Genomic DNA, 113,767 nt, shown 5'->3' on the forward strand with positions numbered 1-113,767 from the left:
CGCCGCCCTCGCGCGCCTCGATGAGGTGCTCGAGCTGGTTGAAGACCTGGTTCCGGGCGGCGTCGGTGAACTCGGCGCGGGCGGTCAGGTGGTGCGGCGGGTCCCAGACGGTGAGGACGCCGCCGAAGGGCGCCGCGCCGCCCTGGCGGGGCTCGAACTCCTGGGGCCACAGCCAGCCGCCCGAGCCGGTGGTGACGGCCTCCCAGACCTCCTCCGGTGCCGCCTCGACCTCGAACTCGCGGACGATCTCGAATTCCTTGCCCATGGTGCTGCTCTCTCCTCGTGCGCGCTGGTGCGGGGACGACGCGGTGGATGCGGTGGACACGGCCTGCGTTGCGGCGGGTCCGCTCACGGTGACTGCTCGATGGCGGGCGCGGACGGCGCGGACTCCGGCGCCGACTGCGGCCCGGGTGCGGGCTCCTTGACGGTGGGATGGAGCGCGACGACGATGCGGTGCTCGCGGCCGCCTTCGGCGTCCGCGTCGTGGTACTTGGCGATCAGCGCGCCGACGCCGCGGGTCAGCTCCTCCACGAAGGCGGCCCGGTCGGCGGCGGAGGCGAAGCGCACCTCGCCGTCCAGGGCGTAGGTGGCGAGCCGCTTGCGGGCCCTGGCCGCGCCGGTGATCAGGGTGCCGACGTCGCGCACCAGACGGGCGGCGACGGCCAGCAGCCAGCGGGCGGACAGCTGGTCCCGGAAGCGGCCCGGGTCCGGCTGCACGGCGGCCAGCGCGAGCGGCGAGATGACGTACGAGGCGGCGGTCGCCTGCATCAGCCGCTCGGTGACATTGCCCTTGCGGCGTTCCCCGGCCAGCTCCACCAGGCCGTGCGACTCCAGCGCCCTGAGGTGGTAGTTCACCTTCTGCCGGGGCAGCCCGACCCGCGCGGCGAGCATCGTCGCCGACGCGGGGCCGCCGGCGAGCTCGGCCAGGAGCCGGGCCCGTACGGGGTCCAGGGAGGCGGCGGCCGCCGCGGAGTCCTCGATCACGGTCACGTCCAACATGGCCCCAGGCTCTCACCGAAGAATATTTTTGTCCAGACTCGTGGTCTTGTCGGTGAGGTGCCAGCGCCGCCGCGACACCGGCCGGTAACCCCCGGGGCGGTGACGAAACGCCGATTTCACCGGGCGAGCGAGCACCCCTGACATCGCCCTGATGGGCATCCGCGCAGGTGACGCGACGGAACGCGGGGGCCCCGATCGCGTTACAGCGTGGTACTGCACCCCGCGCCTCCCGGCTCCTAAGGTCAGCCGACAAGCGGCCCGGAGTCGAGCTCCGGGGCCCGCTCCTCGCCGCGATTTCGGAGGGAAGACCGATGAGTCGAGTTGTGCGCGCAGCGCTCGTGCAGACCAGGTGGACCGGCGACAAGGAATCGATGATCGACCTGCACGAGCGGTACGCCCGTGAGGCCGCCGCCCAGGGGGCGCAGGTGATCGGCTTCCAGGAGGTCTTCAACGCCCCGTACTTCTGCCAGGTCCAGGAGCCGGAGCACTACCGCTGGGCCGAGCCCGTGCCGGACGGCCCGACGGTGCGGCGCATGCAAGCGCTGGCGAAGGAACTGAACCTGGTGATGGTCGTACCGGTGTACGAGGTCGAGCAGGCGGGCTTCTACTACAACACCGCGGCCGTGATCGACGCCGACGGCTCCTATCTCGGCAAGTACCGCAAGCACCACATCCCGCAGGTCAAGGGCTTCTGGGAGAAGTACTACTTCAAGCCCGGCAACCTGGGCTGGCCGGTCTTCGACACCGCGGTCGGCAAGGTCGGCGTCTACATCTGCTACGACCGGCACTTCCCCGAGGGCTGGCGCGCCCTCGGCCTCGCCGGAGCCGAGCTGGTCTACAACCCCTCCGCGACGTCCCGTGGACTGTCCGCCTACCTCTGGCAGTTGGAGCAGCCGGCCGCCGCCGTCGCCAACGAGTACTTCGTGGCCGCGATCAACCGGGTCGGCCAGGAGGAGTACGGCGACAACGACTTCTACGGCACCTCGTACTTCGTCGACCCGCGCGGGCAGTTCGTCGGCGACGTGGCCTCGGACAAGGAGGAGGAACTGGTCGTGCGCGACCTGGACTTCGGGCAGATCGAGGAGGTCCGCCAGCAGTGGGCCTTCTACCGGGACCGCCGCCCTGACGCCTACGGCCCGCTGACCGAGGCCTGAGGGGAGGGACGGAGGACATGAGCCGGATTCTGATCCGCGGCGGACTGGTCGTCACCGCCGCCGAGGAGACCCACGCCGACGTGCTCGTCGAGGACGAGCGGATCGTCGCCCTGGCCGCCACCGGCAGCACCGTGGCCGAGGGCTGGACGGCGGACACCGTGATCGACGCGACCGGGAAGTACGTCATCCCCGGCGGCGTCGACGCGCACACCCACATGGAGCTGCCCTTCGGCGGCACCCACGCCTCGGACACCTTCGAGACCGGTACCCGGGCCGCCGCCTGGGGCGGGACCACGACCATCGTGGACTTCGCCGTGCAGTCCGTCGGCGAGTCGCTGCGCGCCGGACTGGACGCCTGGCACGCGAAGGCCGAGGGCAACTGCGCCGTCGACTACGCGTTCCACACGATCATGTCCGATGTCACCGAGGACAGCCTCAAGGAGATGGACCTCCTCGTGGACGAGGGCGTGACCTCCTTCAAGCTGTTCATGGCGTATCCGGGCGTGTTCTACAGCGACGACGGCCGCATCCTGCGGGCGATGCAGCGCGGCGCCGACAACGGCGGCCTGGTGATGATGCACGCGGAGAACGGCATCGCCATCGACGTGCTGGTCGAGCAGGCGCTGGCCGCGGGGAGGACCGATCCCCGCTACCACGGCGAGGTGCGGCGGGAGTTGCTGGAGGCCGAGGCCACCCACCGTGCCATCAAGCTGGCGGAGGTGGCCGGTTCGCCGCTGTACGTGGTGCACGTGTCGGCCGAGTCGGCGCTCGCCGAACTGGCGGCGGCCCGTGACCGCGGCCTGAACGTCTTCGGGGAGACCTGTCCGCAGTATCTGTTCCTGTCGACGGACAACCTGGCGGAGCCGGACTTCGAGGGCGCGAAGTACGTGTGCTCGACGCCGCTGCGGCCGAAGGAGCACCAGGCGGCGCTGTGGAAGGGGTTGCGGACCAACGATCTCCAGGTGGTGTCGACCGACCACTGCCCGTTCTGCTTCGTGGGGCAGAAGGAGCTCGGTCGTGGGGACTTCTCGAAGATCCCGAACGGGCTGCCGGGGGTGGAGAACCGGATGGATCTGCTGCATCAGGCGGTGGTGGACGGGCACATCGGCCGGCGGCGGTGGATCGAGATCGCGTGTGCCGCTCCGGCGCGGATGTTCGGGCTGTATCCGCGGAAGGGGACGATCGCGCCGGGTGCGGACGCCGACATCGTGATCTACGACCCGGCGGCCGAGCAGGTCATGTCCGCCGAGACCCATCACATGAACGTCGACTACTCGGCCTACGAGGGCAAGCGCGTGCGCGGCAGGGCGAGCACCGTCCTGTCCCGCGGCACCGTGATCATCGACCAGGACCGCTACCTGGGCCGGGCCGGCCACGGCCGCTACCAGACCCGTGCGACCTGCCAGTACCTCGTCTGACCACGACCAGCCACCCAGGGGAGCAGAGCAATGGAATTCGGTCTCGTCCTGCAGACGGACCCGCCCGCCTCGGGCGTCGTGGAGCTGATGAAGCGTGCCGAGCGCAACGGCTTCGGCTACGGCTGGACCTTCGACTCGGCGGTGCTGTGGCAGGAGCCGTTCGTCATCTACAGCCAGATCCTGGCGCAGACCGAGCGGCTGGTCGTGGGGCCGATGGTCACCAATCCGGGGACGCGGACGTGGGAGGTGACGGCCTCGACGTTCGCCACGCTCGCGGACATGTTCGGCAACCGTGTGATCTGCGGCATCGGCCGCGGTGACTCGGCGATGCGGGTGGCCGGGCGCAAGCCCAACACCCTGGCCCGCATCGAGGAGGCCATGCACGTCATCCGCGAACTCGCCGAGGGCCGCGAGGCCGACCTGGGCGGGGCGCACGTACGTATCCCGTGGGTGAAGGAGGGTGCGAGCCTGCCCGTGTGGATGGCCGCCTACGGGCCCAAGGCCCTCGCCATGACCGGCGAGAAGGCCGACGGCTTCATCCTCCAGCTCGCCGACGTCTACCTCACCGAGTGGATGGTCAAGACCGTCAAGGACGCCGCGGAGCGGGCAGGCCGCAATCCGGACGAGGTGCGGATCTGCGTCGCCGCGCCGGCGTACGTCACCGAGGACGACTCCCCGCGGGCACTGGCGCACGCGCGCGAGCAGTGCCGCTGGTTCGGCGGGATGGTCGGCAACCACGTCGCCGACCTCGTCTCCAAGTACGGCCACGACTCCAGCGCGGTCCCGCAGGAGCTGACGGACTACATCACGGCCCGTCAGGGGTACGACTACGCCCACCACGGCCGCACCGGCAACCCCGACACCGCCTTCGTCCCGGACGAGATAGTCGACCGCTTCTGCGTGATCGGCACGCCGGAGCAGCACATCGAGAAGCTGACCGCCCTCAAGGCCCTGGGCGTCGACCAGTTCGCGCTCTACAACATGCAGGACACCAAGGAGTCGGTCATCGACGTCTACGGCTCGACGGTGATCCCCGCCGTCAGCGGCTGACCCGGACACGCCGCGACCCGACCCCCGCATCCCCCCACCGCCACCCGCACGGCAAGCGTTCGATCCCCGTCCGCGTCTCGAACGAAGGGGCTGCTGCCATGACAGCCACCGCTCCACCGCCCGCCGGAAGAACCGGGGCCGAAGGCCGCGTCGAGCTCGCGCCCGACGCGATCCCGACCGGCCCGTACGCCAACGAGGACCTGCTCCCGGTCCCGCTGGCCCAACGCAAGTGGACCACGTACAACTTCACCGCGCTGTGGGTCGGCATGGCCCACAACGTCGCCTCCTGGACGCTCGCCTCCGGTCTGGTGGCGCTCGGCATGGACTGGAAGCAGGCGGTGTTCACCATCGCCCTGGCCAACCTCGTCGTCCTCGTGCCGATGCTGCTCACCGGCCACGCGGGGCCCAAGTACGGCATCCCGTTCCCGGTCTTCGCGCGGGCGTCCTTCGGCGTCCGGGGCGCGAACCTGCCGGCCCTGGTGCGGGCGGCGGTGGCCTGCGTCTGGTTCGGCATCCAGACGTGGATCGGCGGCTCCGGCATCTTCCTGCTCGCCGGGAAGCTGTTCGGCGACGACTGGGCGACCGCGGGCCACATCGGCGGCTACCCGTGGACGCAGTGGCTGTCGTTCGTGATCTTCTGGATCCTGCAGGTCGCGATCATCGTGCGCGGCATGGAGACGGTCCGGCGGTTCGAGAACTGGGCGGCGCCCTTCGTCATCGCCGGCGCCATCGCGCTGCTGATCTGGATGAGCGTCAAGGCCGGCGGATTCGGCCCGCTGCTCGACCAGCCCTCCTCGCTCGGCTGGGGACCCGGATTCTGGAAGGTCTTCTTCCCCGCGCTCATGGGCATGATCGGCTTCTGGTCGACGCTGTCCCTGAACATCCCCGACTTCACCCGCTACGCCGCGGGCCAGCGCGCCCAGCTGTGGGGCCAGTCCCTGGGCCTGCCCACCACGATGACGCTGTTCGCGCTGCTCTCGGTGCTGGTCACCTCGGGCTCGCAGGCCGTGTACGGGGAGCCGATCTGGGACCCGGTGGCGCTGGCCGCCAAGCTGGACAACTGGGCCGGGGTGCTCTTCGCGCTCATCACGGTCCTGGTGGCCACCTTGTCGGTGAACATCGCGGCCAACGTGGTCTCGCCGGCCTTCGACCTGTCCAACATCGCGCCGCGCAGGATCAGCTTCCGCGCCGGCGCGCTGATCACCGCGGTCGTGGGTGTCGTCATCTTCCCCTGGAAGCTGCTGGCCAGCCCGCAGGCGTACATCTTCACCTGGCTCGGCACGGTCGGCGGTCTGCTCGGCACCGTGGCCGGCATCCTCATCGCCGACTACTGGATCATCCGCCGCACCCGGCTCGAACTCGCCGACCTGTACCGGGCGGAGGGCCGCTACTGGTACGACGGCGGCTGGAACTGGCGGGCGCTGGTGGCGTTCGCGGTCGGCGGCGTCCTCGCCATCGGCGGCTCGCACTCCGGACTCGACGCGAAGGGCGTCAAGCAGGGACCGTTCCCCGTCGACGGGATGATCCCCTTCCTCAAGCCGCTCGCCGACTACGGCTGGGCCGTGGGGCTGGCCGCCTCCCTGGTCGTCTACCTCCTGCTGACCCGGCTCGCCCCGGAGCGGAGGACCTGACCCGGCGCCCGCACACGGGGCCCGGGCCCCGGCCGCCTCAGCGGTCGGCCCCGGGCCCCGCGGCGCGCTGCGCCTCGTGCGCGAGGAGCGCGACGTACAGCGACGTCAGCTGCTCCCAGTCGTCCAGGTCGATGCCGAGCAGTGACTCGATGCTCTGCAGCCGCCGGTAGAACGCCGGGCGGCTGACGTGGTGCACCTGCGCCGCCGCCGACTTGTTGCGGCCGGTGTCCAGATAGGTGCGCAGCACGTCCAGCAGTGCCGGGTTCCGCAGCAGCGGCCCCAATTCCCGCCCGATGAAGGCCTGCAGCTCCGGCTCGTCCCGCATCAGCCGGACCAGGCCGCGCAGCCGCACGTCCCGCAGCCGCGCCACCGGTGCCGCCGGGGGGCCGGCCACCGCCGCGTCCGCGACGTGCACCGCCTCGACGAAGGAGCGCCGGACCGCGTCCAGTTCGCGGCAGCCTAAGCCCGCCCCGGCGACCGCCGTCCGGCCCCGGGCCGCCAGTTCCTCGTGCACGTGGACGGCGACCCGCCGCACGGCGGCGTCGGTGTCCTGCCCGTACGGGACACTGAGCAGGACCGCCGTCCCGGCCGGGCCGATCCGGGCCACCAGGCCCGCGACGTCGGGATGCTCCGCCAGCGCGCGTTCGATCAGCTCCGGCACGTCGTCCCGGCCGTCGGGTGCCGGGCCGAGGGGGCGTACGACCACGGGGACGAAGACGCGCCGGTTGACCGGCAGACCGGCCGCGCGGACCCGGGTCAGCAACTGCTCGGGGCGGGCGGTGCCCGACGCCAGGTCGAGCAGCAGCGACTCGGCGGCCTGGTCCTCCCAGCCCCGGTCGCGGTCGCCCAGCAGACGGTGCATGGCCAGCGCCTCGGCGGCGCGGGCCCCCAGCACGTGCCCCGACTCCTCGGTGCCCTGGTGGCCGACGAGCACCAGCCGGCCCCACTGCTGCCCCCTGGCCTCCAGCGGTGCCACGATCCAGCCGTCCGGGCCGACCGTCACAGCCCCGCTCCCCGCGAGCTCCGCCACCTGGCGGGAAACCCGTTCCCAGTCCCGCAGCAGCCCGTTCAGCGACCCCTGGTCGCCGGCCGAGGCCAGGACGCGCTGCGCGAGATTGACCACGAGCGCCGGGCAGCCGCTCAGAGTGGCGATCTCGTCCAGCACCCGTTGCAGCGTCGCCCCGGAGAGATTGAGCACGGTCAGCGAGGACCGTATCCGCTCCGACAGGTCGAGGGCGGCGAAGCGGCCGTGCACCAGGCGCGCGTGCACCTCCTCGGTCAGCCGGGCGAACGGCGCCGGCCGGTGCAGCACGATCAGCGGCACCCCGCAGCGCTCGGCGGCCCGCCGCATCGGCTCCGGCGTGGTGCGGAAGGCGCGGCCGAGGCCCAGGACCACGGCGGCGACGTCGGCGCGCTGCATCGACTCGATGTACTCGCGCTGCGCCCGTTCGTCGCCCGCCAGGAGCAGGCCGGTGGTGAGCACCATCTCGCCGCCGCTGAGCATGACCCCGACGTCCAGCGCCTCGGCCACGTGCAGCCAGCGCACCGCGCGGTGCAGGTGCGCGGAGCCCGCGACGACCTCCGGGCCCCAGGGCGTGACGAGGTCCAGGTCCAGGACGTCGCGCACGGTCAGCCGACCCGCCGTGTGCGGCGGGGGTGCGTCCGGTCTGTCGTCGCCCACGCGATCACGCCCGTCCCTCGTCCTGCCAGGGGTGGGAGTCTAGTCACCGTTCCCGGGGACCGAGCGGGGTCGGCGGAGAGCGGGGATCACCGGGCCGGGTCGCGCCGGGCTCCTGCGGGTGCTCCCGGTCGACGGCCGGGTGGACGCCCGCTCCCGTGCGGCGCGTCCCCGACGAGCACGTCGCCCGTCCCGCCGCCGACCGGCCCGGGCGGCCCGGGGGCACGTCGCGGACCTGCTGTCCGCTTCGTGACTCCGCCGGACCGGACCGCTCGCGGGGTCAGAGGCCGTAGACGCGGCGGGCGGTTCCGGAGAACACCGCATCGTGTTCGGCCGGGGTGAGGCCGGCGGTGAGGGTACGGGCGGCGTCGACGACCTCGGCGTAGGAGGCGGCGAGCCGCGCGACCGGCCAGTCGGAGCCGAACATCAGGCGGTCCGGGCCGAACGCGTCGAGCACGGTGCCGGCGTAGGGGGCGAGGTCGGCGGGGGTCCAGGTGTCCCAGTCGGCCTCGGTGACCATGCCGGACAGCTTGCAGACGGCGTTGGGCAGCGCGGCCAGCGCCCGTACGTCGTCCGCCCACGGCCGCAACGTGCCTGCGGCGATGGGGGGTTTGCCCAGGTGGTCCAGGACGAACACCAGGTCGGGCAGGAGCGCCGCGGCCTTGGCGGCCGCAGGCAACTGCTCGGCCAGGACCACCAGGTCGTACACCAGACCGGCGTCGGCCACGGCGCGCAGCCCGCGCCGCACGTCGGGGCGGAGCAGCCACTCCGGGTCGGCCTCGCCCTGCACCTGGTGGCGGATGCCCACCAGACGCTCGCCGCCGGGCAGTTCGCGCAAGGCGGCCAGCCGGTCGGCGACCGCCGGGTCCGTCAGGTCGGTCCAGCCCACGACGCCCGCGACGAGCCCGCCCCGCGCGGCGAGGGCCAGGAACTCCGGCGTCTCCTCCGCGACGGTGACGGTCTGGACGAGGACGGTGGCGGTCACGCCCGCCGCCCGCGCCTCCGGTTCGAGGTCGGCGACGGAGAACGAACGGCGCAGCGGGGCCAGCCGCTCCCCGGTGATCCAGTCCTGGTCGCGGACGGACAGGTCCCAGATGTGGTGGTGGGCGTCCACGACGCCGTGCGGCACGCTCACAGCTCCCACACCACCGGCAGGGTCGCCCCGGCGCCGTCCGCCGAGTAGTCGTGCGCGACCTCGAGCAGCTCCGTCATCCGGGCCTGCCAGGCGATGTTGACGGGCAGTCGCTCCAGTGCGGCGATCATCGCCGGGTAGTCGTCCACGTCCAGGAGGTGGAACAGGTCGCTGCCGCTGCGCCAGATCGTCCACTCGCGCACGCCGGCGGCGCGGATCGCGGCGGTGAGCTCCCCGGGCACCTCGCGGTGCGCCGCCTCGTACTCCTCGGTCCGGTCCGCGCGGACCCTGGTGTGCAGTGCGACCCTCATCACGCCTCCCCGGCGGGGACGGGCACGCCCGCGTCGAGCAGTCCCTCGGCGCGCAGGTCGTCCCAGAGGGCGGCCGGCAGCGGGTGCTTGTGCATCGCCTCGGCGTCCCGCACCTCCGCGGGCGAGCGCAGGCCCAGCAGCACGCTGGACACGGCCGGATGCGCCGCGGGGAAGCGCTGGGCCGCCGCGCGCAGCGGGACGCCGTGGCGGCCGGTGACGGTCTGGATCCGGCGGGCCCGGGCCAGGACGGGGCCGGGCGCCGGCGCGTAGTCGTACCGGGCGTCCGGGTGCGGGTCGATCAGCAGGCCGGAGTTGAAGACGCCGCCCACGACCACGCTCTTGCCGCGTGCCGCCGCCTCCGGCAGCACTTCGGCCAGGCCCTCCTGCTCCAGCAGCGTGTAGCGGCCGGCCATCAGCACCACGTCCACATCGGTGTCGCGCAGGAAGCGCGCGAGCATGCCCGTCTGGTTCATGCCGGCCCCGATGGCGTCCACGACGCCCTCGGAGCGCAGCTTCTCCAGGGCGGGGTAGCCCTGGCCGAAGGCCTCTTCGGCGTGCCCGTCGGGATCGTGCAGAAAGGCGACGTCGATGCGGTCGAGGCCGAGGCGTTCCAGGCTGTCCTCGATGCTGCGGCGCACACCGTCGGCGCTGAAGTCCCAGACCCGGTGGTGGGTGGCGGGGACGGCGAAGCCGTTCGCCAGGTCGTCGCCGGTCGCGCCGCCGTCCCCGGAGGGCACCAGGAGCCGGCCCACCTTGGTGGAGACGGTGTACTGCTCCCGCGGCCGGTCCCGCAGGGCGGCGCCGATCCGCCGTTCGGACAGCCCCAGGCCGTAGTGCGGGGCGGTGTCGAAGTAGCGGATGCCCGCGTCCCAGGCGGCGTCCACGGCCTGCGCCGCCGCCTCGTCGGTGACGGGCGAGAAGAGGTTGCCGATCGCGGCGGCGCCGAAGCCCACCGCGGTCACGGGGACGCCGCTGCGGCCCAGCGCGTTGCGTCGCATCCCGGCCGTTCCTCTCACTGCCCGGCCGGGCGCAGGCGCAGCCCGGCCATGCCGCCGTCGACCGCGAGCGCGGTGCCGGTGACCGAGGCGGCGGCGGGGCTCGCCAGGTAGACGATGGCCGCGGCCACCTCGTCCGCGGTCACCAGGCGGCCCATGGGCTGCCGGGCCCGCAGCGCCGCGCGCTCGGCCTCGGGGTCGTCGGCCGCGTCCAGCAGTCGCGCCACCCACGGGGTGTCGGCGGTACCGGGGTTGACGCAGTTGACGCGGACGCCCTCGCGGATGTGGTCGGCCGCCATCGCCAGGGTCAGCGAGAGCACCGCGCCCTTGCTCGCGCTGTACAGCGCGCGCTGGGGCAGACCCGCGGTCGCGGCGATCGAGCAGGTGTTGACGACCGCGGCGTGGGCGGAGTGCCGCAGGTGGGGGAGGGCCGCGCGGGTGGTGCGGACCATGCCGAGGACGTTGACGTCGAGCACGCGGTGCCACTGCTCGTCGGGGTTGTCCTCGACGGTGCCCGCGGCGCCGATCCCGGCGTTGTTGACCAGGATGTCGAGACCGCCGAGCTCCTGCGCCGCCGCGTCGACCGCGGCCCGGACGGAGGCGTCGTCCGACACGTCCGCCTTGTACGCCAGCAGCGGTTCCGGCAGCGCGCCGGGCGCGAGATCGAGCACGGCGACCCGGGCGCCGCGCTCCGCGAGCAGTTGCGCGGTGGCCAGTCCGATGCCCGAGGCGCCGCCCGTCACCAGAGCTGTCAGCCCGTCGAGTCCGTCCAGTCCGCTCATGCCTGCTGTCCCTCCTGCCGTGCCCGGTCGGCCACCCAGAACGTACCGTCCGGGTAGCGGAATTCGTCGATCGATTCCGGTCTCATCTGCGCGGAGAAACCGGGTGCCGCGGGTGCGGTGTAGTGGCCCTGCCGGATCACGACCGGGGTCACGAAGTGCTCGTGGAGATGGTCCACGTACTCGATGGCGCGGTCCTCGACGGTGCCGGACAGCGCCACGTAGTCGAACATCGACAGGTGCTGCACCAGCTCGCACAGCCCCACCCCGCCCGCGTGCGGGCAGACCGGCACACCGAAGGCGGCGGCCAGCAGCAGGATGGCCAGATTCTCGTTGACGCCGCCGACGCGCGCCGCGTCGATCTGCAGGACGTCGATCGCCCCGGCCTGCAGCAACTGCTTGAAGACGATGCGGTTCTGCACGTGCTCGCCGGTGGCGACCTTCACGGGGGCCACGGCCTCGCGGACGGCGGCGTGGCCGAGGATGTCGTCCGGCGAGGTCGGCTCCTCGATCCAGTACGGCTCGAACTCGCCGAGCGCGTTCACCCAGGCCACGGCCTCGCCGACGTTCCAGCGCTGGTTGGCGTCGATCGCGATGCGCACGTCGGCGCCGACGGCGGCGCGGGCGGCGCGCAGCCGCCGGACGTCGTCGTCCAGATCGGCGCCGACCTTCAGCTTGATCTGGGCGAAGCCGTCGGCGACCGCCTGCTTGGCGAGCCGCGTCAGCTTCTCGTCGGAGTAGCCGAGCCAGCCGGGCGAGGTGGTGTAGCCGGGGTAGCCCCGCTTCTCGAGCGTCGCGGCGCGGCCGGCCGCGCCCTCCTTGCCGCGGCGCAGCAGTTCCAGGGCGCGTTCGGGGGTGAGGGCGTCGGCGATGTAGCGGAAGTCGATCTGGGAGACCAGCCATTCGGGCTCCGCGTCGGCCAGCAGGCGCCACAGCGGCTTGTCGGCGCGCTTGGCGGCCAGGTCCCACACGGCGTTGACGACGGCGCCGATCGCCATGTGCATCACGCCCTTCTCAGGGCCCAGCCAGCGCAGCTGGCTGTCGCCGGTCAGGTCGCGGGCGACCGAGCCGGGGTCGGCGCACACCTCGTCCACCGGGCGGCCGATCAGATGGGGGCGCAGTGCCTCGATCGCCGCGACCTGGACGTCGTTGCCGCGTCCGATGGTGAAGACGAAGCCGTGCCCCTCCAGGCCGTCGCCGGCGTCGGTGCGCAGCACCACGTACGCGGCGGAGTAGTCGGGGTCCGGGTTCATCGCGTCGGACCCGTCCAGTTCCCGTGAGGTGGGGAACCGGATGTCATGGGTGTCGATCGCGGTGATACAGGCGGAGGTCGCGGACAAGTGGCTGCCTTTCACGCTCGGCCATGGGCAAGACATCGGAGGTCTCGCGCCACGGTGACTGTAAGCGCCATCGGCCGCGGCTGGCAATCCATTCCTCGGATGTCTGTGACAGGAGAGCGTCGCGGGCACTGTGGTCGACGGATTCGTCCGATCGTGTCCGTACAGGGGGTTGTCATGGCAGCACGGCGGACTTACTTTCCTTCTCGTCCGCGATACCTCGGATGAATCGCCCCCGCATTGGGCAAGGAGAGAACACGGCCATGAAGCTCGCCCGTACGCGCTCCACCGCCGCGGTCGCCGCGGCCGCACTCGCGATGGCCGCCCTCGCCACCGCCTGCAACCGCGGCAGCGACAGCACCGCCGGAGCAGGTGGGGACAAGAAGCCGGCCATCGGCATCGACCTGCCGCGCTCCGACTCCGACTTCTGGAACTCCTACGCGCAGTACATCGAGCAGGGCATCAAGGACGACGGCCTGAACGCCCTGCCGCGCAGCAACTCCCAGAACGACGTCACCAAGCTCGTCGCCAACGTGCAGGTCTTCGAGAACACCGGCGCGAAGTCCGTCGTGATGGCCCCGCAGGACACCGGCGCCATCGCCTCCACGCTCGACACCCTGGCCGGCAAGAAGATCCCGGTCGTCAGCGTGGACACCCGCCCCGACAAGGGCGACGTCTACATGGTCGTCCGCGCCGACAACAAGGCGTACGGCACCAAGGCGTGCGAGTTCCTCGGTGAGCAGATGGGCGGCAAGGGCAAGGTCGCCGAGTTCCAGGGCGCGCTCGACTCCATCAACGGGCGTGACCGCTCCGAGGCGTTCGCGGCCTGCATGAAGGACAAGTTCCCCGGGATCCAGGTCTTCGAGCTGCCGACCGACTGGAAGGGCGACGTGGCCTCCGCGAAGCTGCAGAGCCTGCTCGCCCAGCACCCCGACCTCGGCGGTGTCTACATGCAGGCGGGCGGTGTCTTCCTGCAGCCCACCCTCGCCCTGCTGAAGCAGAAGGGCCTGCTCAAGCCGGCCGGCCAGAAGGGCCACATCTTCATCGTCTCCAACGACGGCATCCCGCAGGAGCTCGACGCGATCCGCAAGGGCGAGATCGACGCGACCGTCTCCCAGCCCGCCGACCTGTACGCCAAGTACGCGCTCTTCTACGCCAAGGCCGCGGCCGACGGCAAGACCTTCCAGGCCGGGCCCACCGACCACGACTCCACCATCATCAGCATCCCCAACGGCCTGGAGGATCAGCTCCCGGCGCCGCTGGTGACCAAGGACAACGTCGACGACAAGGCCCTGTGGGGCAACAACATCGGCTGATCGCGACCCCGGGGCCGGCCGGCGGCCGGCCCCACCGGATCGCACGGCACCGCATTGCACCGCACCGCACAGCTGCACCCGCCCGCACCGCATCCGCAGAACGGAATCCACCATGGCGGACCCCGCCACCGCTCCGCCCCCCGTGGCCGAGGCGACCGGGATCGGCAAACGCTTCGGCGCCACCGTGGCGCTGCGCGACGCCCGCATCTCGGTCGCCGCCGGCGAGTCGCACGCACTCGTCGGCCGCAACGGCGCGGGCAAGTCCACCCTCGTCAGCATCCTCACCGGCCTGCACCAGCCCGACGCGGGGAGCCTGCGCTTCTCCGGCGCGCCGGCTCCCTCGTTCGGGGACACCGACGCCTGGCGCGCCCGTGTCGCGTGCGTCTACCAGCGCTCCACGGTCATCGGCGAGCTGTCGGTGGCCGAGAACCTCTTCCTCAACCGGCAGAGCGCCACCGCGCTGCGCCCCATCAGCTGGAAGACCCTGCGGCAGCGGGCGACGGACCTGCTCGCCGAGTACGGGGTCGACATCGACCCCGCCGCACGGGCCCGTGACCTCACGGTCGAGCAGCGGCAGTTCGTCGAGATCGCGCGGGCCCTGTCCTTCGGCGCGCGCTTCATCATCCTCGACGAGCCCACCGCGCGCCTGGACGCCCGCGGCATCTCGCGTCTGTTCGACAAGCTCCGCGACCTGCAACGCCAGGGCGTGGCCTTCCTGTTCATCTCGCACCACCTGCAGGAGGTCTACGACCTCTGCACCACCGTCACCGTCTACCGCGACGCCCGCCACATCGTCACCGCGCCCGTGGCCGAGATCGACCACGACGCCCTGGTGGAGGCGATGACGGGCGAGTCCGCCGGGGCGGTGCGGCCCGAGGGCACCACGGCCGCGGCCCCGGTGCCCGGCGAGGGCGAAGGGCCGGAACTGCTCTCCGTCGCAGGACTGACGCTCGACGGGGCGTACCAGGACGTCAGCCTCTCGGTGCGCGCCGGTGAGGTGGTGGGCCTCGCGGGGGCCACCGCGAGCGGCAATGTCCGGCTCGGCGAGACGATCGCGGGTCTGCACCGCGCCGACACCGGGCGGATCGCCGTCGCCGGGCGCCCGGTGCGGGCCGGCGGGGTGCCCGACGCGATCGCGGCGGGCGTGGGCCTGGTCCCCGAGGACCGGCACCACCAGGGACTGGTCGGCAACCGCAGCGTGGCCGAGAACGCCACCCTGACCGTCACCGACCAGCTCGGGCCGTTCGGTACCGTGCTCCCCTCACGCACCCGGGACTTCGCCGAGCGAATGATCGCGGACCTGGACATCAGGACCCCGGGTTTCGCCACGCCCGTCTCCGCGCTGTCCGGTGGCAACCAGCAGAAGGTCGTGGTCGCCCGCGCGCTCGCCACCGACCCGCACGTCCTGGTGGCGGTCCGGCCGACCAACGGCGTCGACGTGCGGTCCAAGGAATTCCTGCTCGGCAGGATCCGCCAGGTCGCCGGCGCGGGCCGGGCGGCACTGATCATCTCCGACGAACTGGACGACCTGAGGGCCTGCGACCGGATCGTGGCGATGTTCCACGGCCGGGTCGTCGCGGAGTTCGGCCGGGGCTGGCGGGACGAGGAACTCGTCGCCGCCATGGAGGGCGTGTCCCGCGCCCCGTCCGCCGGAGCGAACGACACCGCCGGTGTCCCCGGCCCCCGAGAGCAGGAAAGGTAGTCATGTCCGCCACCACCGACGTCACCGAACCCCCGGTGCCCACCGCGAAGGACTCCGCGGCGGACGTGCCGCGCCGCGGGCCCGGCGGCTTCGCGCGCTTCCGCGAACTCTCCCTCGTCCCGGCCATCTTCGTGCTCGGGGTCATCGGCTTCATCGTCTCGCCCGCCTTCCTGACCTCCGACAACCTCATCGGCGTGGCGCAGCAGTCCACCGAGCTGAGCCTGCTGGTGCTCGCCGAGGCGCTGATCCTCATCGCCGGGCGCATGGACCTGTCGCTGGAGTCCACCATCGGCGTCGCCCCGGTGATCGCCGTGTGGCTCGTGCTGCCCTCCTCCGGTGGGCGTTTCACCGGCCTGGAACTCCTTCCCGTGTGGACGGCGATCCCGCTGTGCCTGCTGGTGGGCGCGGTGATCGGCGCGATCAACGGCTTCCTGATCCTGAAGCTGCGCCTGAACGGGTTCATCGTGACCCTGGGCGCCCTCACCATGCTGCGCGGTCTGCAGATCGCCATCTCCGAGGGGCGTTCCATCGTCGAGCTGCCCGGCTCGTTCACCTATCTGGGGCACGCCTCCTGGTTCGGGGTGCCCGCCGCGATCTGGGTCTGCGCCCTCCTGTTCGCCGTCGGCGGCTGCGCGCTCGCCTGGCTGCGCCACGGCAGGGCCCTGTACGCGATCGGCGGCAACGCCGAGGCCGCCCGCACCGCGGGCATCCGCGTGGACCGGATCACCTGGGTGGTCCTGATCGTCGGCGGGGTGCTCGCGGCCTTCGCGGGCGTCCTGTACAGCGGGCACTACGGGTCGATCTCGGCCGACCAGGGCAGCGGCTGGATCTTCCAGGTCTTTGCCGCGACCGTCATCGGCGGCGTCAGCCTCAACGGCGGGCGCGGCACGCTGTTCGGGGCGCTGACCGGTGTGCTCACCCTGCAACTCGTGGTCAACGTCATGACGCTGGCGGGCGTGCCGCCGCTGTGGAACCAGTTCCTCAACGGCGCCATCATCATCGTCGCCCTGATCATCTCCCGCTTCGCCTCCGGGGAGAAGCAGGAGTGACGCCGGCCGGCGCCCGGTCAGTAGTAGCCCTCGACCGGGACGCGGGCCTCGTCGTAGAGGGCCGGGCCCTCCTGCGGAACACGCGGGAACCCGGCCTTCGCGGCAGGCGACTTCAGGCCGGTGAGCTGTTCACCGGACAGCGCGTACACCACCTTGCCGAGGCCGGAGCGCTCCAGGGCGCCCGCGCACATGCCGCAGGGCTGGCAGCTGGTGTACATCGTCGTGGCGGCGGCGGTCGCCGGGTCCAGCTCGCGGGCCGCCCAGCGGGCCAGTTTCAGTTCGGGATGGGCGGTGATGTCGCCGTCGGTGATGCTGCTGTTCCGCTCCTCCGCCAGGACCGTGCCGTCGGGGCCGGCCAGCAGCGACCCGAAGGGCGGGTTGCCCGAGGCGCGGGCCTCGGCGGCCAGTGCGACGGCCCTGCGCAGCAGGCGTGTCGTCTCGTCGTCCATCGTCATTCCGTCTCCGTCTCCGTCTCCGCGCGCCGGGCGGCCACCGCCGCGAGCGCGTGCCACGCCCCCTGCGGGCGCAGCGTCTCGTGGGGGTCGCCGCCGAAAGGGTCGAGGACGACCGACTCGGCGCCCATCAGGCGCAGTTGCCGCAGGTCGTCCATGATCTGGTCGAGCGTGCCCTCACCGGCACGCCGGTCGGGCGTGGCGACGGGGGTGTCGGTCAGGCGCAGCAGGATCCGGGGAGCGAACGCCGGGACGGGCCGGTCCGCCTCCCGCGCGGCCGACGCGAGCCGGCCGAGTGCCTCGCGCATCCACGGCATCGTGGCGCGCAGCGGATGCCAGGCGTCGCCCAGCCGGACCGCCCGCCGGATGCCCGCGTCGCTGTTGCCGCCGACCCACAGCGGGATCGGCCCGCCGGCGTAGTCGGCCTCGTTCCGCCACGCCGCCCGCATGGCCCCCAGGTGTTCGTCCGTCAGCCGCCCGCGCCGCTCGAAGGGAACACCGAGCGCCTCGAACTCCTGGCGCGCCCAGCCGATGCCCACCCCCAGCACCAGCCGCCCGCCGCTGAGCGCGTTGAGGTTGGCGGCCATCCGGGCCACGGCCAGCGGGTGCCGGTACGGCACGATCAGCACCGTGGTCCCGAGCCTCACCCGTTCGGTGACCCCGGCCAGCCACGACAGCGTGGTGAACGGCTCGTAGAACGGGGCGGGGTACTGCTCGGCCACGTCGGGCGTCACCACCAGGTGGTCGGAGACCATCAGCAGGTCGAAGCCGAGCCCCTCCACCGTCCGCGCCCAGTCGCGCAGCACACCGGGGTCGGTACCCGGTCCGAAATTCGGGACGTTCACACCACAGCGCATGACGGTCAGGCTATCCACCGCGGGTAGCCGTGCGTAAGTGATTCCTCACGGTCTACGGGCCGAACTGCCGTGGATCCACCGGTATTCTCGGCACATGGCCGAGACTCTTGACGCGACCGACTGGGCGATCCTGGACGAGTTGCAGCGTGACGGGCGCGTCCCGTTCACCGAACTCGCCCGCCGGGTCGGTCTGAGCGCGTCGGCGACGACCGAGCGGGTCCGCCGGCTGGAGGCGCTGGGCGTCGTCACGGGCTACCGGGCCGAGGTCGACCTGGGCAGGGCCGGGTTCCCGGTGCTCGCGGTCGTCCGGCTGAAGTACCCCGGCAGCCGGCACGAGCCGCTGCGCCGCCTGCTCGGCGAACGGCGGGAGATCCTGGAGTGCCTGCGGACCACGGGCGACGACTGCTACGTGCTGAAGGTCGCCGCGACGTCCATGGCCCATCTGGAGGAGGTCATGGACGAACTGGCCGGCTTCGGGAGCACGACCACCAGCGTCGTCTATCGGCAGACCCTCCCGTACCGGGGGCCCGGCGGCCCCGCGTCCGCGACAGTGTGACGACCGCCGGCCGCGGCCCGGCGGGATGCCGGGTCGCGGCCGGGAGCGGGCGGTCAGCGGGCGGCGATGGCCGGGTCGCTGGTGCTCGTGTAGCCGCTCTCCACATGGGCGGCCAGACGGCGCACGAAGGACGTGTCGTGGTCCGCGGTCACGGTGAGGTCGTACCAGCCCTTGCTGCGCTCGGTCTCCGCGGAGTGCACGACGCGGGCGCCGGGACGCAGCTTGTAGGTGGCCGTCCTCTCCTTGCCGTACCCGTCCGCCACCGTGAACTCCACCGTGGTGGCGCCGTCGTTGGTCAGGACGAGCCGCGCGATGCCGAGGTCCCCGTCGTGGCGGGCGCTGACCTCCGGGCCCGCGCCGGTGACCCGCCCGCCGAAACGGCGCAGGAAGCCGTTGGGGCCGTGGACGGTGAAGTCGTAGCCGCCCTGGGCGTCCTCGGCGACGCTCCAGGTGTCGGACAGCGAGCGCCCCGACTCGACGGTGTACGTCCAGGGGCCGGCGGCGTGCGACGCCGATGTCACCAGGAAACCGGCGCCCGCGGTGCCGTGCGAGGCGAAGTCGATCCGCAGCGACCCGGTGGCGGTGCTGACCCGGCCGTCGGCCGACAGGTCGTACGGCAGGGCCCGCGCGGCGCGCATGCCGTGCTCCTGCCGGGGCAGCGCGCCCTTGGCCGGCGGGGTCGGCACGTAGTCGGGGTGGCGGTCGTTGTCCGGCGGGAGGTAGCCGCTCGTGTCCGGCAGCTCCGCCGCGTCGGTGTCCGTGTGCCGGAAGTCGAACGCGGAGGTCAGGTCACCGCACACCGCGCGGCGCCAGGGCGAGATGTTGGGCTCGGTGACCCCGAAGCGGCGCTCGATCAGCTGGAGGATCGAGGTGTGGTCGAAGGTCTGCGAGCAGACGTAACCGCCCTTGCTCCACGGCGACACCACGAACATCGGCACGCGCTGGCCGAGCCCGTACGGGCCCGCCGGGCGGGATCCCGAACCTGCGTACAGGTCGCCGGTGACGTCGACGGTGGACTTGCCCTGCGCGGCGGACGCGGCCGGGAACGGCGGCACGACGTGGTCGAAGAAGCCGTCGTTCTCGTCGTAGGTGATCAGCAGCGCGGTCCTGCTCCACACCTCGGGGTTGGAGGTGAGCGCGTCCAGCACCTGCGCGATGTACCAGGCGCCGTAGTTGACCGGCCAGTTGGGGTGCTCGGTGAACGCCTCGGGCGCCACGATCCAGGAGACCTGGGGGAGTTTCCCGGCGGTGACGTCGGCGCGCAGGATGTCGAAGAAGCCCTCGCCGTTCTTGGCGTCGGTGCCGGTGCGGGCCTTGTCGTACAGCGGGTCGCCGGGCTTGGCGTTGCGGTACTGGTCGAAGTAGAGCAGCGAGTTGTCGCCGTAGTTGCCGCGATAGGCGTCCTCGATCCAGCCCCAGCCGCCGGCCGCGTCGAGGCCGTCGCCGACGTCCTGGTAGATCTTCCACGACACGCCCGCCTGCTGCAGGCGCTCCGGGTACGTGGTCCAGGCGTAGCCCGCCTCCTCGTTGCCGAGGACCGGGCCGCCGCCCTTGCCGTCGTTGCCCGTGTACCCCGTCCACATGTAGTAGCGGTTCGGGTCGGTCGAGCCGATGAACGAGCAGTGGTACGCGTCGCAGATCGTGAAGGCCTCGGCGAGCGCGAAGTGGAAGGGGATGTCGTCGCGGGTCAGGTGCGCCATGGTGGTGGCGGACTTGGCGGGCACCCACTTGTCGTACTTGCCCTGGTTGACGGCGGCGTGGCCGTCGTTCCAGCTGTGCGGCAGGTCCTGCAGGAACGCCAGCCCGAGGTCGTCGTGGTCCGGGCGGAAGGGCAGCACGTCCTTCGTGCCGTCCGACTGGTACCACACCGGCTTGCCGTTCGGCTGCGTCACCGGGTGGGGGTCACCGAAACCGCGGACACCACGCAGCGTGCCGAAGTAGTGGTCGAAGGAGCGGTTCTCCTGCATCAGGACGACGATGTGCTCGACATCCTGGAGCGAACGCGTCCTGCGGTTCGCCGGGATCTCCGCCGCTCGGGCGATGCTGGTGGAAAGCACGGACAAGGCGGCGGTACCGCCCGCCAGTTGCATGAAGCGTCTGCGGTCGATGGCGTTCATGTAAGGCCTGTCTCCCGGGATGTCCGCGGCCGTAACAGGGGTGGCCAGTGTCACCAGGCCCGCGCGAACTCCCGTTGGCGCGAAGGAGAAGCACCCGCGAAGCCTGCGCCAACCCGCCGTCCGCCCGACAGCGCTCACGCCAGCCGACATCTTGCCCCGGAAGCGTAGTTGAGCGAGACACCCTCCTCGGTGTCGTCGCAGGTCAGCGGCGGACATCCCGCGACGGCCGGGACGCCCGGCGCTCCGGGCGGGCACGGGATACTGCCCCCATGAACCGTCTCGACCGCTGGGAGCAGCAGACCAGGGCGCCGCTGCTCGCCCTGGCGATGGTGTTCGGCGCGGCCTACGCATTGCCGATCCTGCTGCCGGACGCCGATCCGGCGCTCATCACCACCGCGCGCTGGACCGAGCGCAGCATCTGGGCGCTCTTCGCGGGCGACTACGTGGTCCGCCTGGGGCTCAGCGAGCACCGGTGGGATTTCGTCAAGCGCCAGCCGCTGAGCCTGGCCGTGGTCGTGCTGCCGCTGCTCCAGCCGCTGCGGCTGCTGCGTCTGGTGTCCGCGCTCTTCCTGGTGGGCCAGCGGGTCCGGCTGGCGGCGCAGGTACGGCTGACCACCTATGTGGTGGGCGCGGTGCTGGGGCTGCTCGCGTTCGGTTCGGTCGCCGTCCTGGAGGCCGAGCGGCACTCGCCGCACGGGAACATCCGCACGATCGGCGACGCGCTGTGGTGGTCGTTCACGACGATGACGACCGTGGGCTACGGCGACCACGCCCCCACCACCGGCGTCGGCCGGCTCATCGCCGTCGGCCTGATGCTGTCCGGGATCGCCCTGCTCGGTGTGGTCACCGCCAACATCGCGGCCTGGTTCCTGGCCCGTTTCCAGGAGGACGAGGAGGAGGGCCGCCGCCTTCAGGAGATCACCGAGGAACTGCTGCGGGAGGTCAGGGAGCTGCGGCGCGAGGTCGCCGAGCTCGGCGCCGCCGGCACGGGCGGCGCGCGGGACGGCACGGCCGCCGCCCCGCCGGACAGGACCCCCGGGCAGACCCCCGGATAGGGCATCGGAGTGGAACCGATCAAGACGGCCCGGAATGGGCTAGGTCACAGGCGTTGCCCCTGCTGCTCACCTGCTAACGCCCACTAACCTTTGAGCATGACGGTCCTGCCTGACGACGGGCTTTCTCTGGCCGCCGAATTCCCGGATGCGAGCCGTGCGCAATGGCAGTCCCTCGTGGAGGGCGTGCTGCGCAAGGCGGGCAAGGACGTCTCGGGAGAGGCGGTGGAGGACGCGCTGTCCACCACCCTCGAAGACGGGCTCACCACGCGCCCGCTGTACACCGCGCCCGACGCGCCCGGAGCCTTCGGCGACGCGGTCGGACTCCCCGGCTTCGCGCCCTTCACCCGGGGCGCCGCGCCCGCGGGCCCCGTGGCCGGCGGCTGGGACGTACGGCAGCGCCATACGCGGCCCGACGCGGTCCGCACCAACGAGGCGGTGCTCGCCGACCTGGAGAACGGCGTCACCTCCCTCTGGCTCGCCGTCGGCGGCTCCGGCGTCCCCGCCGCCGCGCTCGGCACCGCGCTCCAGGGGGTCTACCTCGACCTGGCGCCCGTGGTCCTCGACGCCGGCCCCGACACCGAAGCGGCGGCCGGCGCGCTGTTCGCGCTGTACGAGGAGCGCGGCGTCGCCCGCGAGGCCGCCCGCGGCAACCTCGGCGCCGACCCGCTGGGCCACCTGGCCCGCACCGGGGACCCCGCGGCGCTCGACGCGCACACCACCGCGGCGGCGCGGCTCGCCCGGCGCGCCCACGAGCAGTACCCGGGGATGCGCGCGCTGACCGTGGACGCCCTGCCGTACCACGAGGCCGGCGGCTCGGCGGCCCAGGAACTCGGCGCCTCCCTCGCCACCGGCGTGGCCTACCTGCGCGCGCTCACCGCGGCCGGGCTGCCGGCCGACGCAGCGTGCGGGCAGCTGGAGTTCCGCTACGCCGCCACCGCCGACCAGTTCCTGACCATCGCCAAGCTGCGCGCGGCCCGCCGGCTGTGGTCCCGTGTCGCCGAGGTGTGCGGTGCGAGCGCGGCCGCAGGGGCGCAGCGCCAGCACGTCGTCACCTCGTCGGTGATGATGAGCCGCCGCGACCCGTGGGTGAACATGCTCCGCACCACCGTCGCGACGCTCGCCGCCGGTGTGGGCGGCGCGGACTCGGTCACGGTGCTGCCGTTCGACCACGCGCTCGGCCTGCCCGACGCCTTCGCCCGGCGCATCGCCCGCAACACCTCGACCATCCTGATGGAGGAGTCCCACCTGGCCCGGGTCGTCGACCCGGCCGGCGGCTCCTGGTACGTGGAGCGGCTCACCGCGGAACTCGCCGACGCCGCCTGGTCCTGGTTCCAGGAACTGGAGCGCGCCGGCGGCCAGGCCGCGGCGATGGCCTCCGGCCTGGTGGGCGAGCGCCTGGCCGCCACCTGGCGGGTGCGGGCCAAGGCGCTGGCCAAGCGCCGCGAACCCATCACGGGCGTCAGCGAGTTCCCGCTGCTCTCCGAGGCGCCGGTCGAGCGCGACCCGGCCCCGGCCGCCCCCTCCGGCGGACTGCCGAGGGTCCGCCGCGACGAGGCGTACGAGGCGCTGCGCGCCCGCTCGGACGCGCATCTGGCGGCCACCGGCGTCCGCCCCAGGGTGTTCCTGGCCGCCCTCGGCGCCGCCGCCGTGCACACCGGCCGGGTCACCTTCGCCGCCAACCTGTTCCAGGCCGGCGGCATCGAGCCCGTGCACGACCCGGTGTCCGTGGACGCCGGCTCCGTGGCCGGGGCCTTCGCCCGCAGCGGCGCCCAGGTGGCGTGCCTGTGCTCCAGCGACGCGCTGTACGAGGAGCAGGCCGCCGAGGTGGCCGCCGCCCTCAAGGCCGCGGGCGCGGACGCGGTGTTCCTGGCCGGGCGCCCGGGCGCGCGGGAGCAGGCGTACACGGAGGCGGGCGTGGACGCGTTCGTCTTCGCGGGCGGCGACGCGGTCGCCGTCCTGACCTCGGTTCTCGACCGGATGGGAGTGGCGTGATGCGGATCCCGGACTTCTCCGAGATCGAGCTCGGACCGGGCGCCGGCAGCGGTGCCACCGAGGACCAGTGGCGTGCGGCGGTCAAGGAGACCACCGGCCGTGCCGTCGAGGACCTGCTGTGGGAGACGCCCGAGGGCATCGGCGTCAAGCCGCTGTACACCGGCCGCGACCTGGAGGGCCTGGACTTCCTGGGCACCTACCCGGGTATCGCGCCCTACCTGCGCGGCCCGTACCCCACGATGTACGTCAACCAGCCCTGGACGATCCGCCAGTACGCGGGCTTCTCCACCGCCGAGGAGTCCAACGCGTTCTACCGGCGCAACCTCGCCGCGGGCCAGAAGGGCCTGTCGGTCGCCTTCGACCTGCCGACCCACCGCGGCTACGACAGCGACCACCCGCGCGTCACCGGCGACGTCGGCATGGCGGGCGTCGCCATCGACTCGATCTACGACATGCGGCAGCTCTTCGACGGCATCCCGCTCGACCGGATGACCGTCTCGATGACCATGAACGGCGCCGTGCTGCCGGTGCTCGCGCTCTACATCGTCGCCGCGGAGGAGCAGGGCGTACCGCCGGAGAAGCTGGCCGGGACCATCCAGAACGACATCCTCAAGGAGTTCATGGTCCGCAACACCTACATCTACCCGCCGAAGCCCTCGATGCGGATCATCTCCGACATCTTCGCGTACACCTCGCAGAGGATGCCGCGCTACAACTCGATCTCCATCTCCGGCTACCACATCCAGGAGGCCGGGGCCACGGCCGACCTGGAGCTGGCCTACACCCTCGCCGACGGTGTGGAGTACCTGCGGGCCGGTCTGGGTGCGGGTCTGGACGTGGACGCCTTCGCGCCGCGGCTGTCGTTCTTCTGGGCGATCGGCATGAACTTCTTCATGGAGGTCGCCAAGCTGCGCGCGGCGCGCCTGCTGTGGGCGAAGCTGGTCAAGCAGTTCGAGCCCGAGAGCGTCAAGTCGCTGTCCCTGCGCACCCATTCGCAGACCTCCGGCTGGTCGCTCACCGCGCAGGACGTCTTCAACAACGTCACGCGCACCTGCGTGGAGGCGATGGCCGCCACCCAGGGCCACACCCAGTCGCTGCACACCAACGCCCTCGACGAGGCGCTGGCGCTGCCCACCGACTTCTCCGCGCGCATCGCCCGCAACACCCAGCTGCTGCTGCAGCAGGAGGCGGGCACCAACCGGGCCATCGACCCGTGGGGCGGATCCGCGTACGTGGAGAAGCTGACGTACGACCTCGCGCGCCGCGCCTGGCAGCACATCCAGGAGGTCGAGGCCGCGGGCGGCATGGCCCAGGCCATCGACGCGGGCATCCCCAAGATGCGCGTCGAGGAGGCGGCGGCCCGCACCCAGGCGCGCATCGACTCCGGCCGCCAGCCGGTGATCGGCGTCAACAAGTACCGCGTGGACAGCGACGAGAAGATCGAGGTCCTCAAGGTCGACAACTCCTCCGTGCGCACGCAGCAGATCGCCAAGCTGCGCCGGCTGCGCGAGGAGCGCGACGAGACCGCCTGCCAGGACGCGCTGACCGCGCTGACCGCGGCCGCGGGCGGCAGCGGCAACCTGCTGGAGCTCGCGGTGAACGCCGCCCGCGCCAAGGCGACCGTCGGCGAGATCTCCGACGCCCTGGAGAAGGTGTACGGCCGGCACGCCGGGCAGATCCGTACGATCTCCGGTGTGTACCGCAACGAGGCAGGGGAGTCGCCGTCCGTGGACCGCACCCGGGCCCTGGTCGGCCGTTTCGAGGAGGCCGAGGGCCGCCGCCCGCGCATCCTGGTCGCCAAGATGGGCCAGGACGGCCACGACCGCGGCCAGAAGGTGATCGCCACCGCGTTCGCCGACCTCGGCTTCACCGTGGACGTCGGCCCGCTCTTCCAGACCCCGGCCGAGGTGGCCCGCCAGGCGGTGGAGGCCGACGTGCACATCGTCGGCGTCTCCTCGCTCGCGGCCGGACACCTCACCCTGGTGCCCGCGCTGCGCGAGGAACTGGCGGCCGAGGGACGCGAGGACATCATGATCGTGGTCGGCGGAGTGATCCCGCCGCAGGACGTGCCCGAACTGCTGGAGGCCGGCGCGGCCGCCGTCTTCCCGCCCGGCACGGTCATCCCCGACTCCGCACACGACCTGGTCACGCGGCTCGCCGCCGCGCTCGGCCACGAACTGTGAGCCCATGCCGCCCACCATCGATCTCGATGCCTACGTCAAGGGCGTACTGGACGGCTCCCGGGCCTGGATCGCGCGCGCCATCACCTTGGTGGAGTCGACGCGGCCGGACCACCGGGAGCTCGCCCAGCGGCTCCTGACCGAGCTGCTGCCGCACGCGGGCAAGGCCCGCAGGATCGGCATCAGCGGAGTGCCCGGGGTGGGCAAGTCCACCTTCATCGACGCCTTCGGCACGATGCTCACCGGGCTCGGCCACCGGGTCGCGGTGCTCGCCGTCGACCCGTCCTCCACCCTGACCGGCGGTTCCATCCTCGGCGACAAGACGCGGATGGAACGGTTGTCGGTGGACCGCGCGGCCTTCGTACGGCCGTCCCCGTCGGCCGGGACGCTCGGCGGCGTCGCCAAGGCGACCCGCGAGTCCATGGTCGTGGTGGAGGCGGCCGGCTACGACGTCGTGCTCGTCGAGACCGTCGGCGTCGGCCAGTCCGAGACCGCGGTCTCCGGCATGGTCGACTCCTTCCTGCTGCTCACGCTGGCCCGCACGGGCGACCAGCTCCAGGGCATCAAGAAGGGCGTGCTGGAGCTCGCCGACGTCATCGCCGTCAACAAGGCCGACGGCCCGCACGAGCGCGACGCCCGCGCCGCCGCTCGCGAACTGTCCGGCGCCCTGCGGCTGATGCAGTCAGCCGACGCCGCCTGGACCCCGCCGGTGCTCACCTGCAGCGCCCGTGAGGACACCGGCCTCGACGTGGTCTGGGAACGGCTGGAACAGCACCGCGCGCTCCTGGACTCCGACGGGCGGCTGGAGGCCAAGCGCCGCGACCAGCAGCTGGAGTGGGCCTGGAGCATGGTCCGCGACGAACTGCTGGGCCGGCTGCGCGACCACCCAGAGGTCCGCCGCCTGGCGCCCGAGGTCGAACGCCGGGTCCGCGAGGGGACGCTGACGGCCACGTCGGCGGCCGAGCGCATCCTCGACGCCTTCTCCGGCTGACGCGCGCCCCCGGGGTCAGGCCGCCTTGGGCCGGCTCCGGGGCACCGCGCAGCGCCCCGGAGCCCACAGCGCGCCCGGCATGTTGCAGTCCGGGCCGACGCGATGCCGGTCGATGTACGCGAACAGCCGCCGGGCCTCCGCCATGTGCGGGCCGCACGCGAACGACCCGTGCCCGGGCAGCCATTGCACGTGCCACTCGGCCGGGCCTCCACAGGGCCGCGTGGCACCTGTCTCCAGGCGCCCGCACGGAGTCGTTCCGTCGATGGGGATCGGGGTCAGTCGGGGGGTGATCGCTGGCTCTGCCATGGGGATCGGCTCCCTTGTCGCAGGATGCGACGACACATGCGTACGTCTGCGGGAACGGGCGTATTCGTGCCCTACAGATGGGTGTGCCCGCTCAAGGGTGTCCCCGACGCGTGTTCGGAGGTCAGGAGTTGGTAACCGCCCGCCGCGCGACGGGGGCGTCCCGGGGAACCGCCTGCCGCGCGGCCGCCCGGCGTGGGGATGCGCTCCAGCTAGGGCCTGGTGTCGACGTCGTACGGGTTCACCGTGTCCGCGCCGCCCCGGCGGATCTCCACCGGCACCCGCACGGTCGCCAGGCTCTGCGGGGTGACGAAACCGCCCGCCTCGGCGCCCGCCACCGCGCGTCGCGTGCGGGCGCTCATCCGGATACCACTCGCGCAACGCCTCCAGCACGCCGGGGAATTCGGGGATCTCCGGCAGGGGCACCGCTCGCGACAGCACGGCCCGCAGGATCCGCTCGTCGACACGGGCACCGGCGAGCGCCACCGCCGTGCAGGCGCCGAGCGAGGAGTCCGCCGGGGATGTCCCCGGGCGAGTGTGTCGAGGGCGAAGGAGACGTCCCGGGGCCGTTCCCAGACATGGAGGAAGCCCTCGGGCTCGTGGCCGTCGACGAATTGTTGCCGTGATGGTCGACGGCCATCACCCGGAAATCCGCCGCGCGCAGCGGATGGACCAGCCACGCATGGCGCTGCCCCTCCGGTGCCGTGCGAGACGACGAGGCGCGGACGACCCGGATCCCGCAGGTCGGGACGGGATTCGTCGTACAGGACGCCGATCGGCGGCTCGTCCCGCCCCAGGGTCGGCATGACGGCATCGTGGGCAAGCCGCGCTACGGCCGGACGGGGAGGTCGGCCCCGGGGCGGGTGCGGCGCCGTTCGCGGGAGGCGCGCAGGTTCACGGTGTTGCCGCAGGTGCGGGCGTCGTGCCAGACGGCGCTGCTGTTGCGCGAGTGGTCGTAGAAGGCGACGGCGCAGGGGTCGTAGCGGCAGATCTTCAGGCGCCGCCAGGTCCCGAGCGTCTGGGTGATGAGGCATTCCGCCAGGACCGCCGAGGTGACGCGGCGGGCGCCGTCGCCCAGGGGCTCCACGGTGACGGTGGAATCCGCGGCGAGCCGCAGCGTCACCGGTTCCGTGGCCAGCAGGGCGTCCCCGGCCTCGCCGCCCCGGGCGGACAGCGCGAGCCGCAGCCGGGTGCGCAGCCGCTTGAGCTCGTCCAGGTCGCGGTCGATGAGCGCCACGCGGTCAGGGGTGCGGCCCGAGGCCGCCGCCCACGCGTCCATGACCCGGTCGAGCCAGTCCTGGGCGGAGTCGACGGTGTCCAGCAGGTCCGGCTGCCGGGGACGGCCGGCGGGCGAGGTGTTCAGCAGTTCCTGCACCAGGACGAGTCCGCCCGGTGCCGGCTCCACCTCGAATCGCTCACTCGCCGACCGTGACATGTCACCACCGTACCGTTCTTCCCCCCTGTGACAGAAGTGAGTGCCGTACGCCCCTGGCAGCCGGGACGGGCTCAGGCCAGGTGCTCGCGGAACCAGGCCCGGGCGGCACCGCTCGCCTCTGCGAACCGGGCGACGTACGGATCGAAGTGCCCGCCGGAGATCGTGACGAGCCTCTTCGGCTCCAGGGCCCGCTCGTAGGCGGCGAGGGCCAGGTCGGTCAAGGTGACGGTGTCGTTCAGCGCGACCACCATCAGCAGCGGGGTCGGCGAGACGCGGGTGACCCAGGTCCCGGGCTCGTACATCCGCGACGCGCGTCCCGAGCGGACGGTGGCCTCGTTGGTCCAGATCCCCTCGGGCAGCGGCTGGAGGTAGAAGTCGATGGCTTCCTTCGTGCGGTACGACGCGGGAACGGCGGGGTCGTCGCTGACGATCGCGGTCCGCCGCGGCGGCTCCCCGCGGAACTGGGCACGCTCGTCCTCGGCGAAGCCCTCCTCGAGTCCGGCGACCGCCTCCGGGGCCACGCGGCGCAGTCCCTGCTCATAGCCGCTGATGGTCGGCACCTGGGAGACGACGCAGCGCAGCCGGCGGTCGGTCGCCCCGAGGACGATCGCGTGCCCGCCGGCGTAGCTGGTGCCCCACAGGCCGATGCGCTGCGGATCGACCTCGGGCAGGCTCTCGAGGAACGAGACGGCGCGCCGCCAGTCGGCGATCTGGCGCCAGGGGTCGACGTCGTGGCGCGGCTCGCCGTCGCTCGCGCCGAAGCCGCGGTGGTCGTGCAGCAGGACGACGAAGCCGTCGTCCGCGAAGGCCTGGGCGAACGGTTCGAGGCCGTGGTCCTTCGTGCCCGCGTAACCGTGGGCCATCGTGATCGCCGGATGGGGGCCGGGTCCGTCGGGCACGAACAGCCACCCGCGCAGGAGCACGCCGCCCTCGGCCTCGAACTCGACGTCCTTGCGTTCCACCATGTCGAAGAACCTCTCTCAGTGCGTTCCGGCCGCGTTCCGGCGGTTGTCGTGATGTCCCCGGTTCAGGACGTGACGGATCCGGAAGGGGACCATTCCTTGCTGTCGATCGGGGACCAGCCGTCCGGCTTGGCGTCGAGACGGCTGACCCGGCGTCCGTGGCGAGCGTCGAGGACGCCGCCGTCGAGCGGCGTGCTGAAGGCGTTCTCGACCACGGTGTACTCGGCCGCGAGACGCCCGACCGCGGGCAGCGCACCGGTGTCGATGCGGCCCCGCTCGAGGTAGATGTCGTCGCGGATGTGGAAGCGCACGACCTCCCCGAAGACGACGTGGTCGTTGAGGTCGCCGATCGTGATGATGCGCTCCACCGTGCACTCCATCGCTATCGGCGCCCCCTTCACCCGTGGCGGCCGGACGATCTCGGACGGCGCCTTGTCCAGGCCCACCGCGTCGAACTCGTCGACCCCGGGATCGAATTCGAAGGCGGTGCGGTGCATCTCGTCGGCCTGCGGGAGCGTGGCGAGATTGGTCACGAACTCCCCGGTGTCGCGGATGTTGACGAAGGTGTCCTTGAGCGTGACGCCGTCGGACCGCGGCTGCAGCGAGAGCGAGATCATCGGCGGCTTGCGGCCGACGGCGGTGAAGAACGAGATGGGGGCGAGATGGGGAACGCCCCCCACGGAGATCGTGCTCACCCAGCCGATCGCCCGCGGAATGATGCTCCCGATCAGCAATTTGTAGGCCGATGTCGGGTCAAGCGTGGAGGAGTCGATGATCACAGCGGCCTCCTAAGGCGCCTTGGTGTTCGCTCTCCCGCAGTCGGATAAACCTGCCGTTGACATGAGCGTAGGTATATTGCCTCTGTCGGGCAAGGCGATATCATCCTATTTGGGTGCGTTCCATGTCACTCTCGGCGGGAATGTCAGCCGGCGTACGCGGTCGGGGGGACCCCGACGGTCGCCGTGAAGTCCCTGACGAGATGGGCCTGGTCGCTGTAGCCGAGCTCGGCCGCCAGGCCCGCCCAGTCCACGGCCGTCGCGGACTCGGCGCGCTCCAGGGCCTCGTGGATGCGGTAGCGCAGGATGACCCACTTGGGGCTGACGCCGACGTGGGCGGCGAACAGGCGTTGCACCGAGCGCACCGACAGTCCCTCGGCGCGGGCGAAGGCGTCGACGCGCAGGATGCCGCGGTCGTGCCGGATCCGCTCGGCGAGGGCCATCGCCAGGTCGGCCTGGGGATCGGGCGCCGGGGCCAGGGACAGCAGGAACGTGTCCAGCGCCGCGACCCGCTCGTCCTCCTCGTCCGGCCCGAGCACGGCGCCGGGCGCGGCGGCGTGGCCGGGCAGCGCCTCGTCCAGACCGACCCGGCGGCCGGTCCAGTGGGACACCGGCACCGCGGGGGCGAACGGCCGGAAGCCGCCCGGGCGGAACTGGACCCCGCACACACGCCCGGCACCCTCCAGCTTCTGCGTGAACAGCTCCAGTCCGATGCCGGCGACCTCCCCGAAGTCCGGCGTGCCGGCGAAGCGCTGGAAGACGACGTTGACCGAGGGGTGCGGCACGACGTGCGAGGCGTACGGCTCGCCCAGGTCCCAGTCGATCAGCCAGTAGTGCTCCAGGTACGGCCGTAGTTCCGGCGCGGGGGCCCGCCGCCGGAACCGCACGCGTGCGAAGAGTTCCGGGGCGCCGACGATGCCCCGGGTGTCGCGCCGCGGCGTGTCCTGACCGGCCATGAGGGCGATGGTACGGCGGCCGGGTGTCGCATTTCTTCAAGCCGTGCGCCCGCGTCCCGCCGTAGCGTCGCGGCATGACGGACACGATCAGTGAACTGCTCGGAGCCGCCCGCGACCGGGCCCTGCCCGTGGTGACAGGAGTGCCGGACGACCGGCTGACGGCGCCGACACCGTGCGCGGAGTACGACGTGCGGGACCTGCTGAACCACCTCTTCCACGTGGTGATCGGCTTCCGGGCGATCGCGGGGAGGGAGGAGGCGGACTTCTCCTCCACACCTGACCGTATGGCCGTCCTCGGCGACGGCTGGCGCGACCGCTTCGCGGAGGAGACGGCGCTGCTGGTGACGGCGTGGGCCGTACCGGGCGCCGACGAGGGAGTCGCCGGGTCGATGAACCTGCCCGCGCGCACCCTCGGCGCCATGGTGCTGCTCGACCTCACCGTCCACGCCTGGGACCTCGCCCGCGCCACGGACCGCGCCTTCGCACCCGACGAGAACGCGGCTCAGGTGCTGGCGGCCCTGGTCGACGAGATGGGTCCGACCGCCCGCGCCATGAAGGTCTTCGGCGAGCCGGTACCCGTTCCGGCGGGCACCTCCGACCTCGGAAGGCTGCTCGCCGCGACGGGCCGCGACCCGCGCTGGAGCCCCCGCGTCACCGGGCCGCGCTGAGGGGCAGCACCAACGCCGAGTCCGCGTGCAGCGTGAGGCGCACCGGCACGGGACCCGTGGCCGCGACCGAGGACTCGCCGGTGCCGGGGTGGCGGGCGAAGCGCGGATGGGCGCCTCCGCTGATCTGCCAGCGGAGGCGATGGCCGGCCGCGAAGAGGTGCGCTGTGCGGCTCATCGGCACGGTGACCTCCGACGGCGTCCCGCCCTCGGTCGTGAACCGGGTCAGCCCGTCGCAGACGTTGGTGGAACGCCCCCGCGGGTCCACGTCGCACAGCCGGCTGAAGACGTCGCCGTGCCCGGTGTCCGTGGAGATCCTCAGCCGCGCGTGCACCGGGCCGAGCACCTCCATGGGTTCGTCCAGCGGCGGGCCGGTGAAGGTCAGGACGTCGTCCCGGGCCTCCAGTACGCCGTTGTCGCGGGGTCCGGCGGTGCCGGACAGCAAGGGGCCGCCGACGGACGGGGTGGGGTCGGCCGGGTCGTAGCGGAAGGACACCGGCGGCACGGCGTCCGCCGGTGCCGCCCGTCCGAGGGTCCCGTCGGGTCGGGGGAACAGCGACGCGGCGTCGGCGGGCGGTGGCCAGTCCTCGAGGTCCCGCCAGGCGTCCGCGCCGCCGACGTGCACGCGCACCCCGGTGGCCCGCGGGTCGGAAGCGTCGTCGCTCAGGTGCGCGCGCAGCCAGGCGAGGCTCGCCGCGAACACCTCCGGCCACCCCTGCTGGAGCGCGGAGGTGTGGGTCCAGGGGCCGACGAGCAGGGCGGTCTCGCAGCCGGCCGCGCGCAGCCGGGCGTACTGCTCGAAGGTCTGGTCGGCGAGCACGTCGTGCCACCCGCCGATGAGGCAGGTGGGCACGGCCGCCCGCTCCGCCGCCCCTGCGGCGGACGCGCCGTGCCAGAACGGGTCGTCCGCGTCGGAACGCGTCATCACGTCGTCCAGCCACGGCACTTCGCCCCCGAGGGCGGACAGGTAGGCCTCGCGCAGCGGCCACGCGCCGGTGACGTCCTCCAGGCGTCGCCGGAGGCGCAGCGTCGCCTTCGCGAACGGCAGCACCCCGCGGTGCTGGTACGTCATGCCGACGCCGACGGCGAGGGCGTTCTCCAGCCGGGGCGCGCCGCCGGTGTGGAACAGGGCGAAGGGGTCGTGGAGGCCGACCTGCACCACCATGGCGCGGAGCTCCGGCGGCGGGTCCAGCGCGAGCGCCCACTGCACATAGCCCAGATAGCTGGGGCCCACCGTGCCCAGGGTTCCGGTGAACCAGGGCTGCTCGCGCAGCCAGGCCACGGTCGCCAGGCCGTCGGCTGCCTCGTTGCGCCACAGGTGGAACGCGCCCCCGGAGCCGCCGGTACCGCGGCAGCTCTGCACGACCACATGGAAGCCCTGCTCGGCGAAGAGCATGCCGTACATGGGCGACCAGGGCAGGCCCCTGCCGTACGGCGAGCGCACGAGGAGGGTGGGGAAGTCGCCCTTCGCGCGCGGGAAGTAGTGGTCGGTGATCAACGGGCTGCCGTCGGCGGCCGGGACCACTCGCCCCGGTTCCCAGCCCGCGCGGTGCCGCCGGGCCGGAAGGCCGCGCCAGGTGGCCCTCAGCATCCGGGACGAAAGCGGCGGCTTCCCCGAAGGCGCGGGCGGAGCCGACCGCGGCGCGACGCCGCGCGTCACAGATGGCATCGACATCTCCCCCTCTATTCTCGTACGTCGTACGAGAATAGAGATGCTTGAATGACTCCCGCAAGACCCGGGCACGGCGGACAGGGGGGTGGGCACGGTGAACCGACCCGACGGGCCCGGCGGCGCGGGGGTCGATCCCGCGGAGCTGTGGCTGGGCCACGACCGGCCCCGCAGGGGGCGCAAGCCCGCGTTCAGCCGTGAGGCGATCACGGCGGCGGCCGTCGAACTGGCCGATGCCGAAGGCATCGACGCGGTCACCATGCGCCGGGTGGCCGCGAAGGTCGGGGCCGGAGTCATGTCGCTCTACAGCTACGCCCCCGACAAGGAGACGCTGCTGGAACTGATGGTGGACCATGTCAGTGGCGAACTCCCCGCGGACGGTCCGCCGACCGGCGACTGGCGGGCGGACCTGGCGGCCCTGGCCGGACTGCAGCGATCCCTGATGCTCCGTCACCCCTGGTTGCCGTCCGCCCTGTCCTCCCGCCGGACGCCCGGCCCCCGCGCTCTGGCCTTCGTGGAACGCGCGCTCGCCGCCCTGCGGCCCACCGGGCTGGACGGTGGGGCGAGGCTCGAAGTCTTCGCGCAGGTCACGGCGTTCGTCGCCGGGCATGTCGCCTTCGAGGTCACGCAGAGCACGGCCGCGCGGCCGCCCGCGCGGGCCGCGGCCGAGGCCCGCTACCTCGCCGCCGTCGCCGCCGACGGGCGGCACCCCGAGCTCGCCGAGGCGCTTGCCGCGCCGGTGCGCCCCCTCACCGCCGAAGCGACGTTCGCGCGATTCCTGAACCGCTTGATCGACGGCCTCGGCACCGGCTGATCCGGGACCCGGCCCCTGTGCGCGCTGCCCGCGCCGTGCGCGGGAACACGCGGCGCCCGATCTTATGCAACTAGTTGCAGAATCTTCGTCGGGTGGTCTACAAAGGACTGACCGCATGCCGCCACGTCGCGGCGCCGCCGCCCGAGGAGACCCCCGATGAGTCGCTACCCGCATCTGCTGCGCCCGCTCGACCTCGGATTCCTCACCCTCCCCAACCGCGTCCTCATGGGCTCGATGCACGTCGGCCTGGAGGAGGCCGAAGGCGGCTTCGCGCGCATGGCGGCCTTCTATTCGGAACGCGCCAGGGGCGGCGTCGGCCTGATCGTCACGGGTGGCATCGCGCCCAACGACCGCGGCCGCCCCTACCCGGGCGGTGCCCGGATGACCACCGAGGACGAGGCCGACCAGCACGCCGTGGTCACCGAGGCCGTGCACCGCGAGGGCGGCCGCATCGCGATGCAGATCCTGCACTTCGGCCGGTACGCCTACCACCCCGAACTGGTCGCCCCGAGCGCGCTGCAGGCGCCGATCAGCCCCTACGTCCCGCACGCCCTCACCGACGACGAGGTCGAGGAGACGATCGAGGACTTCGTACGGGCGGCGCAGCTCGCCCGCCGGGCCGGCTACGACGGGGTCGAGATCATGGGCTCCGAGGGCTATCTGATCAACGAGTTCATCGCGCCCGGCACCAACCGCCGCGAGGACCGCTGGGGCGGGTCGTTCGAGAACCGCACGCGCTTCCCGCTGGAGATCGTCCGCCGCACCCGCGAACGGCTCGGCCCCGACTTCGTGCTCGTCTACCGGCTCTCGATGCTCGACCTGGTCCCCGGAGGCTCGTCCCTGGAGGAAGTCGTCGCCCTCGCCAAGGCGGTCGAGGCGGCCGGGGCCACGATCATCAACACCGGCATCGGCTGGCACGAGGCGCGGATCCCCACCATCGCCACCTCCGTGCCGCGCGGCGCGTACACCTGGGTGACGAAGAGGCTCATGGGCGCGGTCTCGGTGCCGCTGGTGACGAGCAACCGCATCAACACCCCGGAGGTCGCCGAGCAGTTGCTCGCCGACGGGTACGCCGACATGGTCTCCCTGGCCCGCCCGATGCTCGCCGACCCCGAGTTCGTCGCCAAGGCGCGACAGGGCCGCGCGGAGGCCATCAACACCTGTATCGGCTGCAATCAGGCCTGCCTCGACCACACCTTCAGCGGCCGGCTGACCACCTGCCTGGTCAACCCGCGGGCCTGCCACGAGACCGAACTCGTCCTCCTGCCCACCCGGTTGCGCAAGCGCGTCGCCGTCGTCGGCGCCGGGCCCGCCGGACTCGCCTGCGCGGTCACCGCCGCCGAACGAGGCCACGCCGTCACGCTCTTCGACTCCGCCGACCGGATCGGCGGGCAGCTCAACATCGCCCGCAAGGTCCCCGGCAAGGAGGAGTTCGACGAGACGCTGCGCTACTTCCGCACCCGGCTGGCCGAGGAAGGCGTGGAACTGCGCCTGAACACCCTCGTCACGCCGGACACGCTGGCCGCGCACGACCCCGGCTTCGACGAGGTGGTCCTCGCCACCGGTGTGGCCCCGCGCGTGCCGGAGATCGACGGTGTGGACCACCCCAGCGTGCTGAGCTACCTCGACGTGCTGCGCGACGACGCCCCGGTGGGCGAGCGGGTGGCGATCGTCGGCGCGGGCGGGATCGGCTTCGACGTGGCCGAGTTCCTCACCGACGGCGGCGAGGACGCGAGCCGCGACCCCGAGACGTACTTCCGGCACTGGGGCGTCGACACCGGCTACGCCAACCGGGGCGGCCTCCGGGCGCCCGAGCGGCCCGCGCCGCCGCGCACGGTGCACCTGCTGCAGCGCAAGGCGACCAAGGTCGGCGCGGGCCTGGGCAGGACCACCGGGTGGATCCACCGCACCGAGCTCAAGCACCGGGGCGTCACCATGGTCGCGGGCGCCGCCTACGACCGGATCGACGACGCCGGTCTGCACATCACCGTCGACGGCGAGCGCCGCACGCTCCCCGTCGACACCGTGGTCCTGTGCGCCGGGCAGGAACCGCGCCGCGACCTGTACGAGGCGCTGCGCGCCGCCGGTCACGGCGTCCACCTGATCGGGGGCGCCGACGTGGCCGCCGAACTCGACGCCAAGCGGGCCGTCCGCCAGGGCACCGAAGTGGCCGCGGCGCTGTGACCGCGCCCCGTCCGTAGGATGCGGACATGTCGCTCCCGCACGCCATCCTCACCGCCCTCCTGGAGAAGCCGTCCTCGGGGCTGGAGCTGGCGCGCCGCTTCGACCGCTCCATCCGCTTCTTCTGGTCCGCGACGCACCAGCAGATCTACCGCGAACTCGGGCGGCTGGAGGAGGCGGGCCAGATCCGCGCGCTGCCCGCGGCGCACCCCGCGCGGGGGCAGAAGAAGGAGTACGAGGTGCTGCCCGCCGGCCGCGACGAACTGGCCGGCTGGGTCGGCGCCGTCGAGGACCCGCGGCCCATCCGTGACCCGCTGCTGCTGCGCATGCGCGCGGCGGCGGTGGTCGGGGGCCGCGGCCTCGCCGGGGAGCTGCGCAGGCACCTGGCGCTGCACGAGGCCCAGCTGGCGGAGTACACGGACATCGAGCGGCGCGACTTCCCGCCCGGCCGTGTGACGGACGAGGACCGGCTGCGGCATCTCGTGCTGCGCGCGGGGATCGAGCTGGAGACGTTCTGGACGCAGTGGCTGCGCGAGGCGCTCGCCGAGGTCGGGACCATGGACCCGGCCTGACCGGAGCGAGGCGGTCCGGGAGCGTGTCCGGCCCGGTCAGTGCGTGCGGCGCAGGGCCAGCAGTGCCGCGTCGTCGCCGAGTCCGCCGCCGGTCCAGGCGTGCAGGTCGGTCAGGACGCGGTCCAGCAGTGCGTCGGGGTCCTGCTCGGTCAGTTCCGCCACCCGCTCGGCCAGCGGATAGAAGCGGTCGTGCCGGTCGCGCGCCTCGCAGACGCCGTCGGTGTAGAAGAGCAGCAGGTCGCCGGGCCCATAGGGGACCGACTGCGGTCGGTAGTGGCCGCCGGTGAGCGACAGCAGCCCGAGCGGTGCCGCGTACGCCTGGGGCGTCACCTCCGTCACGGTCCCCTCGTGGCACAGCAGCGGGGGTGGGTGGCCGCAGTTGACCAGGACGGCCGTGCCGCCGGAGCGGGGCGCGGTCAGCAGCACCGCGGTGACGAACTCCTCGCCCCCGCCGCGGCGCACCAGCGCGCCGTCCAGCCGGGCGGCCACGGCGTCGAGGCCGGGTTCGGAGCGGGCGGCGTCGCGGAAGACGCCAAGTACGTCGGCGGCGGTCTGGACGGCCTCCAGCCCCTTGCCGCGGACGTCGCCCAGCAGCACGCGTACGCCGAAGTCGGTCTCCACGACCTCGTACAGGTCCCCGCCGATCCGTGCCTCCGCCTCCGCGGCCACATAGCGCACGGCCACCCGCAGGCCGCCCACCTGAGGCGGCGGCGGGCGCAGCAGCGCGCCCTGCGCGGCCTCGGCGACCCCGCGGACCCGGGCCAGTTCCCGTTCCCTGGCGGTGACGAGGACGACGGAGCCGGTGATGGTGAAGGTCACGGCCAGGATGGAGACGGCGGCGGTGACGTGCACCAGGGCGGGGACCCCGTTGTTGGCCGCGGCCAGGAAGAAGACCAGGCCGATCGCCACGAGGCCCGCCAGCAGCGGCACGCGGGCCCGGCGGGCCCTCACCCCGGCGAGCACGGGCAGCGCCGCCAGGACCGGGGTCAGGGTCGTCTCCGGGCCGCTGACGACGTCGACGGCGATGCACGCCGCGATCAGGGCGTACGAGGCGGTGAGGAACCACCAGGCCCACCGGGGCAGCGGGAGGGGCCGGGGGCGCTGGTGCACGGGGCCGCGGGCCATGGGTGTCAGCCCTCCTGTCCACGCCGCCGGCGGGTGCCCGCGGCGCCTCCTTCCATTTTCGCCGCACCGGTCCGGGTGCGCGGGAATGAGCGGGGGGTGCCCCGCGTTGAGGGGTACATCCGATGGAAATGAAAACCATTGCGATGGCAGAAAGGACCCGCTCATGGCCCGCAGCGAGCAGCGCCCGGTGATCAGGCTCCGGTCGACCGCCGGTACCGGCACGACGTACGTGACCCGGAAGAACCGGCGCAACGACCCGGACCGCATGGTCCTCAGCAAGTACGACCCGGCCGTCGGCCGCCACGTGCCGTTCCGCGAGGAGCGCTGACCCCGGCGCCCGACCGCCCGTAGCCGTCCGTCCCACCGCACCGACTGGAGGAGCGTCATGCAGCACGCGATCCACCCCGCCTACCGCCCGGTCGTCTTCCGCGACCGCAGCGCGGACCACGCCTTCCTCACCCGGTCCACGCTGACCAGCGACAAGACCGTCGTCTGGGAGGACGGCAACACCTACCCCGTCTTCGACGTGGAGATCTCCTCGGCGAGCCACCCGTTCTACACCGGCAACGCCCGCGTCATGGACACCGCCGGCCGCGTCGAGCGCTTCGAGCGCCGGTACGGAAAGGCCGCCGCGCGCGGCTGACGCAGGGAGACCCGAGTACGGGGGCAGTACGGCAGGGACGGCCGTCGCGGATCACCGCGGCGGCCGTCGCCGTCTCCGGGGCACCCCGAGCGGACCGCGGGATCAGCCCTTGCGGAAGGTGTACGCCTCCTGGGCGGCCGCCACCACGGCGTCCAGATCCGCACCCGTCGAGGCCGTGACCACCGCGGCCACCGCGCCCTCCACGAAGGGCGCGTCCACCAGGCGGGTGCGCGGCGGCAGCTCGTCCTCGTCCGCCAGCAGGGTCTTGACCGTCAGGACGGCGCTCCCCAGGTCGGCGATGACGGCCACGCCGTCGCCGCGGTCGACGGAGTGTGCCGCCGCGGTGATCTTCTCCGCGTCGGTGCCGAGCCCGCCGTCGGGGGTGCCGCCCGCGGCGGCCACCGGCACCTTCGCGCCGCCGCCGTTCAGCCCGGCGGCCATGTGCGCGACCGATTCGGCGACCGTCGCGCTGTGCGACACCAGCACCACGCCCACGGTCATCCCGCGTCCCCCCGCGACGTCATGGCCAGGACGCCGAGGAGCAGCGCCGAGGAGGTCGCCCCCGGGTCCTGGTGACCCACGCTGCGCTCGCCGAGGTAACTCGCCCGCCCCTTGTGCGCCACCAGAGGTGTGGTGGCGATCGCGCCCTCCTCGGCGGCCATGGCGGCGGCAGACAGGGCCTCCGCCAGCCCGGCGCCCTTGTCGAGCGCGAAGGACAGCGCCTCGACGGCCGGGGCCAGCGCGTCCACCATCGTCTTGTCGCCCGGCGCGGCCCCGCCCAGTGTCGCGACCGCGTCGACCCCGGCCCCCAGCGCCGCGGCGAACTGCTCGGGCGTGACGTGCTCGGCGTCCCCGAGCGCCTTGCCGGCCTTGCGCAGCAGGGTCCCGTACAGCGGTCCCGAAGCGCCGCCGACCGTGCTGATCAACTGCCGGCCGACCAGTACGAGGACGCCGCCGGGGGTGTCCGGCGGCTCCTTCTCGACGGCCGTGCGGGCCGCGATGAAGCCGCGCCGCATGTTGGCGCCGTGGTCGGCGTCACCGATGGGGGAGTCGAGCTCGGTCAGCCGGTCGGCCTCCCGCTCGATCACCGATGCCGCCGCGGCGAGCCAGCGGCGTACGAAGCCCGCGTCTATCGCCGCCGGTCCGGTGGACGGTCCCTCGCTCATCTGTCGCGCTCCTCCTGCTTCTCAGGCGCCCCAGCGCAGAGCCGGTGTGCTCACCGGCGCGTCCCACAGGCGCAGCAGTTCGTCGTCCACCTGGCACAGCGTCACCGAGGCGCCCGCCGCGTCCAGCGACGTGACGTAGTTGCCGACCAGCGTGCGGGCCACCGCGACACCGCGGGCCGCCAGCACCCGGTGCACCTCGGCGTTGAATCCGTACAGTTCCAGCAGCGGTGTCGCGCCCATACCGTTGACCAGCAGCAGCACCGGCCCGCTCGGGCGCAGGTCGTCCAGGATCGCGTCGACCGCGAAATCCGCGATCTCCCCGGAGGTCATCATCGCCCGCCGCTCCCGGCCGGGTTCCCCGTGGATGCCGATGCCGAGTTCCAGTTCCCCGGCGGGCAGGTCGAACGTCGGACTGCCCTTGGCGGGCGTGCTGACCGCGGTCAGCGCCACCCCGAAGCTCCGCGTCACCTCGTTCACCTGCCGTGCGAGGGCCTCGACGCGCTCCAGGGGCGCGCCCTCCTCGGCCAGCGCCCCGGCGATCTTCTCCACGAACAGCGTGCCGCCGGTACCGCGACGGCCGGCCGTGTAGAGGCTGTCGGTCACCGCCACGTCGTCGTTGACCAGAACCTTGGCGACCTGGATGCCCTCGTCCTCGGCCAGTTCCGCGGCCATGTCGAAGTTCAGCACGTCGCCCGTGTAGTTCTTCACGATGAACAGTACGCCCGCGCCGCTGTCGACGGCCGCCGCCGCCCGTACCATCTGGTCGGGCACCGGCGAGGTGAAGACCTCCCCGGGACAGGCCCCGTCCAGCATCCCGTGCCCCACGAAGCCCACGTGCAACGGTTCGTGCCCCGCACCCCCGCCGGACACCAGGCCCACCTTCCCGGCGACCGGCGCGTCCTTGCGGATCACCACCCGGTTGTCGATGTCGACCGTCAACTCCGGATGCGCGGCGGCCACTCCCCGCAGCGCATCGGCCACCACGGTCTCGGGGACATTGATCAGCATCTTCATGGGGACCCTCCGTCTGAGGTTGCTCTGACAAGCGTACGAACTTGCCGCACCATGAGCAGGCGTATCGGCGCGCCGGTTGTGGCCCCTTCGGGCTTGCGCGACGCGGGTCGCCCTCCGCTGTCGATCGGGCACCCTCCGTGCCGTTCGTCACCGGCCTTCCTGCGAGGCCGGGGGCCAGCACGCGGGGCGCAGCAGTCCCAGCGCGTACGCCTTGGCCACCAGCGCCGTCCTGTTCGGCACCCGGAGCACGCGGCACAGCCGGGTGAGGTGGTAGTTGACGCCGTCCGCGGTCAGGCCGACCGACCGGGCGATCAGCGCGGAGGTGGCCCCGGACGCGACCAGCGCCAGGATCCGGGCCTCTTGCGGGGTCGGAGTGAGCGCGGGCATCGGCTCCTCGCCCCGCGGCACCGGATCGACGTGCAGGAACGCGAGCAGCAGCGCCGGGGAGACGACTTCGTCGCCGACGGCCTCCACGGTGAGGCGTCCCGTCCCGCGCGTTCCCCGGAAGTCCCACGCGACGTGCACCGGGTAGCGGGACCGGCGCCCGTGCCGGAGCCCCTCCGTCGCCCTGAGCAACGCGTCCTCGTCCGTGGGGACCAGGAGGTCGAGCAGATTGCGTTGCCGTATCTGTCCGGGGCCCAGCCCCCACAGAGTGGCGAAGGCCGGGTTGGCGATCATCAGCGCACCGTCGGTCCGGCTGATCGCGGTGGGCGTGGGCGAGCGGTCGAGCAGACGCAGGAACCGGTTGCGCCATGCCGCCATCTCCCGCCGCAGTTCCGCGGTTTCACGCGATTCGCCGATCATGTCGCCCTCGATCCACGATGACACGACGGACGCGGGCCGTACGACCGCGCGTGCGTCACGGACGGGGTGTCAGTCGCTGTTCGGCCCAGACGAGTTTGCCGTCGGGAGTGCAGCGGGTTCCCCACCGGTGGGACAACTGCGAGACGAGGAGCAGGCCCCGGCCGTTCTCCTCGGTGGTGCGGGGGTGGCGCGGGCGCGGACGGCAGCTGCCGGCGTCGGACACCTCGCAGGTCAGCATCCCGTGCCGGATGAGGCGCAGGCCGATCGTTCCGGTGCCGTGGCGGATGGCGTTTGTGACGAGTTCGCTGACGATGAGTTCCGTGGACTCGGCCAGGTGCCCCAGTCCCCACTGCTCCAGCCGGCCGGTCGCCAGCGCGCGGGCGTGGTTGACGACGGCGGGATCGGCCGGCAGCCGCCACGAGGCGGCCCGGTCCGGGCCCAGCGACCGGGTGCGGGCGAGGAGCAGGGTCACATCGTCACTCGGCGCTCTGACCGGCAACGCGTCCACCGCGGCCGAGCACAGGTCTTCCAACGGGCGGCCGGGATGTGCCAGGGCGATGCCCAAGCGGTCCATTCCGGTGTCGATGTCCTGATCGCGGGTCTCGACCAGGCCGTCGGTGTAGAGGGCGAGCACGGATCCCTCGGGCAACTCCGTCTCCACCGAGGCGAAAGGGACCAGCCCGAGGCCGAGCGGGGCGCCGGCGGGCAGTTCGGGGAAGGTGACGGTGCCGCGCGGGTCGACGATCGCGGGCGGCGGGTGGCCGGCGCGGGCCATCGCGCAGCGCCGGGTGACCGGGTCGTAGACCGCGTACAGGCACGTGGCGGCCATGGTCGCGCCGGCCGGGTCCAGCGGGTCGGCGTCCTCGTCGGCGAGGTGGCGGATGACCAGGTCGTCCAGATGGGCCAGCAATTCGTCCGGGGACAGGTCCATGTCGGCCAGCGTGCGTACGGCGGTACGGAGCCGGCCCATGCCGGCGGCCGCGTTGATGCCGTGCCCGACCACGTCGCCGACCACCAGGGCGACCCTGGCGCCGGGCAGGGGGATCACGTCGAACCAGTCGCCCCCGACGCCGTGGTGGTCGTCGGACGGCAGGTAGCGCCAGGCCACGTCGGCGGCGGACCCGCCCGTGGCATGGTGCGGCAGCAGATGACGCTGCAGGGCCAGGGCGGCGGCCCGTTCCCGCGCGTACTGGCGGGCGTTGTCCAGGCACAGGGCGGCCCAGCTGACGAGCTCCTCGGCCAGGAGCAGGTCGTCCTGCTCGAACGGCGGGGAATCAGCGGTCCGCACGAACTGCGCCACGCCCAGCACCCCTCCCCGGGCGTGGATCGGGACGACCAGCACGGCGTTCATCCGGTGGTCGTGGACCTTCCGCACCCGCGCCCGGTCGCCCGGCGAGGCTTCCGGTGCCGGCTCCCGGTGCGACGTCCCGGAACGCAGGACCCGTTCGACGGGTGAGCCCGGCGCGACGAGGACCGGCTCCCCCCGCGCGAACAGGGATTGCGGGACGTCCTGGTGGATCGAGGCCAGGCCCGCGCGACGGAAGGCGGGGAGGGCGCCGCCCTCCGAGCCGAGGCGGGCCAGGGGCTCCTCACCGAGCGGGACCGACTCCGCCAGGTCGACGGCGACGAAGTCCGCGAGGAGCGGTACCGCCAGATCGGCCAGTTCCTGCCCGGTCCGCGCGGCGTCCAGGGTGGTGCCGATCCGCGTACTGGCCTCGCCCAGGATCGCCAGGCGTTCCCGCGACCGACGGCTGTCGGTCACGTCCACGCTGACGACGCACACCCCCAGCGCACGGCCGTGCGCGTCGTCCAGGCGGAAGTAGGAGGCCGCCAAGGTGCGTTCCGCGGGTGAGCGCGCGGGCACGAAGGGCCGGTACTCCACCGCGAGTGCCGGGGCCCCGCCTTCCAGGACCTCCCGCATCAGCCCCTCGAGCGTCTCGGCCTCCGTGCTGGGCGCCGCCTCGCTCAGCGTGCGCCCCAGCCGGCGCTCGACCGGAATGCCGTCCTTGAACCCCTGCGTGTCGTTGACCCAGGTGCAGCGCAACCGGGTGTCGCGGATGACGACACCGAGCGGCAGGTTGTTCGGCAGGTGCGGGGACGCCGGGAGCGGTGCCGCCGAGGAACCGTCCGCGACGCGTGAGGGATGTGCGGCGTGATCGGTGGCCGTCACGACCCACCGGGCCCGCCGGTCCGGTCCGACCAGCGACTGCACTCCGATGCGCACGTCGATCCCGTGCCCGTCACGGTGCCTGACCTGGGTGACGCCGGACCAGCGGCGGGGGGACGGGCCGGACTCCGGCAGCGCCGAGGCGTCGGCCCGGTCCTCGGCGGCCGCCAGCAGCCGCGCGGCGGAGTGGCCCACCACCTCCGCGGCCGGGTAGCCGACCAGCTGCTGGGCGGACCGCGTCCACCCGATCACCGTCCCCTCCGCGTCGATGAGGGCCATCGCCTCGTCGATCGCCCGGGGAGCCGGCCGGGGGGCGGTGAGTGTCGAACCGGTCATGGGAGTTCCCTTCGGTGCCGCAGCGCGGTGACGAACGGCCTCGGCCGTCCCGGGCTGCGGCGGGAGCGGCTGTCGACTCCGTTCGTCGACACTTCGAGCTTTTCACCATGGAATCGGCCAATCTACGGCGAAAAGTCGGAATTGTGGAGATCTGGTTCGTGGGATCGACGAACGCCGCTCCGCGGGGGCGTTCGCACGTGGCCCGGGACCGGCCTAGCCTCGTGTTCCATGGCCGATACAGCGAACCTTGCCCCCACAGCCGCGGGCGCCACCGTATGGCTGCCGATTCCGCCCGCGGAGATTCCCGGTCTGCCCGCGGGCCCGGCCTACGTCCACTGGGACGGCGAGGACACGTTCCCCGCCGATCCGGCCGGGGTCGACTTCTACGTGCCGCCGTACTGGAAGGGCGCCGAGATCGCCACCCGCCCGCTGCGGCACGGCGCACGGCCGCGCGTCGTGCAGACCCTGACCGCCGGCACCGACCACGTGCGCGGCCACGTGCCGTCCGGCACCGTGCTCTGCAACGCCCACGGGGTGCACGACGCGAGCGTGGCGGAGCTCGCGCTGACCCTCACCCTCGCCTCGCTGCGCGGCATTCCGCACTTCGTCCACGGCCAGGCCGCCGAGGAGTGGCGCGGCGGCATCCATGCGGCACTCGCCGACCGCACCGCGCTGATCGTCGGCTACGGGGCGATCGGAGGCGCGATCGAGGACCGGCTCGCCCCGTTCGAGTGCGACGTGCTGAGGGTCGCGCGCACCGCCCGCAGTGCGCCCCGCGGCCCCGTGCACGACCTTGCGGACCTGCACGACCTGCTTCCCCGCGCCGACGTGGTCATCCTGGCCACGCCGCTCACCGAGGCCACCGTCCACCTCGTCGACGCCGCCTTCCTGGCACGCATGCGCGACGGGGCCCTGCTGGTGAACATCGCCCGCGGCCGTGTGGTCGACACCAAGGCGCTGCTCGCGGAACTGGAGTCGGGACGCTTGCGTGCGGCGCTCGACGTCACCGACCCGGAGCCGCTGCCCGCGGGCCACCCCCTGTGGCACGCGCCGGGAGTGCTCATCAGCCCCCACGTGGGCAACGCGACCTCCGCCTTCCTGCCGCGCGTCAAGCGCCTGCTGTGCTCCCAGATCGGCCGCTTCGTCGCCGGGGAACCACTGGTGAACGTCGTCACGGACGCCTGAACCGCGCATCGACCGAACTGCCCGCCACCGTGGTGGCGGGCAGTTCGGTCGATGCGCGGTGCAAACCGGACCGGGGCGTCCCTGCGTCAGACCGCCGGAACCGCCTCGATGACGGCGAAGGCGCCCGCCGTGCTCACCTTGACGCGGCGCAGCCCGGCTGCCGTGAACAGCGCGTCGAACTCGCTCATCTCCCGCTCCCGCCCACCGGTCATGCCCAGCATGTTCATGTCCATCAGGGGGGCGAGCCCGGGCTCCCCGGTCCCGCCGACGAGGTGGTCCACCACGACGACGCGGCCGCCGTCCACCAGCGAGGCCCGGCAGTTCTTCAGGATGCGCACACAACTGTCGTCGTCCCAGTCGTGGAGGATGTACTTCAGCACGTAGAGGTCCGCCGCCGGCACCTCCTCGAAGAAGTCGCCGCCGACGACGGTGAAACGCTCAGCGAGTCCTTCGGCGCGGGCGGCCTCGGCGGCCGCGGGAACCACGTGCGGCAGGTCGAGGACGCCCCCGCGCAGTTCCGGGTCGGCCTTCATCATCGCCCGGACGACATGCCCGCTCGCGCCCCCGAGGTCCAGGGCGAGCCCGACACCCCTGGTGTCGAGAACGGCCGCGACATCGGCGGCCGCCGCGACCGACAGGTTGGTCATCGACTCGGTGAAGAAGGACGCCTCCTCATGGTGGCCCGCGAAGTAGTCGAAGACGGTCGCGTCGCCGTGCGCGGCCCGCACCTGGTGGTCACCGGTGCGGACGGCCTCGGGGAACCGGCCCCACGGCAGCCAGTGGCCCGGCGCCGACTGCGAGACCGCGAAGTGGTGCAGCGAGTTGGGGGCATCCTTGTGCAGGGTGCGGAGCAACGACGTGCCGGTGTAGTGCACGCCGTCGTCCGAGGTCATGAGACCGAGCGAGGCGCAGGTCCGCAGGAGACGACGCGTGGCGTCGGGGTCGGTGGACTCCGCCTCGGCGATCTCCTCGGGGGTGTTCGTCCCCGCCTCCAAATGACCCGCGAGGTGGAACATCGCTGCGGCGCGGACGATCTGGGTCACCCAGTACCCGGTGACCATGCCCATCATGCGCTCGTAGTCCCGCGCCTCGGCAGGAACCTCGGGTCGTGTCACGGTAGTTCTCCTTCGTGTGCGGGGGGAGGGGGCCGCCGGGTCGGCCGGCGTCGGTGACACCGGCCGACGCGGCGGCGTGCGGCCGGGTGCCTCAGGCTCGGTCGCGGTACGGCGCCAGGAATGAGGTGAGTGCCGCCAGCATGTCCTCGGGCGCCTCTTCGGCGACCCAGTGGCCGCAGTCGGGGATGACCAGGGTCTGCACGTCGTGGGCGGCGGCCTTCATGGTGACCCCGGCCCCGTCGGCGATGCTCAGCGCTCCGCCGACCGCCAGGACGGGCATGGTCAGCAGGCCGGCCTTCTGGCGTTCCACGTTCTGCGCCAGCGTCGTGTCGAACGCGCGGTAGAAGCCGAAGCTGCCGCGCAGTGCGTCGCGGCCGGAGGCAAGGGTGCGGACGTAGTGCCCGACGGCGTAATCGGGCAGTTTCTTCGCGGCGTTGATGTCGAACTCGAAGCCGAAGAAGATGTCCTCCCGTCCCCTGACGAGCAGTTCGTTGATCTCGGCGAGCCGGTTGAACCCGATGTGCCACACCCTGTTGTTGAGCCACTCGGGGCCGAACAGCGGCGGCGAGGTGCTGATGCCCGGCAGGGGGGCCTCGGCGACGACCAGGCGCTCGACGCGGCCCGGGTGGTCCGCGGCCAGGGCGTAGGCGATCGGCATTCCGGTGTCGTGGCCGGCCACGGCGAACCGCTGGTGGCCGAGCGCGTCCATCAGGGCGGCCAGGTCGCCCGCGATGGTGCCGGTGTCGTAGCCGTCCCGGGGCTTGTCGGTCAGGCCGATGCCGCGCTGGTCGACGGCGATCACCGTGAAGTTCTCGGCCAGCGCCGGCATCAGCAGGCGCCAGGCGTACCAGGTCTCGGGCCAGCCGTGGATCAGCAGCAGGGCCGGCCCGTCGCCTCCGATCACCACGTGCTGGCGCAGTCCGTTCGCGTGGACGAACCGGCTGCTGAAGGTCTTGGCGAACCCCGGCGGGAGATGCGGTGCCCGCGAGACGCTGCCGGGGCCGGTGGCGCCGGCGCCCACCGGCTTTCCGCGGCCGGGTCCCGTCTCGGCGGCCGCGGCCGACCGGGCGGGGAACAGACCGAGGGATCCGGCGGTCGCGGCAGTCACCACGGCGGCCGAGGTGGAGAGAAAACGCCGCCGGGAGTGCGGCGGGAGTATGTCGGACATGGTGAAGCCTCCTGGGAGTGGGCTGATCGAGGGAAGAGGCGAGGCGCCTTCGATGCGCCGCGGGGAGCCCCGCGTCAGGGGTACGACGGACTCGGCCTCCGACCGCGGAGAGTGACGGGCTGTCAGAGAGTGAGGGGGGCGGTGAGGAGGGCGTTGGCGGCGGTGGGGTCGCCGGTGATCCACTGGGGGTGGGTGGGCCGGCGTTTCCAGAGGGTGAGCAGCAGGTCGGCGGCGGGTGCCTCGACCGTTGCCGCCGCTGTTGCGGCGGGTGCGGTGTCCAGTGGCCGGGCCCGGGGGATGTCGGCGGGCTGGATGAGCCAGCCGTGGGCGGTGTCGGTGGTGCGCAGTGCCACGGGTGCGGGCAGTGGCTGGTGCGCGCTGCCGTTCCAGACCCTGGGGACCATCAGGGAGAACACCTCGTCCACGCCGTCGGCGGCGATCAGCGGGTCGACGTGCACCTCGGCCCCGGTGGCGAGTCGGGCGTCGACCAGGTGCACCGTCGAGTCCAGGGCCGCGCGGCGGAACCAGAGCCCCGCCGTGGCGTCCTGGATGCCGAACGCCCACGTCGGTGCGGCGGGATCGGCCTCGTTCAGGGCGGCCAGCAGGATGGCCGCGCCCTCGGCGTACCAGTCGGCGACCGGTTCCCCGGCCGCCGGGGCGAACTGCTCGCGGGGCAGGTCCCCGGTCCGCACCACCGCGGCCGCGAAACGGGACGCCTGACCCAAGTGGACGCCCAGGTCGCTCAGCGTCCAGTCACCGCAGGTGGGCACCGGTGTGCCCGGGTCGGCGCCGCGCAGCACGGGCTCGAACACCGCCGCCTGCTCACGCAGCGCGGACAGATGAGCCCCGGGAGCGAGCGGCAGCGGAACGGGGGGCAGATTCACAACACTCTCCAGTGCGACAAGTGACGGGTGGAAGCGCCTGCTTCGGCGCCCTGACGACGTGACACCCAATTAGGATGACGTAAATCATCCTGAGGTCGAGGAGAGCATGGCAGGGCTGACTTGGGTTTGGCAAGTCAGGCATCAGGAACGCGACAAGAGGGCGCGAACCGCACTGCCGGGCGGGTGTCGTCGAGGTCAGCTCGCCGGGTCGGGGCCGCCGACGACGGCGCGCGACCCCGTCGCGGCCCGCAGCACGTCCGGGACGTCGGAGGCGGGCAGCACGGCCTCCAGCAGCACCGGGCCCGCCGGATCGGCGAGGCGGCCCAGTGCCGCCCGCAGTTCGGCCGCGGTGCTCGCGCGCAGCGTGGTCGCCGACCCTCCCATGGCCGCCGGGAGCGACGACCAGTTCCACCGGGCAATGTCGTTGTACGACCGTTCCCCGCCGTGCAGCGCGTTCTCGATGGCGTAGCGGCCGTTGTTGACCAGGAGCACGATCGGCGCGCAGCCCTCGCGCAGCAGGGTGCCGATCTCCTGGGCGGTCACCAGCGCGGAGCCGTCCCCGATGAGCAGGATCGCGCGCCGCCCGGGCGCTGCGAGCTGCGCGCCGAGGGTCGCCGGGAGGGTGTACCCGATGGAGGCCCACAGCGGCTGACCGACGAACGTCGTCCCGGTCGGCAGCCGCATGGCCTGCGCGCCGAACAGCGCGGTGCCCAGCTCGGCGAGCACGATGTCGTCGGGGCGCAGGAACTCCTCGACCATGGGCCACAGTTGGGCGTGGCGCAGGCCGCCCGTGGAGCCGCGGGCCGGGTCGCCGGTCCGGTCGGTGTCCGGGGCCGGCGGAAGGTCCGGGCGTGCCCACGACCGTCCGGACCCGGCGACCAGCGCGGTCAGCGCACGGACCGCGTCGCGCATCGGCAGGGGCGCGAACAGCCGGTCGCCGATGCGGGTGGCGAAGGGCTGCACGTCGATGGTCCGGCCCGGGTCGGTGCCGTGCCCCGGCCCGGTGGTGGAGTCGGCGAACCGTACGCCCACCGACAGCAGCAGATCGGCCTGTTCGACGGCGGCGAGCACCCGCTTCGTACTGGCGGGGCCGCAGTAGGTGCCGGCGAAGTCCGGGTCGCTCTCGTCGAGTACGCCCTTGCCCATGGACAGCGTCGCGTGCGGGATCTGCCCGGCGGCGACCAGTTCGGCCACCTCGGCCTGGGCCCCGAAGCGGTCGACCAGGAAGTCGGCGAGCAACCCCACTGTGCCGGCCCCCGCCAGTTCGGTGCGCGCGGCGTCGGTGAACCGCTCCAGCACCCGTGCCGAGGCCTCCGGCTCCGGCACGGACAGCGGCCGGTCCGGCGGCTCGGCCGGGGTCGCCGCCACGTCGGCGGGCAGCAGCAGGTAGCCGGGGCGGCGTTCGCGCCGACTGGTGACCAGCACCCGGTCGATCTCGGCGAGTGCGTTGCCCGCGGTCAGGTACGCCTGGGCCACGGTGACCTCGGCGTGCGCCCGCAGGAAATGCCGGTCGTCGCCGTCACCGAGGGTGTGGTGCAGCAGGACGCCGGACTGTCGCGCCGCCGTGGACGGTCCGCCGACGATGTGGATCACCGGCACGTACTCGGCGTAGGCACCGGCGATGCCGTTGATCGCGCTGAGTTCGCCCACCCCGTAGGTGGTCACCAGGGCGCCCGCCCCGCGGACGCGGGCGTATCCGTCCGCCGCGTAGGCGGCGTTGAGCTCGTTGGCGTTGCCGACCCAGCGGATCCGGTCGTGGGCGACGACGTGGTCGAGGAACGCCATGGTGTAGTCGCCCGGTACCCCGAACAGGTGCCGGATGCCGAGCTCGGCGAGCCTGGTGAGCAGGTAGTCGCCAACGGTGAAGTCGCCTGACACGTCCAACCTCGATTCCGGCAGGCGCCGCTGCCTTCGCGTGCATCCGATGTTTCGAGCTTTTCACCACGGAATGCGCCGAGCTACGGCGAAAAGACAAAAATGCTAGGCTCGGATTCGTGGAATCGACGAATCCTGATCTACCGGTGCCGCTCTCGGACGCGGCCCGGCAGGCAGTCGCCCGGATCTGCGCCCGCATCGCCGGGGACCTGCCGGTGACCAGCCAGGAGATCGTCCGGCGGATCCGCGCCGAGATCCCCGACTACGCCCTGGTGCCCGAGGAGGACCACCGCCGGTTCGTGCTGGACCAGGGCCGCATGCTGCTGACCGGCATCGCCGAGCAGAGCGCCCCGCGGGACGAGGAGATCGCGCACGCCCGGGAACTCGGCCGCCGACGCGCCCAGCAGGGCCTGTCCATCGAACTGCTGCTGGGGGCCTACCACATCAACTACCGCGAGGTCTGGAACATGATCCTGCGGCAGGCCACGGCCGACGAACCCGAACACGTCGGCGAGTTGACGTATCTGGTCGCCCTCATCTGGTCCTGGTTCCGGATCCTCATGGGCAGCGCGTCCGACGCCTACGGCGAGGAACTCCGGCGGGCCCAGGTCACCCGGGCCACGCTGGCCCACCGGATGTTCGCCGCGCTCACCGCCGATCCCGTCGAGGCGGACGCCGCGGCGCCGCTGGCGCAGGCCCTCGGCTACGAACCGGAGGGCGCGTTCCAGGCGTTGTGCCTGCCGGCCGAGGACTGGCCGGAGGACCGTACGGAGCAACTGCGGCACCGGCTGGCCGCCCTGCCCGGCGAACTCCACTGCGCGACCGTCGGCACCCGGCTCCTGGTCCTGGGGCAGCGGCACGACCAGGACACGGTCACCGCGGCCGTCACGGCGGCCGCGCCGCCGGAGTCCGGCGGCGCGGTCGGTGTCGGACTCCCGCGGACCGGCCTGGCAGGGGCGGCGGACAGCATCACGGACGCCGCCCAGGCGCTGTCCCAGGCGGGCGGGCGGTGCGAGGTCGTACGCTTCGCCGACACCTGGCTCGCCGCCAGCCTCGACGAACAGGCCGACCGCCTCGCCCCGTTGTTCACCAAGGCCGTCGCCACCGCACGCACGGACGGGCACCTGGCCGAGGCCGTCGTGGCCTTCGCCGACCACGGTCTGTCGGTGGCCGCCGCGGCCCGCGCGCTGCACCTGCACCCGAACTCGCTGGCATACCGGCTCAGCCGGTGGCACGAACTCACCGAATTCGACCCGCGCAGTGGCGACGGGCTGATGGCCTCCCTGGTCGTGCTCCGCCTCTATCGCCCGGCCCGGCCGATCCCGGTCACACGGCGGCGGTCCTGAACGTCGGGTCCCCGGATTCCGCCCCGGCCGGGAGGACAGGTGCCGGGGCGGGGCGGCCGCGCCGCTCGGCGACGGCGGCCCGGGCCACGAGCAGGAGGCCCGCGAGCAGCCAGAGCACCAGGGAGAGCAGCCGGGCCCCCAGGCCCGCCGAGCCGAAGTAGAGCAGGCTGCGGGCGCCCTCGACGAAGCCGGCTCCGTTCCAGAAGGCGTGCAGCGAGCCCAGGAAGCCGTTCTGCAACTCGGGTTCGAGGACGCCGCCGGAGGAGGTGAAGTTGAGCATGATGAACAGCACCATGAGGACCGGCATGGTGAGGCGCTTGAGGAAGGCGTGCAGGCCGATGCCGAGGGTGGTGATGCCCGCCGCGTACAGCCAGGCCATGGCCCACACGCCCCGCAGGTCGTGGTCGACGACATGGAAGGCCGGACCGGCGAGCACCGCCCCGATGACGCTCACCGCCAGTGCGCCGGCGATGCCGATCGCGAGCCGGGTCCACATCCTGAGCGCGGCGCCGGCCGTGCCGATGGCCACGGCGCAGGCGTTGGATCCGATGGTCAGCGCGATCAGCACGAAGAACAGGCCCTGATTGCCGGGGTCGCCGCCGGCGGGCCGGGACAGGTCGGTGATCCTCAGCGGGGCGTCCTGCTGGGCGGCCACGGTGGTGAAGATCTCCTCGGCCGCGGTGGCGGAGGTACTGGAGTTGGCCGCGGCGACCAGCAGTTCGGGATGCTGGGAGCGGGGTACGTACGCGGCGACCAGGTCCCGGTCCATGATGTGCTGCCGCGCCGCGGCACGGTCGGGGAGCGTGGTGACGTCCACCGCGTCCCCGGCCCTGTCCTTGATCGCCTGGGCCAGCAGCCGGTTGTGCTCCGAGGTGCCGACCACGGCGACCCTGAGGTCGTGGGCGTGGGCCTGCGGCGCGTGGAAGGCACCGAGGTAGGCCAGGCCCATGCCGAGGCACATCAGCAGCGGGACGACCAGGTGGCCCAGCACCGGGCGGACGGCATGGCGCTCGACGAGCAGGTGGCCCACCAGCAGGCGGGCGGTGCGCTTGTGGCGCATGACGGCAACTTCCCTCGCAGTCAGGGGTGGTGGTTCGCCCACCGGCCGGACCGGTGGGTGCGATCACCGAGGGGCGGCCGCCCTCTGCGGGGCGGTGTCCATCAACCCTCGCGCCGCCGGAATGTCCCTGATCGCCTCGCCTCTGCGAAATCTTGTAGCGGCATGGGGGCACAGGGCATTGCCGGGCCCGCGTGGCCGGTGTACGCGGAGCCGGGTTGCGGTGTGGCGGAATCGACGCGAGGCCGGACGTGCCCATCCTCTGGAAACGCCGGCCCGCCCACCCACAGTGGATCACCGGCGACCATGCTCGACACCCCGTCAGGCAGAGGTGACGAGTTCACGCCAGCTGACGACGGACCAGTTCATGGAGCCGGCCCTCGGGGTTCGCCAGGAGGTCGGCGGGGCGGCCCTGCTCGACGACACGGCCGTCGGACATGACGACGACCCGGTCGGCGTCCATGACCGTGGTCAGGCGGTGCGCGATGACGACGCGGCTGGCGCGCAGGGCGCGCGTGCTCTCGATGACGACGCGCTGGGTCTCGTTGTCGAGCGCGCTGGTGGCCTCGTCGAAGAAGAGGATGCGCGGACGGCGGACGAGTGCCTGGGCGATCATGAGGCGCTGCCGCTGCCCGCCGGAGACCGTGGCGCCGCCGGAGATCATGGTGTGCAGTCCCATCGGCATCCGCTTGATGTCCTCCGCGAGGCCGGCCATCGCGGCCGCCTCCCACGCCTCCTCCTGCGTGAAGCTCTCGGTGCCGCAGATGCAGTCCAGGATGGAGCCGGTCAGCGGCTGGGCGTTCTGCAGGACGACGCCGCACTGCCGGCGGACCGCGGCCTGGTCGAGGGCCGCGAGGTCCTGGCCGTCGTACAGCACGCTGCCCGCGGCGGGCCGGTCGAAGCCGATCAGCAGGCGCAGCAGCGTGGACTTGCCGCAGCCGCTGGGGCCGACGATGGCGACGAACTCGCCGGGCCCGACCTCCAGGGACACGTCGTCCAGGACCAGCGGGCCGTCCTCGGAGTAGCGGAAGGAGAGCTTGCGGGCCTCGATCGCCCCGGACAGCTCCCCGGGCTGGGTGCTGGCGCCGCGCACCTCGGGGGCCTGGTCGAGCACCGGCTTGATGTGCTCGTACATCGGCAGCGCGGCGGCCGCCGAGACCAGCGCGCCGGTGAGCTGGGTGACCGCGGTGAGCAGCATCGTCACGGCGGTGCTGAAGGTGAGGAAACCGCTCGCGGACAGCGAGCCGCGGGCCGGTCCCGCCAGCAGCACGAACAGCAGCAGCGAGCACAGCGGGAGGTAGACCGCGTTGAGCACGCCCGTGAGGTTCTTGATCCGCCCGGTGCGCTGCTGGAGGTCGCGGCTGCGGGCGAACTCGCGGGCCCAGGCGGCGTAGGCGAAGCTCTCGGCGGCCGCGACGCGCAGCTTGGGCAGCCCGCGCAGGGTCTGGAACGCCTGGTTGTTGAGCTTGTTGCCGAGCTCCACGAGCTGCCGCTGCCAGCGCAGCTGCCACAGCCCGAGGCCGAGGAAGACGGCGGCAATCACGATCAGCATGCCGATCGCCACCAGGGCCAGCGGAACGCTGTAGACCAGCAGCAGGACGAGGTTCATCGCGCCGACCGTGCCGGACTGCACGGCGACCGGGCCGACGCCGGCGAGCACACGGCGGATGGCGCTGACACCCATCGCGGCGCTCGCCAGTTCGCCGGTGGAGCGCTCGGCGAAGAAGGACGTCGGCAGCCGCAGCAGCCGGTCCCAGACGGCGGGCTGCAAGGTGGCCTCGATACGGCCCTCGACGCGCAGCAGCGTGAGGTTCTGCAGCAGCATGAAGGCCGCCGAGACCACGCTGCTGACGATGATCGCGCACGAGACCTGCACGATCAGCCCGGTCTCCGCGCCGGGCACGTAACGGCCGAGCACCTGCCCGGTGGCGATCGGCACCAGCGCGCCGAGCAGCACGGTGATCAGCCCGCTGATGACGAGCGCGCGGAGGTCGGAGCCGGTGCCGCGCATGCTGAAGCGGAGCAACCTCCAGGGCCGCAGCGGCTGTTCGGGCAGCGGCCGGTAGAACATCACCGCCCGCGGGGCGAACTCCTCGGCGTTGTCGGGCGTGACGCGGATGCGGCTGCCGCTCGCGGGATTGACCGCGTCGTAGCCGCCCCGCCGCCAGAGCAGTGCGACCGGCATCCCCGAGGCGGCCCGGTGGCCGACCAGGGGGCCGGAGTTCTCCCGCCACCAGCGGCCGTCGAGACGCACGGGGCGGGTGCGGACCCGGGACCCGACCGCGACCCGTTCCACCGGGTCGACGCGGTCGCTGACCGCGCCGCTCGCGGACGGGGAGGCGAGTGCGATCCCGGCGGCGCGGGCGACCACCCGGCAGACCGCGTACGTCGTGTCGTCCGAGGCCGCGGGCGCGCGCGACGGCGCCTTGCGGGAGCTGGCGATGGACGCCAGGAGCGCCTGGTCGGCCTGACGGCGGACGGCCTCGCCGGCCCGGATGCCGGCGGCGGTGCGGTCCTCGTGGGCCTGCTCGAGCCGCTCGATCCAGCGGTCCAGGGTGGACAGCAGCCGGTACTGCTGGTTGACCATGCCCTGCCACATCGCGCTGTCGAGCAGAAGATCGCCGGCCGCCTCGGCGCTGTAGGCGGCGCCGTACTGCACACTGCCGGGCGCGACCGGCAGCCACAGGATGTCGTCGTCCGCCACGGCCTCGTCGGCGGTGGTGCGGCCGTCCAGCGGGGCCTCGTACAGCACGCGCTGACTGCGGCCCACACCGAGCGCGAACGCGTGCTCCAGCAGGCTGAGGCTCTGCTCCTGGGTGTCGTACGTCCAGTCCCCGGCGTACCCCGGGCGGTGCAGTTCGCGCAGCGGGATGCGGTGCAGGACACAGGACTGCAGCGGCCGCCCGACGAGCGTGTGCTGCGGGCCCTCGACCGGGCCCAGCAGCAGGGTGCCGGCCTCCAGCCGGCCGAGGAAGTGCCAGTGGCCCTGCTGGGCGGCGTCGACGGCGAACAGGTCGAAGGAGCCGGCCACGACCAGCCACAGGACGTGCGGTCCCTCCAGGGACAGGCTGCGCAGTCCCGTGCAGTCCACGGGCGTGCCGAGGCCGCCGAGGGCCGCGATCACCGGGTCGCCGGTGGCCTCCGCGGGCTGTACGGGGATCACTTCAGTGCTCCTTGACCAGGTGCGCGTAGGCGCCGCCCGCGGCGACGAGGTCCTCGTGCCGCCCGCGCTCGACCACGGAGCCGTGGTCGAGCACCACGATCTCGTCGCTGTCGCGCACGGTGCTGAGCCGGTGCGCGATCACCACGCACGCACAGCCGCGCCGCCGCAGGTTGTCGATGATGAGCTGCTCGGTCGTCGCGTCCAGCGCGCTGGTCACCTCGTCCAGCACCAGGATGCTGGGACGGCGCACCAGCGCCCGCGCGATCTCCAGTCGTTGCCGCTGCCCGCCGGAGAAGTTGCGGCCGTCCTGCTCGACACGGCTGTGGATGCCGCCGGGTCGACGGGCGATCACCTCGTACAGGGCGGCGTCGCGCAGCGCGGTCACCACGTCCTCGTCCGGGATGGACGGGTCCCACAGCGCCACGTTGTCGCGCACCGTGCCCTCGAAGAGGAAGACGTCCTGGTCGACGAAGGAGACGGAGGCGGCGAGCACGCTGCGGGGGATGTCCTCCAGGCGCTGCCCGTCGATGCGGATCACGCCCTCCCAGGGGCTGTACAGACCCGAGATGAGCCGGGAGACCGTCGACTTGCCGCTGCCGGAGCCGCCGACCAGCGCCACCTGCTGCCCGGGGGCGACCGAGAGCGAGAACCCGGTCAGCAGCGGCTTGTCGAGCGGGCTGTAGCCGAAGGTGATGCCCTCCAGCGTCACATGGCCCTTGAGCCGGCGGGTGCCCGCCTCGGCCTCGGGCCGTGAGTACAGCGCGTCCACGGGGAAGTTCTCCACGTCCTTGAGCCGCGCGACGTCCGCGGCGAAGTCCTGGATACGTCCCGCGACGCCGTTGAGCCGGGTCACGGGCGCGGTGAAACGGGTGACCAGCGCCTGGAAGGCGACGAGCAGGCCGATGGAGATGTGGCCCTCCACCGCCCGCAGACCGCCGATCCACAGGATGAGCGCGCTGTTGAGCGTCGCGAGCGTGGGCGCGACCACCGACAGCCAGGCGCTCGGCACGCCGAGCCGCTGCTGCTCCTCCAGCGTGACCGCGTGCTGGCCCGCCCAGCGGCGGAAGTAGCCGTTCTCGCCGCCGGTGGCCTTCATGGTCTCGATCGACTGCAGGCCGGTGTAGGCGGTGTTGGTCAGCCGGGCGTTGTCGGCCCGCAACTTCTGCGTCCGGGTGGCCCGCAGCCGCACCACGACCCGCATGGCCACGACGTTGAGCAGCGCGATCCCGACGCCCAGGACGGTCAGTTGGGGGTCGTAGGTCCACAGCAGCACGGCGTAGAGGACGACCACGATCCCGTCCACCGCGGCGGAGGCCAGGTCGCGGCCGAGGGTCTCGGCGACGGCGTCGTTGGACTGCAGGCGCTGCACCAGGTCGGCGGGGCTGCGCTGGGTGAAGAAGGCGACCGGCAGCCGGAGCAGGTGGCGCAGGAAGCGGGCGCTGCCCAGCGTGGAGGAGATGATGCGCCCGCGCAGCAGGTTGGACTGCTGCACCGCGGTGAGCGCGGCGGTGAGCGCCACCATGGTGCCCATGCCCGCGAACAGCACACCGAGCAGGGAGGTCTGCTCGCCGATGAGGAACAGATCGATGTAGGTGCGGCTGAGCGCGGGCAGCGCCGCCCCCACCCCGACCAGCAGCAGGCTGGCCAGCAGCGCCGTCAGCAGGGTGCCGCCGGTGCCGCGCAGCCGGGCGGGCAGCGCGGCCAGCACACCGGGCCTGCGCCCGCCGCGCTGGAAGTCCAGGCCCGGTTCGAAGGTGAGGACGACGCCGGTGAAACTGGTGTCGAAGTCCTCCAGGGACACGAAACGGCGGCCCTTGTCGGGGTCGTTGACGTGCACGCCGCGCCGGCCGAGCCGGCGGCCCATGCCGTCGTAGACGACGTAGTGGTTGAACTCCCAGAACAGGATGGCCGGCGTGCGCACCCCGCTCAGTGCCGCGGTCTCCATCTGCATGCCCTTGGCGCGCAGGCCGTACCCGCGGGCGGCCTTGAGCAGGTTGCTGGCCCGGGAGCCGTCGCGGGAGACGCCGCAGGCGATCCGCAGCTCCTCCAGCGGGACGTGCCGCCCGTAGTGGCCGAGCACCATGGCGAGGGAGGCGGCGCCGCACTCCACCGCCTCCATCTGGAGCACGGTGGGGGTGCGCACGGACGTGTACCGGCGGGGCTTGCGCGGTTTGGGCCGGGGGCGGGTGTCCCCCCGCCGGTGGCCGACCTGGGGCGGGGGAGCGGTCGCGGTCACGGGAGCAGCCAATCGAGGGGGCGCTGGGCGGCGAGGTGGACGGCGCCGCCGGCCAGGGTCATGGAGTCGAGCGCGTACGGCGGGCCGTCGGAGGACGACCAGGCGTACCCGGACTTCGTACGGCGCGAGGTGTCCAGCCGCACCTGGACCGCGACCGGGCGCCCGCCGCGCGCGAAGGCCTGCGCGAGCTGGCTGTCACCGAGGTAGGCGGTGATCTGCCGGGTCGTCTGCACCGTCCGGCCCACGGCCTGCACATGGCCGCGCAGCACGCCGTAGCGCTGCTGGGAGACGGATTCGACGGTCAGGTCGACGGCGGCGCCGACCGGCACGGTGGAGGCGCCGCCGGCGGGTACGTACAAGGTGGCCGTCAGGGGGTCGCCGGCATGGGCGACGCGCTCCACGGCCGCGACGTCGGTGCCGACCGTGACGACGGTGCCGATGGTGGCCGCCAGCGCGGTCACGCGGCCCGCGGCCACGGCGCGGATCAGGATGTCGCCGTCGGGGGTGTGCACCTTCAGCAGGGGCGCGCCCGCGGCCAGCAGGCCGCCTTCCTCGGCGAACACCCGGGTGACCTGTCCGGCCACCGGACTCTGCAGCACATAACTGCCCTGGCCGTGCGTGAGAATTCCCGGTGCGTCCATTTTCGATGCGACGGAACCGGTGACCGCCCAGAATGCGGCGGCGGCCGCGACGACAATCGTGACGGACATCACGAGCACGCCGCGCGGTTTTGCGAAACGCACCGGGAGATCGAGCTCCTCGGGCGATTGCAGCTTGGTGAGGGCTTTTTGGCGGAACTGCACGGGACTCCTCCCTCGGCCGCATTCCTCGCTATCGGGGGCTATCGAGGACTATCGGGGACCATCGGGACACGCAGCGCGGGCACGGCCGTGGGCCCCGGAAGGGAGGTTGCCGGGGCCCACGGTTGCGGTGCCGTCTCAGAGACCGGCGACGAGGCCGGTGGCCAGGCCGGTGACCGCGCCGGTGTTCAGGCCGGTGAGGCCCTCGACCGTGCCGACGACGCCGGTGACGGTGCTGGTGACCGGGGCGATGGAGTCGACGGTGCCGGTCACGTTGCTGACCAGACCGCCCACCAGGCCGCCGGAGACGTTGTCGAGGTCGGCGTCGGAGATCTCGCGGGTCTCGACCTGCGGGGTGAAGTTCATGATGGTGCTTCCCTTCGTGCTGACAGATATCGAGTGGCGAATCAGGGAGGACCTCCCGCCACCGCTGAGGATCCAAGCACGGGGCCGCGTGGCCCAGCCAATTGACGGAGTGGGTGTTCGAATGGGGTTCGGATTGTCGACTTCACGGGTGTTCCCGAATTCCCACGGCTTGGTGTCAACTTCTTCACGCGCGGGCGATCGGCCGCCGGCGGCGGAACCGGGCACTCCGGATCAAAGGTCGCGTGTGGGAGGGGGGACCGGACGGCCGGTCGGGCGCGTTATGTCGTCGGCGTGTGCGGTGTGCAGATTTACCGGAGGTAATGCACCGGGAGGTAGCGTGGCACCCGGTGATCGACTCCGCACGGGAGGTCTGGCATGCCCTACAGCGCACCGGTGGACGGATTCCGGCTCGCCTACGACCGCTGGGGTGCCGGTGCGCCGGTCGTGCTGCTGCACGGCTGGCCGGGCGACCGCGGTGACTACCACGAGGTGGTCCCCCTGCTGGCGGGCTGCTGCGATGTGATCGTCCCCGACCTGCGGGGTTTCGGCGGCTCGGACAAGCACGCCGCCGATCCCGCGGAGCAGTACGGCACGGCCGCCCAGGCGCGCGGCGTCATCGGGCTGGTCCGCGAACTGGGCCTGGAACGGCCGGTGCTGGCCGGCTACGACATCGGCAGCCGTATCGCGCAGACCGTGGCGCGCGACCATCCGGACGAGGTGCGCGCGCTCGTCGTCACCCCGCCGCTGCCGGGCACCGGGCGGCGCATCCTCGAGCCGGGCGCGCAGCGGGAGTTCTGGTACCAGTGGTTCCACCGGCTGCCGCTCTCCGAGGAGCTGATCGACGGGGACCCGGTGGCCGTGCGTGCCTACCTGCGGTACTTCTGGACGCACTGGTCAGGGCCGTCCTTCACCCCCGACGAGGGCAGACTGCACCGTCTGGTCACCTCCTACGGCCCGCCGGGCGCCTTCACCGCGTCCCTCGCCTGGTACCGGGCGGGCGCGGGGGCGGTGGCGAACGCGCTCACGGAGGAGGCGCCCCCGGCGGAGGAGCGGATCTCCGTGCCGACCACCGTGCTGTGGCCCGAGCTCGACCCGCTCTTCCCCCGTGAATGGTCCGACCGGCTGGCGGAGTTCTTCGCCGACTTCACCCTCGAACCGGTCGACGACGTGGGGCACTTCGCGCCCGTGGAGTACCCGGGACGCTTCGCCGAGGCGATCGGCCGGGCGGTGGCAGCAGAGTCGTAGGTCAGGGGCTCCCGGGGGCGCGGTCGTCCGCCGTACGCCGATCTCCACCCCGGGTTCCACCCCTGGGTCCAGGTGCGGAGAGCCGTGCCGCAGCAGGCTTACGGGCATGACAGCAACCGAGTGGATCACCGACATCGCTCTCATCCTCGTCGTCTTCCGGCAACTGCGGGAAGACCGTCTGCGCCCGGCGTCGTTCCTGGTTCCGCTGGGGATCGTGGCGTTCGTGGCCCACACGTACCTCGACTCGGTCCCCACCGCGGGCAACGACCTGGTGCTGATCGGGTCCCTGATCGGCGTCGGCGCCGCGCTCGGCATCGCCGGTGGTGTGTACACCCGGATCCGGGCCGTCGGCGAGCACCTCCTGATCAAGGCGGGCGCGGTCTCGGCGGTGCTGTGGGTGCTCGGCATGGGTGCGCGCATGGGCTTCCAGATGTGGGTGGAGCACGGCGGCGGCGCGGACGACGTGGCCCGGTTCAGCGCGGTCCACCACATCACCGGCAGCCAGGCCTGGGTGGCCGCGTTCGTGCTCATGGCGCTCACCGAGGTGGTCACCCGGCTGGCCACGATCTTCGTACGGGGGCGGATGGTGAGCCGCACGCGGAAGCCCGTGCCGGTCGCGCCCGCGTTCGACCATGCGGTGTGACGGTGAGGCTGCCCACATTTCCGGTGGGCTATGGTCGGGCCATGCCCGCAGCCAGGACCCCGCAGCCCGGGCCGACCCCGTCTCCGGGGGCCGGCCCACGGCCGGTTCCCCTGCGGGACCACCGGGTGCAGTGGGTCGTCCCGGCCGCGGTCGTCGTCGCCGGGGCACTGACCATCCGGCCGATGGGCCTGAGCGGCCGCGGCCTGGCGGTGCTCGCCCTCTTCGTGGTCAACTGCGCGGCGCTGGGGATCAGGGCCCTTCCCGACACGAAGGTGTCCCAGCGGGCCGCGCTGGTCTGGTTCACGTCCGGCATCGTCGCGGCGGCGGCGCTGATCGGGACCGCCGGCCTCGGAACGGCCTACCTCTTCGCCTTCTTCATCAGCGGTCACCTCGGGTACCGGCTGGAGACCTGGCGGGCGCTGGCCCTCGCGCTGCTCTGCAGCCTGCTGTGCGGTGGCGTCCTGTACCTGCGCCTCGGGCCGGGCCACGAGGTACTGCCCTGGGCCGTGGGTCTCGCCGCCGGTGCCCCGGTGGTGGCCGGGATCCTCAACCGCAGCCACCACCAGGCCGTGCGCGCGGCGCTCGCGGCTGCCGAATCCGCCGAACGCGCCGCCCGGGCCGAGGCGCAGGCCGCCGTGCTGACCGAGCGCGGCCGGATCGCCCGGGACGTGCACGACGTACTGGCGCACTCGCTGGCGGGCATCAACATGCAGCTGGAACTGGCCGACGCGCTGATCGACACCGGGAACCTGGACAAGGTCCGCGAGGCCAACGCCAAGGCGCACGGCATGGTGAAGGACAGCCTGAAGCAGGCGCAGTGGACCGTGCACGCGCTGCGCGAGGACGCCCTGCCGCTGGTCGAGAGCCTGACCGCGATGGTCGAGTCGTCCGGACACCGCGACGCGCTCGGCATCACCGGCACCGTCCGCGAGCTACCGGCGCCGGTGGCGCAGAACCTGCTGCGGATCGCCCAGGAGGCCCTGACCAACGCCGCCCGGCACGCTCCCGGCGGCGAGGTCCGGGTGGAGCTGACGTTCGCCGCTTCGTCGACGGCACTGAGGATCCGCAATCGCGCCGCGACCCGCGCCGTGACCGCGGGCACCGGGGGCGGGATGGGACTGATCGGGATGCGCGAACGTGTCGCCCTGCTGCGGGGAACCATCACCGCGGGTCCGGTCACCGAGGGACCGGACCGGGGCGGCTGGCAGGTGGAGGCGGTGATCCCCGATGAATGAGCGGACCGGGAACCCGGGGCCGTTGCGCGTGGTCGTCGCCGACGACCAGGCCGCCGTCCGCGAACCGCTCGCGGCCGTGCTGGCCCTGTCCGAGGACATCGACGTCGTCGCGGCCGCCGCGAACGGGGCCGAGGTGCTGACCGCGGTCGCCGCCGGGCCGGTCGACGTGGTGCTCATGGACCTGCGCATGCCCGTGATGGACGGGACCGAGGCGACCCGCCGGCTCAGCGAGGAGCACCCGGAGGTGGCCGTGGTCGTCCTGACCACCTTCGCCGACGACGACTCGATCCTGGCCGCGCTGAGCGCCGGGGCCCGGGGCTACCTGACCAAGAACGCCGGGCGGCAGGACATCGTCCGCGCGATCGTGGCGGCCGCCGCGGGGCAGTCCGTGCTCGACCGCGAGGTCCAGGACCGGCTCCTCGCCACCGTGCGCACCAAGCCGCCGGAGCCGGCGCAGCCGCTGCCCGAGGACATCACGCCCCGCGAGCGCGAGGTGCTGACGCTCATCGGCCAGGGGCTGCCGAACCGGGCCATCGCCGAGAAGCTGTTCATCAGCGAGGCCACGGTCAAGACCCACATCAACAACCTCTTCGCCAAGGCGGGGATCCGGGACCGGGCCGACGCCGTGCGTCGGGCGATCTCGGCGGGCCTGGCCTGACCGCTGTCACGCGGAAGCACGGATCCAGGGGCGCGGAAGGGATGCCTGACGGGTGCCGAACGGAAAGTGCATCCTGCCCTCTTGAAGGATCGTTGAACAATCCTTGCATTGGTCGACACGTCCGGTCCGCAGCTCCGCCTGCCACTGTGAGGTCGCCATGACAGCCACCCCGCTCGGTCCCCCGACCGTGAACGACGACGCCGGTCCGCGGCGTCATCGGCTGCGCCGACGCGCTGGTCGCCCTGCCCGGGCTGCCGGAGACCCGCGGCGCGGAGCTCACGTGAGGGCGGCGGTCTCCGAGTAGCGCCGGACGAGCTGCCGCTCCGCGTCGTCCAGGTACGACGCGAGCAGCAGCTCGGCCTTGACCAGATCGGCGGCCCGCAGGGCGGTGAGCAGCTCACGGTTGCGGCCGAGGTAGGGCTCGTGGAACTCGCGTGGATCGTCCATCGCGTGGAAGGCCAGGCGGAGTTCGGCGAGAACACCGGTCATCAGCTCGGTCAGCCGGCGGCTGTGCGCCAGGTCCACCACCGCGTGGTGGAAGTGGATGTCGGCGGTGCCGAGCGCCCGCCAGTCGTCGTCCCCCGCGGCGCGTTCGCCCTCCTCGACGGCGGCGTCCGCCTGCGTCAGGTCGTAGGGCGGGGCGCCGAGGTGGCGGACCACCGAGCACTCGACGAGGCGGCGCACGCGGTAGATGTCCACCACGTCCCGCACGGTCAGGACCCGTACGAAGACACCCCGGTTGAGCTCGTGGACGAGCAGCTTCTCGTGCGTCAGCAACCGGAACGCCTCGCGCAGCGTGTTGCGCGAGACGCCGAGCGCCGTGCCGACGGCGTCCTCGGACAGCTTGGTGCCGGGGGGCAGGAAGCCCTCGGAGATCCGGGCGCGCAGGATGTCCGCGACCCGGTCGGCGGTGCTGGAACGCCCCAGCAGGGCACGGTCGCCGGCCAGGACGGCCGGATCGAGCTCGGCTGCCATGTCACATTCCCTCGTCTCGCTGCTCGCAGGGCCCCAGTCAATCGAAAACCCGGGGACGAGACAACAGGTTCCTTGTCGGATTGTTCAACGAGAATCTAGGGTGGCCACTGTGAAGGAATCCCTTCTGACCCCGCGCGCGGCCCGGACGATGTTCCGGGACGGCACCGCCCGGCCCACCACCGGCTGGTGCTCCGCCTACACGCAGGTCAACCTGATCGCCGTGCCCGCCGACTGGGCCGAGGACGTGGCCCTGTTCTGCCGGCGCAACCCCAAGCCGTGCCCGCTGCTGGACGTCACCGGGCCCGGCGCCCGGAGCACCGCGCTCGCCCCCGGCGCCGACCTGCGCACCGACCTCCCGCGCTACCGCGTCTGGGAGAACGGCGTGCTGGTCGACGAGCCGGGCGATGTCGTCACCCACTGGCGCGACGACATGGTCTCGTTCCTCATCGGCTGCAGCTTCACCTTCGAGAGCGCGTTGCGCGGGGCCGGCGTACCGCTGCGCCATGTCGACCAGGGGCGCAACGTCGCGATGTACCGCACCAACCGCTACTGCCGTCCCGCCGGCCGGCTGTGGGGCCCCGTCGTGGTGTCCATGCGGCCGGTCCCGGCACGGCTCGTCGGCGCCGCGGTCCGGGTCAGCGCCCGGATGCCCGGCGTCCACGGCGGCCCCGTCCACATCGGCAGCCCGGCCGCCCTGGGCATCGCCGACCTCGATCGCCCCGACTACGGCGACCCCGTGCGCGCCGAGCCCGGCGACATCCCCGTCTTCTGGGCCTGCGGCGTGACACCGCAGGCCGCGCTGATGGCCTCGCGCCCGCCGTTCGCCATCACCCACGCGCCGGGGTACATGTTCATCACCGACATACGGGACACCGACCACCAGGTCGCCTGAGACAGCGCCCGTACGGTTGCGAGGAGAGCGGCACCACCCATGACAGACACCGTGATCGACCTCAACGCGGACCTCGGCGAGGGCTTCGGACGCTGGTCCCTGACCGACGACGAGGCCATGCTCTCCGTGGTGACCAGCGCCAACGTCGCCTGCGGATTCCACGCGGGCGACCCGTCCATCATGCGCCGCGTGTGCGACAGCGCGGCGGCCGCCGGCGTGCGGATCGGCGCTCAGGTCTCCTACCGGGACCTGGCCGGTTTCGGGCGCCGGGCGATGGAGGTGCCGCCGGAGGAACTGGCCGACGAGATCAGCTACCAGATCGGCGCGCTGGAGGTGTTCGCCCGCGCCGCCGGCACCGGCGTCGCCTACGTCAAACCGCACGGCGCCCTGTACAACCGCGTGGTCGCCGACCCCGGACAGGCCCTCGCGGTCGCCCGGGGCACCCGGCTCGCCGGCCCCGCCCTCCCGGTGCTGTGCCTGCCCGGCTCCGCCCTGCACCAGGCGGCGGCGGAAGTCGGGCTCCCCACCGTCGCGGAGGCGTTCGCGGACCGCGCCTACACCGCGGAGGGCACCCTCGTAGCGCGCCGCACGCCCGGCGCCGTCATCACCGACCCCGCCCACGTCGTCCGGCAGGCCGTCGCCCTGGCCCGCGACGGCCAGGTGACGGCGATCTCCGGCGAGACCGTCCCGGTCCGCGCCCGGTCCCTGTGCCTGCACGGGGACACCCCCGGCGCCGTCGGCCTCGCCCGCCGGGTCCGGGACGCCCTCGGCGAGGCCGGGCTCTCCCTGGAGGCCTTCGCATGAGGCTCCTCCCGGTCGGCGAGGACGCGCTCCTGCTCGACCTCGACTCCGCCGAGCAGGCCCAGGCCTGGCACGCCGAACTCCTGCGCCGCCGCGACGAGGCCGCCCTCGCGCCGGTCCGCGAGATCGTGCCGGGGGATCGCACCGTGCTGCTGGCCGGTGTCCCCGACCCCCCCGCCGTGCGCTCCGCGTTGCGCGACTGGTCGGTGCCGCCCCTGCCCGCGGGCAGCGGACCCCTGGTGGACCTCGCCGTCCGATACGACGGCGAGGACCTGGACGTGGTCGCCGACGCCTGGGGGGTGTCGCGGGACGAGGTCGTGCGCCTGCACTCCGCCACCGAACACCGCGTCGCCTTCTGCGGGTTCGCGCCCGGCTTCGCCTACATGACGGGCATGGACGAGCGCCACGTCGTCCCCCGGCGGGCCGAGCCCCGTACCGCCGTCCCCGCCGGTTCCGTCGCGCTCGCCGGCCACTACACCGGCATCTACCCGCGGGCGTCGCCCGGCGGCTGGCAGGTGATCGGCACGACGGACGCCCGGCTGTGGGACCTCGACCGGGAGCCCGCGGCCCTGCTCGTACCGGGCACACGGGTGCGCTTCAGGCCCGTGAGCGACGCGGAGGCGGACGCGTGAACCACGGCGCCCTCGACGTCGTCCGCGCCGGAGCCCTCACCACCGTGCAGGACCTCGGGCGGTACGGGCACGCCGCGCTCGGGGTGGCCCGCTCCGGCGCCCTGGACCGGCCCGCGCACCGGCTCGCCAACCGCCTGGCCGGCAACCCCGCAGGGGCGGCCGGCCTGGAGACCACACTCACGGGGGTCGCCGTCCGGGCCGGCCGCGCCCTGACGGCCGTGGTCACCGGCGCCCCCGCGGCCGTCCGCGTGGACGGCCGCCCGGCGGCGTGGGCCGAGCCCGTGCACGTCCCGGCCGGCGCGGTCCTCGACATCGGTCCCGCCGCGAGCGGCGTGCGCAGCTATCTCGCCGTCGCCGGGGGCGTCGCCGTGCCGGAGGTGCTGGGCAGCCGCTCCGCCGACCTGCTGTCGGGGCTGGGTCCGGCACCGCTCCAGGACGGCGACGTGCTGCCGCTCGGCGAGCCCGCCGGCCCGCCCGTCCACACCGATCTGCCGCCCTGGCAGGGCCCACCGGGCGAACTGGTGCTGCCCGTCATGCTCGGACCGCGCGACGACTGGTTCACCCCCGCCGCGCTGCGCACCCTCGTCGCGGGCCACTACGCCGTCTCCCCGCGCAGCAACCGCATCGCGCTGCGGACGACGGGCCCCGCGCTGGAGCGGGCGGTGCGGCGCGAACTGCCCAGCGAGGGCATGGTCGTCGGCGCGGTCCAGGTGCCACCGGACGGCAGGCCCGTGCTGTTCCTCGCCGACTCCCCGACCACCGGTGGTTATCCCGTGATCGGGGTCGTCCCCGAACGCCACCTGGCCGCCGCGGCCCAGGCCGTGCCCGGTCTGCCGGTGCGGTTCACCCTCGTACGCTGATCACGTGGAGTAGAGCGTCCCGATGTTGTCGTGGAGCTGGGTGGCCAGCGGCGGTGCGGCGTAGGTGTCGGTCATGACCTCGATGTAGCAGCCGGTGCCGGCCTTGCCCGCCGCGTCCATGGCCCGGTCGAGCTCGGCGAGGGTGGACACCCGGGCGGTGAACCAGTCGTCGCAGCCCAGGGCCCTCGGCAGCTCGGAGTACCGCCAGCCGGCCAGGTCGTTGTAGGCGACGTCCGGGTTCCTGCAGAGCAGGCGCTCGATCAGATAGCCGTGGTTGTTCAGGACGAACACCACCGGACGCAGGCCGTAGCGTCCGAACTGGCTGATCTCCTGTGCGGTGAGCTGGTGGGAGCCCTCGCCGGTGATCAGCACGACGCGCCGGTCGCCCGCGGCGGCGACGGCCGCGCCGACCGCCGCGGGGGTGGCCCAGCCGATCGAGCCCCACAGCGTCTGGTTCTGGAAGGTGGCCCCCTGGGGCAGCCGGGCGAAGGCCATGCCCATGGAGACGGTTCCGGTCTCCGCGACGAGGATGTCGTCGGGCCGCAGGAAGCTCTCCCACCGGGGGTAGAGGCTCTCCGCGGTGATCGAGTCGTCGCCCTTGCCGCCCGCGGGCCGCATCCGGGTCACCTCGGCCGACGGGCGCGGCCACTGCTTCCGGGGGAGCCTGCGCGTGAGCGCGATCAGGAGGTCCTTCATCTCCACGCTCTGGTAGGTCATGCCGTCGACGCGGACGTGGTGGTGGCAGACGGCGACCGTCCGCCCGGGGTCGAGGTTCGCGGTGAACGCCCCGCTGTTGAAGTCGTTCATCTGCGTGCCGACCAGGACGACCACGTCAGCGTCCTCGACGAAGCGGCGGACGCTCTCGTTCATCAGCTTTCCGTCGTACATGCCCGCGTACGCGGGCTGGTCCTCGTCCAGGACGCCCTTGTCCGCCATCATGGTGGCGAAGGGCAGCCCGGTCGCTTCCAGGAACCGCTGGAGTTCCTGGCCGAGGCCGGTGCGGACGGTGAGGATGCCGGGCAGGACGCAGGCGCTGCCGGCCCCCCCGAGCATGTCGGCGATGGCGTCGACGGCGGCGTCCACCTGCGCGGGGTCGCTGGCCGGCGCGTTGAGCGGCCGGGCCGTGCCGACCACGGGCATCTCCGCGAGGTCGGCGGGGAAGGCCATGTAGACCGGGCGGCGGTGGTAGAGCGCCGCCGCGATCAGGCGCTCGGTCTCGGCCGCGACGTTCTGCGGCGTCATGACGGCGCTCGCGCACACCACCGCCGCGGACATCTTCTCGAAGAGGTCGAACTCCCCGTTCCCCAGGGTGTGGTGGACGATCGAGTGGTGCGCCTGCACGGGCATCCTGGGCATCCCGACCAGGTGGAACAACGGGAGGTGCTCGGTGTAGGCGCCGGCGATCCCGTTGATCGCGCTGAGCTCGCCGACCCCGTAGGTGGTGCAGACGGCGCCGATGCCGCGAACCCGGGCGTAACCGTCCGCGGCGTAGGCGGCGTTGAGCTCGTTGCAGCTGCCGATCCACTCGATGTCCGGGTGCTGGGCGATGGCGTCGTTGACAGGGAACGCGTAGTCGCCGGGGACGCCGAAGACGTGACGCACGCCGATGTCGCGCAGCCGGTTCAGGACGTGCTGGATCACGGTGGTGGACATGGTGGGGTCTCTTTCCTTCTGGCGCCGCCGCCCCAGGACGGTGGCGGCACGGCGGAACGGCACGGAGCGTCACGCCCACGTGACACAAAGGACACACCTCGCCTTATTCTCCCGGCCCCGGCAGGACCCGCAACCGAGACGACGGCGCGGGGCCGCGGTGTCGTCCCTCCTACCCGCGTGTCCACGCCGCCCGGTGCGGGAGCGCGCCGATCGGACCCCGCGGTCCTATGCTGGGCCCATCCGGAAGGGGGAGAGCGCCATGCGCGACACGGACCCCGGGCTCTTCGGGCCCGCCTCGGTCACCTGGCAGATGCACGGGGACCCCATGATGTGGGTCGCCGGAGTCAGGGCGCTGTATCTGCAGGCACTGCACCCCCGGGCCGTACGGGGCGTCACGCAGAACTCCGACTTCCGCACGGACGCCTGGGGCCGGCTGCTGCGGACGGCGGACTTCGTCGGCACCATCACGTACGGGACGACCCTGGAGGCCGAGCGGGCCGGCGCGCGGGTGCGCGGCATCCACCGCAGGCTCAGCGCACAGGACCCGGCCGGCGGGGCGCGGTTCGGGGTCGACGACGCCGAACTCCTGCTGTGGGTGCACTGCGCGGAGATCGACTCCTATCTGTCCGTCGCCCGCGGCTCCGGCTACCGGCTGAGCGACGCGCAGGCCGACGCCTATGTCGACGAACAGCGCGAGGCCGCGCGCCTGGTGGGCCTGGACCCGGCGGGCGTGCCGTCCGACACCGCGGAGCTGGCGGCGTACTTCGAGAAGATCCGGCCCGAACTGGCCCTCACGCCCGAGGCCCTGGAGGTCCACGCCTTCCTGCGCAGGCCGCCCGTGCCGACCGCGCTGCTGCCGGTACGCGAGGCGGTGTGGGCGCAGGCCGCCGCCCTGGCATATGCCGCGCTGCCGCCCTTCGCCCACGAACTGTACGGACGCCCCGCCCCGTCGGTGCCCGTCACGCTGCGGCGGCTGCGCGCCACCGGGCGCGTCCTGCGGGCGGTCCCGTCGTACCTGCGCTGGCAGTTGCCGCCCGGCCACATCCTGAAGGCGGTGGGCCGGCTGGGCCCGGGGACGCATCCGTCGGCCTACCGGCTGCGTGAACGGGCACGCTCCGGGCTCTGACCGTGCTCCGCCCATGGGCGACGTGCCCCTCGGGGATATGCCCTTCGGCTGCCCCCACGGCCATACTGGGGGAGGGGAGAACCGGGGAACGACGGGGGCGGCGCGCGGCATGAAGGCGGTACACGAGGGCGACACCTTGCTGCAGGGACGGTACCGGCTGCTGGAACGCATCGGCCGGGGCGGCATGGGCGAGGTCTGGCGGGCCGAGGACGAGGCGCTGGGGCGGGAGGTCGCCGTCAAGTGCCTGAAGCAGCTCAGCCCGACGATGGACCCGTCGATGGGCCGGGTCCTGCAGGAGCGGTTCCGGCGCGAGGCCCGGGTCGCCGCGGCGCTGCCGCACCGGGGGATCACCGTCGTGCACGACTTCGGCGAGTACGAGGGCGTGCTCTTCCTCGTCATGGAACTGCTGGAGGGGCGGGACCTGCGGCGACTGCTGGAGGACAACGGCGGTGAGCCGCTGCCCGTGGCTGACGTCACCGACATCGCCGCGCAGATCACGGACGCCCTCGCCTACACGCACGCGCGCGGCATCGTGCACCGCGACCTGAAGCCCGCCAACGTCGTGCGGCTCACCGACGGCGCCGTCAAGATCTGCGACTTCGGCATCGCCCGGCTCGGCCACGACATCGGCTTCACCTCCCGGCTGACCGGGACCGGCGTCGCCATGGGCACCCCGCACTACATGTCGCCGGAGCAGATCGGCGCCGACGAGGCGATCGACCACCGCAGCGACCTGTACTCGCTCGGCTGTGTGCTCTACGAACTGGCCACCGGCGCCCCGCCGTTCGACTTCGACGACGCCTGGGCCGTCCTCGTCGGCCACCGCGACACCGCGCCCGTGCCGCCGCGTGAGCACCGCGGGGACATCCCGGCCGGGCTGGACCGCCTCATCCTCGACCTGCTCGCCAAGGAGCCCGCGCACCGCCCGCAGAGCGCGGCCGACGTCGCCGCGCGACTGGCGCCGCTGCGGGTCGTCGCCGCGCCCGACCCCGACGCCGCCCCGGCGGCCCGGGGGGACCTGCCTCCGTGGGCGCGGCGGGCCAGGTTGCAGCCGGGGCCGCGCGGCCTGCGGGCAGCGGAGGCCCTGCCGCCGGCGAGCGCCGCCGATGCGCTGCGCACGTACGAGGACGTCGCCGCAGCGCGCGCCGGCCGTCTCGGCCCGGACCACCCCGACACGCTGGCCGCGCTCCAGGAGGCGGCGTACACCCTCGGTCGGCTGGGCCGCCACACCGAGGCGCACGCGGCGTACGCCACCGTGCTGGCCGCCCGCGAACGCCGGCAGGGCGCCGACCACCCCGACACGCTGCACTGCCGGCACAACCTCGCCGTGACGCTGGGCCGCCTGGGCCGTACCGCCGACGCCCACACGCTGGCGGCCGAGGTGGCCGTCTCCCGCGCCCGGGTCCTGGGCCCGGACCACCCTGACACGCTGACCACCTGCGGCGAGACGGCGCGGCTGCTCGACCTGCTGGGCCGCTGGTCCGAGGCCCGCCTGGAGTACGACCGGATCGCGGCCACGCGGGCCCGCGCGCTCGGCCCGGAGCATCCCGAGACCCTGGCCGCGCGGCACGAACTGGGCGCCTGCCTCGGCCGCATGGGCATGTACGCCGAGGCGTGCGCGCTCTACGCCGATCTCGCCGAGGTCCGCGCCCGGGTCAGTGGTCCCGAGCACCCCGAGACCCTCCGCGCCCGGCACGGCCTCGGCGTCAACCTGGGCCGCCTCGGGCGCTGGCAGGACGCGCTGACCGAGGCCCGCGCGGTCGCGGAGGCCCGCGGACGCGCGCTGGGCGCCGACCACCGGGACACCCTCGTCAGCCGCCGCGAGGTCGCCGTCGCGCTCGGCTGGCTCGGGCAGTGGGACGAGGCGCTGACCCTGCACGGCGAGGTGGCGACGGCGCGCGAACGCGCCTTGGGCGCGGACCACCCCGACACGCAGGCCAGCCGCGCCGACGAGGCCCAGTGCCGGGAGCGCCTCGGCCGCCCCGCGGGAGCAGCGGCCGGCCACGGCATCTGATGCCACGTCAGATATGTTGTCCGTTGCGCACGTCGGCCTGCCGCGGTGACAGGTGAACGCGTCGAGATCGCGCGGCCTCCCCTCCGGGGATCGGGCCTGCCCGCTGCACGGACCCGGGCTGCCCGCCGCGGCCCTCGTCGGCAGGCGGCTGGAGAGCGTGGTCACCTCCTGGCACCGATCCGAGACGGCGGCTCCCAGCGGCCCCCTGGACGTGTGGCTGATCGACGCCACCGGGGCGTCCGTGCACCTCACCACCGGTTCCGAATGGTGCCTGATCGTGGCCGAAGGGCGGCCGCACACGGGGTACGACCTGGGCCCGGACGGCCGGCTCGCGGTCGTGCCGCTCGCGGACGGGACGCCGTTCGCGGCCCACCTCGGGCAGCGCGTGACGGCGGTCGGCGAGGAGTACGAGGAGCACACGGGGCGCGTCGCGGTCGAGATCGCGTTCGCCACCGGGCGGGTGCGGTGCGACAGCCGGGCGGGGGAGCTGCGGGTGACCTGACCGGGCCTCGCCGGGGCGCCCCGCGCGGCGGGGGCGCCTACTGTGGGGGTGGTGGTGGGTGGAGGGAGGCACGTCCGATGGTCCGACCCGTGACCGTGGGCCTGGACAGGTCGCCGGAGAGCCGTGCGGCGGTGCGCTGGGCGGCGTGCGAGGCGGTGCGGCGGAACGTGCCGCTGCGCGTGGTGCACGCGGGCGGCCACCCGTACGGGGACGCGATGCTGCGCGAGGCCGCGGAGGAGCTGGCGTCCACCCATTCCGGGCTGACGGTGACCACGGACGGGGCGGACGCCCCGCCGGCGGAGCTGCTGGTGGCGGAGGCCGGACGGAGCGAGCTGCTGGTGCTGGGCTCGCAGGGACTGAGCGGGCTGTCGGGCTACGTCGTGGGTTCGGTCGGCCAGGCCACGCTGGCGCGGGCGACGCGCCCGGTCGTGGTCGTCCGCGAGGGCGACTGCGCGCCCGAGGTGCGGGACCCCCGGCCGGTGGTGCTGGGCCTGGCCCTGCGGCAGGGCGCCGCCGATGTGACCGCCTTCGCCGTGGAGGCCGCGCAGCGCGGCGGAACGCCCCTGCGGGCGGTCCACACCTGGTCGTACCCGCCGACCTACCGGTACGCCCCCGCGGCGATGGACCCGGCCTGCGGCGCCGAGATCGGGGCGGGCGAGAAGCACGCCGTCGCGGCCGCGCTGGACCCCTGGCGGGAGAAGGCGCCGGGCGTGGAGATCACGCAGGAGGTCGTCGCGGGCAACGCCGCGCAGGCACTCGTGCACGCCGCGGCCGGCGCGTGCCTGCTCGTCATCGGCCGCCACACCCACCTGCCCGCCTGCCTCGGGCCGACCGCGCACGCCGTCCTGCACCACGCGCCCTGCCCGGTGGCCGTGGTCCCGTACGAGTGACCCCCGCGGCGGCGGGGTAGCGTCGGGCGCGTGGACGATCTTTCGACGACATACGCGCACGGCATCCGGCTGGCCTACCGCACGTGGGGTGATCCCGGCGCCCCGCCCCTGGTCCTGCTGCACGGGCGCGGGTCGGACGGCGCGGACTGGGCGCCGGTCGTCCCCGCGCTGGCGCGCACGCACCGGGTGTACGCGCCCGATCTGCGGGGGCACGGTGCGAGCGAGTGGCCGGGGGAGTACGCCTTCGAGGCCATGCGCGACGACGTCGTGGGCTTCCTCGACGCGCTCGGCCTGGGACCGGTGGCGCTGGCCGGGCACTCCATGGGCGCGGTCGTGGCGTACCTGCTGGCCGCCGCCCGTCCGGAGCGGCTGACCGCGCTCGTCCTGGAGGAGCCCGTGCCGCCGGACCCCGCGGTGCCGCCGCGGGCGGTGCCCACCGGACCGGAGGGCGGGGAGACGTTCGACTGGCGGGTCGTCGCGGCCGTCAACCGGTGGATCAACGCCCCCGATCCCGGCTGGTGGGACCTGCTGGGCCGGATCACCTGCCCTGCTCTCGTGATCGCCGGCGGCCCGGCCAGCCACGTCTCCCAGGACGGGATCGAGCGGATCGCCACCCGCATCCCGGGCGCGCGACTGGTCGTGACCGGGGCCGGGCACTTGGTCCACGAGGACGACCCGGAGCGCTTCCTCGCGGAGGTCAGCTCGTTCCTGCCGGGTCCTCGCCGCCCCTGACCGGCAGCCCCGCGGCCCGCCAGGCCTGGAAGCCGCCTTCGAGGTCGGTGGCGCGCGGCAGCCCGATGTCGTGGAGGGAGGCGGCCGCGAGGCTGGAGGTGTAGCCCTCGGAGCAGGCGACGATCCAGCGCACCGCGTGCCCGGTCGCCTCGGGGATGCGCGCGTCGCTGAGCGGGTCGAGCCGCCACTCCAGCACATTGCGCTCGATGACCAGCGCGCCGGCGAACTCGCCCTCCCGTGCCCGCTGCGCGGCAGGCCGGATGTCGACGAGCAGCGCCTCGCCCGCGGCGAGTTCGGCCGCCGCTTCGTGGGGGCCGATCCTGCGCAGCCGTTCCCGGGCGCGGGCGAGCATCCGGTCGATGCCGGACGGGACGGGGGCGGCGGCGGGCCCGGTCATCGGACGACCTCCCGGAGGACGGTGGACGGGGACGGGGGCAGCGGCGCGGGGGAGGCCGGTACGGCCGCCGGTTCCGGGGCGTCGGTCAGCACCGTGCGCGTACGGCGCAGCGAGCCGCTGTCGTCGACCGCGTAGTAGGCCATCGCGGTCAGCGGCGGCGAGTAGGCGTGCACGCTCACCGCCGGCGCGGTGGAGGCGTTGACGACGTCGTGCACATGTCCGAGAGGAAAGCCGGCGCCGCGCCCCGCCGCCAGTTCGCGACCGGTGATCCGGCCCTGGCCCTCGCGGTCGTACGTCCAGCGGTGCTCGGTGAGGACGCCGCTGACCACGGTGAGCGCGCCGAGCGACCCCGCGTGGTCGTGGAGTTCGGTGGAGGTGTCGCGCGGCCAGGTGATCAGCCAGACGTCGACGTAGGGGTCCTGGTGCAGTCGCGTGTACCAGCGGCCCTCCGCCAGGTGGACGGGCTGGTGCGTGCCGTTCTCGACGGCTTCCGCGTAGCCGCGCACCAGGGCGCGCAACTGGGGGAGAACGAGCGGGGTGGGGCCGCCCGCCCTGTCGTGCAGGGCCATGGGAATCGCTCCGGAGCAGTGGTCGCTCGACGCCCCGGACACAGAGGGGAGCCGTCGCGAGGGTCGGTCGGGACGAGGCGGACGTCAGCCCCGGCGACAGCTCTGGTCGAAGTGATGCGCACGACGACCGGGCCACAGCGGCCCCAGGTTCCAGATGTTCGTGCGCATGAGCCCATGAAACCACAGGACGTGCCCGGCGTCGCGCCCCGGATCGCACTCGTCACACGGGCGAAACACGAGCGGCGATCGTCCGCGCACAGTCCATGGACTCCGTGTCTGTCGTGTCCACTTCGAGGTCGTAGATCACGCGGCGGTGCACCAGGCCGGCCTGCGCGACCGCCATGCCCGGCACGCGGTCGCCGCGCGCGGTCTCGCGCCCCGCGGCGACCCCGGGATCGCAACGCACCCCGACCCACAGGACGTCCAGCCCGTCCAGCGCCCGCCGCCAGCGGTCCTGCGATGCCGCGCCACCGAGGAACACCTCGTCCACGATCACCCGGGCCCCCGAACGCGCCATCTCCCCGATGCCCCGGGCCCACGCCTCGTCCAGCGCCCGGAACCCCGCTCCGACCGTGACCTCGCCGTCCGCGCCGAACGCGATGCCGAGTCCGGAGTCCGAGGCGCGCATCGCGGCCGGCATTCCCTCGATCAGGGTGTCGACGCCGAACGTGAGCCACGTGTCCGGGAGCAGCAGCGCCTGGAGGCAGCGCGCGATGCCGGACTTGCCGGAACTGGAGCCGCCGTTGAGAACGATCACGCGGGGAGCCATCGTGCAAGGCTAGGCGCCCGCTGCCGCGGCACGCGACTCAATTGCCGTCCGGCACCCAGCGGGAGAAGCGGCGCAGCCGTTCCGCCTCCTGCGGCAGCAGGTTGGGATCGGTGAGCCGGGCGGCGATCGCCTCGGCCAGGCGCGGGGCCGGGTCCACGGCGCAGTCCTTGAGGAATCCGCGCAGCAGGACCCGGACCCCCGCGCGCTGCATCCCGCCGAGCACCACCCCGCGCAGTACGGCCACGGTCAGCGCGGCGTCGGCGGCCGGATCGCCGGCCGCGGCGGTGCGCCAGTCGATGAGCACCGGTCCGCCGGGGGCGAGGACCACGTTCTCGGGGTGCAGGTCCAGGTGCAGGACGCGGTCGGCGCCGTCGCGGCCGGTGGGGAAGCGCCGCGGCAGCCAGCCGGGGGCCGGGACGCGGTGCAGCGCGGCCTGCAGGCGGCCCAGCGTGCGCCCGTGCGCATGCGCGAGCCAGGGGCGGTGCCCGAGGTCCTGCGCCATGGTGCGGCCGGTGAGCCGGTCCATGACCATGTCGGTGCCGGTCACGTCGTGGACGCGCGGCACGGGGAGGCCCCGCGCGCCGAGATACGCCATGAGGCGGGCCTCCTCGTGCACCGGGCCGCCGTCCCGGTAGCGGCGCAGCACACGGGAGTCGTCCAGGGCGAAGACGTCGGCGTCCCGGCCGCGGCCGATCAGTTCCACAGCGCGGCGGCGAGCCCGGCGGCCGTGGCGACCTTCCCGAAGCGCGGGAGGTCCTGGGCGACGGCGGCGCTGTGCTCCTCGGCGGTCAGAGCGGCCATCGCGTCCTCGGCGAAGTGGAGTTCGTAGTCGTGATCGGCTGCGGCCCGCGCGGTGGACTCCACGCCCATGTTGGTCGCGATGCCGCACAGCACCAGGGTGTCGATGCCCTGGCCGCGCAGCAGTTCGTCCAGGCCGGTGCGGTGGAACGCCCCGACCGTGCGCTTGACGACCACGGTGTCGCCGTCCTCGGCGAGTCCGGCCACCAGGTCGCTGCCGGGCGGCTGCTCGTCGACCCCGGGGCGCTCGACCCGTACGAGGAAGACCGGCGCCCCCGCCTTGCGGAACGCCGTGGCGAGCGCCGAGGACGCGGCGACGACCTCCTGCCCGGAGTGCGGGGCCAACGGCAGGCCCACGATGCGGTCCATCAGGTCGATCACGACAAGTGCCGTGCGCTGCGGGTCGAGACGCGTCATGGACACACCCTAGGCACCCGCGCCGCGACACGCCCCGGTGAAGTGGAAATCGGCGGCCGGAGGCACGTATTCCGTGGTGACGGGCGCAGAACCGCTCCTCGTGGACCCGGACGACGGCCGCGCCCCGGGTGTCTCGCGGCGCTCCTCCCGACGGCGCGCGGACGGGCCGTACGCCCATCTGCGCGCGCGGGGCACGGCGCCCGCCCCGGCGCACCGGGTGGAGGGCGGTCCGATCCGGCCACCCCGGAGGGTGACGCGGGCATGAACCCGTACCGGGGCCGGGCAGGTTCTCCCATGACCTGTCCGGGCCCCGGCACCCTCGCTAGGCTGGCCCGGACGACGCAGTCGGGAGGAGCACGGACGTGGCCGAGAGCACGATCGGATCGCCGCTGGCGGGCGGAACGAAGCCGCAGCTGGATCTGGCGAACGCCGAGTGGCAGTCGAGCAGCCAGGGGACGGGCGATGTCCAGATCGCCTTCGTCGAGGGCTACATCGCGATGAGGGACGGCCGCAACCCCGAGGGGCCCTCCCTGGTCTTCACGCCCGCGGAGTGGCGCGCCTTCGTCCTCGGCGCCCGCGACGGCGAGTTCGACCTGACGTAGCGGGCCGCCCCCGCGTCATCCGGGCGGGTGCGGCGCGCGTCGCGCGGTCGCCCGCCCCCCCGGGGCCCTGCGGCCCCTGAGAGCGGACGCCCCCGGGCCGGCGGGCCGCCGGCCCGGGCGCCCCCGGCCCGGTCGTCCGGGCCGCCCTGATCATTCTTGACGGTCCGTCATGTCAACGCTACGCTCACAACGTGGCGCTCCTTCTGAACTGCCGCCATGCGCCGCACTGTTGAGTGCGGCGTGGTGTGTCCCGCCCGTGCGCCCGCTCCGACGGAACGTTCCGGCCGCTCATCCGCACGATGCCGAACGAAGTCGATCAGGGCACGGACGATAGCGAACAGGCGACACCAGTTCGCATGTATCCACTCACCCAGCGTCCCCATGGGCGTACGCTGAGACGTCACCGGACAGGCGTCCGGACGTCTGCGGCGCGCTCCGGCGCGCGCCGGGTCAGGGCCATCAGGGCCAGGGGGTGCACACATGACACAGCGCACGCCGAAGTCCCGGCGGCCACTGCTGGAACGCGAAGCGGAACTGGTCGCCGTCGACGAGGCGTTGGCCGAACTCACCGGCATCAGGTCCGACGAGGCCCAGCAGCACGCCGGCCCGCGCCGCGGCGGCCTGCTCGCCGTCGCCGCCCCGGCCGGACTGGGCAAGACGACCCTGCTCACCGAGACCCGCCGCCGGGCCTCCGCGCTCGGCTGCACCGTGCTCTTCGCGCGCGGCGGCGACCAGGAGCAGGGCGTCGCCTTCCATGTCGCCCGCCAGTTGCTGCAGCCCCAGCTCGCCGGTGCCGGTGAGGCGGAACTCCGCAACACGCTGGGCAGTTGGTACGGCATCGTCGGCCCCGCGCTCGGCCTGTGCAGCGCCGAGGGCGGCGCGCCCCCGGACCCCCAGGGCATCGGCGACGGCCTCGACTGGGTCCTCACCCACATCGCCGTGCGACGCTCCCCCGTGGTGCTCGTCCTCGACGACGCCCACTGGGCCGACCCCGAGTCCCTGCGCTGGCTGTCCTCCTTCGCGCCCCGCGCCGAGGAACTGCCCATGCTCGTCGTCGTCGCCTACCGGCCCGACGAACTGCCCGCCACCGCCGAGGCGTTCAGGGGGCTGCCCGACCGCTCCGGGAGCCGTCCGCTCGGCCTGGAGCCGCTGAGTGCCGCGGCCATCGGGCAGTTGGTCCGCGCCACGGTCGGCGACCACGCCGACGACGCCTTCTGCCGCGAGTGCTGGGCCGTCACCGCGGGCAACCCCTTCGAGGCCGTGGAACTCACCGCCAAGGTCGTCGACCGGCGGCTGAACCCCGAGGAGTCCAGCGCCCACCTGCTGCGCGACCTGGCGGCCGCCGCCAAGGGCAGCGGGCTCATCGCCCGGCTGGAACGGCTCGGCGCCTCCACCGTGCGGATGGCCTGGGCCGCCGCCGTGCTGGGCACCTCCATCTCCCCGGCGATCGCCGCCAGTGTGGCGGGCCTGGGCGGCGAGGAGGCCGCCGACGCGGCGGACCGGCTGCGCAAGGCCCGCATCCTCACCGGCAGCGACATCCTGGAGTTCGTCCACCCGCTGATCGCCACCGCCGTCTACCGGGCGATCCCCGACGCGATCCGCGTCGCCCTGCACGGCCAGGCCGCCTGGTCGGTCGTCGACGCGGGCCTCGGGCCCTCCGTCGCGGCCCGGCACCTGCTGGAGACCCACCCCGAGGGCGACCCCTGGGTCGTCGGGCAGCTGCGCCAGGCCGCCCGCGACACCACCCGTGCCGGCGCCCCGGACGCGGCCCGCCGCTACCTGGCCCGCGCCCTGCGCGAACCCCCCGCCTACGACGACCGGGCCGCGGTCCTCTTCGAACTCGGCTGCTCCTCACTGCTGAGCGAGCCCGCCACCACTGTCAACCACCTCCGCGCGGCACTGGAGGAGCCCATCGCGGACGCCGGGCTGCGCGACGCGATCATCTACCGGCTCTCCCAGGCCCTCGCCCACTCCGACCGGCTGGGCGAGGCCGCCGACACCGTGGGCCAGGCAGCCCGCACGGCGAGCAACGCCCGTACCCGCCTGCGCATGCAGGAAGAGCAGTTCATGTGGGACGCCTTCCGCAGCGACGAGCAGGACTCGCCCGCCCGTTCCCGCCGGCTGGCCCGCCTCGCCGACCGGCTCACCGGCCGCGACCTCACCGAGCGGTACATCATCGGCCTGCGCGCCTGGGACGCCACCTTGCGCGGCGAGCCCGCCGAGACCGCTCTGGCCCACTCCGACCGCGCCCTGACCGGCAGCCTGCCCTGGGCCAACGAGGACTTCGGATTCGAGGTCCCCGTCCTCGTCGCCATGACCTACATGTACGCCGACCGGCCGGGCCGGGCGGAGGAGCTGTTCGCCATCGGCATCGGCGACTACGAGCGCCAGGGCTGGCGCGGCGCCCACCTCGCCTTCGGCTACTCCCTGCTCGGCTACGTCCGCTACCGCCGCGGCCGCCTCGCCGAGGCCGAGGACTTCGCCCGCGACGGCCTGCGCCTGGCGGACCGCGTCGGCCGGGGTACCCCGGTGCTCTGGTACAGCGTCGCCATCCTCATCACGATCCTGGTGGCCCGCGGCCGGGTGACGGAGGCCACCGCACTCGCGGAGGAGTACGAGTTCGGGGAGCCCTTCCCCGCGGCCGTCACCTTCCCCGACGCCCAGACCGTCTACGGCGAGCTGCTGCTCGCCCGCGGCCTGGTCAAGGACGCCATCACCCAGCTGAGCACCGTCGGCCGGCGCCTCGACCCGCGCGGCATGCGCAACCCCGCGTGGAGCCCGTGGCAACTCCACCTCGCGCTCGCCGAGGCCCAGGACACCCCCGACCGGGCCCGCGCCACCGCCGCGGAAGCCGTCGAACGCGCCCGCCAGTACGGCACCGCCTCCGCCATCGGCCAGGCACTTCGGGTCGCCGCCGAGGTCGCCCCCGAGCCCGAACGGCTCAAGCTGCTCCAAGAGGCGGTCAGCCATCTGGAGCGTTCGCCCGCCGGCTACGAACTGGCCCGGGCCCTGGTCGACCACGGCGCCGCCCTGCGCCGCGAGGCCCACCTCCAGGAAGCGGCCGAGCAGCTCTACCGCGGGCTGGAGACCGCCGTCCACTGCGGCGCCGACGTCCTCGCCGAGCGCGCCCGTGACGAACTGGCCGCCGCCGGACTGCGACCGCGCCGGCTGCGCGCCACCGAGACCGACACGCTCACCGCGCAGGAACGGGCGGCCGCCGCCCACGCCGCCCAAGGCATGGACGAGGCCGCCGTCGCGGCCGCGCTCGGCGTCGACGGCGACACCGTCACCCGCCTGCTCTCCGCGGTCTACCGCAAGATCGGCACCGACCGGGCGGGGCTGCCGCGAGCCCTGTCCGTGTAGGACTGCGGCCCCGGGCACGCACGCGGCCCGGGGACCGTACGATGGGCGCATGTCGTTCCTCCGCCGCCGCAATGCCGCAACGCCCACAGGGCCGGAATTCGACGTCCTGGCCATGGACCCGGGCGACTGGCCGGGCGAACTGGGCGCCGGGCTGCTGCCCGGGGAGGACGGCAGCTGCCAGGGCATCTTCCTGCGCTACGACCTGTTCGGCGGCCGCGGCCCCGCCATGCTGATCGGCAACCTCCCCGAGGGCTCGCCGGCCCGCGACCTCGAAGAGGGCCAGCCCCCGTTCGAGGTCGCCCAGCTGCTCGCCGCACTCGGCAACGAGGAGCCGGTCGAGGTCGTCGGCACCGAGGACACCCCGGTCATGCACGGCGACAACCTGCTGATCGTCCGCAGGGTCAAGCTCTCCGAGGGGCGCGTGTCCTGCACCCAGTTCGACCGCAGCGACGGTGTGCTGGTCACCATCGCCACCTGGGACCGGCCGATCACCGACGACCTCTACCAGTTGCTCAAGCCCCTGCCCGCGGAAATGTTCCAGCAGGGCTGAACCCGGCCTCCGACGGGAGCACGGTCACGTCCTCGGCCTTCACATAGGCCACCCGGTGGCCGAACTGGATCTCGTAGTAGACCTGTCGGCCGCGCACCACCACGTGCTGCGCGGCGTCGAAGGTGACCGCACGGAAGTACTCGCCGTGCGTCGCCTCCCCGACCACGTACCGCTGCCCCGCGAGCAACTTGTAGGGCAGCGGTGAGTCCGGCTGCACCGGTACCCCGGCCGGATAGGCGGCCGCCTCCGGGTAGGCCCGTCCGTACACCGGGACATCGGAGCGCCCGTCCTTCGGGGTGACCACCCAGCCGCGTCCGTACACGGCGGTCGGCTCGGTGAGCGGGTTGCGGAACCACGCCTCCTGGCCGAGGTACCAGATCGCCGTCCAGTCGCCGCGGCGCTCGGCGACGGCGTACTGCTGGCCCGTGGACGCCCGGGCGCCGGTGTCGTTGACCCCGGTCGTCGAGTCGCCGGCCGGGTGCAGGCCGATGTCCTTCACCAGAGGGGCGTCCTCGCGAGGCTCGGTGTACAGCCGGACGGCCTCGGAGCCGCGGACGGGGCAGGTGCCGCCCGCGGTCGTGCAGCCGGTGTAGGCGGGGCGGTTGGCGTCGTAGTCGGGGTCGATGGTCACCAGGCCGCCCGCCGGGCCCGAGGTGGCGTGGAAGGGCGCGCCCATCAGCAGGAACCAGTGCGCCCAGTCCCAGTAGGGACCGGGGTCGGTGTGCATGCCGGCGATGTAGGCGGACGTGGTCCCCGGGACGTTGTCGTGACCGAGGATGTGCTGCCGGTCGAGCGGGATGTCGTACCGCTGCGCGAGATAGCGCACGAGGCGGGCCGACGCCCGGTACATCGCCTCGGTGTACCAGGTGCCCGGGTCGGTCAGGAAGCCCTCGTGCTCGACGCCGATCGACGTGGCGTTGACGTACCAGTTGCCGGCGTGCCAGCCGACGTCCTTGGTCCGCACGTGCTGGTCGATGTGGCCGTCCGCCGAGCGGACGGTGTAGTGCCAGGCCAGGTAGTCGGGCTTCTGCACCAGTTGGAGCGAGGTGTCCCAGGTGGCCTCGGTGTCGTGGACGACGATGTAGTCGACCGACTGGTCGTGGGGGCGGTCGGCGAGGTCGTGGTTGCCGTAGTTCTTGTCGCCGTACTCCGTGTACGGCGCGGGCAGCCATTCGCACGCCACCGTCCACGGGCACTCGGTCCCGTCCCGATCGGCGTCGTGCAGTCCCAGCGTGTGGACCTGGGCACGGTGCGGGGCCAGCCCCGGGTGCGCCTCCAGGGCCACCTTCTGGCCGTCGTCGGTGGTGCGCGCGATGCCGTCCCGGATCACCTGGAAGACGTCGTCGGCGAAGGAGGCCGCGGTCGCGGTGTCGTCGGCGCCCGAGTAGCGGGCGACCGCTCCGTACCACTGTGCGGGGTCCGAACTCAGGGGCGCACCGGAGGACTTCTGCGCCTGGGCGAGGAGCGCCGCACCGCCCTGGACGTTCGCCGAGGCGTGCCGGCGCAGATCGGCGGCGCGCAGGCCGGTGAGCCGGGCCGCGCGGTCGAGCGTGGTGAGTGCGGCGGGCAGCGCAGGCGCCGTCCTGGCGGCGGTCGGACCGACGTCGAGCGGCCGTTGCTCGTTGCCGCGCGGGTCCTCCCCGCCGTCACCCCGCTGGGGGAAGTCGGCGAGCGCCGTGCGGGCGTCGGTCAGATGCATGGGCCCGTAGCCGGCGGTGACGCTGGGCAGCCCGCGGTGGGTGTCCCAACGCGACTCCAGGTAGGAGACGCCCAGCAGCACGCTCTCCGGTACCCGGTAGCGCTCGGACGCGGCCGCGAAGGCCTGCTGCAGCGGGGCCCGCTGATCGGGCCGGGGCGCGCCCGCGGCGGGCACGGGCGGCAGTGCCGACAGCAACGCACCCACGGCGACACTCGCCGTGGCGGCGGTGACGACCTTCCGGTGCCGGCGCCCCGCGGGGTGGGGGGTGACTCCTCGCACTGCAGCCTCCTGTGTGACGCACGGGGCCGATCGGAAACCACAGAGGTATCCCGAGGCCGATCATCCGTCAACTACCGGAGGGCAATGCGTTTGTGCATGTCAGCGCCCGTGTCGGCATCTTCCTGACACGGGCGCCGTGGCCTGTGGTGCGTCAGTGGAATGGACCACTGGTGCCCGTTCGGTCCCGGCTGACGGGCCGTGTGCCCCCTCGTACGGCGGCACGCGGCCACCCGGCGGGGGCGGAACGGCCCAGAACCGCCCCGCAGATCACCTCGTGCCGACGGCGGCCCGGACGGCCCGCCGCGCGAGCCCCGCGTCGTCGTGCAGCCTGCGCAGCAGCAGTCGCTGCTCCTCGCCGGCCTCCGCCGCGCCCGGTCCGGCCGGGACGGTGCTGCGCATGGTGCGCTGCATGGCGGTCTCGTACGTGCGGATCTCCCGGGTGATGACCAGCATCAGATTCACCAGAAAGGCGTCACGCGCGATCGGTCCCGCGGCCTGCGCCATCTGGCTGATCTGACGCCGGGTCATCGGGTCGTCGCCCAGTATCATCCACAGCACCGCGAGGTCGTAGCCGGGCAGGTACCAGCCCGCGTGCTCCCAGTCGACCAGCACCGGGCCGGCCGGGGAGAGCAGCACGTTCGACAGCAGCGCGTCGCCGTGGTTGAACTGCCCCTGGACGTGGGCCAGGCCGTGCAGCATCTTCTGCAGGTCGCCCATGTCGCGGTCGGTGAGCAGCCCCAGCTCGTGGTAGCGGGAGAGCCGGGCCGCGTAGTCGACAGGGGCGTCGAAGACGCCGGCCGGCGGCCGCCACATGTTGAGCCGGGAGATCGCCCCGAGCGCCATCCGCACGTCGGCGCGCGGCGGGGCCTCGGAGGGGTGCCGCTGCAGGGCGGCGACGCGTCCGGGCATGCGCTCCAGCACCAGCGTGCAGCTCTCGGGGTCGGCGGCGATCAGCCGGGGCACCCGGACCGGGGGGCGGTGCCGCACGAACGCCCGGTACGCGGCGATCTCGTGCCGGTACCGCTCCATCCAGCCGGGGGAGTGGTCGAGCAGGCACTTGGCCACGGCGGGCGCCCGACCGGAGGTGCCCACGAGCAGCACCGAGCGGCTGCTGCGGCGCAGCATCTGGACGGGGGTGAACTCAGGGGCGATGCGCTGCACAGAGGCGATGGCCGAGCGCAGCTGCGCGCCCTGTGGGCCGGTCAAGTCGAGCCTCCCGCTGAGCGGATGGGAGACACCGCCCGGTGCGCCCCGTCGAGGGGTGGGAAGCACGGGTCGCGGACGTACGGCGGTCCCTGTCCCGGCGAACCCCGGGATCTGAGTCGGCCGGGGCGGTGCGGACACGGAGGACGATGCTGAATACATGAGGGGGAGACAGATCCCTTCGTGTGCCAACGAGCTCTTGACGAGGTGGCGGGCCGGCGCGTGGAGCGGAGCCGGATCCGAACCGGGGCCGGTCCCGCATCCTGGGGAATGCGGGTCCGGGCCGGCGGTCCGTTCCTTCCACGCGCCGTGCCCCCTCGCGGACAAGTACGCACCGGCATCTCAAGGTGTTCAACGCTGATCGGCGTTTTTCGAAAGATGCTCGATTGCGACCGTTCGCGAGCCGGCGGGTGCCGGGCCGGGTGGCGCGTTCTTACTTGACCACTGATTGCGGGTGGCAGACCATCTGGCGAACCCTGGCGAACCCTGGCGAATGCTCGCGGCCGCTGTGACCGGCCATTAGTGTCAAGAGTGCCGAGGAACCTGGGGGCTTGAATGGACAAGGAAGCCAACACACGGCTCGCGGACCTGTTCGCACTCACCGGATGGTCCAAAGGAGAGCTCGCGCGATTGGTCAACCGGCAGGCGGCGGCCATGGGCCACCCGCAGCTGGCGACCGACACATCGCGCGTGCGCCGTTGGATCGAGACCGGGGAATCCCCGCGCGAACCCGTCCCGACCGTGCTGGCAGCACTGTTCACCGAGCGCCTCGGCCGTGTCGTAACCATCGAGGATCTCGGGTTCGGCCGGCACCGGCGTACGGAGAAGAAGCAGTCCGTCAGCGCCGACGGACTGCCCTGGCCACCGGAGCGAACAGCCGCGGTCCTCACCGAATTCACGGGAATGGACCTCATGCTCAACCGACGCGGTCTGGTGGGCGCGGGCGCCGCGCTCGCCGCGGGCTCCGCAATCAGCAACGCCATGTACGACTGGCTCCACACCGATCCGGCGCTCGCCGCCGGGACACAGACCACCGGTGACCCCTTCACCGCCGAAACCGCCTCCTACGACCGGTACGAGGCGGCCCCCATCGGCTCCCAGGAGATCGAGGCGCTGGAGCGCTCGGTCGAGGTGTTCCGCGCCTGGGACGCGGCCCGCGGCGGCGGGCTGCAGCGCAAGGCGGTCGTGGGCCAGCTCAACGAGGTGGGCGGCATGCTCGCCTACCACCACCCCACGCATCTCACACGCCGGTTGTGGGGTGTGGCCGCCAATCTGGCGGTACTGGCCGGGTGGATGTCGCACGACGTGGGCCTGGAGCCCACCGCCCAGAAGTACTTCGTGATCGCGGCGCACGCCGCCCGCGAGGGGGGCGACCGGCCGCGGGCCGGCGAGGCGCTGTCCCGGGCCGCCCGGCAGATGGTGCACCTGGGCCGTCCCGACGACGCGCTGGACCTGATGAAGCTGGCGCAGTCGGGCTCGGGGGAGCAGACCCTGCCCCGTACCCGCGCCATGCTCTGCACCATCGAGGCCTGGGCACAGGCGTCCATGGGCCGGGGCCAGGCGATGCGCCGCACCCTAGGGGAGGCGGAGAACCTCTTCGCCTCCGACCGGGGCGACGTCCCACCGCCGAGCTGGATGCAGATGTTCGACGAGGCCGACCTGCACGGCATGCAGGCGCTGGCGTTCCGCACACTCGCCGAGCACGAGCCGCTCGCGGCCCGGCAGGCCCAGATGCACGCCGGCCGGGCACTGGAGTTGCGCGGCAAGGGCCGTGAGCGCTCCAACATCTTCGACTACATCTCGCTCGCCTCGGCCTTGTTCATCGCCGACGACCCGGAACAGGCGGACCGCTACGCACGACTGGCGCTGCTGTCCATCCAGCAGAACTCCTCGGTGCGCACATGGGACCGGCTGCGGGAGATGTACCGGCTCACGGCGCGCTACGCCGACTTCACCAAGATCCAGGACCTGCGCGAGGAGATCGAGAACTCACTGCCCGCCACGAAGCGCCGGGGCACCGCCATCTGATCCGGCCGTACCGCCCCGCACCGTCCGACCGGGTGCCCCGAACCGGGACCAGCCGACTCGACGCCGAACGAGCCGGCTCTCCCGAGCGTCCGGACACCCCTTCGGAACGGACCGCGTGCACATGAGGCAGCAGCGTGAACGTCCCTCACCGGGCGGCCACGCAGATCCGACCTATGCAGATCCGACCTATGCAGATCGGACCTAGGGGGTCAGTGGAACTTGGCGATGAGCACGCAGGCGTCGTCCTCGCGCTCGGGGGCGCCGAGTTCCTCCACCACGATCCGCACACACTCCTGAGGAGTACGGGCCCGGGCGAACCTCGGGCCGAGCTCCAGCAAGCGACGTACCCCGGCGGGTGCGTCCGCCGCCGACCCGCGACCCGGGCGGCGCGGCGTCAGCCCGTCGGTGTGCAGCACCAGCAGATCGCCGGGCATCACCTGCAGGGTCGCCTGGCCGTACTGCGCGCCGGCGGTGGCGCCGAGGAGCACACCCTCCGGTGCCTCCAACTGCCGCCCTGTCCCGTCGCGGAAGAGCAACGGGGCGGGGTGGCCGGCCTGCGACCAGACCAGGCTGCGGTCGGCGGGGTGGTACCGGCAGCACAGCGCGCTGCCCAGGGCGGGCTGGGCCGAGCTGTCCAGCATCTGGTTGAGCCAGCCCATCAGCGGGCCGGGTTCCAGTCCGGCCACGGCCATGCCGCGCAGCGCGCCGAGCAGCATCGCCATGCCGGAAGTGGCCGACACCCCGTGCCCGGTGAGGTCGCCGACGGTCAGCAGCGCCGAGCCGTCCGGAAGTTGCAGCGCGTCGTACCAGTCGCCGCCGATGAGGGCGCTGGTCGCGGACGGCAGGTAGTGCGCGGCCAGGTCGACCGCGGGCGGCCCGCCGTCCTGCGGGAACCGCAGGGAGCCGCGCCACGGCGGCAGCACGGCTTCCTGCAGCTCGACCGCCAGCCGGTGCTCGGTCTGCGCGATCTGCCGCTCGCGCTGCAGCGAGTCACGGGTCTCCCGCAGTGTTCGCTGGCTGCGGCGCAGTTCGCTGACGTCGCGGAGCACCGCCCACATCGAGGCGGTGGCACCGGCGGCGTCGAGCACCGGCTCGCCCACCATGTGCACCGTGCGCACCGCGCCGTCCGGGCGGACGATGCGGAACTCGCAGTCGATCGGCCGGGCGTCCACGAGGCAGCCGGTGACGGCCGTGCTGAGGACCGCCTGGTCCTCGGCGAAGAGGAAGGTGGGCAGCTCGTCCAGGGTCAGCGGTCCGTCGTGCCGTTGGCGCCCGAAGATGCGGTAGAGCTCGTCGGACCACTCGACACCGTCCGTGACCAGATCCCACTCCGCGCTGCCCGCACGCCCCAGGGCCTGCACGGCGGCGCGCCCGGGAGCGGGGACGGAGAGGAAGGTCTCGGGCGGCGCGTAGGCCGCGGTGTCCCGGCCGCGCGCGGGATCGGTGGTCGCCGAGGCGTCGGAGCCGGGCAGCCCCTCGCGGAGCTGGCCGAGGTGCTCACCGAGGTCGTCCAGCTGGTGGACGGCCAGGTCGCACAGCGCGCGCTGCCAGCGCTGTCGCGGGTCCTCCGCGTCGTCGGCCGCGTCGCGGCGGACCGCGTCGACCTTGCCGCGCAACTGACGTGCCTGGGAGATGAGCGCGTCCACAGCACCGGGTTCCGGTTTCGCGGTGTCACGATCCTCATGCAAATGGGGCGGCATGACGCTCTCCGAACATGTCTCCGATGCGGACGCCGGCCGAACTGGGGCCGTACGGATGGGCCAGTCACGACTGTTGCACAAGGCGTGAGGGCCTGTAAGGGTTTCGGCGATACCCGATCCGGTGGTGCTTCCGACATATGCCGGGAGCCTCGCGGCCCGCGATGTGTTCACCCTCCGCGGAATGACCCGGTCCGGGTAAGCTGCGGGCGGTCGCCCGCGGGAGCCCCCGTGGGCCGTCCCGGCCCTGGTTACCGGGTTTGAACCCGGGACGATCTGCGAAGATACCCCGCAGTCGGCAACGGAAAATCCCGTTGCCAACCTACCCCCCGCACCGGATGCTGACCTCATGTTCGACCCCGACATAGCGCCCAGCGGTACCCTTCTCGGCCTCCTCCAGCGAGGACGCGGAGACGGGACCCTGCATGCCCTCGCGGCGCAGCGAGCCGACGCGCTCGCCGCGCTGGAGCAGTGCGTCCTGCGCGACCCACGCCACGACTGGCGCGTGGAGTCACGCTCCCTTTATTACGCGCGCTTGTACTCCGAGCTCGAGGGCCCGCTCGACGGCATCGAACAGCACCTCTTCTCCCCGGACGACCTCGGCGGCCCCGACGGTGCGGCAGGACCCGACGAGCACCGCTGCGGCCTCGCCCTGTCCGTGCTCGGCCACCTCGCCGGCTACGGCCGCCGTGACGCCGTGCTGCTGCTCCGCCGCTACGCCGCCGAGGGCGGCAGCTGGGAATGGGCGCTGGACGAGCTCGCGGTGCGTGACGACGACGAGCCGCTGCGGGCGCTCGGCCCCGCCGTCCTGGCCCGCTTCCCGCGCACCCCCGAAGGGGACGCGCGCCTGGCCGCCGCGCTGCGCGAGGCGTACGAGCCCCGGCCCTGGCGGCTGTGGGCCGAGGACCCGGACCCCGCCGTCTCCGACCGCGTGCGCAAAGCCTCGGAGCAGACCGCCTTCGACCGGTGGCAGCGCCAGATGCGGCCGGCCGGCCCGACCCCCGGGTGGAGCGTGCGCGCCGTGCTCGACTGGGCCGAGGAGGGCCTGGCCGCCGATCCGCCGCAGCATCGCGACGCGCCCGCCGCCCGCTGTCTGGCCGCCGTCGCCGGGCCCGAGGACCGCGCCGAACTCCTCGACGCCGCCCGCGGCGGTCCGGACGCCGCCCGCGCCGCCGCCCTGAGGCACCTCGCCGACCGCCAGGACCGCGCCGCCCTCGACCTCGTGGAGGCGGCCGCCGCCGATCCCTCCGAGATCGTGGCCCGTGCCGCGCTCGAATCGTTCGCCCGCATGCGCAGCGTCGCCGCGGTGACCCGCGCCCGTGTCTGGTCCGCCCGCGAGGACGCCCTCGGTGCCGCCGCCGCCCGCATGCTCGCCTGCCGCGGCGGCGCGCAGGACGCCGACCGGGTCCTGGGCGCCCTGCGCCGCCTCGTCCAGCACGAGGGGGCCGACGCCGACGGACTGGCGGAACTCGTCGAGGGCACCGGCCGCCTCAGGATCGACTGCGCCGCCCCGGTGCTGCGCCACATCTACCGCGAGACGTCCTCGTCCCAGTTGCGCGGTGTCGCCGCGCACGCCCTGGCGTGCACCGACCCGTCCTTCGGGGCCGGCCTCGCCGTCGAGTGCCTGTGGGACTGCGAGGAGACCACCCGCGAGCTCGCCGCAGGGGCGGCGACCACCGCCGACGTCCGCGTGCTCGCCCAGCTCCGCAGGCTCGCCGCCGACCCGGCGGAAGAGGCTGAGGTCCAGACCGCCGTCCGCGGCCGTCTCAGCTCCGGAGAACCCGCCCGCTGACCGCCTCCCGGGGGCGCGGCCCCCGGTGGCACCCCGCCGTCCGTCCCCCGCCGCCCGGGCAACAGGCGTGCCCCGCACCGGTTTTCGGACACATTTGCGGGGCGCGGGAACTCGCGGGGAGCCGGCGGCGTTCTCTTTCCACGGACGGCACTCGCAACGCCACTCGACCGCCGCATTACGGCGCCTTTCGGGGCAGTCGATCAATTGAGCCCGGTTCGCGCAGGACCGGCGCTTCGGGCGGAAGGCCCAGTGTGGGGCCAACGCTCACGGCCCGTTCCCCAAGGCGAAAGATCCACGTGGCCGGGAACACGCCCAGAGAGCCGACAACGTCCGTATGCGAGTAGCCATCGTCACAGAGTCCTTCCCTCCCGACGTCAACGGAGTGGCCCACACCGCCCTGCGTACGGCCGAGCACCTGGCACGCAAGGGCCATGATCCGCTGGTGATCGCGCCGGCGGGCCCGCACGACGTACCACCCGGAGACGACCCCTGCCCGGTCGTCCGCGTGCCGTCGCTGCCGCTGCCCGGCTACCCGCAGGTCCGGGTGGCCCTCCCGAGCCGCAGGACCGCCGCGGCGATCGCCGCGCACCGGGCGGAACTGGTCCACCTGGCCAGTCCGTTCATCCTGGGGGTGCGCGGCATGGCCGCCGCCACCCGGCAGCACATCCCGGCCGTGGCCGTCTACCAGACGGACCTGGCGGGATACGCCCGTACGTACCTGAGCCTCGGCGAGAACACCGCGTGGCGCCGCATCCGCGCCGTGCACTCCGCGGCGGACCGCACGCTGGCCCCGTCGAGCGCCTCGCTGCGCGACCTCGAGGAGCACGGGGTGCCCCGGGTCCACCTGTGGCCGCGCGGCGTGGACTCCTCGCGCTTCGACCCCTCGCACCGTGACGAGGCGCTGCGCCGTGAACTCGCCCCCGACGGAGAGGTGCTGGTCGGCTACATCGGCCGGCTCGCCCAGGAGAAGCACGTGGAGTTGCTGGCCGGCGCCTGCAAGCTGCCCGGCGTGAAGGTGATCATCGTCGGCGACGGGCCGAGCGCCCCGAGCCTGCGCGAGGCACTGCCGGGCGCGGTCTTCCTCGGCCGGCGCACCGGGCACGACCTGGCGCGGATCTACGCCTCGCTGGACGTCTTCGCCCACACCGGCCCGTTCGAGACGTTCTGCCAGACGGTGCAGGAGGCCATGGCCAGCGGCCTGCCGGTGGTGGCACCCGCCGTGGGAGGCCCGCTGGACCTGGTGACGCACGGCCGCACCGGCCTGCTGGTGCCGCCCGGCGACGTGGACGCGGTCACCGAGGCGGTACGGACGCTCGCCTCCGCGCCCGCGACGCGTGACCAGTTCGGTGCCGCCGGCCGTGCCGACGTCGCCGCCCGCACCTGGGAGGCCGTCGGCGACCTGCTGCTCGGCCACTACGCGCAGGTCCTCGACGCCCGTGCGGCGGTGGCCGCGTGAACCGCCCCCTGCGCATCGTCCGGCTCGCCAACTTCGTCACCCCCACCTCGGGCGGCCTGCGCACCGCGCTGCGCCACCTCGGCGAGGGCTACGTCGCCGCCGGGCACGAATCCGTCCTGATCGTCCCCGGTGCCACCGGCTCCGACGAGATGACCTCCCAGGGCCGCGTCATCACCCTCCCCGGCCCGCTGGTCGCCGGCACCGGCGGCTACCGCGTGCTGACCGGACGCCCGCGCCTGGAGCAGCTCCTGGACTCGCTGCGCCCGGACCGCCTGGAGGTCTCCGACCGCACGACGCTGCGCTGGACCGGAGAGTGGGCCCGCCGCCGCCGGGTGCGCGCCGTCATGGTGAGCCACGAGAGCGTCGACGGTGTTCTGCGCACCTGGGGCATGCCCAGCGCCATGGCACAGAACGCCGCCGACCGCATCAACCGGCGCAGCGCGCACCACTACTCGCGCATCGTGTGCACGACGGGCTGGGCCGCCGCCGAGTTCGAGCGGATCGGCGCCCGCAACGTGGTGCGCGCACCGCTCGGCGTCGACCTGGAGAACTGCCACCCCTCGCACCACGACCCGGAGTTGCGGGCCCGGTACGCGGGCGGCGCGGAGATCCTGATGGTGATGTGCTCGCGGCTGTCGCCGGAGAAGCGCCCCGGCCGGGCGCTGGAGGCACTGGCGTACATGCGCAGCCAGGGCGTGGACGCGGTGCTCGTCGTCGCCGGCGAGGGCCCGATGCGCGAGCGGCTGGAGGCGCGGGCCCGCGAGGCCCGGCTGCCGGTGTCCTTCCTCGGCCACGTCTCGGGCCGCCACTCGCTGTCCGCGCTCCAGGCCACCGCCGACGTGGTCCTGGCACCCGGCCCGGTGGAGACCTTCGGGCTGTCCGCCCTGGAGGCCCTGGCCTGCGGGACGCCGGTCGTGGCCAGCGCCCTGTCCGCCCTGCCCGACATCCTCGGCCCGGCCGGTGCCGCCGCCACGGACGACGGCCCCGCCTTCGCCGACGCGGTCAGCCACCTGCTGTCCCGGCCCGAGCACATCCGGCGCGCCGTCGCCCGTGCCCAGGCCGAGCGGTACGGCTGGCCCATCGCGGTCAACGCCTTCCTCGCCGCCCACGACGCCGCCCCCGTGTACAGCCCGGAGGTCACGACATGACCACGGCGGGCACCGACATACCCGTCGCAGCGGAGCTGCCCGGACCCGCGGCCCCGGTGGCCTCGATGGCCTCCGTGACCGCCGCGCCGGTCACCCCGGCCGTCCCGGTCACCCCGGTCGTCGTGCCGGTCGCGCCGGTCGTCCCGGCGGCCGCGCCCGCACCCGTGCAGCCGGCCCGGCCGTCCGTGCCGTCCCTGGTGTCGAAGCTCGGCGCGCGCGAGGTGCGCTTCGTCGCGCTCGGCGACTCCCTCACCGCGGGGCTCGGCGACCCCGTCCCCGGCGGATGGCGCGGCTGGGCCGCGCTGCTGGCCTCCGGCCTCGCGGCGGAGCCGTCGGACGTACGGATGATCAACTGCTCGCGCAGCGGCGCCCTCACCAAGGACGTCGCCGAGGAGCAGCTGAAGGAGGCGCTCAGCCACCGCCCGCACATCGCGTCCGTGGTGGTCGGCGCCAACGACACCCTCCGCGGCTCCTTCGACATCGTCACCGTCGCCCGGCGGCTCGACGCCGTCGTGGGTCAACTGCGCGCCCACGGCGCCGTGGTGCTCACCGCCTGCCTGCCCGACCCCGGACGCATGCTGGGGCTGCCGTGGCCGCTGGCCCGCCCGCTGGGCCGGCGCATGGCCGAGCTGAACGCGGTCGTGCACGCCCTGTCGGAGCGGTACGGGGCGGTGCACCTGCACGCCGCCCGCCACTCCTGGGTCGCCGACCGCACGTCGTGGAGCGCGGACCGGCTGCACCCCAGCGAGCTGGGACACCGCCTGCTGGCCCGCGAGTTCCACAACCTGCTGGTCGCGGAGGGACTGCCGGTCGGCGAGCCGCCGTCCACGGTCCCCGGAGGTCCCGGTCCCGGCGCCGCGGCGAGCGTGCTGTGGATGGCGACGAAGGGCACGCGCTGGGTGGTCGCCCGCTGCACGGACCTGCTGCCCGACCTGATGCGGCTGGCAGGCCAGGAGACCCGGCACCGCCTCGCGGGCACCGACGGCCTGCTGGACCTGCGGTCCCGGCACGCCACCGAGCTGGCGCTCGCACGCCTTTCGGGCGTGACGCCGACGACGACGTGACACGGGACCGCGCCCCCCGCCGGGGCGGGCGCGGGCCGGTCCGGGGTCCGGCGGCGAGCGGGGGCGGGGGTCACAAGGACTCGCCAGGGCCCGGAAGAGCTCGGGAAGGCCGCAGCAGGCGGGGGAGGAGAGCAGGGGGGACAGACCGGACCGTCCGCGTCGTTTCGGCCGATGTCGGTGGGACCGCCTAGTCTGTCGTCGTGACCACCACCGTTCCGCACCAGTTCAGCGGCGGTGTCCGGCCCGCGCCGGGACCCGCCGCCGACGAGGGCCTGGCCCGCCGGCTCAAGGCCCTGGCCTGCACCGCGCCGCTGCACGACCTCGACGTGCGCAAGGCCAACCTCGCGGGTGAGTACTCGGTGTACGCGATGGCGGAGGTCGCGCTGGCCGCCATCGACCTGGTCACGCTCAACATGGACTTCGACACCGGGGCCGACCACGACCAGATAATCTCCCGGCTGATGCCCCGCGTCGCCGCCCAGGCACCGGGCCGTTCCGTCGCCGAGCACGAGCGGGTGGCCCGCTGGGTGCTGGAGAACCTGATCAACGTCGGCAGCGTCGACCGCGGTTTCCGCGCCGTTTACGGCACTTTCGGCCCCGACGGGGCGTATGTCCGCCGGGACTACGACTTCAAGCTCGTCGAGGAGGTCCCCGGCCGCGACGGCACGGTCTACCTGCGCACCACGGACGAGGCGGTCAACGTCCTTGTCGGCGCCCTCGACACCGACGTCACCAGCGCCCAGATCGCGGCCGAGGTCAAGCTGGAGGTGCTGGTCAACCGCGGCCGCCTGGCCGACGCCCAGCTCGCCGCCGAGCAGGCCCGCTACCGCACCGTCCAGTACGCCGAGTCGCTGCGCCGCGCCCTGGACGCCACCCGCCGCAACGTCCGCGCCGTGGACTGGCTGCGCACCGTGCCCGACATGATCGACGAGGCGCTGGACCACGTCGCCGACCGCTACCGGCACGAGAACGCGATCCTCACCAACATCCGCAAGGCCCGCGACGAGGCCGAGGACCCGGAGAACAAGCGCCGCGCCGCCGAACTCGTCGACATCGTCAAGGACTGCATCCGCCGCCACACCCAGCTCCAGTCGCGGCTGCTGGAGGCAGGACCCATCTTCCGCGCCGAGCAGGACCGGCAGGCCTTCGCCGCCCCGCGCGGCAGTGCCCTCGTCGGCGTGCTGGACCTGTACGGGCAACTGGTCGCCCCTGTCCTCCCGCTCCCCGTGGAACGGGCGCTGCGTGTCACGGACGCCTGGTTCGCCCGGGGCACGGGCTTCCGCACGGCCGCGGCCGTGCGCGTCACCGACCTCGTGGACGCGCTCCTCACCCCGCCGCTGGAACGCGAGCACCTGGGCGCCGAGATGCCCGAGCCGGACCTCATCGCCACCCCGGACGACAGCCGGTTCAGCGAGGAGCAGCTGGAGTCCGCGCTCGATCTGCTCGACCTGCCGCACGACGCCCCGCGCCGGCTGTCCGGCCTGCTGGCCGAGGCCCGCCGCCGCGACCCCGAACTGCCCTACCTGGTCGCCCTGCTGGCCGTGCACGCCGCCAGCCCGCCGGTCGGCACGGCCTACCGCCAGGGCGAGGGGCGCCTGCTGTTCGCCGTCGACGACGGCACCGCGCTGGAGGACCCCGAGTTCGGCGGCGCCGACCTCATCGTCGGCACCGCCCGGCTGGACGCGGCCGGGATGGCGGCGGAACGCTCGGAGGTGGCGTGACGACCACCCCCGCCGCGTGCCGCACCGGCGCCCGACCGACCGCACACCGCCCCACCGTCCGCCCCCAGGAGACCACCCCGTGAACGACCACCGCGAAGGCGAGAGCGCGCCGCAGCCCGCACCCTGCGCCGGCACGGCGGGCGTCACCCCCGCCGACGCCGCGGACGCCGCCCGCCTGGTGGCCTTCGGGCTCCAGCCGAAGCTGCTGCCCGCCCGCGACGCCGAGTACGCCGAACTGATCCGCCGCTACCGCGAGGACCCCCCCTTCGCCCGGCTCGCCGACGCCGTCGCGACCGGGCTCGGCCTCGTGGTGCTGGAGGTCTCGCCCCGCGCGGGCATGGCGATGGCCGCCGGGGAGGACTCGGTCTTCGCCGTCCGCATAGGCGACTACTCGCGCCGCGCCGCCTCCGACGCGGGCGACCGCTTCCTGCACGGGCTGGCCCATCTGGCCACCGCCGCCATGGCGTTCCCGCGCCCGGAGGACCTGGCCGACGACGCCTACATCGGCCGGGTCACCGTCAACGGCATCGACGGGTTCCTGCGCCAGGCCTGCCGCCGGCTGGAGGAACGCGCCGAGGAGCAGGGCGAGAACACCGACCCGGCCAGCGACGCCCCCGGGCTGGAGGCCGCCTGGCGCGTGTACGTGCGCCGCAGTTCGACCGGCGCCACCAAGGACGCCCGCCGGCTGGCCGGTTCGACCACCGGCATCGTCGGCAAGGCGGTGGCGTTCCTCGTCGACTCCGGCTTCCTGCAGCGCACGGGCGACGAGTCCGGCGGCACGTTCCGCACCACCGCCCGCTACCAGTTGCAGGTCCGCGACATGGCCGGCAGCGCCGCCATGGCCGAGCTCCTGGACCTGGGCATCGTCCCGGTCGCCGACGACTCCGCCGCGCTGCTGCCGCCCGAGGACGGTGAGGACCTGGACCTCGTCGCCGGCGCGGGCCTGCCCTTCCACTCCTGAGCCCGGTCCGCTTCCCCGGTCCGTCCGGGAGCCTGCCCCCCGGTCCCCACGTCCGATCCTGTCCGCCGATCCCTGACCACCACCACGAGAGTCCGCCATGTACGAGCTGTCCCGGGTCCGCCTCTATTCCATCGGGCCGGCCGGCGCACGCTACGCCGACACCGTGCTGGACCTGCGCGGAGTGGGCGAGCCCGTGCCGCAGCCGGCCCCCGCCCAGGCGGAGTTCTTCGAGGAGGAGCCGGCCGGGCCGCCGCGCCGCCCGGCGCCCGCGGGTGTGCTCTTCCTGGAGAACGGCGGCGGCAAGTCCGTCCTGCTGAAGCTGATCTTCTCGGTCATGCTGCCCGGCCACCGCAACACCCTCGGCGGCGCGAGCTCCGGTGTGCTGCGCAAGTTCCTGCTCGCTGACGACTGCGGACACGTCGCGCTGGAGTGGCAGCACACCGTCACCGGCGAACTGGTCGTGGTCGGCAAGGTCAGCGAGTGGCGGGGGCGCCAGGTCTCCTCCGACCCGCGCCGGTTCGCCGAGGCCTGGTACTCCTTCCGCCCCGGCCCCGGGCTCGGCCTGGACTCCCTGCCCGTCGCCGAGTCGACCGCCGTGCGGCCGTCCGCCGAGGGCACCTCGGGCGCGCGCGGCCGCCGCCGCACGATGAAGGGCTTCCGCGACGCCCTGACCGACGCCGGCCGCTTCTACCCGCATCTGGACGTGGTGTGGGAGGAGATCCACGACCGCTGGAACGAGCATCTGGGGCTGCTCGGCCTCGACCCCGAACTCTTCCGCTACCAGCGGGAGATGAACGCCGACGAGGGCGAGGCGGCCGGTCTCTTCGCGGTCAAGAAGGACTCCGACTTCACCGACCTGCTGCTGCGGGCGGTCACCGACACCCGGGACACCGACGGGCTCGCCGACCTCGTGCACGGCTTCGCCGGGAAGCTGGGCCGCCGCGCCGAGCTCACCGCCGAACGCGACTTCACCGCCGGCTCCCTGGAGCTGCTCGGCCGCATCGTGGACGCCACAGGCGCCCGTGACCGGGCCCGCGCCGTGCACGCCCAGTCCGAGCGCCGCACCCGGGGCCTCGCCCGGCGGCTGTCGGCCCGCGCCCACGAGGAGCGCGGCAGGGCCGCCGACCTCGCCCAGGACATGGCCCGGGCTGCGCACACCGTCACCGACGCCGACGCCGCCCGGGGCCGCGGCTCCCTGATCGCCGCGGAACTCGCCTACCGGCACGCATCGCTGGCGCTGGCCGTGGGCGAGAAGAGCGCCGCGGCACTGCGCCGCGAGCTCAACGACGCCCGTACGTTCCAGTCCGCGTGGCATGCCGCCGAGATCGTCCTGCGGCACCGCGCCGCCGCCGACCGGCTCGCCCGGGTCACCGCCGCCATCCGCGAGGCCGAGCGCGACGCCGCGCCCGCGCTCGCCGCCCGCACCAGGGCAGCGGGGGACCTCGTACGAGCCCTGCACGCGGCCGCCGACACCGCCGACGAGCGCGCGGACGCGGACGAGGAGCGGTCGGCGGAGCTGCAGGCGCGGTCCGAGGCCGCGCACCGCGACGCCACCGACGCGGCCACCGCGGCCCAGCGCGCCCGCAGCGAGTCCGGCCACCTGGCGCAGCGCCTCGCCGAGGTCGAGCAGGAGACCACCGAGGCCGTCCGCGCCGGGTGGCTCGACGACTCCGCCCCGGACGCCGATCCGGCCCGCGCCGCCCTGGAGGCCTCGGACGCGGAGAAGGCCGCCGCGGGCGCCGCCGGGACGGCCGGCGAGGCCGCCCGCCGCACCGGCGACCTCGCCCGCGTGGCCGCCGCCGCGGAGTCCCGTGCCGAACTCGCGGCGGCCCGCGCCGCGGACGCCCTCGCGGCGGCCGAGACGGCGCACGCGGCCGAGACCCGGGTCGCCGACGCGCTGGCCGCGGAGCCGCGCCTCGCGGAACTGCTGAGCCTGCCGCCGGCCGCGGCCCCGCACGCCGGCCGTGCCGCCGCTGAGCCGGGCGTGGCCATTCCCCCGCAGGCCACGGGCGTCCGGCGCACCGTCCCGGAGGACACCGTTTCCCGCGACCCGGCGGACGGCCCGCTGAGCGCCGCCGAACTCGACGGCTTTGCGGAGTCGTTGCGGGAGATGCTGGAGGGCGCCGTCGCGTCCGCCGAGCGCCAGCTGTTCGACCTGCGCACCGCCGCCGCCGACGACGCCCGCATCCTGGCCGCCCTCGGTGACGGCGGCCTGTTGCCGCCCAGCCCGGACGTGCTGGCCACCGTGGAGTACCTGGGCGAGCACGGCATCCCCGCGCTCCCGGGCTGGCGGTACCTCGCGCAGGCCGTCGACCCCGTGGACCACGCCGCGGTGCTGGCCGCCCGGCCGGAGCTGGTGGACGGCGTCGTCGTCACGGACCCGGGCACCCACACACGGGCCCGCGAGGTGCTCGCACAGGCGGCGCTGCTGCCCCGGTCCACGGTGGCGGTCGGCACCTCCGCGGCGCTGCTGGCGCCGCCGGCCCCGGCGGGCCCGGAGCCGGAGGTCTTCCTCGTACCGCCGAACCCGGCGATGCACGACGAGTTGGCCGCCGACGGCGAGCGCCAGGCGCTGCGCGCGCGTGCCGGCGCCCGCGAGGAGGACATCCGGGGTCTGGCCGCCCGGCTGGCCGGGGACCGCACGCTCGCCGCCCGGCTCTCGTCGTGGCGCGACGGCTGCCCGCCCGGCCGGCTCGGCGAGCTCGCCGCGGTGGTCGGGACCGCCCGGGAGTCCGCCAGGACCGCCCGCGACGAGCTCACCGAGGCCCGCGGCCGGCGCGTGGAGGCCGACGAGGCCGCGGCCGAGGCGACCCGGCTGCGCGACGAGCGGCAGGAGACGGCGCAGCAGGCCCGCCGGGCCGCGGACGCCTTGGCCGGCCTCGCCTTCCGGCTGCGCGAACGCGCCACCTGGCAGCGCAGGACCCGCGAACTGGCCGAGGACGCGGCCGAGGCGGAGACCCGCGCCGAGGCATGCCTCCAACTGGCGCGCGCCGCCGACGAGGACCGCCGCGCCGCCCAGCGCGCCGCGGACGACGCCCGCCGTACCGCCCGTGTCCTGCGCGCCGAGCGGGCCGAGATCACCGGTGCCCCGGACGAGGCGGCCCCGGACGCCGCTCAGGACGGCGAGGGCCCCGCCGGGGCGCTGCCCGCGCTGCGCGAGGCGTACCGGTCCGCGTCACAGCTGTACGAGAAGGTCGGCGTCGGCGCCGACCTGCGCGCGGAGCAGGCACGGGCCGAGAGCAGCGAGCAGTCGGCCCTCACCGAGCTGGAGCGCCTGACCAACAAGGTCCGTACGCGTGCGGCCCAGTTGCTGGAGGGCCCGGACGGCGCCGACGGCCCGTCCCGGCAGGCCGCCGCCGCCCGCGCGGAACAGCTCGTGGCCACCCTGGACGCGCGTGCCGCCACCGCCAGCGAACACCTGGGCCGGTTGCGCGGCGAGGCCGAGCGGCACGCCCCCGCGGACGGCGGGGCGCACACCGGGCTGCCCGAGGAACTGGTGCCCCGCGACGCCGAGCACGCCCAGGAACTGCTGCGCGGCGCCAACGTCAAACTCGCCGCCCGCACCGACGCCCTCGACGTCGCCCGCGCCGCCCACGGCGACCTCGTGCGCGCGCACCGCGGCGCCGAGGACGCGGCGGGCGGCTTCGACGAACTCGCCGCGCTCCTGCGCGACCTGCTCCGGGACGGGGACCGTCAGGCCGACGAGGAGGAGGACGAGCCCGAGCCGCACCCCGGCTCCCTGGAGGAGGCCAGGACGGCCGCCGCCGAGGCCCGCCGCGGCCTGCGCGGCTGCGCCGCCGACCTGTCGGGCGCCGAGTCGCAGCTGCGCGAGGCGAGCGACGTCCTCGTCCGGCACGCCAACGCCGCTCGCTACGAGCAGGTCAGGACCCCCGCCCGGCAGCAGATCAGGGAACTGCCGGCCTCGGCGCTGCCGGAGCACGCCGCGGCGTGGCACGTGGCGTTCGAGCCGCGGCTGCGCGTCCTCACCGACGAGCTGGAGCAGTTGGAGCGCAACCGCGACAGCATCGTGGACCGGCTGCGCGGCCTGGTGGAGTCCTCGCTGGCGACCCTGCGCTCCGCGCAGCGGCTGTCCCGGCTGCCCGAGGGGCTGGGGGAGTGGTCGGGGCAGGAGTTCCTGCGCATCCGCTTCGAGGACCCGGACCATGCCGTACTGGGCGAGCGGCTCGGCGCGGTGATCGACGAGGCCACGCGCGCCGCCGTCCGCAAGAACTCGGATCTGCGGCGGGACGGGATGTCCCTGCTGCTGCGCGCCGTGGCCGCAGCGCTGGAGCCCAAGGGCGTGGCCGTGGAGATCCTCAAGCCGGACGCGGTGCTGCGCGCCGAGCGCGTCCCGGTCGGGCAGATGGGCGACGTCTTCTCCGGAGGCCAGTTGCTCACCGCCGCGATCGCGCTCTACTGCACCATGGCGGCGCTGCGGAGCAACGACCGCGGCCGTGACCGGCACCGGCACGCGGGCACGCTCTTCCTGGACAACCCCATCGGCCGAGCCAACGCCACGTACCTGCTGGAGTTGCAGCGCGCCGTCGCCGACGCGCTGGGCGTGCAGTTGATCTACACCACCGGTCTGTTCGACACGACCGCCCTCGCGGAGTTCCCGCTGGTGGTGCGGCTGCGCAATGACGCCGACCTGCGGGCCGGGCTGAAGTACATCAGCGTCGAGGAGCACTTGCGGCCCGGACTGCCGCAGCAGGACCCGGAGTCCGAGCCGGTGCACGGCGAGATCACCGCGACCCGGATGTTCCGCCGGCCTGCGGAGCAGCCCGCCGCCCAGGGCGGCTGACGGGGCCGGCAGCGGCGGGAGGTGCCTAGGACGCCGCCCGCGCGCCGTGCCCGGACAGCGTCCGGGGGCCGCCCGAGCCGCCTGCCCCGCGACGGGCCCGGCGCCGCTCGCGCCGCCGTTCGCGGCGCAGCGCGCGGGCGGCGCTGCTGGGACTGGAGATCACGCCGTTGCGCTGGTTCCACACCTGGCGGGTGACCCACACGTCCAGCACCGCCCAGGTCGCCACCACGGTGCCGACTATGGCGGTGAGCGTCGCGGGCGCGGCGATCCAGGAGTCGCCGGCCGCCCCCAGCATCGCGATCACCGCCGCGATGAGGCTGAAGGACACGATGAGCACGGCCCGCACGGCCGAGACGCGGACCGGGTCGGGCATGCGCGGTCGCCCGACCGGCTCCTCCGCCCACAGCGAGCGCCGCTTCCGCCGCTCCGGAATGTCGCGATCCAATGCGTCCTCGACAAGGTCGTCCATGACATCTGCTCCCTCGCGGGATCCGGGTGGTGCGGTGCCGGACCCCCGATGTCCGACTCCAGAGTGGCTGCCCGGTTTCCGCCGATGAATGCCCCCGCGCATTCCGGAGCGCCCCTCCCGCCCGGATCACGAACGACGGATGCCCGTGGTTCCCTGTGCGCTGTATTTCGGCCAGTGACGGCCACCGTTCATGCGTACGAATCGGGTCTTCCCGGGACAAGGGAGGAAGGTGGGCTTTCGGACGGGGCAGGTTGCAGTAGTAGGCTCGCGCCGTTTATTGCCGGAACAGGACGCCCCGTGACCGGGTCCGACGTTGGGGAGGCCATGCGCTTTCGCGGTACGACGATCCGGCGGAAGATCGTGGCACTGCTGCTCATTCCGCTGGTGTCCCTCACGGCCATCTGGGCCTTCGCCGCTACCTTGACCGGTCGTCAGGTGTGGGGTCTGTTCGGTGTGGAGCGCACGGTCAACGAACTCCGCTACCCCGTCGAGGACACCGTCCAGGCGCTCCAGCAGGAACGCCGGGCCTCCCTGGTCTACTTGGCCGATCCTCGCCGGTCCGACGCCCGCAGCGTGCTGCTGCGCCGCGAGCGCCAGACCGACGACCTGCTCGCGCGACTGCGCTCCAACGCGGCGTCCCCCGGAAACCGGGCCCCGCTCACCGAGGACGCGCGCCGCCGACTCGATCTGGTCGTCGACGGGTTCGGCTCCGTCGACGCGCTGCGCGACAAGGTCGTCAAGCGCACCGTGAGCCGCCACGAGGCCTTCGCCGCCTACAGCGGGCTGTTCGGCCCCTGCTACGACTTCCTCGACACGCTCAACCCGCTCGACAACGCGGCGATCGACAAGCAGAGCCGGGCCCTGATCCAGCTCGCCCGGGCCCGCGAGGCGGTGAGCCAGGAGGACGCGCTCATGGCCGCCGCCATCACGGCCGGCCGCATGAGCCCGCAGGAGATGCGCTCGTTCACCTTCGCCGTGGCCCAGCAGCGCGCCTACTTCGCCGACAACCTCGGCCTGTTGACGGAGGCCGAGCGCGCGGTCTACCGGGACTACTGGGACGGCCGGTCAGGACGTGCCCTGCGCACCGCCGAGGACGCCGTGATGGCGGCCGGCGCCGGAGGCGCGCCCGGGGCCGCCGACCGCGCCTCGTGGCAGGACACGGCGACCGCCGCGCTGGGCGACCTGGACCGCACCGGCACCGAGGCCGGCGATCTGTACAAGAGGAGCGCGGAACCCGTCGCCATGCGGTTGCTGGCCAGTGCCGCGATCGCGGGCGGGCTCGGTCTCGTCGCGGTGATCGCGTCCGTCCTCGTCTCCATCCGCATCGGCCGGGGCCTCATCCGCGACCTGTCCCGACTGCGCAAGGAGGCCCAGGAGGTCTCCGGTGTACGACTGCCGCGCGTCATGCGCCGCCTGGCCGCCGGCGAGGAGGTGGACGTCGAGACCGAGGCCCCGCGTCTGGACTACTCCGACGACGAGGTCGGCCAGGTCGGCAAGGCCGTCAACACCCTCCAGCGGGCCGCTGTCGAGGCCGCCGTGCGCCAGTCCGAGATGCGCCGCGGTGTCTCCGAGGTCTTCGTCAACCTCGCCCGCCGCAGTCAGGTCCTGCTGCACCGTCAACTGACGCTGCTGGACGCCATGGAGCGGCGCACCGAGGACACCCTGGAACTGGCGGACCTCTTCCGCCTGGACCACATGACCACCCGTATGCGCCGGCACGCCGAGGGCCTGGTCATCCTCTCCGGCGCGGTGCCGTCGCGGCAGTGGCGCAAGCCGGTCCAGCTGATGGACGTGGTCCGCGCGGCCGTCGCCGAGGTCGAGGACTACGAGCGGGTCGAGGTGCGCCGGCTGCCCCGGCTCGCCGTCACCGGCCAGGCCGTCGCCGACCTCACCCACCTGATCGCCGAACTCATCGAGAACGCCACGGTGTTCTCGCCCCCGCACACCCACGTCCAGGTGCACGGCGAGGCCGTCGCCAACGGTTTCACCCTGGAGATCGACGACCGTGGCCTCGGGCTCACCCCCGACGCCATGCTGGAGGCCAATCTCCGGCTCGCGGAGACCCCCGAGTTCGAGCTCTCCGACACCGACCGGCTCGGTCTGTTCGTGGTCAGCCGGCTGGCCAGGCGCCAGGGCGTACGCGTCTCGCTGCGCCAGTCCCCGTACGGCGGCACCACGGCGGTCGTGCTCGTTCCCACGGGGCTGCTGACCGACAGCGGGGACGCGGGTACGGGCGACAGCGCCGAGGACGGCGACTCCGGCGAACCCGGCACGTTCGACGACCTCGACGCCGCCCGCCTGGCCGCCGCAACCGAGCACGGCTTCCGCACCTGGGGCCTGAACCCGGAGCCGGACGAGGAGCCGCGCGAGCACCGCAGGCACGACCCGGAACCCGAGGCCGGGCGGCTGTCCGCGCTCCGGCCGGCGACCCCGGCCGCTCCGGCGGCCGCGCCGGAACCGGCCGTGCCGGGTGCCCTGCCCCGTCGCCGCCGCACCCCGGTGCTGGTCGCCGAGAACGGCCGGCCGGTCGCCGCGAGCACCGGGGAGCGCCGCGCTCCCGCCGCCGAGGCGCCCGAGGCACCCGAAGCGGCCGCCTCCGGGGGCGGACTCCCGCGCCGGGTGCGGCAGGCCAGCCTCGCCCCCCAACTGCGCACCGACGGGACCACGGAGACGCGTACGCCCGCCGCCGGCTCTGCCGGGGACGGCGGGGGCCGCGAGCGGACCCCCGAGGAGGTGCGCGACCGCATGGCCTCCCTCCAGCGCGGCTGGGAACGCGGCCGCGCGGACCAGCTCGACGAACCAGACGCCCCCCGTCCCGCCCGTACGGGGGTCCCCCCGGCGGAGCCGGGGGAGGACAGCGCAACCAGAACCACCACGGAGGGGAACGGTCCATGACCGCACCATCGAGCCCGACCCGCGAGCTGAGCTGGCTCCTCGACGAGCTGGTCGGCCGCGTCGCCAGCATCCGCAAGGCCCTCGTGCTGTCCGGCGACGGCCTGGCCACGGGCGCGTCCGAGGGGCTGTCGCGCGAGGACGCCGAGCACCTCGCGGCCGTCGCCTCCGGCTTCCACAGTCTCGCCAAGGGCGTCGGCCGGCACTTCGAGGCCGGCCAGGTCCGGCAGACCCTCGTGGAGCTGGACGAGGCCTTCCTGTTCGTCACCGCGGCGGGCGACGGCAGCTGCCTCGCGGTCCTGACCGACGCCGACTCCGACGTCGGCCAGGTCGCGTACGAGATGGCGCTGCTGGTGAAGCGGGTGGGCGTGCACCTGGCCACCGCGCCGCGCGACGACGACGCGCGGGTGGTGTGACGGGCGCGCCATGACTTCCGAAGCGGACCGCTGGTACGACGACGACGCCGGACCCGTGGTGCGCCCCTACGCCATGACGCGCGGGCGTACCAGCCATGCCGCCGAGGGCCGGCTCGACCTGATCGCCCTGGTCATCTCCGAGTCCCGTTCCGGCGACGCGGAGGAGGACACCGACCGCACGCTGTCGCCCGAGCACGTCGACATCGTGGAACGGTGCCGGGAGCAGCCGATGTCGGTCGCCGAACTCGCGGCCGACCTCGATCTGCCGATCGGTGTCGTCCGGGTGCTCGTCGGCGACGTACTGGAAGCAGGGCTCGTCCATGTGACCCGCCCGGTGCCGCCGGCCGAGCTGCCCGACGAGGGGCTGCTGCGCGAGGTCATCGACGGCCTGCGCGCCCTGTGACGCCCGGCGCCGGCAACGGCGCCGGGCCCGCGGCGAGTTGGATGGTCGGATCGTAGTAGGGTTCCCCTGCCGTGAGCCGACCGTCCGACAATTCCAGGAGTGATCGATGGTCTTCGGGCGCTCTGACCGCCGTCCTTCCGTCGTCGAGCCGGTCACCCTCAAGATCCTGGTGGCGGGCGGCTTCGGCGTCGGCAAGACCACGCTCGTCGGCGCGGTCAGCGAGATCCGGCCGCTGCGCACCGAGGAGATGCTGAGCGAGGCGGGCCGTCCGGTGGACGACCTCGCCGGTGTCGAGACCAAGCGCACCACCACCGTGGCGATGGACTTCGGCCGCATCACCCTGCGCGAGGACCTGGTCCTCTACCTGTTCGGCACCCCCGGCCAGGACCGCTTCTGGTTCCTGTGGGACGAGCTGGCGCAGGGCGCTCTGGGCGCGGTCGTGCTGGCCGACACCCGGCGCCTTGAGGACTGCTTCTCCGCGGTCGACTACTTCGAGCGGCGCGGCATCCCCTTCGCCGTCGCCGTGAACCGCTTCGACGGCGCGGAGCATCACGAGGCCGCCACCGTGCGCGACGCGCTCGACCTCGACCCCGAGGTGCCGCTGGTGATGTGCGACGCGCGGGACCGGGCCTCGGCGAAGAAGGTGCTCATCACCGTCGTCGAGCACGCGGCCCAGCTGGCGGGCGTCCGGCGGGCGGCCGCCGCCAACTGAGCCGCGCGGCGGGGTCAGACCGCCGGCACGGGCACTTCGTCGTCCCGGTCGTCGTCGTCCGTGGCCCCGGTGGCCCCGGTGGCCCCGGTGGCCCCGGTGGCACCGCTTGCACTCGTGGCGCCGGCGCCGGTCGTGTCGTCCTCCCAGCCGAAGCTGCGCTCGACCGCCTTCTTCCAGCGGCGGTACCCCTCCTCACGGGTCTGCCCGTCCATCCGCGGCTGCCACTCGGCGTCCTGCTGCCAGTGCGCCTTGAGGGTGTCCAGGTCGTCCCACACGCCCGTGGCGAGCCCGGCCGCGTAGGCCGCGCCCAGCGCCGTGGTCTCGGAGATCCGCGGCCGGACCACCGGGACCCCCAGCACGTCCGCCTGATGCTGCATCAGCAGGTCGTTGGCCGTCATGCCGCCGTCCACCTTCAGGGTGGTCAGCCGCACCCCGGAGTCCTGGTGCATCGCGTCCACGACCTCACGGGTCTGCCAGCTCGTCGCCTCCAGCACGGCCCGCGCCAGGTGCGCCTTGGTGACGTACCGGGTGAGGCCGGTGATCACGCCGCGCGCGTCCGAGCGCCAGTAGGGCGCGTAGAGGCCCGAAAAGGCCGGCACGATGTAGGCGCCGCCGTTGTCGGTGACGCTCGCGGCCAGGGGCTCGATCTCGTCGGCGGACCTGATGATGCCGAGGCTGTCGCGGAACCACTGGACGAGGGCGCCGGTGATGGCGATCGACCCCTCCAGGCAGTAGACCGGCGCCTCGCCGCCCAGCCGGTAGCCCATCGTGGTGAGCAGCCCGCTCTTGGAGGGCACGGGACGGTCACCGGTGTTGAGCAGCAGGAAGCTGCCCGTGCCGTAGGTGTTCTTCGCGTCGCCCGTCTCGAAGCAGGCCTGGCCGAAGACCGCCGCCTGCTGGTCGCCGAGCGCGGAGGCGACCGGCACCCCGGCGAGCCGGCCGACCGCCGTGCCGTACACCTCGGAGGAGGAACGGATCTCCGGCAGGACCGCCTCGGGGACGTTCATCGCGGCGAGGATCGCCGGGTCCCACTGCAGTGTCTCCAGGTTCATCAGCATGGTCCGGCTGGCGTTGGTGACGTCCGTGACGTGCACGCCGCCCTCGGTACCGCCGGTGAGGTTCCAGATCAGCCAGGAGTCGACGGTGCCGAAGGCGATCTCGCCGTTCTCCGCCCGGCGCCGCAGCCCCGGCACGTTGTCCAGCAGCCAGGCGGCCTTGGGCCCGGAGAAGTAGCTGGCCAGCGGCAGGCCGGTGGACTCGCGGAAGCGGTCCTGGCCGTCGGTGCCGCCGAGCCGCGTGCACAGCGCGGCCGTCCGGGTGTCCTGCCACACGATCGCGTTGTGCACCGGACGGCCGGTGGCGCGGTCCCACAGGACGGTCGTCTCGCGCTGGTTGGTGATGCCGAGGGCGCTGAGCTGGTCGGGGCGCAGCCGTGCCTTGGCGAGCGCGCCGGCCACCACCGCCTGGACCTTGGACCAGATCTCGGTCGCGTCGTGCTCCACCCAGCCCGGCTTGGGGAAGATCTGGCGGTGCTCGCGCTGGTCGAGCGCGACGACGGCCCCGTCGGAGTCGAAGACGATGCACCGGCTGGAGGTCGTGCCCTGGTCGATGGCGGCCACGTATCGCGTGGCCTGGTCGGACGTTTCGGTCATGACCGCCTCACTTGAACGCTGCGTTGTAGATGAGACCTGACAGGGCGCCGCCGATCAGCGGGCCGGCCACCGGGATCCACGCGTACGTCCAGTCCGAGGTGCCCTTGAACGGGATGGGCAGCACGGAGTGGACGACGCGAGGGCCGAGGTCACGCGCGGGATTGATGGCGTAGCCGGTGGGGCCGCCGAGCGACAGGCCGATGCCGGTGACGAGGAGGGCCACGATGAGGGTGCCGGTGCCGGTCTCGCCGAGGCCCTTGCTCAGTCCGAAGGCCAGGATCGGCAGGACGAGGCCCATGGTGGCGATGGCCTCGGTGATGAGGTTCTGCCACCAGACGCGGATCTCCGGGATGGTCGAGAACACCGCCAGGGTGGGCTGCCGGGCCTCCTCCTCGGCATTGGCCCGGAACTGCCCGTAGTAGACGAGCCAGCACAGGACGGCGCCGATCATCGCGCCGATGATCTGCCCGGCCAGGTAGTACGGCACCTGGGCCCACTTGCCCGAGCTGATGGCGACCCCGAAGGTCACGGCGGGGTTGAGCTGGCCGCCGGACAGCGGTCCCGCGGTGTAGGCGCCGGCCAGGACGGCGAGGCCCCAGCCGAAGGAGATGACGATCCAGCCCGACGCCCTGGCCTTCGAGTGGTGGAGCAGCACGCCCGCGACCACACCGGCGCCGAAGAGGACCAGGATCGCCGTTCCGATGATCTCGCCGACGAAGACGTCTCCGTTGGAATACATGGCGGCTCCTTCTGCGGGCGCACGTGTCGGGCATGCGCCGGCCAGAGAATCGCACGGAGACACGGGTGCGGAGGGTCCCGCCTCCCGCCCGGCTTCCGCGCCACCCGGCAGTGTTGTCCTGGGGTGATGAAGCGTCAAGCTATCGGACAGATCACCTGATTACGACCACCGGCGGGTCGTGCCCGAACAGGCCCGGCGCGCCGTCGCCCCCGCGCGGGCACCGGCGGCCCGCCGCCCGGCCGCCCGGCCGCCCGACCGCCAGGTCAGCCCGTGCGGACGCGCGAGCGCGCGGTCGGCCGCCGTCCTTCCGGACCCCGCGAGCCCTCCGCGGGGATTGACCGGAATCCGCCCCTCGGCGCCCGCGGGCGTGTCCGGTACGGGCCTGACGTCACCTCACGCGCGCTGCTCCGAAGGGCCCGTGACGAAAACGGGTGGACGGTGTCGGTGTCGGCTGCTAAGTTCTTCTCGAAGCGAGAAATACTCGAACTGAGAACAACTGGCCGAGGGGTGGCAGGGGATGGCGGACCGGCAGGGCGAGGACGATTTCCTCGCCGCCTATGACCCACGTGCCTTCGACCCCATCGCCGTGACCGTCGACGTGGTCACGCTGACCCTGCGTCAGGGAGCCCTCCACGTACTGCTGGTGCGGCGTGGCGCCCAACCCTTCGAGGGCGCCTGGGCGCTGCCCGGCGGCTTCGTGCGGGCCGGCCGGGAATCCCTGGACCAGGCGGCCGCCCGCGAACTCGCCGAGGAGACCGGGCTGGACGAGGAGCACGGCCTCGGCCGCGTCCACCTCGAACAGCTCGGCTCCTACGGTGCGCCCGACCGCGACCCGCGCATGCACGTCGTGTCGGTGGCCTACCTCGCCTTCGCCCCGGATCTCCCCGAGGCGCGCGCCGGCAGCGACGCGGCCGCGGCCGAGTGGGTCCCGGTGGCCTCCCTCGCCCTGGAAGGGAACCTTGACGCGGTCCCGCCGCGTCCCATGGAGCAGGACCGGCCGGCCGGGATCCACGGGGGTGGTCCCGGCCGCCGGTCCGCAGAGCCGGTCCCGTCCGCCGGCGGCACGGCGCTCGCCTTCGACCACGGCACGATCCTCGCCGACGGGCTCGAACGCGCCCGCTCCAAGATCGAGTACAGCCCGTTGGCCACGGCCTTCCTGGGCGAGGAGTTCACCGTCACCGAACTCCGCTCCGTCTACGAGGCGGTGTGGGGCCGGAGCCTGCACGCCGGGAACTTCCACCGCAAGATCCTTTCGGTTCCCGGCTTCGTGGAGTCCACCGGCGCCACCGCCACGCGCGGCGGTTCCAGGGGCGGCCCCCGTGCCCGCCTCTACCGCGCGGGCGACGCCCGCCTGCTGCATCCCGCACTGCTCCGCCCCGACCGGGAAGAGAGCGTCCGATGACCGCCGCGGCCCGCCCCACGAGCCCGCGCTCCACGACGACCCGCCGCCCGCGCACCTTCGACGAGGCCCTGGCCGCCCTCGGCCGTCCGTTCCCCTCCGACGCCGCCGAGGCCGCCCGCCACTACCGACGGCTCGCCCGCCTGCTGCACCCCGACACGGCGCCGGCCGGCCGCGCGGAGGAGGCGGAGGCCGCCTTCGTCCGGCTCACCGGCCAGTGGCGGCTGCACACCGGCGACGGCCCCGTGCTCACCACCGCCCGCGGCACCTACCCGCTGGGCCGCGTGCTGGCCACCGGCGATCTCGCGGTGCTGCGCGCCGGCGGCCCGGACACCGTGCTGAAGATCCCGCGCCGCTCCGCCGACAACGACCTGATGGAGCGTGAGGCCGACGCCCTCACCCGGCTGCACACCGTGGCCGACGCCCGGCACCGCGGCTACGCGCCGCGTCTCGTCGAGTCGTTCCGCCACCGCGGACCCGACGGCACCGAGCGCCGCGTCAACGCCCTCCAGCGGTTGCGCGGCTTCCACACCCTCGCCGAGGTCCGCGCTCTGCACCCCGGCGGCCTCGACCCGCGCGACGCCGCCTGGATGTGGCGCCGGCTGCTGGTCGCCCTCGGCTGGGCGCACCGCGCCGGGATCGTCCACGGCGCCGTCCTGCCCGAGCACGTCCTGATCCATCCCGCGAAGCACGGCCTCGTCCTGGTCGACTGGTGCTACTCCACCGAACGCGGCGCGGCCGTGCCCGCCCTCGTCGAGCGGCATCGCGCCCTCTACCCGCCCGAGGTCACCGGCCGGCGTCCCGCCACCGAGGCCACCGACATCCACCTCGCCTCGCGGTGCGTGGAGCAACTGATGGGGGACCGCGTGCCCAAGCCGCTGCGGGCCTTCCTCCGCGGTTGCACGCTGCCCTCCGAGGCGCGCCGTCCGCACGACGCGTGGCGGCTGCTCGCGGAGCTCGACGAGGCACTGGAAGGCCTCTACGGCCCGCGCACCTTCCGCCCGTTCACCATGCCGGGCACCCGTACCCACACCTGACGTACCAAGGGGGAATCACCATGGGCAGCGGAAGCTGGTCCACCAACGTCTACGACGCCGCCGCGCGGTACCGCGCCGCCTCCGGCGCCGGCGCGTTCGCCTACAGCGACCGCGTCACCTCGTCCGCGCCGCGCGGATCCTGGGCCGCGCACCCCTCGCTCGACCCGAAGGACATCGCCGTCCGCGAGAGCCGCGACTCCGACGAGCACCCCACCTCGCTCGCCATCGCCGTCCTGTTCGACGTCACCGGCTCCATGCGGACCGTCCCGCAGGTGCTGCAGACCAAGCTCCCCGAGCTGTTCGGCCTGCTGCTGCGCAAGGGCTACACCGAGCACCCGCAGATCCTCTTCGGCGCGGTCGGCGACGCCACCTGCGACCGGGTCCCGCTCCAGCTCGGCCAGTTCGAGTCGGACAACCGGATGGACGACGACCTCGGCAACATCCTGCTGGAGGGCGGGGGCGGCGGTCAGATGACCGAGTCCTACGAACTCGCCCTCTACGCCATGGCCCGCCACACCTCCCTGGACTGCCACGAGAAGCGCGGCGGCCGCGGCTACCTGTTCCTCATCGGCGACGAGCTGCCCTACGGCAAGGTCAAGGCCCGCGAGGTGCGGGACGTCCTCGGCGACGACCTCCCCGAGGACATCCCGGTCACGCGGATCGTCGCCGAGCTCCGGCGGAAGTTCGACGTCTACTACATCCTGCCGGCGGGCTCCTCCTACGTCGGCAACGCCGAAGTCCTCGGCACCTGGCGCAAGCTGCTCGGCCAGAACGTCATCGAGCTGGACGACCTCGACGCCGTCTGCGAGACCATCGCCCTCACCATCGGCCTGGGCGAGGAGGCCATCGACCTCGCCGAGGGCCTCGACGACCTCGCCGACGTCGGCTCCGCGGCCACCGCCTCCGTCGGCAAGGCCCTCGCCGCCCTCGACCGCGACCGCTCGGCCGTGGCGGTGACGGACACGCCTCTGATCGACGGCGCCGACGAAGCGAACGGCGCGGACGGCTCGACGGGCACCACGCGCCTGTAAGGGCGCTGCCCCGCACCGCCGCACCCATCGCACCGGAGGGACCCGGAACCGTGCACACCATCGTCGTCGACCTCGGCTACGGCGACGCCGGCAAGGGCACCGTCGTGGACCGGCTCTGCGCCACCGGGCCGGTCCACGCCGTGGTCCGCTTCAACGGCGGCGCCCAGGCGGCACACAACGTCGTCACCGCCGAGGGACGCCACCACACCTTCGCCCAGTTCGGCTCCGGCACCCTGCGCGGCGTCCCGACGCACCTGTCGCGCTTCATGCTCGTCGACCCGCTCGCGCTCGCCGCCGAGGCCGACCATCTCACCGCGCTCGGCGTCCCGGCGCCGTACGCCCTGCTGACCGTCGACCGCGAGGCCCGCCTGACCACGCCGTACCACGCCGCCGCCAACCGCCTGCGCGAAAGGGCGCGCGGGGCGGCGCGGCACGGCTCGTGCGGCATGGGCATCGGCGAGACCGCGGCCTACGCCCTCGCGCACCCCGAGGACGCGCCGACCGCCGGCGACTGCGTCTCCCGTCCCCGGCTGCTGCGCAAGCTCCGCCTCCTGCACGACCGCCTGGCCGACGAGCTCGGGCGCGCCCTGCCCGCCCCGCCGCCGGAGCACTGCGCCGACGCCTTCACCGCGTTCGCCCGCGCCGTGACCCTCACCGACGGCACGCACCTGGCCCGCGTCCTGCGCACCGGACCCGTGGTGTTCGAGGGTGCCCAGGGGGTGCTGCTCGACGAGTGGCACGGCTTCCACCCGTACACCACGTGGTCGACGACCACCTTCGCCAACGCCGAGACGCTGCTCGCCGAGTCGGACCGGCCGTGCACCGCCCGGCGCCTCGGAGTCGTCCGCGCGTACACCACACGGCACGGCCCCGGCCCGCACATGACCGAGGACCCGGCGCTCGCCGCGCTGCTGCCCGAACCCCACAACGGCACGGGCGCCTGGCAGGGCGCCTTCCGCGTCGGCCACTTCGACGCCGTGGCGCACGCCTACGCCGCCGAGGTGTGCGGCGGTGTGGAGGCCCTCGCGCTCACCCACCTCGACGCCCCCGCCCGCTTTCCCGCACTGCGTCTCGTCCGCGGCTACGACACCGGCGAGAGCCGGATACCCGTCTCCCGCCCCGGTGACCTGACCGGTCGGGCCGCCCTCACCGACCGCCTGACCACCGCCCGGCCCGCACGCTGGGACACTCCCGGCGCCGACGGGGCCGCCTGGTCACGGGCCGTCGCCGAGGTGCTGGGCGCTCCCGTCGTCCTGGAGTCCTACGGGCCGACCGCCGCCGACAAACGGGAGGTTCAGCGCAGGATGCCCG

99 protein-coding genes (3 of these 99 only partly in view) are annotated in these 113,767 nt (G+C 73.5%); 52 read left to right on the top strand and 47 right to left on the bottom strand.

What is annotated here, in order from left to right:
• Together ACFYXS_RS32875 and ACFYXS_RS32880 are read right to left on the bottom strand one after the other, a co-directional pair.
• Positions 1-265 carry the 5' portion of an SRPBCC domain-containing protein gene (locus ACFYXS_RS32875; protein ID WP_389254871.1) on the bottom strand. It extends 467 nt beyond the left edge of the window, so 265 of the gene's 732 nt are visible here — the first part of the coding sequence; the start codon lies at positions 263-265; its stop codon lies off the left edge, out of view.
• A gap of 83 nt (positions 266-348) precedes the next feature.
• Positions 349-999: an ArsR/SmtB family transcription factor gene (locus ACFYXS_RS32880; protein WP_389254873.1), complete on the bottom strand. Its 651-nt coding sequence runs from the start codon at positions 997-999 to the stop codon at positions 349-351.
• Positions 1,000-1,310: 311 nt separating this feature from the next.
• Between ACFYXS_RS32880 and ACFYXS_RS32885 the strand changes: the two genes are divergently transcribed.
• The 4 genes from ACFYXS_RS32885 to ACFYXS_RS32900 all read left to right on the top strand — a co-directional run bounded on the left by ACFYXS_RS32885 (position 1,311) and on the right by ACFYXS_RS32900 (position 6,252).
• Positions 1,311-2,153, top strand: coding sequence for a nitrilase-related carbon-nitrogen hydrolase (locus ACFYXS_RS32885; protein ID WP_389254875.1), 843 nt, complete (start codon positions 1,311-1,313; stop codon positions 2,151-2,153).
• Positions 2,154-2,170: 17 nt separating this feature from the next.
• Positions 2,171-3,571: a dihydropyrimidinase gene (hydA, locus tag ACFYXS_RS32890; RefSeq protein WP_389254877.1), complete on the top strand. Its 1,401-nt coding sequence runs from the start codon at positions 2,171-2,173 to the stop codon at positions 3,569-3,571.
• Between the two features lie 30 nt (positions 3,572-3,601).
• On the top strand, positions 3,602-4,621 hold the full coding sequence (locus ACFYXS_RS32895) for a TIGR03842 family LLM class F420-dependent oxidoreductase (RefSeq protein WP_389254879.1): 1,020 nt from the start codon (positions 3,602-3,604) through the stop codon (positions 4,619-4,621).
• 98 nt (positions 4,622-4,719) lie between these two features.
• Entirely contained in the window at positions 4,720-6,252 is a 1,533-nt protein-coding gene (locus ACFYXS_RS32900; RefSeq protein ID WP_389254881.1) for an NCS1 family nucleobase:cation symporter-1, read from the top strand.
• Between the two features lie 37 nt (positions 6,253-6,289).
• On the opposite strand, the gene ACFYXS_RS32905 is transcribed toward ACFYXS_RS32900, so the two are convergent.
• The 6 genes from ACFYXS_RS32905 to ACFYXS_RS32930 all read right to left on the bottom strand — a co-directional run bounded on the left by ACFYXS_RS32905 (position 6,290) and on the right by ACFYXS_RS32930 (position 12,487).
• Complete coding sequence (locus ACFYXS_RS32905) at positions 6,290-7,933, bottom strand: PucR family transcriptional regulator (protein WP_389254883.1); 1,644 nt, start codon at positions 7,931-7,933, stop codon at positions 6,290-6,292.
• A 277-nt stretch (positions 7,934-8,210) separates the two neighbouring features.
• Positions 8,211-9,065 carry an amidohydrolase family protein gene (locus ACFYXS_RS32910; protein ID WP_389254885.1) on the bottom strand — a complete coding sequence of 285 codons (855 nt, stop codon included), beginning with the start codon at positions 9,063-9,065 and terminating at the stop codon, positions 8,211-8,213.
• Positions 9,062-9,373 carry an L-rhamnose mutarotase gene (locus tag ACFYXS_RS32915; RefSeq protein WP_389254887.1) on the bottom strand — a complete coding sequence of 104 codons (312 nt, stop codon included), beginning with the start codon at positions 9,371-9,373 and terminating at the stop codon, positions 9,062-9,064. The genes ACFYXS_RS32910 and ACFYXS_RS32915 overlap by 4 nt, the downstream gene beginning before the upstream one ends.
• Positions 9,373-10,371: an aldo/keto reductase gene (locus ACFYXS_RS32920; protein ID WP_389254889.1), complete on the bottom strand. Its 999-nt coding sequence runs from the start codon at positions 10,369-10,371 to the stop codon at positions 9,373-9,375. The genes ACFYXS_RS32915 and ACFYXS_RS32920 overlap by 1 nt, the downstream gene beginning before the upstream one ends.
• 14 nt (positions 10,372-10,385) lie before the next feature.
• A complete protein-coding gene (locus ACFYXS_RS32925) occupies positions 10,386-11,150 on the bottom strand; it encodes an SDR family NAD(P)-dependent oxidoreductase (protein ID WP_389254891.1) in 765 nt (254 codons plus the stop codon).
• Positions 11,147-12,487 (bottom strand): enolase C-terminal domain-like protein, encoded by a 1,341-nt coding sequence (locus ACFYXS_RS32930; protein ID WP_389254893.1) that lies wholly within the window; start codon positions 12,485-12,487, stop codon positions 11,147-11,149. The genes ACFYXS_RS32925 and ACFYXS_RS32930 overlap by 4 nt, the downstream gene beginning before the upstream one ends.
• Positions 12,488-12,747: 260 nt before the next feature.
• On the opposite strand from ACFYXS_RS32930, the gene ACFYXS_RS32935 reads away from it, so the two are divergent.
• The 3 genes from ACFYXS_RS32935 (at position 12,748) to ACFYXS_RS32945 (ending at position 16,551) form a co-directional block, all read left to right on the top strand.
• Positions 12,748-13,800, top strand: coding sequence for a sugar ABC transporter substrate-binding protein (locus ACFYXS_RS32935; protein ID WP_389254895.1), 1,053 nt, complete (start codon positions 12,748-12,750; stop codon positions 13,798-13,800).
• A gap of 112 nt (positions 13,801-13,912) precedes the next feature.
• Entirely contained in the window at positions 13,913-15,502 is a 1,590-nt protein-coding gene (locus ACFYXS_RS32940) for a sugar ABC transporter ATP-binding protein (RefSeq protein ID WP_389254897.1), read from the top strand.
• Positions 15,503-15,504: 2 nt separating this feature from the next.
• On the top strand, positions 15,505-16,551 hold the full coding sequence (locus ACFYXS_RS32945; protein WP_389254899.1) for an ABC transporter permease: 1,047 nt from the start codon (positions 15,505-15,507) through the stop codon (positions 16,549-16,551).
• 17 nt (positions 16,552-16,568) lie between these two features.
• On the opposite strand, the gene ACFYXS_RS32950 is transcribed toward ACFYXS_RS32945, so the two are convergent.
• Both ACFYXS_RS32950 and ACFYXS_RS32955 read right to left on the bottom strand, forming a co-directional pair.
• A complete protein-coding gene (locus ACFYXS_RS32950) occupies positions 16,569-17,000 on the bottom strand; it encodes a nucleoside deaminase (protein WP_389255078.1) in 432 nt (143 codons plus the stop codon).
• Between the two features lie 2 nt (positions 17,001-17,002).
• Entirely contained in the window at positions 17,003-17,860 is an 858-nt protein-coding gene (locus ACFYXS_RS32955) for an LLM class flavin-dependent oxidoreductase (RefSeq protein WP_389254901.1), read from the bottom strand.
• A gap of 94 nt (positions 17,861-17,954) precedes the next feature.
• On the opposite strand from ACFYXS_RS32955, the gene ACFYXS_RS32960 reads away from it, so the two are divergent.
• Complete coding sequence (locus ACFYXS_RS32960) at positions 17,955-18,416, top strand: Lrp/AsnC family transcriptional regulator (protein WP_389254903.1); 462 nt, start codon at positions 17,955-17,957, stop codon at positions 18,414-18,416.
• A 53-nt stretch (positions 18,417-18,469) separates the two neighbouring features.
• On the opposite strand, the gene ACFYXS_RS32965 is transcribed toward ACFYXS_RS32960, so the two are convergent.
• Entirely contained in the window at positions 18,470-20,533 is a 2,064-nt protein-coding gene (locus ACFYXS_RS32965; protein ID WP_389254905.1) for a phosphocholine-specific phospholipase C, read from the bottom strand.
• Between the two features lie 269 nt (positions 20,534-20,802).
• On the opposite strand from ACFYXS_RS32965, the gene ACFYXS_RS32970 reads away from it, so the two are divergent.
• From ACFYXS_RS32970 to meaB, 4 genes are all read left to right on the top strand, one after another.
• Entirely contained in the window at positions 20,803-21,588 is a 786-nt protein-coding gene (locus ACFYXS_RS32970; RefSeq protein WP_389254907.1) for a potassium channel family protein, read from the top strand.
• Positions 21,589-21,684: 96 nt separating this feature from the next.
• Positions 21,685-23,580, top strand: coding sequence for a methylmalonyl-CoA mutase family protein (locus ACFYXS_RS32975; RefSeq protein ID WP_389254909.1), 1,896 nt, complete (start codon positions 21,685-21,687; stop codon positions 23,578-23,580).
• Positions 23,580-25,763, top strand: coding sequence for a methylmalonyl-CoA mutase (scpA, locus tag ACFYXS_RS32980; protein ID WP_389254911.1), 2,184 nt, complete (start codon positions 23,580-23,582; stop codon positions 25,761-25,763). The genes ACFYXS_RS32975 and scpA overlap by 1 nt, the downstream gene beginning before the upstream one ends.
• A gap of 4 nt (positions 25,764-25,767) precedes the next feature.
• Positions 25,768-26,751, top strand: coding sequence for a methylmalonyl Co-A mutase-associated GTPase MeaB (gene meaB, locus ACFYXS_RS32985; RefSeq protein ID WP_389254913.1), 984 nt, complete (start codon positions 25,768-25,770; stop codon positions 26,749-26,751).
• 15 nt (positions 26,752-26,766) lie between these two features.
• On the opposite strand, the gene ACFYXS_RS32990 is transcribed toward meaB, so the two are convergent.
• From ACFYXS_RS32990 to ACFYXS_RS33015, 6 genes are all read right to left on the bottom strand, one after another.
• Positions 26,767-27,057 carry a hypothetical protein gene (locus ACFYXS_RS32990; RefSeq protein WP_389254915.1) on the bottom strand — a complete coding sequence of 97 codons (291 nt, stop codon included), beginning with the start codon at positions 27,055-27,057 and terminating at the stop codon, positions 26,767-26,769.
• A 209-nt stretch (positions 27,058-27,266) separates the two neighbouring features.
• Positions 27,267-27,416: a hypothetical protein gene (locus ACFYXS_RS32995; protein WP_389254917.1), complete on the bottom strand. Its 150-nt coding sequence runs from the start codon at positions 27,414-27,416 to the stop codon at positions 27,267-27,269.
• A gap of 467 nt (positions 27,417-27,883) precedes the next feature.
• On the bottom strand, positions 27,884-28,489 hold the full coding sequence (locus ACFYXS_RS33000) for a CGNR zinc finger domain-containing protein (protein WP_389254919.1): 606 nt from the start codon (positions 28,487-28,489) through the stop codon (positions 27,884-27,886).
• A 71-nt stretch (positions 28,490-28,560) separates the two neighbouring features.
• Positions 28,561-29,454, bottom strand: a complete 894-nt coding sequence (locus tag ACFYXS_RS33005; protein WP_389254921.1) for an alpha/beta hydrolase — start codon at positions 29,452-29,454, stop codon at positions 28,561-28,563.
• Between the two features lie 62 nt (positions 29,455-29,516).
• Entirely contained in the window at positions 29,517-30,230 is a 714-nt protein-coding gene (locus ACFYXS_RS33010; RefSeq protein ID WP_389254923.1) for a flavin reductase family protein, read from the bottom strand.
• Between the two features lie 143 nt (positions 30,231-30,373).
• Positions 30,374-31,183: a DUF6597 domain-containing transcriptional factor gene (locus ACFYXS_RS33015; protein ID WP_389254925.1), complete on the bottom strand. Its 810-nt coding sequence runs from the start codon at positions 31,181-31,183 to the stop codon at positions 30,374-30,376.
• A 74-nt stretch (positions 31,184-31,257) separates the two neighbouring features.
• Here ACFYXS_RS33015 and ACFYXS_RS33020 point away from each other — a divergent pair, with 74 nt between their 5' ends.
• Positions 31,258-31,851, top strand: coding sequence for a TIGR03086 family metal-binding protein (locus ACFYXS_RS33020; protein ID WP_389254927.1), 594 nt, complete (start codon positions 31,258-31,260; stop codon positions 31,849-31,851).
• Here ACFYXS_RS33020 and ACFYXS_RS33025 read toward each other — a convergent pair.
• A complete protein-coding gene (locus ACFYXS_RS33025; protein ID WP_389254929.1) occupies positions 31,835-33,517 on the bottom strand; it encodes a CocE/NonD family hydrolase in 1,683 nt (560 codons plus the stop codon). The two genes, ACFYXS_RS33020 and ACFYXS_RS33025, sit on opposite strands and share 17 nt — an antisense overlap.
• A 97-nt stretch (positions 33,518-33,614) precedes the next feature.
• On the opposite strand from ACFYXS_RS33025, the gene ACFYXS_RS33030 reads away from it, so the two are divergent.
• From ACFYXS_RS33030 to ACFYXS_RS33040, 3 genes are all read left to right on the top strand, one after another.
• Entirely contained in the window at positions 33,615-34,331 is a 717-nt protein-coding gene (locus ACFYXS_RS33030) for a TetR/AcrR family transcriptional regulator (protein ID WP_389254931.1), read from the top strand.
• Between the two features lie 156 nt (positions 34,332-34,487).
• Positions 34,488-36,515 carry an FAD-dependent oxidoreductase gene (locus tag ACFYXS_RS33035; protein ID WP_389254933.1) on the top strand — a complete coding sequence of 676 codons (2,028 nt, stop codon included), beginning with the start codon at positions 34,488-34,490 and terminating at the stop codon, positions 36,513-36,515.
• 26 nt (positions 36,516-36,541) lie between these two features.
• A complete protein-coding gene (locus tag ACFYXS_RS33040; RefSeq protein WP_389254935.1) occupies positions 36,542-37,084 on the top strand; it encodes a PadR family transcriptional regulator in 543 nt (180 codons plus the stop codon).
• Positions 37,085-37,120: 36 nt separating this feature from the next.
• Here the strand turns inward: ACFYXS_RS33040 and ACFYXS_RS33045 are convergent, their stop codons facing one another.
• On the bottom strand, positions 37,121-38,209 hold the full coding sequence (locus tag ACFYXS_RS33045) for a PP2C family protein-serine/threonine phosphatase (RefSeq protein WP_389254937.1): 1,089 nt from the start codon (positions 38,207-38,209) through the stop codon (positions 37,121-37,123).
• Positions 38,210-38,372: 163 nt separating this feature from the next.
• Between ACFYXS_RS33045 and rpmG the strand changes: the two genes are divergently transcribed.
• Both rpmG and ACFYXS_RS33055 read left to right on the top strand, forming a co-directional pair.
• Positions 38,373-38,537 carry a 50S ribosomal protein L33 gene (rpmG, locus tag ACFYXS_RS33050; RefSeq protein ID WP_319664230.1) on the top strand — a complete coding sequence of 55 codons (165 nt, stop codon included), beginning with the start codon at positions 38,373-38,375 and terminating at the stop codon, positions 38,535-38,537.
• A 57-nt stretch (positions 38,538-38,594) separates the two neighbouring features.
• A complete protein-coding gene (locus ACFYXS_RS33055) occupies positions 38,595-38,852 on the top strand; it encodes a type B 50S ribosomal protein L31 (RefSeq protein WP_389254939.1) in 258 nt (85 codons plus the stop codon).
• Positions 38,853-38,954: 102 nt separating this feature from the next.
• Here ACFYXS_RS33055 and dhaM read toward each other — a convergent pair whose 3' ends face one another.
• The 5 genes from dhaM to ACFYXS_RS33080 form a co-directional block, all read right to left on the bottom strand.
• Positions 38,955-39,353, bottom strand: a complete 399-nt coding sequence (dhaM, locus tag ACFYXS_RS33060) for a dihydroxyacetone kinase phosphoryl donor subunit DhaM (protein ID WP_389254941.1) — start codon at positions 39,351-39,353, stop codon at positions 38,955-38,957.
• Positions 39,350-40,018, bottom strand: coding sequence for a dihydroxyacetone kinase subunit DhaL (gene dhaL / locus ACFYXS_RS33065; RefSeq protein ID WP_389254943.1), 669 nt, complete (start codon positions 40,016-40,018; stop codon positions 39,350-39,352). Before dhaL ends, dhaM begins: the two co-directional genes overlap by 4 nt.
• Positions 40,019-40,039: 21 nt before the next feature.
• Complete coding sequence (gene dhaK / locus ACFYXS_RS33070; RefSeq protein ID WP_389254945.1) at positions 40,040-41,032, bottom strand: dihydroxyacetone kinase subunit DhaK; 993 nt, start codon at positions 41,030-41,032, stop codon at positions 40,040-40,042.
• Positions 41,033-41,179: 147 nt separating this feature from the next.
• Positions 41,180-41,836 carry a LuxR C-terminal-related transcriptional regulator gene (locus ACFYXS_RS33075; RefSeq protein WP_389254947.1) on the bottom strand — a complete coding sequence of 219 codons (657 nt, stop codon included), beginning with the start codon at positions 41,834-41,836 and terminating at the stop codon, positions 41,180-41,182.
• A gap of 55 nt (positions 41,837-41,891) precedes the next feature.
• Positions 41,892-44,339 (bottom strand): SpoIIE family protein phosphatase, encoded by a 2,448-nt coding sequence (locus ACFYXS_RS33080; protein ID WP_389254949.1) that lies wholly within the window; start codon positions 44,337-44,339, stop codon positions 41,892-41,894.
• Positions 44,340-44,567: 228 nt separating this feature from the next.
• Here ACFYXS_RS33080 and ACFYXS_RS33085 point away from each other — a divergent pair, with 228 nt between their 5' ends.
• Complete coding sequence (locus ACFYXS_RS33085) at positions 44,568-45,524, top strand: 2-hydroxyacid dehydrogenase (protein ID WP_389254951.1); 957 nt, start codon at positions 44,568-44,570, stop codon at positions 45,522-45,524.
• 86 nt (positions 45,525-45,610) lie between these two features.
• Here ACFYXS_RS33085 and ACFYXS_RS33090 read toward each other — a convergent pair whose 3' ends face one another.
• From ACFYXS_RS33090 to ACFYXS_RS33105, 4 genes are all read right to left on the bottom strand, one after another.
• On the bottom strand, positions 45,611-46,639 hold the full coding sequence (locus ACFYXS_RS33090) for a methyltransferase (RefSeq protein WP_389254953.1): 1,029 nt from the start codon (positions 46,637-46,639) through the stop codon (positions 45,611-45,613).
• Between the two features lie 91 nt (positions 46,640-46,730).
• The gene (locus ACFYXS_RS33095; RefSeq protein WP_389254955.1) at positions 46,731-47,807 is read right to left on the bottom strand and encodes an alpha/beta fold hydrolase; all 1,077 of its coding nucleotides are present in this window, start codon (positions 47,805-47,807) and stop codon (positions 46,731-46,733) included.
• A gap of 122 nt (positions 47,808-47,929) precedes the next feature.
• Positions 47,930-48,691 carry a maleylpyruvate isomerase family mycothiol-dependent enzyme gene (locus ACFYXS_RS33100; RefSeq protein ID WP_389254957.1) on the bottom strand — a complete coding sequence of 254 codons (762 nt, stop codon included), beginning with the start codon at positions 48,689-48,691 and terminating at the stop codon, positions 47,930-47,932.
• A gap of 195 nt (positions 48,692-48,886) precedes the next feature.
• Positions 48,887-50,569: an alpha-keto acid decarboxylase family protein gene (locus ACFYXS_RS33105; protein ID WP_389254959.1), complete on the bottom strand. Its 1,683-nt coding sequence runs from the start codon at positions 50,567-50,569 to the stop codon at positions 48,887-48,889.
• Positions 50,570-50,685: 116 nt separating this feature from the next.
• On the opposite strand from ACFYXS_RS33105, the gene ACFYXS_RS33110 reads away from it, so the two are divergent.
• Positions 50,686-51,912: a PucR family transcriptional regulator gene (locus ACFYXS_RS33110; RefSeq protein ID WP_389254961.1), complete on the top strand. Its 1,227-nt coding sequence runs from the start codon at positions 50,686-50,688 to the stop codon at positions 51,910-51,912.
• On the opposite strand, the gene ACFYXS_RS33115 is transcribed toward ACFYXS_RS33110, so the two are convergent.
• The 5 genes from ACFYXS_RS33115 to ACFYXS_RS33135 all read right to left on the bottom strand — a co-directional run bounded on the left by ACFYXS_RS33115 (position 51,893) and on the right by ACFYXS_RS33135 (position 59,534).
• Entirely contained in the window at positions 51,893-52,972 is a 1,080-nt protein-coding gene (locus ACFYXS_RS33115) for a hypothetical protein (RefSeq protein WP_389254963.1), read from the bottom strand. The two genes, ACFYXS_RS33110 and ACFYXS_RS33115, sit on opposite strands and share 20 nt — an antisense overlap.
• A gap of 337 nt (positions 52,973-53,309) precedes the next feature.
• Positions 53,310-56,132, bottom strand: coding sequence for an NHLP bacteriocin export ABC transporter permease/ATPase subunit (locus tag ACFYXS_RS33120; protein ID WP_389254965.1), 2,823 nt, complete (start codon positions 56,130-56,132; stop codon positions 53,310-53,312).
• A gap of 1 nt (position 56,133) precedes the next feature.
• The gene (locus ACFYXS_RS33125; protein WP_389255080.1) at positions 56,134-58,251 is read right to left on the bottom strand and encodes an NHLP family bacteriocin export ABC transporter peptidase/permease/ATPase subunit; all 2,118 of its coding nucleotides are present in this window, start codon (positions 58,249-58,251) and stop codon (positions 56,134-56,136) included.
• 113 nt (positions 58,252-58,364) lie between these two features.
• Positions 58,365-59,171 (bottom strand): HlyD family efflux transporter periplasmic adaptor subunit, encoded by an 807-nt coding sequence (locus ACFYXS_RS33130; protein ID WP_389254967.1) that lies wholly within the window; start codon positions 59,169-59,171, stop codon positions 58,365-58,367.
• Positions 59,172-59,306: 135 nt separating this feature from the next.
• Complete coding sequence (locus ACFYXS_RS33135) at positions 59,307-59,534, bottom strand: type A2 lantipeptide (protein WP_389254969.1); 228 nt, start codon at positions 59,532-59,534, stop codon at positions 59,307-59,309.
• 375 nt (positions 59,535-59,909) lie between these two features.
• Here ACFYXS_RS33135 and ACFYXS_RS33140 point away from each other — a divergent pair, with 375 nt between their 5' ends.
• From ACFYXS_RS33140 to ACFYXS_RS33155, 4 genes are all read left to right on the top strand, one after another.
• Entirely contained in the window at positions 59,910-60,779 is an 870-nt protein-coding gene (locus ACFYXS_RS33140; RefSeq protein WP_389254971.1) for an alpha/beta fold hydrolase, read from the top strand.
• A 106-nt stretch (positions 60,780-60,885) separates the two neighbouring features.
• Positions 60,886-61,422, top strand: coding sequence for a hypothetical protein (locus ACFYXS_RS33145; protein ID WP_389254973.1), 537 nt, complete (start codon positions 60,886-60,888; stop codon positions 61,420-61,422).
• Positions 61,423-61,463: 41 nt separating this feature from the next.
• Positions 61,464-62,657 carry a sensor histidine kinase gene (locus ACFYXS_RS33150; protein WP_389254975.1) on the top strand — a complete coding sequence of 398 codons (1,194 nt, stop codon included), beginning with the start codon at positions 61,464-61,466 and terminating at the stop codon, positions 62,655-62,657.
• Positions 62,650-63,315 (top strand): response regulator, encoded by a 666-nt coding sequence (locus tag ACFYXS_RS33155; protein ID WP_389254977.1) that lies wholly within the window; start codon positions 62,650-62,652, stop codon positions 63,313-63,315. The genes ACFYXS_RS33150 and ACFYXS_RS33155 overlap by 8 nt, the downstream gene beginning before the upstream one ends.
• 276 nt (positions 63,316-63,591) lie before the next feature.
• On the opposite strand, the gene ACFYXS_RS33160 is transcribed toward ACFYXS_RS33155, so the two are convergent.
• Positions 63,592-64,290, bottom strand: a complete 699-nt coding sequence (locus tag ACFYXS_RS33160) for a GntR family transcriptional regulator (RefSeq protein ID WP_389254979.1) — start codon at positions 64,288-64,290, stop codon at positions 63,592-63,594.
• A gap of 109 nt (positions 64,291-64,399) precedes the next feature.
• Here ACFYXS_RS33160 and ACFYXS_RS33165 point away from each other — a divergent pair, with 109 nt between their 5' ends.
• From ACFYXS_RS33165 to ACFYXS_RS33180, 4 genes are read left to right on the top strand one after another with little or no spacing between them, the layout of a single operon-like run.
• On the top strand, positions 64,400-65,182 hold the full coding sequence (locus ACFYXS_RS33165) for a putative hydro-lyase (protein WP_389254981.1): 783 nt from the start codon (positions 64,400-64,402) through the stop codon (positions 65,180-65,182).
• Positions 65,183-65,221: 39 nt separating this feature from the next.
• The gene (locus ACFYXS_RS33170) at positions 65,222-65,986 is read left to right on the top strand and encodes a LamB/YcsF family protein (RefSeq protein WP_389254983.1); all 765 of its coding nucleotides are present in this window, start codon (positions 65,222-65,224) and stop codon (positions 65,984-65,986) included.
• Positions 65,983-66,615: an allophanate hydrolase subunit 1 gene (locus ACFYXS_RS33175; protein ID WP_389254985.1), complete on the top strand. Its 633-nt coding sequence runs from the start codon at positions 65,983-65,985 to the stop codon at positions 66,613-66,615. Before ACFYXS_RS33170 ends, ACFYXS_RS33175 begins: the two co-directional genes overlap by 4 nt.
• A complete protein-coding gene (locus ACFYXS_RS33180; RefSeq protein ID WP_389254987.1) occupies positions 66,612-67,475 on the top strand; it encodes a biotin-dependent carboxyltransferase family protein in 864 nt (287 codons plus the stop codon). The genes ACFYXS_RS33175 and ACFYXS_RS33180 overlap by 4 nt, the downstream gene beginning before the upstream one ends.
• Here ACFYXS_RS33180 and ACFYXS_RS33185 read toward each other — a convergent pair whose 3' ends face one another.
• Positions 67,476-69,128 (bottom strand): alpha-keto acid decarboxylase family protein, encoded by a 1,653-nt coding sequence (locus tag ACFYXS_RS33185; RefSeq protein ID WP_389254989.1) that lies wholly within the window; start codon positions 69,126-69,128, stop codon positions 67,476-67,478.
• A 259-nt stretch (positions 69,129-69,387) separates the two neighbouring features.
• Here ACFYXS_RS33185 and ACFYXS_RS33190 point away from each other — a divergent pair, with 259 nt between their 5' ends.
• From ACFYXS_RS33190 to ACFYXS_RS33210, 5 genes are all read left to right on the top strand, one after another.
• Entirely contained in the window at positions 69,388-70,254 is an 867-nt protein-coding gene (locus ACFYXS_RS33190) for an oxygenase MpaB family protein (RefSeq protein ID WP_389254991.1), read from the top strand.
• Between the two features lie 109 nt (positions 70,255-70,363).
• Positions 70,364-72,268 carry a tetratricopeptide repeat protein gene (locus ACFYXS_RS33195; protein WP_389254993.1) on the top strand — a complete coding sequence of 635 codons (1,905 nt, stop codon included), beginning with the start codon at positions 70,364-70,366 and terminating at the stop codon, positions 72,266-72,268.
• A gap of 52 nt (positions 72,269-72,320) precedes the next feature.
• On the top strand, positions 72,321-72,770 hold the full coding sequence (locus ACFYXS_RS33200; RefSeq protein WP_389254995.1) for a hypothetical protein: 450 nt from the start codon (positions 72,321-72,323) through the stop codon (positions 72,768-72,770).
• 77 nt (positions 72,771-72,847) lie between these two features.
• Positions 72,848-73,660, top strand: coding sequence for a universal stress protein (locus tag ACFYXS_RS33205; RefSeq protein ID WP_389254997.1), 813 nt, complete (start codon positions 72,848-72,850; stop codon positions 73,658-73,660).
• Between the two features lie 30 nt (positions 73,661-73,690).
• A complete protein-coding gene (locus tag ACFYXS_RS33210) occupies positions 73,691-74,392 on the top strand; it encodes an alpha/beta fold hydrolase (RefSeq protein WP_389254999.1) in 702 nt (233 codons plus the stop codon).
• On the opposite strand, the gene ACFYXS_RS33215 is transcribed toward ACFYXS_RS33210, so the two are convergent.
• From ACFYXS_RS33215 to ACFYXS_RS33235, 5 genes are all read right to left on the bottom strand, one after another.
• Positions 74,358-74,789 carry a rhodanese-like domain-containing protein gene (locus ACFYXS_RS33215; protein ID WP_389255001.1) on the bottom strand — a complete coding sequence of 144 codons (432 nt, stop codon included), beginning with the start codon at positions 74,787-74,789 and terminating at the stop codon, positions 74,358-74,360. The two genes, ACFYXS_RS33210 and ACFYXS_RS33215, sit on opposite strands and share 35 nt — an antisense overlap.
• Complete coding sequence (locus ACFYXS_RS33220; protein ID WP_389255003.1) at positions 74,786-75,358, bottom strand: cysteine dioxygenase; 573 nt, start codon at positions 75,356-75,358, stop codon at positions 74,786-74,788. Before ACFYXS_RS33220 ends, ACFYXS_RS33215 begins: the two co-directional genes overlap by 4 nt.
• A 220-nt stretch (positions 75,359-75,578) precedes the next feature.
• The gene (gene cpt, locus ACFYXS_RS33225; RefSeq protein WP_389255005.1) at positions 75,579-76,127 is read right to left on the bottom strand and encodes a chloramphenicol phosphotransferase CPT; all 549 of its coding nucleotides are present in this window, start codon (positions 76,125-76,127) and stop codon (positions 75,579-75,581) included.
• Between the two features lie 37 nt (positions 76,128-76,164).
• Positions 76,165-76,830: a phosphotransferase gene (locus tag ACFYXS_RS33230; RefSeq protein ID WP_389255007.1), complete on the bottom strand. Its 666-nt coding sequence runs from the start codon at positions 76,828-76,830 to the stop codon at positions 76,165-76,167.
• A complete protein-coding gene (locus ACFYXS_RS33235; protein WP_389255009.1) occupies positions 76,821-77,342 on the bottom strand; it encodes an isochorismatase family protein in 522 nt (173 codons plus the stop codon). The genes ACFYXS_RS33230 and ACFYXS_RS33235 overlap by 10 nt, the downstream gene beginning before the upstream one ends.
• A 362-nt stretch (positions 77,343-77,704) precedes the next feature.
• Between ACFYXS_RS33235 and ACFYXS_RS33240 the strand changes: the two genes are divergently transcribed.
• The 3 genes from ACFYXS_RS33240 (at position 77,705) to ACFYXS_RS33250 (ending at position 81,857) form a co-directional block, all read left to right on the top strand.
• Positions 77,705-77,944, top strand: a complete 240-nt coding sequence (locus ACFYXS_RS33240; protein ID WP_319665870.1) for a DUF397 domain-containing protein — start codon at positions 77,705-77,707, stop codon at positions 77,942-77,944.
• A 480-nt stretch (positions 77,945-78,424) separates the two neighbouring features.
• Positions 78,425-81,307: an ATP-binding protein gene (locus ACFYXS_RS33245; RefSeq protein ID WP_389255011.1), complete on the top strand. Its 2,883-nt coding sequence runs from the start codon at positions 78,425-78,427 to the stop codon at positions 81,305-81,307.
• Between the two features lie 49 nt (positions 81,308-81,356).
• Positions 81,357-81,857 carry a hypothetical protein gene (locus tag ACFYXS_RS33250; protein WP_389255013.1) on the top strand — a complete coding sequence of 167 codons (501 nt, stop codon included), beginning with the start codon at positions 81,357-81,359 and terminating at the stop codon, positions 81,855-81,857.
• Here ACFYXS_RS33250 and ACFYXS_RS33255 read toward each other — a convergent pair.
• Both ACFYXS_RS33255 and ACFYXS_RS33260 read right to left on the bottom strand, forming a co-directional pair.
• Complete coding sequence (locus tag ACFYXS_RS33255; RefSeq protein WP_389255015.1) at positions 81,820-83,835, bottom strand: N-acetylmuramoyl-L-alanine amidase; 2,016 nt, start codon at positions 83,833-83,835, stop codon at positions 81,820-81,822. The two genes, ACFYXS_RS33250 and ACFYXS_RS33255, sit on opposite strands and share 38 nt — an antisense overlap.
• A gap of 267 nt (positions 83,836-84,102) precedes the next feature.
• On the bottom strand, positions 84,103-85,200 hold the full coding sequence (locus ACFYXS_RS33260; RefSeq protein WP_389255017.1) for an aminoglycoside phosphotransferase family protein: 1,098 nt from the start codon (positions 85,198-85,200) through the stop codon (positions 84,103-84,105).
• A gap of 393 nt (positions 85,201-85,593) precedes the next feature.
• Here ACFYXS_RS33260 and ACFYXS_RS33265 point away from each other — a divergent pair, with 393 nt between their 5' ends.
• Positions 85,594-87,066, top strand: coding sequence for a hypothetical protein (locus ACFYXS_RS33265; protein WP_389255019.1), 1,473 nt, complete (start codon positions 85,594-85,596; stop codon positions 87,064-87,066).
• 209 nt (positions 87,067-87,275) lie between these two features.
• On the opposite strand, the gene ACFYXS_RS33270 is transcribed toward ACFYXS_RS33265, so the two are convergent.
• Positions 87,276-88,766, bottom strand: coding sequence for a PP2C family protein-serine/threonine phosphatase (locus tag ACFYXS_RS33270; RefSeq protein ID WP_389255021.1), 1,491 nt, complete (start codon positions 88,764-88,766; stop codon positions 87,276-87,278).
• A 346-nt stretch (positions 88,767-89,112) separates the two neighbouring features.
• Between ACFYXS_RS33270 and ACFYXS_RS33275 the strand changes: the two genes are divergently transcribed.
• The 7 genes from ACFYXS_RS33275 to ACFYXS_RS33305 all read left to right on the top strand — a co-directional run bounded on the left by ACFYXS_RS33275 (position 89,113) and on the right by ACFYXS_RS33305 (position 101,706).
• Positions 89,113-90,555: a HEAT repeat domain-containing protein gene (locus ACFYXS_RS33275; protein ID WP_389255023.1), complete on the top strand. Its 1,443-nt coding sequence runs from the start codon at positions 89,113-89,115 to the stop codon at positions 90,553-90,555.
• A 334-nt stretch (positions 90,556-90,889) separates the two neighbouring features.
• Positions 90,890-92,011: a glycosyltransferase family 4 protein gene (locus tag ACFYXS_RS33280; RefSeq protein WP_389255025.1), complete on the top strand. Its 1,122-nt coding sequence runs from the start codon at positions 90,890-90,892 to the stop codon at positions 92,009-92,011.
• A complete protein-coding gene (locus ACFYXS_RS33285) occupies positions 92,008-93,159 on the top strand; it encodes a glycosyltransferase (RefSeq protein ID WP_389255027.1) in 1,152 nt (383 codons plus the stop codon). Before ACFYXS_RS33280 ends, ACFYXS_RS33285 begins: the two co-directional genes overlap by 4 nt.
• A complete protein-coding gene (locus ACFYXS_RS33290; RefSeq protein WP_389255029.1) occupies positions 93,156-94,223 on the top strand; it encodes an SGNH/GDSL hydrolase family protein in 1,068 nt (355 codons plus the stop codon). Before ACFYXS_RS33285 ends, ACFYXS_RS33290 begins: the two co-directional genes overlap by 4 nt.
• A 200-nt stretch (positions 94,224-94,423) precedes the next feature.
• The gene (locus ACFYXS_RS33295; protein WP_389255031.1) at positions 94,424-95,944 is read left to right on the top strand and encodes a hypothetical protein; all 1,521 of its coding nucleotides are present in this window, start codon (positions 94,424-94,426) and stop codon (positions 95,942-95,944) included.
• A gap of 79 nt (positions 95,945-96,023) precedes the next feature.
• Positions 96,024-96,905: a hypothetical protein gene (locus ACFYXS_RS33300; RefSeq protein WP_389255033.1), complete on the top strand. Its 882-nt coding sequence runs from the start codon at positions 96,024-96,026 to the stop codon at positions 96,903-96,905.
• 97 nt (positions 96,906-97,002) lie between these two features.
• Positions 97,003-101,706, top strand: coding sequence for a hypothetical protein (locus ACFYXS_RS33305; RefSeq protein ID WP_389255035.1), 4,704 nt, complete (start codon positions 97,003-97,005; stop codon positions 101,704-101,706).
• A 25-nt stretch (positions 101,707-101,731) separates the two neighbouring features.
• On the opposite strand, the gene ACFYXS_RS33310 is transcribed toward ACFYXS_RS33305, so the two are convergent.
• Positions 101,732-102,175, bottom strand: a complete 444-nt coding sequence (locus tag ACFYXS_RS33310) for a hypothetical protein (RefSeq protein WP_389255037.1) — start codon at positions 102,173-102,175, stop codon at positions 101,732-101,734.
• Positions 102,176-102,499: 324 nt separating this feature from the next.
• Here ACFYXS_RS33310 and ACFYXS_RS33315 point away from each other — a divergent pair, with 324 nt between their 5' ends.
• From ACFYXS_RS33315 to ACFYXS_RS33330, 4 genes are all read left to right on the top strand, one after another.
• A complete protein-coding gene (locus tag ACFYXS_RS33315) occupies positions 102,500-105,070 on the top strand; it encodes a nitrate- and nitrite sensing domain-containing protein (RefSeq protein WP_389255082.1) in 2,571 nt (856 codons plus the stop codon).
• Positions 105,067-105,483: a roadblock/LC7 domain-containing protein gene (locus ACFYXS_RS33320; RefSeq protein ID WP_389255039.1), complete on the top strand. Its 417-nt coding sequence runs from the start codon at positions 105,067-105,069 to the stop codon at positions 105,481-105,483. Before ACFYXS_RS33315 ends, ACFYXS_RS33320 begins: the two co-directional genes overlap by 4 nt.
• A gap of 10 nt (positions 105,484-105,493) precedes the next feature.
• Positions 105,494-105,886, top strand: a complete 393-nt coding sequence (locus ACFYXS_RS33325; RefSeq protein WP_389255040.1) for a DUF742 domain-containing protein — start codon at positions 105,494-105,496, stop codon at positions 105,884-105,886.
• Positions 105,887-105,992: 106 nt separating this feature from the next.
• Positions 105,993-106,598 (top strand): ATP/GTP-binding protein, encoded by a 606-nt coding sequence (locus ACFYXS_RS33330; protein WP_389255042.1) that lies wholly within the window; start codon positions 105,993-105,995, stop codon positions 106,596-106,598.
• Positions 106,599-106,612: 14 nt separating this feature from the next.
• Here ACFYXS_RS33330 and glpK read toward each other — a convergent pair whose 3' ends face one another.
• Both glpK and ACFYXS_RS33340 read right to left on the bottom strand, forming a co-directional pair.
• The gene (gene glpK / locus ACFYXS_RS33335) at positions 106,613-108,250 is read right to left on the bottom strand and encodes a glycerol kinase GlpK (protein ID WP_389255044.1); all 1,638 of its coding nucleotides are present in this window, start codon (positions 108,248-108,250) and stop codon (positions 106,613-106,615) included.
• 7 nt (positions 108,251-108,257) lie between these two features.
• The gene (locus tag ACFYXS_RS33340; protein WP_389255046.1) at positions 108,258-108,989 is read right to left on the bottom strand and encodes an MIP/aquaporin family protein; all 732 of its coding nucleotides are present in this window, start codon (positions 108,987-108,989) and stop codon (positions 108,258-108,260) included.
• A 517-nt stretch (positions 108,990-109,506) separates the two neighbouring features.
• On the opposite strand from ACFYXS_RS33340, the gene ACFYXS_RS33345 reads away from it, so the two are divergent.
• The 4 genes in view from ACFYXS_RS33345 to ACFYXS_RS33360 are tightly spaced (at most 50 nt apart) and all read left to right on the top strand, a layout consistent with a single transcriptional unit that may run on beyond the window.
• Positions 109,507-110,391, top strand: coding sequence for an NUDIX domain-containing protein (locus ACFYXS_RS33345; protein ID WP_389255048.1), 885 nt, complete (start codon positions 109,507-109,509; stop codon positions 110,389-110,391).
• Positions 110,388-111,425, top strand: coding sequence for a molecular chaperone DnaJ (locus ACFYXS_RS33350; protein WP_389255050.1), 1,038 nt, complete (start codon positions 110,388-110,390; stop codon positions 111,423-111,425). Before ACFYXS_RS33345 ends, ACFYXS_RS33350 begins: the two co-directional genes overlap by 4 nt.
• Positions 111,426-111,445: 20 nt before the next feature.
• Positions 111,446-112,456, top strand: a complete 1,011-nt coding sequence (locus ACFYXS_RS33355; RefSeq protein ID WP_389255052.1) for a hypothetical protein — start codon at positions 111,446-111,448, stop codon at positions 112,454-112,456.
• 50 nt (positions 112,457-112,506) lie between these two features.
• Positions 112,507-113,767, top strand: the 5' portion of a protein-coding gene (locus tag ACFYXS_RS33360; protein ID WP_389255054.1) for an adenylosuccinate synthetase. 53 nt of this gene lie beyond the right edge of the window; 1,261 of the gene's 1,314 nt are visible here — the first part of the coding sequence; its start codon is at positions 112,507-112,509; its stop codon lies off the right edge, out of view.
• A protein-coding gene (locus ACFYXS_RS33365) for a VWA domain-containing protein (RefSeq protein WP_389255056.1) crosses the window boundary here: on the bottom strand, positions 113,751-113,767 show its end. It continues 1,414 nt past the right edge of the window; 17 of the gene's 1,431 nt are visible here — the last part of the coding sequence; the start codon falls outside the window, past its right edge; its stop codon occupies positions 113,751-113,753. The genes ACFYXS_RS33360 and ACFYXS_RS33365 overlap by 70 nt on opposite strands.

Origin of the sequence: Streptomyces sp. NPDC002574, from assembly GCF_042889545.1 — a bacterium.
Classification (GTDB): Bacteria; Actinomycetota; Actinomycetes; order Streptomycetales; family Streptomycetaceae; genus Actinacidiphila.

Bases quoted from the DNA above. Each gene is read 5' to 3' on its own strand.
- ACFYXS_RS32915 (WP_389254887.1), bottom strand. From the start codon at position 9,373: ATGAGGGTCGCACTGCACACCAGGGTCCGCGCGGACCGGACCGAGGAG.
- ACFYXS_RS33205 (WP_389254997.1), top strand. From the start codon at position 72,848: ATGGTCCGACCCGTGACCGTGGGCCTGGACAGGTCGCCGGAGAGCCGT.
- ACFYXS_RS32880 (WP_389254873.1), bottom strand. From the start codon at position 999: ATGTTGGACGTGACCGTGATCGAGGACTCCGCGGCGGCCGCCGCCTCC.
- ACFYXS_RS32955 (WP_389254901.1), bottom strand. From the start codon at position 17,860: ATGCGCTGTGGTGTGAACGTCCCGAATTTCGGACCGGGTACCGACCCC.
- rpmG (WP_319664230.1), top strand. From the start codon at position 38,373: ATGGCCCGCAGCGAGCAGCGCCCGGTGATCAGGCTCCGGTCGACCGCC.
- ACFYXS_RS32970 (WP_389254907.1), top strand. From the start codon at position 20,803: ATGAACCGTCTCGACCGCTGGGAGCAGCAGACCAGGGCGCCGCTGCTC.
- ACFYXS_RS33080 (WP_389254949.1), bottom strand. From the start codon at position 44,339: ATGACCGGTTCGACACTCACCGCCCCCCGGCCGGCTCCCCGGGCGATC.
- ACFYXS_RS33135 (WP_389254969.1), bottom strand. From the start codon at position 59,534: ATGAACTTCACCCCGCAGGTCGAGACCCGCGAGATCTCCGACGCCGAC.
- ACFYXS_RS33015 (WP_389254925.1), bottom strand. From the start codon at position 31,183: ATGGCCGGTCAGGACACGCCGCGGCGCGACACCCGGGGCATCGTCGGC.
- cpt (WP_389255005.1), bottom strand. From the start codon at position 76,127: ATGGCTCCCCGCGTGATCGTTCTCAACGGCGGCTCCAGTTCCGGCAAG.
- ACFYXS_RS33185 (WP_389254989.1), bottom strand. From the start codon at position 69,128: ATGTCCACCACCGTGATCCAGCACGTCCTGAACCGGCTGCGCGACATC.
- ACFYXS_RS33220 (WP_389255003.1), bottom strand. From the start codon at position 75,358: ATGGCCCTGCACGACAGGGCGGGCGGCCCCACCCCGCTCGTTCTCCCC.
- scpA (WP_389254911.1), top strand. From the start codon at position 23,580: ATGCGGATCCCGGACTTCTCCGAGATCGAGCTCGGACCGGGCGCCGGC.
- ACFYXS_RS33195 (WP_389254993.1), top strand. From the start codon at position 70,364: ATGAAGGCGGTACACGAGGGCGACACCTTGCTGCAGGGACGGTACCGG.
- ACFYXS_RS33340 (WP_389255046.1), bottom strand. From the start codon at position 108,989: ATGTATTCCAACGGAGACGTCTTCGTCGGCGAGATCATCGGAACGGCG.
- meaB (WP_389254913.1), top strand. From the start codon at position 25,768: ATGCCGCCCACCATCGATCTCGATGCCTACGTCAAGGGCGTACTGGAC.
- ACFYXS_RS33190 (WP_389254991.1), top strand. From the start codon at position 69,388: ATGCGCGACACGGACCCCGGGCTCTTCGGGCCCGCCTCGGTCACCTGG.
- ACFYXS_RS33315 (WP_389255082.1), top strand. From the start codon at position 102,500: ATGCGCTTTCGCGGTACGACGATCCGGCGGAAGATCGTGGCACTGCTG.
- hydA (WP_389254877.1), top strand. From the start codon at position 2,171: ATGAGCCGGATTCTGATCCGCGGCGGACTGGTCGTCACCGCCGCCGAG.
- ACFYXS_RS32995 (WP_389254917.1), bottom strand. From the start codon at position 27,416: ATGAGCGCCCGCACGCGACGCGCGGTGGCGGGCGCCGAGGCGGGCGGT.
- ACFYXS_RS32950 (WP_389255078.1), bottom strand. From the start codon at position 17,000: ATGGACGACGAGACGACACGCCTGCTGCGCAGGGCCGTCGCACTGGCC.
- ACFYXS_RS33000 (WP_389254919.1), bottom strand. From the start codon at position 28,489: ATGTCACGGTCGGCGAGTGAGCGATTCGAGGTGGAGCCGGCACCGGGC.
- ACFYXS_RS33245 (WP_389255011.1), top strand. From the start codon at position 78,425: ATGACACAGCGCACGCCGAAGTCCCGGCGGCCACTGCTGGAACGCGAA.
- ACFYXS_RS33270 (WP_389255021.1), bottom strand. From the start codon at position 88,766: ATGCCGCCCCATTTGCATGAGGATCGTGACACCGCGAAACCGGAACCC.
- dhaK (WP_389254945.1), bottom strand. From the start codon at position 41,032: ATGAAGATGCTGATCAATGTCCCCGAGACCGTGGTGGCCGATGCGCTG.
- ACFYXS_RS32935 (WP_389254895.1), top strand. From the start codon at position 12,748: ATGAAGCTCGCCCGTACGCGCTCCACCGCCGCGGTCGCCGCGGCCGCA.
- ACFYXS_RS32975 (WP_389254909.1), top strand. From the start codon at position 21,685: ATGACGGTCCTGCCTGACGACGGGCTTTCTCTGGCCGCCGAATTCCCG.
- ACFYXS_RS33045 (WP_389254937.1), bottom strand. From the start codon at position 38,209: ATGGCCCGCGGCCCCGTGCACCAGCGCCCCCGGCCCCTCCCGCTGCCC.
- ACFYXS_RS33305 (WP_389255035.1), top strand. From the start codon at position 97,003: ATGTACGAGCTGTCCCGGGTCCGCCTCTATTCCATCGGGCCGGCCGGC.
- ACFYXS_RS33160 (WP_389254979.1), bottom strand. From the start codon at position 64,290: ATGGCAGCCGAGCTCGATCCGGCCGTCCTGGCCGGCGACCGTGCCCTG.
- ACFYXS_RS33280 (WP_389255025.1), top strand. From the start codon at position 90,890: ATGCGAGTAGCCATCGTCACAGAGTCCTTCCCTCCCGACGTCAACGGA.
- ACFYXS_RS33175 (WP_389254985.1), top strand. From the start codon at position 65,983: ATGAGGCTCCTCCCGGTCGGCGAGGACGCGCTCCTGCTCGACCTCGAC.
- ACFYXS_RS32960 (WP_389254903.1), top strand. From the start codon at position 17,955: ATGGCCGAGACTCTTGACGCGACCGACTGGGCGATCCTGGACGAGTTG.
- ACFYXS_RS33025 (WP_389254929.1), bottom strand. From the start codon at position 33,517: ATGCCATCTGTGACGCGCGGCGTCGCGCCGCGGTCGGCTCCGCCCGCG.
- ACFYXS_RS32885 (WP_389254875.1), top strand. From the start codon at position 1,311: ATGAGTCGAGTTGTGCGCGCAGCGCTCGTGCAGACCAGGTGGACCGGC.
- ACFYXS_RS33140 (WP_389254971.1), top strand. From the start codon at position 59,910: ATGCCCTACAGCGCACCGGTGGACGGATTCCGGCTCGCCTACGACCGC.
- ACFYXS_RS33040 (WP_389254935.1), top strand. From the start codon at position 36,542: ATGTCGCTCCCGCACGCCATCCTCACCGCCCTCCTGGAGAAGCCGTCC.
- ACFYXS_RS33055 (WP_389254939.1), top strand. From the start codon at position 38,595: ATGCAGCACGCGATCCACCCCGCCTACCGCCCGGTCGTCTTCCGCGAC.
- ACFYXS_RS33330 (WP_389255042.1), top strand. From the start codon at position 105,993: ATGGTCTTCGGGCGCTCTGACCGCCGTCCTTCCGTCGTCGAGCCGGTC.
- ACFYXS_RS33095 (WP_389254955.1), bottom strand. From the start codon at position 47,807: ATGTCCGACATACTCCCGCCGCACTCCCGGCGGCGTTTTCTCTCCACC.
- ACFYXS_RS33260 (WP_389255017.1), bottom strand. From the start codon at position 85,200: ATGTATTCAGCATCGTCCTCCGTGTCCGCACCGCCCCGGCCGACTCAG.
- ACFYXS_RS33215 (WP_389255001.1), bottom strand. From the start codon at position 74,789: ATGACCGGGCCCGCCGCCGCCCCCGTCCCGTCCGGCATCGACCGGATG.
- ACFYXS_RS32965 (WP_389254905.1), bottom strand. From the start codon at position 20,533: ATGAACGCCATCGACCGCAGACGCTTCATGCAACTGGCGGGCGGTACC.
- ACFYXS_RS33115 (WP_389254963.1), bottom strand. From the start codon at position 52,972: ATGCGCCACAAGCGCACCGCCCGCCTGCTGGTGGGCCACCTGCTCGTC.
- ACFYXS_RS32990 (WP_389254915.1), bottom strand. From the start codon at position 27,057: ATGGCAGAGCCAGCGATCACCCCCCGACTGACCCCGATCCCCATCGAC.
- ACFYXS_RS33150 (WP_389254975.1), top strand. From the start codon at position 61,464: ATGCCCGCAGCCAGGACCCCGCAGCCCGGGCCGACCCCGTCTCCGGGG.
- ACFYXS_RS33250 (WP_389255013.1), top strand. From the start codon at position 81,357: ATGTCGTTCCTCCGCCGCCGCAATGCCGCAACGCCCACAGGGCCGGAA.
- ACFYXS_RS33125 (WP_389255080.1), bottom strand. From the start codon at position 58,251: ATGGAGGCGGTGGAGTGCGGCGCCGCCTCCCTCGCCATGGTGCTCGGC.
- ACFYXS_RS33350 (WP_389255050.1), top strand. From the start codon at position 110,388: ATGACCGCCGCGGCCCGCCCCACGAGCCCGCGCTCCACGACGACCCGC.
- ACFYXS_RS33265 (WP_389255019.1), top strand. From the start codon at position 85,594: ATGGACAAGGAAGCCAACACACGGCTCGCGGACCTGTTCGCACTCACC.
- ACFYXS_RS33235 (WP_389255009.1), bottom strand. From the start codon at position 77,342: ATGACGCGTCTCGACCCGCAGCGCACGGCACTTGTCGTGATCGACCTG.
- ACFYXS_RS33035 (WP_389254933.1), top strand. From the start codon at position 34,488: ATGAGTCGCTACCCGCATCTGCTGCGCCCGCTCGACCTCGGATTCCTC.
- ACFYXS_RS33355 (WP_389255052.1), top strand. From the start codon at position 111,446: ATGGGCAGCGGAAGCTGGTCCACCAACGTCTACGACGCCGCCGCGCGG.
- ACFYXS_RS33345 (WP_389255048.1), top strand. From the start codon at position 109,507: ATGGCGGACCGGCAGGGCGAGGACGATTTCCTCGCCGCCTATGACCCA.
- ACFYXS_RS32895 (WP_389254879.1), top strand. From the start codon at position 3,602: ATGGAATTCGGTCTCGTCCTGCAGACGGACCCGCCCGCCTCGGGCGTC.
- ACFYXS_RS32945 (WP_389254899.1), top strand. From the start codon at position 15,505: ATGTCCGCCACCACCGACGTCACCGAACCCCCGGTGCCCACCGCGAAG.
- ACFYXS_RS33170 (WP_389254983.1), top strand. From the start codon at position 65,222: ATGACAGACACCGTGATCGACCTCAACGCGGACCTCGGCGAGGGCTTC.
- ACFYXS_RS33310 (WP_389255037.1), bottom strand. From the start codon at position 102,175: ATGGACGACCTTGTCGAGGACGCATTGGATCGCGACATTCCGGAGCGG.
- ACFYXS_RS33275 (WP_389255023.1), top strand. From the start codon at position 89,113: ATGTTCGACCCCGACATAGCGCCCAGCGGTACCCTTCTCGGCCTCCTC.
- dhaM (WP_389254941.1), bottom strand. From the start codon at position 39,353: ATGACCGTGGGCGTGGTGCTGGTGTCGCACAGCGCGACGGTCGCCGAA.
- ACFYXS_RS33325 (WP_389255040.1), top strand. From the start codon at position 105,494: ATGACTTCCGAAGCGGACCGCTGGTACGACGACGACGCCGGACCCGTG.
- ACFYXS_RS33145 (WP_389254973.1), top strand. From the start codon at position 60,886: ATGACAGCAACCGAGTGGATCACCGACATCGCTCTCATCCTCGTCGTC.
- ACFYXS_RS33005 (WP_389254921.1), bottom strand. From the start codon at position 29,454: ATGGTGGAACGCAAGGACGTCGAGTTCGAGGCCGAGGGCGGCGTGCTC.
- ACFYXS_RS32940 (WP_389254897.1), top strand. From the start codon at position 13,913: ATGGCGGACCCCGCCACCGCTCCGCCCCCCGTGGCCGAGGCGACCGGG.
- ACFYXS_RS33290 (WP_389255029.1), top strand. From the start codon at position 93,156: ATGACCACGGCGGGCACCGACATACCCGTCGCAGCGGAGCTGCCCGGA.
- ACFYXS_RS33020 (WP_389254927.1), top strand. From the start codon at position 31,258: ATGACGGACACGATCAGTGAACTGCTCGGAGCCGCCCGCGACCGGGCC.
- ACFYXS_RS32920 (WP_389254889.1), bottom strand. From the start codon at position 10,371: ATGCGACGCAACGCGCTGGGCCGCAGCGGCGTCCCCGTGACCGCGGTG.
- ACFYXS_RS33075 (WP_389254947.1), bottom strand. From the start codon at position 41,836: ATGATCGGCGAATCGCGTGAAACCGCGGAACTGCGGCGGGAGATGGCG.
- glpK (WP_389255044.1), bottom strand. From the start codon at position 108,250: ATGACCGAAACGTCCGACCAGGCCACGCGATACGTGGCCGCCATCGAC.
- dhaL (WP_389254943.1), bottom strand. From the start codon at position 40,018: ATGAGCGAGGGACCGTCCACCGGACCGGCGGCGATAGACGCGGGCTTC.
- ACFYXS_RS33155 (WP_389254977.1), top strand. From the start codon at position 62,650: ATGAATGAGCGGACCGGGAACCCGGGGCCGTTGCGCGTGGTCGTCGCC.
- ACFYXS_RS33320 (WP_389255039.1), top strand. From the start codon at position 105,067: ATGACCGCACCATCGAGCCCGACCCGCGAGCTGAGCTGGCTCCTCGAC.
- ACFYXS_RS32925 (WP_389254891.1), bottom strand. From the start codon at position 11,150: ATGAGCGGACTGGACGGACTCGACGGGCTGACAGCTCTGGTGACGGGC.
- ACFYXS_RS33085 (WP_389254951.1), top strand. From the start codon at position 44,568: ATGGCCGATACAGCGAACCTTGCCCCCACAGCCGCGGGCGCCACCGTA.
- ACFYXS_RS32900 (WP_389254881.1), top strand. From the start codon at position 4,720: ATGACAGCCACCGCTCCACCGCCCGCCGGAAGAACCGGGGCCGAAGGC.